Raw genomic sequence first — 112,303 nt, forward strand, 5'->3', positions numbered from 1 at the left:
GGGTGTTTGGGGGCTGCCGGAATGCGAGTCCGACCGCGCCCCACCATAACGTGGAGAGATTGGCGTTCGACAGGCTTTCCGTGAGGGGGCCGGAGGATGGCGAACCCGATTAGGCACAGCGCAATGGCGTTCACGAAGTTCGCAACGAGCTTCACGCGCTCGTTGTTCGCAACGAGACGGTCGCGAATGGTAGCCATCATTCCCTCACCTGAATCCGCCCTCAATAAAGGCGCCTATGACGAGAAGCGCCGCCCAGACAAGTGCCATAGTGATAAAGCCTGACAGGAAGCCTCCTGTGTGATTGGCATCCATCTCAAGGAATTCATTTATCGGCGGATATCGCAGTATCGCGTCACCTGGGAGCGTCCAGAGCCAGGCGATGCCGCCAGTCAGGTCGGAAATTGTGATGCCATCCTCACAGTTGAAGCCTTCCCATCCTGTCACAGGCCACGAAAAGCGGGAGTGACCGTAGATCCTCTCAGTTGCTTGAGAACATTCAATCCAGTTCATTTACAGCCCCTCCCGCCCAGCGCCACGCCCGACCCGGTCACAACCTGCCCGCTTTGGACATGAACATCCACCAGACGGCGCTTGTCGCAATGGCCTATCGCATGGTCGGCAGCGAGCCGCGGGACAGGTTCGGCAAGCCGCTCTGACGGCGGTAAGGTCGCGCGCCTTCATCGCCAAAGAAGGCCGGCCCCGCCAACGCGGGGCTTTGTCCATTGTGGACGGCCCACCGGCCGACTTCACCCCGCCTCAGAAACCTGAATGTCTAGCAGGCGATTCCCCTCAAACAGGCAGCTGATCTGATATTTAAGTTCCAAGTTGAATGAATTCTTGGCGGTAAAGGTCGATGCCAATCTTGCGCGGCCGGAGTTCCAGGTAGTCCATGTGACATCAATGAACCGCGAAAAACTCACCGTCGACGGATGAGTGGCCGAAGCGCGGGCGCCTTGCTCGCAAGCGCTAATTGCTGCGGATCGCTCGATGGGTGGGCTTGGCCCGAACCAACCTCCGGCATCTGAGGGACGGAACCAGATGTTGAAGGGGATGTCGCCGCCTTCGCATGTTACGAAGAAGACCGGATCCTCTCTGGTGCCGCGCTCAGAAACCTCTAGTGTGGCAGGATCAAGCGAGCGGCAATACGGATTGTCCCGAGCTATGCTGTTGAGAATGAGCAGAATTTTATCACGATACTTTTTGGTTTGCGCGGTCCAAGGCACCTCCTTCATAACAATGGAGCGCACTGTGGTCGTATTTGGCTGAGGGAACGCAAGCGCCCCATTAGGAACCCAGCCGACGGAACTCGTGTCAGCGCTCTCATTCATCGTTCTGACGAGAGCCCATCCGTCTTTCTCACAGAGTACCGATACAGGTTGGCTCTCGATCACGCGACGGCTGATCTGCTTATCCAGCAACCCGCTCGCCCTCTCATTCAGAACGGGATCGGCATCCGCACTTGGTGCGAGGAGAAGATCATGGGCCTCAGAAATGAGCCGCGTCTCCGCTGAGTTTTCACTGACCATTTCACAGAGCGCGAGCCTCTCGGGGAGACTGTTAGTCTCTACGCTTATGCGGTCTTCGACCGCCGTAGGCAACGGCGCAGCGCGGTCGCTGATAGAAACAGCGGCCTGCTCTGCGGTCGGCGCTGGGTTCGTTTGGTGGCTCATCAAAGAAACCGCGGCAAAAATGAAACCAAGTATCGAAGCAACGAATCCTAGGAGCGCTTCCCTTCGGTTGCGAAAAGGCCTGAGCGGATAAGCGATGCAGATGAGGGACCACGCGCCGAACAGGAGGATGACAAAAGGTAAAGCAATGGTCATGGCTTAAACCAATAGAAGCTACACAGCCTATCTCTGTTGCCATGCTGTTAAGGAAGTAAAGCTACCTCTTGCACGTGCTCGTGAGGTGTTGCCGCAAATTGCGGGTCGGGAAGGCTGCGAATCGCGGCTGATGGCTGGCCTTCTGCTCCGAACGTAGGGTGCGAGTGTTCACGCAAGTCCGCAATAGCGAAAGCCGCAGCGCGCAGCAGGGGGGGGCAAGGTCGGAAACCCGGCCCGATCCGCCAGACCCGCGCCCCTCTCGCGGGCAGATTTTTTCGTCCGGTTGAAATTGCGGACTGCGGACTTTAGCCCGGTCGGGACAATGTTCCCGACGTGTCATGGCCGACCAATTCCGCCACCATCCAAAACGAAATGGGGGAAGTAGTGGGGGAAGACATAAAGGGACAGCGCAAATATCGCAGCGATTTCAAATCGATAAATCAATTGAATGGCGGAAGAGGTGGGATTCGAACCCACGGATGGTTGCCCATCGCCGGTTTTCAAGACCGGTGCCTTAAACCGCTCGGCCACTCTTCCGTCGGTGGGCGGATAACGGGTGGCGGGCGATTCGGAAAGATAAATGCTGCGCTGCATGAACTTGCGCTAGCGTCGTTGATAAATGGAACGGAAACCGGGCGAACCGGGTGGAATCGGGACAGGGGAGAAGCGGGACAGGGGATGAGACACGCAGTGGCAGGTGTTCTGGCCGCGATGATGCTGGCGGCCTGCGGCATGGAACCTGTCGTTCCGGCTCCTACGTTGGAGGAGCAGGCCCGGCCGCGCGCGGAGGAACGGTCGGCGCCGGACGTGCTGCGCCTCTCCGGCAGCGCGGTTTGGGACGGGCGGCCCACGCTCGGTGGTCTGTGGATCGCGCGCCCCGGAGTGGAGAGCCGCCGTGTGCTGGTCGAGGGGCGGAACGGCAGTGCGGCGGCCACGCTCCTGCCCAACATGTCCCGAGATCGGCGCTTTCAGCTTTCCTCCGACCTCGCGGGGGTGCTGGGAGTGAGCGCGGGTCAAGGGATTGCGGTGCGTGTGACGGCGCTTGTGATGCCCTCTGCGGGTGCCTCTCCCCTCTCGGCAGACACTCCTGCCGTCGTCCCTGCGGTGGCGGAGAGCGCCGCGCGGGTTACCCTCAGCAGGCCGCAGGCGATTCAGGTCGCGGTCTTCGGGGTGGAGGCGAATGCCCATGCGGCCCGCGAGAAGCTGGCGGAGGCAGGGCTTCGCGCGGAAATCCGGCGGTCGGGGGCTGTCTGGCGGGTCACGATTCCGCTTGGTGGGGCCGCGGGGGATGGCGCTCCGGGCGAACTTCTCGCAAAAGTGAAGCGGCTCGGGTTTGCCGATGCCTACGCTGTCGCCCTATGAGGCCACCCGGATCTGGATGGAGAGCCATGTTCAAACCTTTTGCCCCCTTCGTGCTCGTGGCTCTCGCAGCCCTTCCCATCCCTGCCTCGGCGTTCGAGACGCGCGCGGGCTCGGCCTATGTGGTGGATTTCAAGACCGGCACCGTCCTCATGGACAAGAACGCGGAGGTTCCCCTGCCGCCCGCCTCCATGTCCAAGCTCATGACGCTCAACATGCTGTTCGAGGCGCTGCGGGACGGGCGGGTGACGATGGACACCACCTTCGCCGTCTCCTCCAAGGCGCGGGCCATGGGCGGTTCGACCATGTTCCTGAACGAACGTGACCGCCCGACGGTGGAGCAGCTCGTCAAGGGGATCATTGTGCTTTCCGGTAACGACGCCTGTGTCGTGGTGGCGGAGGGGCTTGCCGGATCGGAGGAGGCCTTTGCCCGCCAGATGACGGAACGAGGGCGGGCCATCGGGCTGGAAGCCTCCCATTTCTCCAACGCCTCCGGCTGGCCCGACCCGGAACAACGGATGACGATGAAGGATCTGACGACGCTGGGCGTGCATCTGATCCGCGAATTTCCCGAATACTACCATTACTTCGCGATCACCGAATTTCCCTTCGACAACCGCGCGCCCGCCAACCGGCACAACCGTAATCCGATCCTGAGCCTCGGCATCGGGGCGGACGGGCTGAAAACCGGGCACACGCAAGAATCGGGCTACGGCCTTGTCGGTTCCGCGCAGCAGGGCGAGCGGCGCGTCGTGTTCACGCTGAACGGGATGGCGACGGAAGCGGAGCGGCGGGAGGAGTCGGAAAGTGTCGTGAACTGGGCCTTCCGCAACTTCGTCGAAAAGACCGTCGTCCGTAAGGGCGAGGTCATCGTGGAGGCCGATGTCTGGATGGGCAGCACCTCTACGGTCGGCCTGACGGTGACGGAAGATCTTCAGCTTCTGGTGCCGGCGCTGGTGCAGGGGCAGGTCTCGGCAGAGGCCATCTATGCCGCCCCGCTGAAGGCACCGCTCGCAGCCGGGCAGCAGGTCGGCGAACTGGTCATCCGCATGCCGGACATGGAGCCGCGGCATGTCCCGCTCGTCACCGCGACGGCGGTGGCGGAGGGGGGGTTCGGCACGCGGCTCTTGACGGCGGCCCGTGTGCTGGTGCACCGCATGACCGGTGCGGAGAGCGCCCCCGCCGGCGGGGCGGAGTTCTGAGCGGGCCCCGGCCGCTTGCCGCCGAACCGGGCGGAGGGGCGTGTGTTCATCAGCTTTGAAGGCATAGACGGGTCGGGCAAAAGCACTCAGGCCCGGCGGCTGGCAGCGACCCTCGCGGCTGAGGGGCGGGAGGTTCTGCTGACGCGGGAACCGGGCGGATCGCTCGGCGCGGAGGAGATCCGCCGTCTCGTTCTGGAGGGGGAGCCGGACCGCTGGTCGCCGGAAACGGAGCTTCTGCTCTTTACCGCCGCCCGCCGGGATCACCTCGAACGCACGATCCGCCCCGCGCTCGCTGCGGGCCAGTTGGTCGTCTGTGACCGTTTCGCCGATTCCACCCGCATCTATCAGGGTGTGAGCCGGGGCGATCTGCGGGGTATGGTGGACAGGCTGCACGACCTAATGATCGGGGTGGAGCCCGACCTGACCTTCATCATCGACATCGACGCCGAAACCGGCCTCTCCCGCGCCCGCGCCCGCCCCGGCGGGGAGCAGAGGTTCGAGGATTTCGGCCTCCCGCTTCAGGCGCGGATGCGGGAGGGGTTCCTGGCGCTGGCGCGCGAGTTTCCCGTCCGCTGCCGCGTGATAGACGGCGGAGACGACGAGGATACCGTGGCCGCCCGCGTGCGCGCGGCACTGGGCGAGGCGGGATGAGCGACGATCTTCCCGAATCCGACCGGCTGGAGGGCGTGCCCCATCCCCGCGAAACGCAGCGCCTGTACGGTCAGGAAGCGGCGGAAGGTGCCTTTCTCGACGCGGTGGAGACCGGGCGGCTGCACCACGGCTGGCTTCTCACCGGCCCGCGCGGCATCGGCAAGGCCACGCTGGCGTGGCGGATCGCGCGCTACCTGCTGCAACCGCCCGCGCCGGGGATGTTCGGCGCGACGCTCGACCCGCCGCAGGACGATGCCCTGGCCCATCGCCTGCGGGCGTTGAGCGAGCCGCGCCTGCTGCTGATCCGCAGGCCCTATGACGAAAAGGCCGGCCGCTTCAAGGCAGAGACCCCGGTGGACGAAGTGCGCCGCCTGCGCGCCTTCTTCGGCCTCTCCGCGGCAGAGGGCGGTCGCCGGGTGGTGATCGTCGATACGGCCGATGAGCTGAACCCCAACGCCGCGAATGCGCTGCTGAAGGTGCTGGAGGAGCCGCCGGAGGGCGCGGTGCTCCTGCTGGTGAGCCATCAGCCCTCGCGGTTGCTGCCGACCATCCGGTCCCGCTGCCGCGAGCTGCGGCTCCGCCCGCTGGATCAGGCCGACCTGTCCCGCGCGCTGGAAGGCGCGGGCGTGAGCGGGGAGGGGGCGGCGCTGGCGGCCCTTTCCGGGGGATCGGTCGGCGATGCGGTGCGTCTTGGCGCAGGCGGGGGCGCCGAGCTTTACGGACATATCCTCGCGCTCATGGCAAAGGCGCCGGGCATGGACAGGCAGGCAGCCCTGTCGCTGGCGGAACGCGGAGCGGGCCGGGGAAACGAGGCCGCGTTCGACCTGATCCTCACGCTGCTCGACCTGTTTCTGGCCCGCCTTGCCCGGACAGGTGTCGCGGGACCGCCTGAACTGGAGGCCCTGCCGGGGGAAGGGGCGCTCCTCGCGCGGCTTTCGCCGGACCTCGCGGCCGCCCGCCGCTGGGCCGAAGTGCAGGAGACGGCAGGCGCCCGCGCGCGACAGGGACGGGCGGTGAACCTTGACCCTGCCACGCTTCTCCTTGATATGGTTCTGACACTGGACGAGACGGCGGCGGCAGTGGCCGCCCGTTGAGGCACCGATGACAGATCATTCCTCCCCTTCCGCTTCCCCCGCCGCCGCGGTTCCTGAAATCGTTGACAGCCACTGTCACCTCGACTTTCCCGACTTTCAGGGAGAGCTTGACGACGTGGTGGCCCGCGCCCGTGCGGCTGGCGTGACGCGGATGGTCACGATCTGCACGCGGATGGGCAGCCTTCCCACCGTGCGCGGCATCGCCGGGCGGTTCGATGGCGTGTTCTACGCGGCGGGTATCCATCCGATGTCGGTGGCGGAGGAGCCGCCGGTGACGTTGGCGGAGCTTCTGGCGCTGGCGGATGATCCGCAATGCGTGGGGATCGGCGAGACCGGGCTCGACTATCATTACTCCGCCGACAGCGCGGAGGCGCAGGCGGTCAGCCTCCGGCTCCATATCGAAGCCGCGCGGCGGACGGGCCTGCCGCTCATCATCCATTCCCGCGACGCCGATGCGGACATGGCCCGTATCCTGACGGAGGAACATGCAAGGGGCGGCTTCACCGGCGTCATGCATTGTTTCACCTCCTCCGCCGAACTGGCGGAGGCGGCGCTGGCCATCGGGTTTTACCTCTCCATGTCGGGGATCACCGCTTTTCCGAAGTCCGGCGGTCTGCGCGACATCTTCGCCGCTGCCCCGCGAGACCGGATACTGGTGGAGACGGACTCCCCCTATCTCGCCCCGCCGCCCCACCGGGGCCGCCGCAACGAACCGGCCTATACCGCTTTCACCGCACGCAAGGGGGCGGAGACGCTGGGCATGGACTATGCCGATTTCGCGCGCCTGACCTCCGACAATTTCGACCGCCTTTTCGCCCGCGCGGCGCGAAAGGCGGATGCGGCATGACGGGGCGGATCACCTATACCATTCTGGGCTGCGGATCCTCCGCCGGGGTGCCGCGTCTGGGCGGCCACTGGGGGGAATGCGACCCGGCCAACCCGAAGAATGAACGTCTCCGCTGCGCGCTCCTTGTCACGCGCGAGACGCCGGAGGGGGTTACGCGCGTGCTGGTGGATACCGGGCCGGACCTGCGCACCCAGCTTCTCCGCGCCGGGGTGGGGGAGCTTGACGGCGTTGTCTATACCCACGCCCATGCCGACCATGTTCACGGAATAGACGATCTGCGGCAGGTGGTGTTCAACATCCGCCGCAGGCTCGACGTCTGGGCGGATGAGCCGACGTCGGAGGCGCTGCTCCACAGGTTCGACTATGTCTTCGTGCAGCCGCCCGGTTCCTCCTACCCGCCGATCCTGAACCTCCAGCCGATCACCGGCGCGTTCGAGGTCACGGGGGCGGGGGGGACGATCCCGTTCGTGCCCTTCCGCGCGAACCATGGCAGCATCGACGCGCTCGGCTTCCGTATCGGTGACGTGGCCTACCTCCCGGATGCGCTGGAACTGACGGAGGAGGCCTGGCCCGTGCTCTCCGGTCTGGACTGCTGGATCGTCGGCGCACTCCGGCGCAAGCCGCATCCGACCCATGCCCATCTGGAGCGCACTCTGGGCTGGATCACGCGCGCCGCCCCGCGGCAGGCCGTGATCACCAACATGCATATCGACCTCGACTATGAGGATGTGATGGCGGAGACGCCGGAGAACGTCGTGCCGGCCTATGACGGGCTCACGCTGAGCTACGATCTCTGATGCAGGCGCTGGTCGATGTCATCCTTCCGGTCTTTCTCGTCATCGGCTTCGGCTACTTCATCGCATGGCGGGGGCTGTTCACGGACCAGATGGTCGATGCGCTCATGCGTTTCACCCAGAACTTCGCGATCCCCTTTGTGCTGTTCCGCGGCATTGCCACGCTGGACCTTGGTCAGAACTTCGATATCCGGCTGCTGGCGAGCTTCTTCATCCCGGCGATCCTTTGCTTCCTGATCGGGGCCGGCGCCGCGCGCTATGCCTTCAGGCGGCCGCCGGAGGATTGCGTGGCGGTCGGCTTCTGCTGCATGTTCTCCAACTCCCTCCTGCTCGGCATTCCCATTGCGGAACGCGCCTTCGGGCCGGAGGGGCTGGCGGGCAACTACCTCATCATCGCCTTCCACTCGCCACTGCTTTACGGCATCGGCATCACGCTGATGGAGGTGATCCGCAGCCGCCACGCCGCGAAAAGTCCCGCCCGGGTTGCGGTGCAGGTGCTGAACGCGATGTTCCACAATCCGCTGGTGATGGGTGTGACCACCGGCCTTGTGGTGAACCTCACCGGATTGCCGCTGCCGGGGCCGCTCTGGGGCGCGGTCAACATGATGGCGCAGGCGGCGCTGCCGGCCGCGCTTTTCGGTCTGGGCGGCGTGCTGTTCCGCTACCGGCCGGAGGGGGACATGAAGCTCATCATGGTGATCTGCTTCCTGTCGCTGATCGGGCATCCGGCGCTGGTCTGGCTGATGGGCAAGGCCTTCGGGTTGCCGTTCGAGGGGTTCCGCTCCGCCGTCCAGACCGCGACGATGGCTCCGGGTGCGAATGCCTATCTGTTCGCCAACATGTATGGCGCGGCCAAGCGCGTGGCCGCCTCCTCCGTCCTGCTCGGAACGGCGGCTTCCATGCTCACCATCTGGGTCTGGCTGAAACTTCTGGGCGCCTGAGGGCAGGCCCCGGGCGGCCCCGCCGAGCCCAACCGGCGGCGGGCGGATGTCCTTTGTCTCCCGCAGAAAGGTGTCGATCCGCCCGACTCTCCAACAGGCCTTCAGGTCCACGTTGGAGCGGAAATCGTTCGCAATCCGGCGAAATCCCGAAATCCACACATTTCGGATGCCTCGGTCCGATTTTCCGGTTTCCAAGGCCCGGATGCGAGACTTCCGAACTGCTTTCAGCAGCCCGCGAAAGCCCGCAGGTTTTCATCGGCTCTGATGCCTCCCGCCGCCATATCCCATGAAAAAGCCGCGCCCAACGGGGCGCGGCTTGTCATCTTTCATTCCGGCAGGATCAGGCGGCTGCGAATTCCAGCGGGCGGACCTGCTTGAACAGCCCGGTGTCGCGCAGCGCGTCCAGCGTCGGGCCATCCAGCGGCTCGTCCAGATACAGGATGGCGATTGCGTCCTTGCCGACAGAGGAGCGGCCCAGCGTGAAGTTTGCGATGTTCACCCCGTGCTGGCCCAGCGTGGTGCCGAGCGCGCCGATGATGCCGGGCACATCGTTGTTGGTGGTGTAGAGCATGTGCTCGCCCACTTCCGCATCGATGTTGATGCCCTTGACCTGGATGAACCGCGGCTTGCCGTCGGAGAACACAGTGCCCGCGATGGAGCGTTCGCGCGTCTCCGTCACCATCGTCACCTTGATATAGGCGTCGAACGTGCCGGACTTCTCCTGGCTGGTGGTCGAGACCTGGATTCCCCGTTCCTTGGCGATGATCGGGGCAGAGACCATGTTGACGTCGGGGTTGGTCGTCTTCATCACCCCGGCGATCACGGAGGCGTTCAGCGCGGCAAGGTTCATCTTCGCCACAGTGCCGTCGTAGAGCACGTTGATCGCCTTGATCGGCTCGTCCGTCATCTGCCCGACGAAGGCGCCCAGATGCCCGGCCAGCTTGAGCCACGGCCCCATCACGGCGGCTTCCTCAGCGGTGACGGAGGGCATGTTGAGCGCGTTCGACACCGCGCCGGTCAGCAGGTAGTCCGACATCTGTTCGGCCACCTGGAGCGCCACGTTCTCCTGCGCTTCCGTGGTGGACGCGCCCAGATGCGGCGTGACCACGACGTTCGGCAGGCCGAAGAGCGGGCTTTCCTTGGCGGGCTCCACCTCGAACACGTCGAAGGCGGCACCGGCGACGTGGCCGGATTTCAGGGCTTCGGCCAGAGCGGCTTCATCGACCAGTCCGCCCCGGGCGCAGTTGATGATCCGCACGCCGGGCTTCGTCTTGGCGATGTTCTCGGCGTTCAGGATGCCCTTGGTCTTGTCGGTCAGCGGCACGTGCAGCGTGATGAAATCGGCCCGCGCCAGCAGTTCGTCCAGCTCGACCTTGGTCACGCCCATCTGCTTGGCGCGTTCTTCGGACAGGAAGGGGTCGTAGGCCACGACCTTCATCTTGAGCCCGAGCGCCCTGTCGCAGACGATGCCGCCGATATTGCCCGCGCCGATCACGCCCAGCGTCTTGTTGAACAGCTCGACGCCCATGAAGCGGGATTTCTCCCACTTCCCAGAATGGGTGGATTCGGAGGCTTCGGGAAGCTGGCGCGCGACCGCGAACATCATCGCGATGGCATGTTCGGCGGTGGTGATGGAGTTGCCGAAGGGCGTGTTCATCACGATGATACCGCGCTTCGAGGCGGCCGGAATGTCCACGTTGTCCACCCCGATCCCGGCGCGGCCGATGACCTTGAGGTTGGTGGCCTTCTCCAGCAGCTTTTCCGTCGCCTTGGTGGCGGAACGGATCGCGAGGCCGTCGTATTGGCCGATGATCTCGGCCAGCGCGTCCTTGTCCTTGCCGATCTTCGGCAGGTAATCGACCTCGACGCCACGGTCGCGGAAAATCTGGACGGCGGTTTCGGAAAGCTCGTCGGAAACCAGAACTTTGGGTGCCATTTCAGGCTCCTTGAATGGAGGGATTGGCCCCGCGTCAGCAGGGGCGGTCTCGTATGGGACAGGGATCAGGCGGCGAGGGCCTGCGCTTCGATCTCGGCCTCGAAGGCCCATTCGATCCACGGCAGCAGCGCTTCCACGTCGGAGGTTTCCACGGTGGAGCCGCACCAGATCCGCAGGCCGGGAGGCGCGTCGCGGTAGGCGCCGGCGTCCAGCGCCACGCCTTCCTTTTCCAGCCGTTTCGCGACGGCCTTGGCAAAGGCGGCAGCGTCCTTGATCCGCGCATCGGTGAACTTCAGGCAGACCGAGGTGCAGGAGGCCGTGGCCGGATCGGCGGCGAGGTTCGCGATCCAGTCCTTCGTCGCGACGAAATCGTTCAGCGCCTTCGCGTTGGCTTCGGCCCGCGCGATCAGCGCCTTCTGTCCGCCCAGTGCCTTCGCCCATTTCAGCGCGACAAGGTAGTCCTCCACGCAGAGCATGGACGGCGTGTTGATCGTCTCGCCAACGAAGATGCCCTCGATAAGCTTGCCGCCCTTGGTCATGCGGAAGATCTTCGGCAGCGGCCAGGCGGGGGCATAGCTTTCCAGCCGTTCGACCGCGCGGGGCGACAGGATCAGGACGCCGTGCCCGCCCTCACCGCCCAGCACCTTCTGCCAGGAGAAGGTGACGACATCCAGCTTGTCCCACGGCAGGTCCATGGCAAAGGCGGCGGAGGTCGCGTCGCAGATGGTCAGGCCGTCCCGGTCCGCCGGGATCGCGTCGCCGTTCGGCAGGCGCACGCCGGAGGTGGTGCCATTCCAGGTGAAGACGACGTCACGCGCGAAATCCACCGTGGCGAAATCGACGATCTCGCCGTAGCCGGCCTTCTTCACGGTCGCATCGATCTTCAGCTGTTTCACCACATCGGTGACCCAGCCTTCGCCGAAGCTTTCCCAGGCGAGCATTTCAACCGGGCGCTGGCCCAGCAGGCTCCACAGCGCCATTTCCACGGCACCGGTGTCGGAGGCGGGGACGATACCGATGCGGTAGTCCGCCGGCACGTTCAGAATTTCACGGGTAAGGTCGATCGCCTCTTTGAGCTTCGCCTTGCCGACAGCGGCGCGGTGCGAGCGGCCAAGCGGCGCGTCGGACAGCATGTCGAGGGTGAAGCCGGGGATCTTGGCACAGGGGCCGGAGGAGAAACGCGGATTGGCCGGGCGTTGAGCCGGAGCGGAGATCGCCATCGCTGGTATCCTTACAGATAATCGCCTCTCGTTGGGGAGAGGTGTCCCGCTGATGCGGATACGCCGCGTCATTTTGAAAATCAAGCAAAGACTGCGGCGCATTGGCACATTCTGTCGGCATCTCCTGCAGGAGGGGAAATTCGCCAATGGAGGTGAACTTGATATTCAACTATCTGTTTACATTGGAATATCATTTATGAATTTTACTATTCAGTAACATCCGCCGCCGTGCTAGCGTCTCCGCCGAGGTAACCGGCTCCGTGCCGGAAGGAGGGACATATGGACATCAAGGGAATCGTCGCGGTCGTGACCGGGGGCGCCTCCGGGCTGGGTGATGCGACGGCGCGGGCGCTGGCCGCGGGCGGCGCGAAGGTGGCGCTGGTGGATTACAATGAGGAAGGCGCACGCAAGACCGCTGAGGAGATCGGCGGCATCGCCGTGCAGTGCGATGTGTCCAAGGCGGAAAGCGGCGAGGCGGCCTTTGCCAAGATCCTCGCTGAACTTGGCACCCCGCGCGTGCTCATCAACTGTGCGGGTGTCGCGCCGGCGCAGAAGGTGCTGGGGCGCAACGGCGTCATGCCGCTCGACGATTACCGCCGCGCGATCGAGGTGAACCTGATCGGCACGTTCAACATGCTGCGGCTGTTTGCCGATGCCTGTCAGGCGCTGGAGCCGCAGGCTTCGGGAGAGCGGGGGGTGATCGTCAACACGGCCTCCGTCGCGGCCTTTGAAGGGCAGGTCGGCCAGACGGCCTATGCCTCCTCCAAGGCAGGGGTCGCGGGGCTGACGCTGCCTGCGGCGCGGGAGTTCGCGCAGATCGGCATCCGCGTCTGCACCATCGCACCCGGCATTTTCGAGACACCGATGCTGAAGGGTCTGCCGGAAGCGGCGCAGGAAAGCCTTGGCAAGATGGTGCCCTTCCCCTCGCGCCTGGGCCGCCCGCAGGAATATGCCGCGCTGGCGCTGCACATCATCCAGAACGAAATGCTGAACGGCGAGACGATCCGGCTGGACGGCGCGATCCGCATGGCGCCGCGGTAAGCCGCAAGGGGGGATCATGACCGAGGCCTTTATCTACGACGCCGTGCGCACGCCGCGCGGCCGGGGCAAGCCCGACGGCGCCCTGCATCCGGCAACGCCCGTCACCCTGGCCACCACCGTGCTGGAGGCGGTGCGGAACCGCAACGGGCTCGAGACCGCGGCGGTGAGCGACATCGTGATGGGGATCGTCATGCCGGTGGGCGAGCAGGGGCAGGTGCTGCCCCGCATCGCCGCCCTTCAGGCGGGCTATGCACAGGACGTGGCGGGGGTGCAGATCAACCGCTTCTGCGGCTCGGGGCTGGAAGCGACCAACATGGGCGCGGCCAAGGTCATGGCGGGGCAGGCGGACATGGTGGTGACCGGCGGGGTGGAGAGCATGTCCCGCATCCCGATGCTGTCGGATGGCGGGGCATGGAGTTCCGATCCGCAGGTCTCCTTCAACACCCGCTTCGTGCCGCAGGGCATTTCCGCCGATCTCATCGCGACGAAATGGGGATACGGACGGGAGCGGACGGATGCCTTTGCCGTCGAAAGCCATCGCCGCGCCGCCCGCGCCTGGGGCGAGGGGCGGTTCGACCGCTCCGTCGTGCCGGTGCGCGACGGGGTCGGGCGGGTGATGCTCGACCGGGACGAGACGGTGCGTGGCAATGCAACGGCGGCGGATCTGGCAAAGCTCCGCCCCTCCTTCGCCCGCATGGGGGCGGAGATGGGCTTCGACGCCATCGCCCGCCTCCGCTACCCGGAGGTGGGAGAGATCGACCACGTGCACCACGCGGGGTCGTCCAGCGGTATCGTGGACGGCGCGGCGGCGGTGCTGATCGGCACGCGGGAGGCGGGGGCGGCGCAGGGGCTGCGTCCCCGCGCCCGTATCCGCGCCTTTGCCGAGATCGGGTCGGAACCCACGATCATGCTGACCGCGCCCTCCTTCGCCGCCGAAAAGGCGTTGAAGCGGGCGGGAATGACGCCGGGCGACATCGATCTTTATGAAATCAACGAAGCTTTCGCCGCCGTGGCCATTCGCTTCACCGAGGCGCTTGACCTCGACCCGGCTTGCGTCAACGTCAATGGCGGCGCCATTGCGATGGGCCACCCGCTCGGGGCGACGGGGGCTATGATCCTTGGCATCGCGCTCGACGAACTGGAGCGGCAGGACAAGGAGACCGCGCTCGTCACGCTCTGCATCGGGGCGGGAATGGGTGTCGCAACGATCATCGAAAGGGTCTGAGAGACATGTTCACGACCGATATCGACGCCGAAGGCATCGCGACCGTCACCATCGACATGCCCGGGCGGAGCATGAACGTGATCGACTGGGCGCTCACCGATGCGCTGGACGCGGAGGCGCGCGCGCTGGCCGCCAATCCGGCGGTCAAGGCCATCGTGCTGACCTCGGGCAAGAAGGATTTCGTCGCCGGAGCCGATCTCGCGATCATGCACGATCTCTATGATCTGACCCCGGAGGCCGCGTCCGACAGGATCGGCACGCTGGGCGCGATGGTGCGGGCGTTCGAGACCTCCGGCAAGCCCATCGTGGGCGCCGCTCCCGGCACGGCGCTTGGCGGCGGGCTGGAGATCCTGCTCGGTTGCAACTACCGCATCGCGGCGGATAATCCGAAGGCGCGGTTCGGCCTGCCGGAAGTGACGCTGGGGATCCTGCCCGGCGCGGGCGGAACGCAGCGCCTGCCGAGGATCATCGGTATCCCCGCCGCCTTGCCGGTGCTGGTCAAAGGGCAACCGATGACGGCGTCCGAGGCGCTGGATGCAGGCATTCTCGATGAGGTGGTGCCGCCGGAAAACCTGCTCGCTGCCGCGAAATCCGCGATCCGCGAGGGGCGCGTCAGGTCCGTCCAGCCTTGGGACGAGAAGGGTTTCGCCCTGCCGGGGCCAGCGCCCGAGTCCGCCGAGGCGATGGATCTGTTCACGACCTGGAATGCAAAGGTTCTGGCTGAAACCGGAGGTCACCAGCCTGCGCCACAGGCCATTCTCTCCTGCGTGTTCGAGGGCACCCGCGTGCCGATCGACGCGGGGCTGAAAATCGAGCGGGATTATTTCGGCACTCTCGTTACCGGCGATGTCGCACCCGCGATGGTCTGGGTCACCTTCGAGGCGCGGATTGCCGCCGCCAAGGCGGGGCGCAACGTGACCGACCCGAAAGGCCCCTATGTGACGTCGGGCCTGTCCGCGCTGCTGGAGGAGACGCGCCTGCTGCGGGCGGAGGGGGTGTCCGATGCCGTGCTTCAGACTGCGGCGGACCAGCTCGGCATGTCGCTCACGCCGGAGGATGTCCGCGACGGACCGAACAGCATGAAGACCTTCAAACAGGCCGTGGACACCGTTTCGCTGGAGGAAGTGAAGGACAGGCTGCTGTTCGTCCAGGTGTCAACTGCGGCAACCGCGCTTCAGGGCGGGGCCGTGGCGCTTGCGGCGGAGGCCGATTACGGCGCGGTCATGGGCTGGGGTTTCCCGGTGCATCTGGGAGGGCCGATTTATTTCGCCCGTCATCTGGGAGAGGAAGAATTGAGGAAGCGCATGGGCGCACTGGAATACTCCTACGGGCCGCGCTTCGTGTCGTCCCCGGTGATTTCAGCCATCACAGACAAGGCCAAGCCGTGAGCGATCTGGTCCTTGCAAGGTTCGACGCGCAAACCGGCATCGCGCGGATCGCCTTCAACCGGCCGGAGGTGCTGAATGCGCTGAACGTGCCGCTGGCGCGCGCCTTCCTCGCCGCGGTGCGGGAGGTGACGGCACTGGAGGGGCTGCGCGCCATCGTGCTCACCGGGGAGGGGCGCGCCTTTGTCGCCGGGGGCGATGTGGCAAGCTTCGCCGGCGGGCCGGAGATAGCGGTTCCGGTGGTCAACGATCTGCTCGACGCGTTGAACCCGGCGATCCTGGCGCTGCGCCGGGCGGATGCGCCGGTGATCGCCGCCGTGCGCGGGGCGGCAGCCGGGGCCGGGCTGTCGCTGATGATGGCTGCCGACATCATCGTCGCGGCCACGGGAACGAAGTTCCTCATGGCTTACGAGAAGCTCGGGTCTTCGCCCGATTGCGGGGCCACGTGGTTCGCGCCGCGGCTCCTCGGGCGGGCGAGGACGATGGAGCTTCTGCTGATGGGCCGCGTGCTCGATGCGGAAACCGCGCGTGACTGGGGGCTCATCAACGAGGTCGTGCCTGTCGACGATCTCGACAGCCGGGTTCAGGCGTTGGCGCAGACGCTGGCGCGGGGGCCGACGCGCGCCTTCGGCCAGTCCAAGCGTCTCATAGACGAGGCCGAACACGTGACCCTCGCCGAACAGCTGGAGAAGGAACGCGCGGCCTTTCTCGCGGGCACGGGCACGGCGGATTTCGCCGAAGGCACCGCCGCCTTCACCGCCAAACGGACACCCGTCTTTACCGGGCGATAAGGATCACAGATGTACAATGAAGAGCAGACCCTGATCCGCGACACGGCCCGCGCCTTTGCGCAGGATGTCCTCGCGCCCGGTGCAGCCGCGCGGGACAGGAGCAAGACCGTCGATCCGTCCATCTTTTCCGACATGGCGGAGCTCGGGTTCCTCGGCATGACGGTGCCGGAGGAATGGGACGGTGTCGGGGCCGATTACGTCAGCTATGCGCTGGCGCTGATGGAGATCGCGGCGGCGGATGGTGCGATCTCGACCATCATGTCGGTGCACAATGCACCCTTCAACGCGATCCTCACCCGCTTCGGCAGCGATTTTCAGAAGGAGCAGGTGCTCCGCCCCGCGGCAAAGGGAGAGTTCATCGGCGCCTTCGCCCTGACCGAAGCCAATGCCGGCTCCGATGCCGCCGCGATCCGCACGAGGGCGGAGAAACGCGGTGACCGCTATGTCATCAACGGCGGCAAGGAATTCATCACCTCCGGCCGGATCGGCGGTTGGTGTATCCTGTTCGCCACGCTGGACGGCACGCGGAAAGGGATCACCGCCTTTCTGACACCCACCTCCGCCCCCGGTTACGAAGTGGCGAAGGTGGAGGAGAAACTGGGTCAGCGCTGCTCCGACACCTGCTCCCTCCGTTTTACGGATCTGGAGATCCCGGAGGAATACCGTATCGGCGGAGAGGGGGAGGGCTATCGCATCGCGCTGTCCAGCCTTGAGGCCGGGCGCATCGGCATCGCCTCCCAGTCGGTCGGGATGGCGCAGGCGGCCTTTGACGCGGCCGTGGCCTATGCGCGGGAGCGGACCTCCATGGGCAAGCGGCTGATCGAGCATCAGGCCGTGGCGTTCCGGTTGGCGGAGTTGCGCACGAAGCTGGAGGCCGCGCGGCAACTTGTGTTGCTGGCGGCGCGGATGAAGGATGCAGGCCTTCCCTGCCTGAACGAGGCGGCGATGGCCAAGCTCTTCGCGTCGGAGACAGCGGAAGGGGTGGTGTCGGGCGCGCTCCAGACCTTTGGCGGCTACGGCTACATGCAGGATTTCCCGCTGGAGCGCATCTATCGCGATGTGCGCGTGTGCCAGATCTATGAGGGCACCTCCGACATCCAGAAGATCATCATCTCCCGGCAACTCGACCAGTGAAAAGGCCCGCTCCGAGGAGCGGACCTTCCCCCGGATAAAGCGCAGGCATCACGCGGGGAGGGGCGCCTCCCGTTCCCGCTCCCGCCGCCGCCATTGCAGCGCGGCGATGCCGGCCGTCGCCAGCAGCGCAAGCCCGGTCGGCCACAGGTGCGACGGCTGGTCGGCGCGCTGCAGCACCACCGTCACCTCGAACCCCGGCTCGATCCCCATGCGCGCGGCGTAGGAGCCGAAGGTGACCGGCCCCACCGTCAGCCTGTCGCCCAACGGCATGAGCATCAGCCCGTTGTCCCGCAGCCGCTCTGCGGCAGGTCCGGGCCCGACGCGCAGGTTCACCGTCTTGGCCACGTCATCGCCCATCAGGTCCATGCCTTCGACGCGGAACTGGAAGCGGGTGCCTTCTGGCGCCGCGTCCAGCAGCTGCATGAACTCCGCCGCGGGGCGCTGCTCATAGGGAGAGGAGACCCGGTTGAGCCACCAGTCCGGCCGGAACAGCGTAAAGCAGATGAGCAGCAGGACCGCGCTCTCCCACAGACGGCTTTTCGTGACGAACCAGTTCATCGTGGCGGCCGCGAACAGCAGGATCGCCGCCAGCGACATGGCGCAGAGCCAGAGCGTCTCCGGCCATGAATGCACATCGAGCAGCAGCATCGCCGGGTTGAAGATGAAGACGAAGGGCAGGATCGCCGTGCGGAGGGAATAGAGAGCGCCCTGAAAGCTCGTCTTGATCGGATCCTCGCGTGAAATCGCCGCCGCGGCAAAGCCGGCAAGCCCGACGGGCGGCGTGATATCCGCCATGATGCCGAAGTAGAACACGAAGAGATGCACGGCGATCAGCGGGATCGACAGCCCGGCCTGCGAGGCGAGGCTCACCACCACCGGGGCCATGAGGGAGGACACGAGGATATAGTTCGCGGTCGTCGGAATCCCCATGCCGAGGATCAAGCTGATGACCGCGACCATCAGCAGCATGATGATGACATTGCCGCCGGAGATGAACTCCACGAACTCCGTCATCATGAGGCCGAGGCCCGTCAGCGTCACCGTGCCCACCACGATGCCTGCCGTCGCCGTGGCCACCGCAATGCCGATCATGTTCCGCGCGCCGAGCGCCAGGCCGTCCCACAGGTCGATGAGGCCGCTCCGGAGGCCCGCGCCCACATCCTGCTTGCGGAAGACGGCGAGCAGCGCCTTTCGCGTCGCCACTATCACGATGATGGTCAGCGTGGCCCAGAAGGCCGAAAGCCCCGGCGACATCATCTCCACCATCAGGCACCACAGGAGCACGACGATGGGGATGAGGAAATCCAGCCCCGTCCGCGTCACCTCCCATGCCAGCGGCAGTTGCAGGATGGGCGCGTTCGGATCGTCCACCGAAAGGTCTTCATACTGCGCCGAGAAGGCGACGGCGGCGATGTAGAGCGCGCCCCCCGCGAGGGCGAGCCCCCAGCCCGCCCCCGGACCGGCGAGCGTCTGGATCAGCCCGATGCCCCAGGACAAGAGGCAGAGCACCGCGATGAAGCCGGAAATGCCCAGTCCGAATCGCAGCAGCCGGTGACGGGCGGGCATGGGGGCCGAGGGGATGGGGCGCGCGCCGATCTTGATCGCTTCGAGATGCACGATGTAGAGCAGCGAGAGGTAGGAGAAGATCGCGGGCAGCGCCGCGTGGCGGATGATCTGGGAATAGGGGATTCCCACATATTCCACCATCAGGAAGGCGGCGGCGCCCATCACCGGCGGCATGATCTGCCCGTTGATGGAGGCGGAGGCCTCGATCGCGCCCGCCTTCACCCCGGACAGCCCCGTCCGCTTCATCAGCGGAATGGTGAAGATACCACCCGAGACCACGTTGGAGACGGAGGAGCCCGACACTACCCCGTTCAGCGCGGAGGAGACGACGGCCACCTTGGCCGGACCGCCGCGCAGATGGCCGAGCAGCGCAATGGAGATGTTCATCATCCAGTTGCCCGCGCCCGCCTTCTCCAACAGCGTGCCGAACAGGACGAACAGGAACACGAAGCTTGTGGAGACGCCGAGCGCGATGCCGAATACGCCCTCCGTCGTCAGCCATTGGTGGTTCACGAACTTCGCCAGAGAAGCGCCGCGGTGCATGATCGCTTCGGGCATGTATTGCCCGCCGAAGCTGTAGCCCACGAACACCAGCGCCACGATGACCATGGGCAGGCCGAGCGCCCGGCGCGTCGCCTCCAGAAGCAGCACGAAGCCCACGATGCCGCTCACCAGATCAAGCGTCGTCGGCTGGCCCGGCCGCTGGGCGAGCGCCCCGTAGAACCAGAAAAGATAGGAGGCGCAGAAGGCCCCAATCAGCGCGAACAGCCAGTCCTGCGGCGGGATCCGGTTCCGGGGGGAGGATTTGAGCGCCGGATAGGCAAGATAGGCGAGGAAGATCGCGAAGCCCAGATGGATCGCCCGCGCCTCGGTGTCGTTCAGCACGCCGAAGCCCAGCATGAAGGGCAGGGGCGATGCATACCAGAGCTGGAACAGCGACCAGCAGACCGCCGTCACCGTAAGCACGCGCGCGGTGAGGCCGGCCGGACTCCGCCCGCCCGTATCGATATCGGCGACGAGTTGGTCGAGCTCGGCCTGTGTCGCGTCGCTCGGCGCGTGGCCGGGAGAGGTAGGAGAGGTTTTCATGTCCTGACCCTTTCGCGCCGGGGTGGCGCGGTCTGGATGGGAATGGCCCGGAATTGCTTCCGGGCCGTATGATGGGGCGTTTCGCGGGCCGCGTCCGGCCTCAGTTCAGCCAGCCCTTCTCCCGGTAGAACTTCTCGGCCCCCGGATGCAGCGGGGCGGAGAGGCCGTTCGTGACCATCGTTTCCGGATCCAGCGTCGCAAAGGCGGGGTGGAGGGCCTTGAACTCGTCGAAGTTGTCGAAGACCGCCTTCACGATCTGATAGACGTGCTCGTCCGGCTCATCGGCGGAGGTGACCAGCGTCGCCAGCACGCCGAAGGTTTCCGTCGGTTCCGGGTTGTTGTTGTAAAGCCCGCCCGGGATCGTCGCGGCCCCGTAGTAGGGGTAGGTTTCCATGAGCTTGTCCACCGCCGGACCGGTCAGCGCCACGAGCTTTGCGCCGCAGGTGGTCGTCGGATCCTGGATGTTGGCCGACGGGTGGCCGACGCCGTAGAAGAAGCCGTCGATCTTGCCGTCGCAGAGCGCCGCACCATGCTCATCGGCCTTCAGCTCGGAGGCCAGCGCGAAATCGGCCGTCGTCCAGCCGAGCGCGTCCAGCAGGATCTCCATGGAGGCGCGCGTTCCCGAACCGGGATTGCCGACGTTGAACCGCTTGCCCTTGAAATCCTCGAACGTGGTCACGCCGGCATCGGGGCGAGCCAGCACGGTGAAAGGCTCGGGATGGAGGGAAAAGACCGCGCGGAGATTGTCGTTCGCGCCGCCGTCCTTGAAGGCACCCTCGCCCTTGTAGGCATTGTATTGCACGTCGGACTGGGCCATGCCGAAGTCGATCTCGCCCTGCTTGATCGCATTGGCATTATAGGCCGAGCCGCCGGTGGATTCGACGGAGCAGCGCAGGCCGTGCGTCGCGCGATCCTTGTTCAGCAACCGGCAGATCGCACCGCCCGCCGCGTAATACACCCCGGTCACGCCGCCGGTGCCGATGGTGACGAACTGCTGCTGCGCAAAGGCAGGCGTCACGGTGGAGGCAAGTGCGAAGGCAAGGCCGCAGCCAAGCATCCTGTCGAGTTTCATGGGTCGTTCTCCCTGTCTGGCCCCGTTCCGGGTGCCGGTTGATGATTGTCAGCCGTTCGCGGGCGTCCGCCACAGCCGTCGGAGATCCTCCGCCGTCGCGCGCGGGCGCATGGTCTGTCTGGCGGTGGCCGCGACGATGGCGGCGTTGTCGGGGGCAAGGCTGCCGTCGGGCAGGTGGAGGTTGTTCTCGAAGCCCACGCGCGCATGGCCGCCATGCGCCGCACCCGCCGCTATGAAGGCCGCTTCCTGCGGGCCGAAGGCGCAGAGCATGAAGGCATGGCGGGCGATGCCGGCGGCCAGATAGGCGTCAAGCTCCGCCCGCTCCGCCCCGGTACCGGAATAGCGGCCCATGACGGGCAGGATCGCCAGCGGTCCTTCCGGCAGCAGGCCGCGCCTCTGCAATGTTTCCAGCCGCGCGACATCGGCCGCATCGTAGAGAATGATCTGGTGGAGCGTGCCCCATTCCTCCATCCGCTCGAACAGGGCGGCGCCAGCGGATTCCCCGCCCTCCGGCATGATCTCGCGAAGCGCCAGCGACACGGATTCCGGCCGAAGCGCATCGACAAGCGAGATCTGCTCGGCGGGCGTGTAGCGACCGACGGCCTCCGTCGTGACCTGCACCACCAGAGCGTCACCGGTGACGGCGCGGATCGCCGCCTCCGCCTCGCGGTAAAGGCCCGCGTCGAGCACATGGCCGCCGTCCGCCCCGCGCACATGCAGGTGGATCATCGCTGCACCTGCCGCAAGCGCCGACTCCGCCGTCCCGGCGAGTTCCGCGGCCGTCATCGGCAGGGCGGGATGGTCCGCCTTCGTCCGTCGCGCGCCGTTCGGGGCGACCGCTATCGCAAAGGGCCGCGTCACGCGACGGCCTTCAGCGAGGTATCGATGGCATCGCCCAGCCGCTCCGCGATCAGGGCGATCTCATCGCTGCCGATGATGAAGGGAGGGGCCAGCAGAACGTGGTCCCCGTGTGTGCCTTCTACCGTGCCGCCGCCCGGATAGACCATCAGCCCCTCCGCCATCGCGGCGGCGCGGATGCGGCTATGAAGCTTCAGCGCAGGATCGAAGCTCTCCTTCGTGGCCCGGTCCTGCACCAGTTCCACGCCGATGAACAGGCCGCGCCCGCGGATGTCGCCCACATGGGCGTTTCCGCCCAGCCGGTCGGCCAGCGCGGCGCGCAACGCCGCTCCCGCATCCCGGCAGCGGGCAAGAAGGCCGTCCTCCTCGATTACGTGCTGAACCGCCAGTGCGCCGGCGCAGGCGGTGGCATGACCGATATAGGTGAAACCGTGGTGGAACACGCCCGACCCGCCGGTGATCGCGTCGTGGATCTCGCGCGACATCAGACATGCCCCGATCGGCTGATAACCGGCGCCCAGCCCCTTTGCGCAGGTAAGCAGGTCCGGCAAGACGCCCTCGTCCTCACAGGCAAAAAGGCGTCCGGTCCGGCCCATGCCCGACATGACCTCGTCCAGAATCAGCAGCACGCCGTAGCGGTCGCAGATCTCCCGGATGCGCCTGAAATAGCCGGGTGCAGCGGTCACGGCACCGGCTGTCGCGCCCACCACCGTCTCTGCCACGAAGCCGATCACGGTCTCCGGCCCCAGCCGCAGGATCTCGGCCTCGAGCGCGTCGGCGGCGCGGAGGGCATAGTCCTCCATGCTCTCGCCCTCGCGGCGGTAATGGTAGTCGAAGCAGGGTTCGATATGGCTCGCGGGCAGCAGGATCGGCTCATAGACCGCGCGGCGTCCCGGATTGCCGCCGATGGAAAGCGCAGCGATCGTGTTGCCGTGATAGCTTTGCTGGCGGGCGATGAAATGCCGCCGCTGCGTCTCCCCCTTCTCCCAGAAATACTGGCGGGCAAGTTTCAGCGCCGTCTCATTGGCCTCCGAACCGCCGGAGATGAAATAGACATGCTCCAACCCTTCCGGCGCGCGGGAGATCAGGTGATCGGCCAGCGCTTCCGCGGGTTCGGTGGTGAAGAAACTGGAATGGGCATAGGGCAGCCGGTCGAGTTGCGTCTTGATGGCCTCGATCACCCGCCGGTCGCTGTGCCCGAGGCAGGAAACGGCAGCGCCGCCCGAGGCATCCAGATACCGCCGGCCGGTGCTGTCGATCACATAGGGTCCGTCGCCCCCGATCGCCACCGGCAGGGTCCGGGCGGGGTCGCGATGCAGGATGCGCGTTTGGTTGGCGGTCAGATCCTTGGCCATGTCAATCCTCAGAGGGCAGGTAGGCGGAGCGTTGGGAAAGGCGGGATTCGCGCAGACGCAGGGCTGCCAGCCCCGCCTCTCTCGAACGGGTGAGAACAAGGCTCGTCAGCCCCTCGCAGAGCGCGACAAGTCCGGTGACGGAGGCCAGATGCGCCGGAAGATCGGTCGTCGCGGTCAGCGTGATGTCCGACAGTCGGGAGAGCGGGCCGAAGGGCGCATCGGTGACGGCAATGACCCCCATCCCGTGGCTGCGCCCGTGGCGCGTCGCTTCCACCGTCTCACGGCTGTAGGGCGCGATGGAGATGGCAACGAGCGTCGCCCCATGGGATAAGGCGTCGATCTCGTCCAGCATCATCCCGCCCGTGGCGCCGATGAGCCGCACGCCGGGGCGAAAGAGCGACAGGCCGTAGGCCAGCCCGTACGCGACGGAGTGACAGCTTCGCAGCCCGAGGATCCCGATCTCGCCCGCCGCCGCCAACCTGTCCGCCGCCTTGGCAAGGGCGGGGTGCTGCGCCTCCGCCAGACCGGAGGCCGCGTTTGCCGTCTCCGCCTCGGCCAGCCGCAGCAGAAGACCGCTCTCCGACCCGCGCCGGTGCGCGACCACATCGCCCGCCCGCCGGGAGAACACCGCTGACCGGTCCTCCGTCAGCCAGTGCTGATGCAGTGCCTGAAACTCCGCCCAGCTTCCAAAACCCAGCGTCTGGAGCAGCCGCAGCACCGACGCGGGAGACGTGCCCGCCTTGCGCGCCGCCGAGCGAAGGCCGTGCAGCGCGATCTCCGCCGGGTGCTCGCGGATATATCTCGCCGCCTCCTGTGCCTTTGGAGAAAGGCCCGGATAGAGCGCGTCGATTTGTTGATGCAGGGTGCTGACGGTCATGTGTGAAACACTTGTTTCATGCACGAAACATTCGTGTCAACGAAAAACCCACCGGCCAAGAGGCTGTTCAACCGGTTCTTCCGTGTTAAGCTTTGTAGACAATCTGGAGGAGACAGCCACGTGAAGACGGTAGCTACCCCTCGGCCGGCGCGCGCCGCCGGCCTGTTTCTTGCCCTCGGACTTCTCTGCCTCGGCACCCTGTCCGGCCCCGTCCATGCGGAGGGCGAGGCGACCAACCCCGCGGTGCGGGAGCGGATGGCGTTGATGAAGGATATTGGTCGGAACCTGAAATCCATCGCCGACATGGTTCAGCAGAAGGCCCCGTTCGACAGCCATGCGGCCCATGCCGCAGCAGGGACCATCGCCACCGATGCCGGGCGTATCCACACGCTGTTCAGGCCCAGAGAGAGCGACCCTGCCTCCGAAGCGCTTCCGGTCATCTGGGAGAGATGGGACGATTTCGTCGCCCATGCCGACAAGCTCGCCTCTGCCGCCAAAGCCATCGACGCAACTTCTGCCGAGACGCTCGCTGTCGGGTTCCGGCCCATGGCCGGTGCGTGCAAGAGCTGCCATGACAACTACCGCATGGACGACTGACCGACTGCTTAACGCGCAGCCCGGAAGCAGGGACCTGAGAATTCCTGCTCCGGGTCCTGGGTCACACCTGGCCCGCGCGGCGGTTGTCGGGGGAGGTTGATTCACCCTCGATCCGGTGCGTGTGGTCGGGCCGATCCGATACGATACGTGTGGCCGGGGGCAGGCGCGGCGATCGACACGATTTCGGCCTTCACTGGTCGGTTGGGGCCGGCGCGGGTGCGGCGGGCATAGCTGTCAGCGTTGGAATGCGAAGAACCGAGACAGTCCGCGTGCCCGGGAAGCGCGGGCATGGCCATGGAGGGGGAGCCATGATCGCGGGCGGGCGATCGCCTGGCAAGATCAACTCCGCGGCTGCATCCCTCGGACGCTTGCAAACTTCCCCTTGTTGGAGCGCTTGCCGGAGCTTGAAGATCGCCCCGACCTGCCCCCGCCGTCGGGGCAGGCGCATAGAGCACCGCTCTTCCGGCGCATGCCAGGCCGCCTCCCGGCCTGAATATCGGGCGACCATCGCGCTCCTGCCGACACAGCATGGCGCGGGGATGCGCGGGGCGCTGGTCCGGCACCCTGGACCGTGCTAGGCGAAACCGATGCTTCCGGTGTTTCTCAAGACCTTGCCCTTTTTCGCGCTGATCGGCCTTGGCTGGATCGCGGCGCGGCGGGGTTTCTGCTCCCCGGAAGCAACGGCGTGGCTCACGCGATTCGTGTTCTTCCTGCCGCTTTCGGCGATGCTGTTCGGCTTCGCAGCCTCGCTGCCGCTCTCCGCACTGCATGAGCCGGTCTTCATCGCGGCCTACGCCGGCGCGAGCCTTGCCGTCTATGCGCTGACGGGAGCGGTCGCACTTCTTCGCGGTTGCACGGTGGCGGAAGCGGCGGTGGAGGCGCAGTGCGGGGTGGTGGGAAATACCGGCTTCTTCGGCCTGCCGATGTTCGTGACGCTGCTCGGCCCGAAGGCCGCGGCCCCGATTCTCATCATGCTGCTCATCGACCTTGTCGTGTTCTCCACGCTCATCACGGTCATCATGACGCTGTGGCGGGACAGGCGGTTCGACCTGCACATCTTCCCCTCGCTTGCGCGCGGGCTCATCGGCAACCCGATGATCGTGTCGATGGTGGCGGGGGTGCTGTGGTCGGCCTCGGGCGTTCCGCTGCCGGCCCCGGTAAAGGAATTCGTGACGCTCCTGGGCGCGGCGGCAACGCCTTGCGCGCTGTTTGCCATCGGAGCCTCGCTCGCGGGGCGGAATGCGGAGCGGCCTGCGGTCGCGGCCTGGCTGTCGGCGGTGAAACTGCTGCTGCATCCGCTTGCCTGCGCGGTGGTGGCGTTCTGGCTGCTGCCGGTCGATCCCTTCGCGGCGGGGCTGATGGTGGCGACGGCCGCGCTGCCGGTTGCCGGCAATGTCTATATGCTGGCCCAGCACTACGGCGTGGCGCCGCTGCGCGTTTCGACGGCCATCCTGTTCTCCACGGCGGCGAGTGTGATCACGCTCCCGCTCATCATCGCGCGGGTGCTCATGCCATGACGGCGATCTATGTCGATGCGGATGCCTGCCCGGTCAAGGCGGAGGCCGAGCGGGTCGCGACGCGCCACGCGTTGCGGCTGTTCATGGTCTCGAACGGCGGGCTTCGCCCCTCGCCGAACCCGCTGGTGGAGATGATCTTCGTCCCCGCGGGGCCGGACGTGGCCGACGACTGGATCGCCGAGCGGGCGGCGCGCGGCGATGTCGTGGTGACGAATGACATCCCGCTTGCCGCGCGGGTGATCGAGCGCGGCGCGCGTGTTGTGCGGCCTGAGGGATCCGTGCTGACTGAAGCCAATATCGGCCCGGTGCTGGCCCAGCGGAACCTGATGGCGGATATCCGTTCCGCCGACCCCTTCCTGCAAGGTGGCGGGCGCCCCTTCGCCAAGGCCGACCGATCCCGTTTTCTGGATGCGCTGGAGCGGGAGCTTCGCGCCGCGATGAAGGAAGCCCCATGACCGCAGCCGCCGCATCCCTCCCGAAGGCCGTTGTCTTCGACATCGGCAACGTGTTGATCGAATGGCAGCCCGAGCGCTTCTTCGATGGCGTCATGCCCGCCGCGGACCGGGCGCGGATGTTCGCGGAGATCGACCTGCACGCGATGAACGACGGCATAGACCGGGGCGAGAGCTTTCAGGATGCTGTCTATGCCACCGCCGACCGTCACCCCGCCTGGGGCGCGCAGATCCGCCTCTGGCATGACCGCTGGCTCGATATCGCGCGGCCGGAGATACCGGGGTCGGTGCATCTGCTGCGGGCGCTCAGACGGAAGGGGATCCCGGTCTTTGCACTGACCAACTTCGGGGTGGAGACATTCGCCCTTGCCCGCAAAGCCTATCCGTTTCTCGATGAGTTCGACCGGCGCTATGTCTCCGGTGAGCTGAAGGTCATCAAGCCCGACCCGCAGATCTACGCGATTCTGGAGCAGGACAGCGGCGTTGCGCCCGGTGACCTTCTCTTCACCGATGACCGGATCGACAATATCGCGGCAGCCAGCGCGCGGGGATGGCGGACACACCATTTCGACGGGCCGGAGGGCTGGGCGCGGCGGCTTGTCCGCGAGGGGTTGCTGACGGAGGAGGAGGCACAGCCATGACCATTGAGATCATCGGCCCGGAGGCGGAGGCCCATCTGGACTGGATCGCCCTGACGGAGGCGTTGAAGCAGGGGCATCTGCTGCCGCTCTCGGGCATCGGCGATACGTTTCTCTACCGCGAGGACGATACCCTCCTCTCCCGCTCCGCCTGGATCGACGGGCTGGGCGTCGCGGTGAAATCCGCAACCATCGTGCCGGAGAACCGGCGGGCGGGCAGGCCGCTCGTCAACGGGGTCGTCACGCTGTTCGACGATGTGACCGGCTACCCGCTGGCGCTCGTCGATTTCCATTTGGTGACCAAGTGGAAGACGGCGGGGGACAGCCTGCTGGCCGCGCGGTTGCTGGCGCGGCCCGACAGCAGGCATATCCTCATCGTCGGGGCGGGGGCGGTCGCGGCCTCGATGATAGAGGCCTACTCGGCCGCCTTCCCGGAGGCGAGCTTCCGCGTCTGGGCGCGCAAGCAGGATGCCGCGGAGGCGCTGGCGCTCCGGTATCCCGGCGTGCGGGCGGTGAGCGATCTGGAGCAGGCCGCCAGCACCGCCGACATCATCGCGACCTGCACCATGTCTTCCGAGCCGGTGATCGAGGGGCGCTGGATCCAGCCGGGAACGCATCTCGACCTGATCGGGGCCTACCGTCCCGACATGCGGGAGGTGGATGACGAGGCGATGCGGCGCGCCAGCATCTTCGTCAACGCGCGCGCCACGACCCTTCACCATATCGGAGAACTGATGAAGCCCATCGCGGCGGGTGTCATCACCGAGGATGACGTGATCGCCGATTTCTACGACATCGACCGGGGGGATTTCCGGCGGGAGAGCGCGGAGGAGATCACGCTCTGCAAGAACGGCGGCGGGGCGCATCTGGACCTGATGACAAGCCGATACATCCTCGACGCCTGGCGCGCGCGGAACGGCTAGGCCGTCGCGCCGCGCATGGCGTAGGGACGCTCGTTCACCGGCAGGTGGACGAGTGCCGAGAACGCGCCGATCCCCACACCGATCCACCAGACCAGCGTGTAGTTGCCATACATGTCGTAGAGCGCGCCTCCCAGCCAGACGCCCATGAAGCTGCCGAGCTGGTGGCTGAAGAACACCAGCCCATACAGCGTCCCCATGTAGCGCAGCCCGAAGATCTGCGCGACAAGGCCGGAGGTCAGCGGAACGGTGGCAAGCCAGAGCGAACCCATCGCCGCCGAGAACAGCAGTACCGAACCCGGCGTCACGGGCGCCATGATGAAGGCCGCCGAAACGACCGTCCGGGCGAGGTAGATCCCCGCGAGCAGGTATTTCTTGGAATAGGTCTTGCCCAGCATCCCCGCGAGGATGGTGCCGCCCACGTTCATCAGCCCGATGACCGCGATCGCCAGCGCCCCGAGCGCCGAAGTGGAGGTGATGCCGATGGAGGAGAGCCAGCTTCCCGCGCTGATCGGGGCGCACAGTTCCGTCACGAAGGCCGGGAAGTGAGCGGTAATGAAGCCAAGCTGATAGCCGCAGGAGAAAAACCCAAGGAAGATAAGGATATATGACGGGTCCTTCACAGCACGGGCGAGGACACGCCCCAGGGGTTCGTCCACCTCGGTGCTCGCCCGCTCCGGCGCGCGGATAAGCGGCAGGGCGAACAGCGCGCAAAGGATGGCGCCGGCGAAAATGATGAACACGGTCTGCCACGGGAACTGCGCGAGCAGCAGCTCGGCGATGGGCGCGCCGATGATCTGGCCCGCCGATCCCGCCGCGGTCACCACGCCGAGCGCGAGGGACCGGTTGTCATCGGACGCGGACCGCCCGACGACCGCGAGGATCACGCCAAACCCCGTGCCCGCGATACCGAAGCCCACCAGCACTTCCAACAACTGGACCATGCCGGGCGTCGAGGCCCAGGCAGTGAGCACCAGGCCCGCCGCATAGAACAGCGCCCCGATGATGATCGCCCGCTTGTCGCCCCAGCGTTCCGCGATCGCGCCGAACACCGGCTGCCCGATCCCCCAGGCGAGGTTCTGGATGGCGATGGCGAGCGAGAAGTAGGAGCGCGGCCAGCCGAACTCCTCCGCCACCGGAATCTGGAACACCCCGAAGGAGGCGCGGATCGCGAAGTTGATCAAGATGATGATGCACCCGCCGATGAGTATCGGGGTGAACAGGCGGTCGCGGCTCAGGGTGTTCGTCATGGGAGGTCTCCTCGCCCACAGGTTTTGCGCGGCAGGCACCCAGCCGTCAATTGATGATTTGTGATGGAAGCATCACGGAATGCGAAGGATGCGCGGCGGAGGGGTGGTTGTGTCCCTTGCGGGCAGCGGATAGGGTCGCGCGCGATCTTTCAGGAGGATGAACATGGCCGGTGCGGAGACATGGCAGTGCGTCATGGTCTGCTGGGGCACGCGCTATCCCGTGGAAGTTCTGAACCATCTGGTCGGGGAAATCCGCAGGCAGGCGGCGAGCGTGCCGCGTTTCGTCCTCATCACCGAACTGCCGAAGCCGGGGCTGGACCCCGCCGTGATGCTGCGTCCATTCCCGGAGTTCTTCCTGCGTGAACGCTTCCGCCGCTCCGGCTGTCAGGCCAAGCTGGCAATGTTCGAGGAGGGGGTGGTCCCGGTCGATCTGCCGGCCACCTATGTCGATCTGGACACCGTGATCACGGGCGACATGTCGCGGGGCATCGGTTTCATGCGGGACCGGCAATCCGTGCTGATGCTGCAAAGCGCGATCATTCCCTTCGGCGCGTTGGGACGGCTCGTCTATCGGCTGTCGAAGGGGAAGCACTACGCGCGGGGAAACTCTTCCGTCGTGGTCTGGCACCCGGCGGAGGGGCATTATATCGCGCAACGTTTCCGGGAGCTGGATGCGCGGTTTCCCAATCACGGCGACTTCCGCCCGATGATCGCCGACGAGCGGTTCATCAGCTGGTGTGCGCAGCCTCATATGTCTGCCCTTCCAAGGGATTATGCGGTCAAGTTCACGTGGGAGTTCATGTTCCCGTGGCGCTGGCCGATCCTGCTTCGCGCCAAGCTGCCCTGGGTGGCGGCGCGCCGCGCCCGACAGGCTGCGATCACGCTCAACGGTGAGGACATCAAGCCGGAGGTCCTGATCGACATGCCGGAGGGCGCCGAACTGACCGACAGGAAGGGCCGCAAGCTCATCTGGAGCACTGCCGCGATGGGGCCTGCCTGGAGCCGCATCCTCGACCATTGCCGCGCGACACTCGGACGGACCTGACCCATGGCCACATTGAGCGAAATCTACGACCGCAAGGTCGCCGAAGGCACGTTGCGCGCCGATGCGGGGCAGCGATCCACCCTGCCGCTGCTGGAGACGATCCGCACGGCGCTGGAGACGCAGCCGCCCAAGCCGAAGGGCTTTCTCGCCCGGCTGACCCGCAAGCCGCCGGAGCCGATCCCCGGCCTTTACCTTTGGGGCGGGGTAGGGCGGGGCAAGTCGATGCTGATGGACCTGTTCATGGAGTCCGTCGATATCCCGGAGAAGCGCCGCGTCCACTTCCACGCCTTCATGCAGGAAGTGCAGGCGGGGCTGAACGAGGCTCGGGCGCAGGGGGTGCAGGATGCGATCCTGCCGGTGGCGGAGAAGATCGCGACCGAACTCAGGCTGCTCTGCTTTGACGAGATGCAGATCACCGACATCGCCGATGCGATGATCGTGGGGCGGCTGTTCCAGAAGCTCTTCGATGCGGGGGTGGTGGTGGTGACCACTTCCAACCGCGCGCCGGACGATCTTTACAAGGACGGCCTGAACCGTCAGCTTTTCCTGCCGTTCATCGCGCTCCTGAAGGAGCGGCTGGCCGTCCATGAGATCGAGAGCGAGACGGATTACCGCCAGCACCGGCTTTCCGGTGCGCCGGTCTATTTCTCGCCCGCCAATGCCGCTGCCGCGGCGGCGATCGAAGGGATATGGAACGACCTGACCGGTCATGCGCCGAAGCGCCCGATGTTCCTGAAGGTCAACGGGCGGGAGGTGGAGATCCCCGCCTTCCACAACGGCGTCGCGCGGGCGCGGTTCTGGGATCTCTGCGCCAAGCCGCTCGGCCCGGCGGATTACCTTGCGCTGACAGGGGCCGCGCGGGTGCTCATCCTTGAGGAAATTCCGCGGCTCTCCCGGTCCAACTTCAACGAGGCGAAACGGTTCGTCACGCTGATCGACGCCGTCTATGAGGCGCGGTTGCGGTTCATCTGCTCCGCCGCCGACATCCCCGAGCATCTGTATCAGGAGGGGGAGGGGGCATTCGAGTTCGAGCGCACCGCCAGCCGCTTGCGCGAGATGCAGGGCGCCGATTGGGCGGGGGCCACGGCTCCGTCCTAGACCCGTCCGACGACCTTCCCCAGCTCCGGGCGGGATCAGTTCAGCCGGAAATGCAGCGAATAGCGACCGCCCTCGAATTCGCCGAAAAGGTCGGTCAGGTCGGGATGCTCCACCGGTTCCCCGGTTTCGTCGGGCAGCAGGTTCTGTTCCGAGACATAGGCCACGTAGTAGCTCCGGTCGTTCTCGGCCAGCAGATGATAGAACGGCTGCTCACGCGAGGGACGGCTGTCCTCCGGTATGGAGGCATACCATTCCTCGGTATTGTTGAATTCCGGATCCACGTCGAAAACCACCCCCCGGAAGGGATGCTTCCGGTGGCGCAGGACCTGTCCGAGATGATACTTCGCCTCTGACTTGATCATGAGCGGGGCCTCTTTTTAATCATTGTTACGATTTGCCGGTCGAAAAGTCCATGATCTCGCCGGGCACAATCTGTCTCGCAGCGGTGTCTGATGAACGTTTTACAAGGGTCAAAGGCGCCTGCTCTCGCGGATCTGATCGCAAATCGGACGACAGCGGCATTTCTCTGGCGCGCCCTTTCGCGTATAACCTTGGAAAACAATAAGACAGAACACGAGGGGCAGATGGGCAGATACCTCCGGCTATCGGTGTTGTTGCTGTTGGCGGCATGCGGCGGCGGCAAATATTCGGCCCCGAAGAATCTCGACGATGCCTGCGCCATCGTGCGCGAACGGCCGAAATATCTCTCGGCCATGCGCCGGACGGAGGCGCGCTGGGGCGTCCCGGTCTATGTCCAGATGGCGGTGATTCACCAGGAGAGCAAGTTCATCGGCGATGCCAAGACGCCGTTCCGCTACACGCTCGGCATCATTCCGATGGGCCGCCAGTCCTCCGCCTACGGCTATGCGCAGGCGCTCGATGACACCTGGGAGGAATACAAGCGCGAAACGCGGAACCGCGGGGCCGACCGCAGGGACATTCACGATGCGACGGATTTCATGGGCTGGTACATGAACCAGACGCGTCAGGCCCTCGGTATTCCTGTGTACGACATCTACAACCAGTATCTCGCCTATCATGAGGGGCGGGGCGGCTATGCGCGGCAGACCTACAGGGGCAAGCCGTGGCTCATGTCGGTTGCGAACAGCATGTCGGCACGGTCGGAGAAATACCGCGCCCAGCTGGTCTCCTGCCGCAAGATCTGACGCCCGCCGCTATTGGAGTTCGGAAAACCGGCGACGCTGCAGAGGGGGCGCCGGATTTCCCGCCGGGATATATCCGGCCCGAGAAAGCGGCTCGTTCCCGGCGCATCCGTTAGTGAAGCACCGGGAGGTTCAACGCTGCCGTTTTGCCGTTTCCAGGGGGATGTTGAAGAACGACGGCGGGTAGTTCTCCCCGAGTTTCAGCGGGCCGAGCTGTGTCGTCGTCTGGGTGCCTGCCTCGTCGGTGATGACCCACTGCTTCAGCGCGATGGGATTGGAAGAAAACACCAGCCGTATCTGCCCGTATTGCGGGTTCTTCGGATCCTGCGCGATCACATAGGTATCGCTGCCCTGCGTTCCGTGCCCCACGACCATCCGCGCCTGCCCGAGATCGACAGTGGGGGCGAGGATCAGGTTCAGCGGCGTCTTGCTCAGCGGATACTGCTGCGGGCCGGAGTTCGACTTCGCGTCGAAGATCGCCACCTGTCCGCCGCCCGCCATGACGAGGTTGCGAACCGGCGCATTGTATTCGAACCGCATCCGCCCCGGACGGCGGATATAGACGGTGCCCTCGGCACGGGAGCCATCGGCATTGATCTGCGTGAACGGCGCTTCCGCCGTGCGCAGCCCGTTCAGGTAACGCGACAGCTCCGACAGCGGCACCTCCTGCGCAAAGGCGGGCAGGGCCATGAGGAGCACGAGGATGACGGCGACAACGCGGGAGAAGATCTTCATATCGCGTATCTATCGCATCCCGCGCGCTCTGCCATCCCCACGCGCGATCACGGCTCCGGGACCAGCACCTCGCGCTTGCCGACGTGGTTCGCGGGGGAGACGACGCCCTCATCCTCCATCTGCTCCACCAGCTTCGCGGCCTTGTTGTAGCCGATGCCGAGCTTGCGCTGGATGTAGGAGGTGGAGCACTTGCGGTCCTTCGCCACGATGGCAACCGCCTGATCGTAGAGCGAGTCCTCGCCATCGGTATTGCCGCCGAGACCCAGAACCGCATCGATGTCGTCGGCGCGTTCGTCATCCGGCCCCTCGACCACGCCCGACATGTATTCGGGCGGTCCGAAGGACTTCAGATGGTTCACGATCTCCTCCACCTCCTCGTCGGAGACGAAGGGCCCGTGGACGCGGGTGATCTTGGAGCCGCCCGCCATGTAGAGCATGTCGCCCTGGCCCAGCAGCTGCTCCGCCCCCTGTTCGCCGAGGATGGTGCGGCTGTCGATCTTCGAGGTCACCTGGAAGGAAATCCGGGTGGGGAAGTTCGCCTTGATCGTGCCCGTGATGACGTCCACGGAGGGGCGCTGCGTCGCCATGATGAGGTGGATGCCCGAAGCCCGCGCCATCTGCGCCAGCCGCTGGATACAGGCCTCGATCTCCTTGCCGGCGACCATCATGAGGTCGGCCATCTCATCGACGATCACGACGATGAACGGGATGGTCCGGGGCTCGATCTCCTCCGTTTCGAAGACGGGATCGCCGGTTTCCTCGTCGAAGCCGGTCTGGACGGTGCGCTTGAACATCTCTCCCTTGGCCTGCGCCTCGTGGACGCGGCCGTTGTAGCCCTCGATGTTGCGCACGCCCATCTTGGACATCTTGCGGTAGCGTTCCTCCATCTCGCCCACGACCCATTTGAGGGCGACGACCGCCTTCTTCGGATCGGTGACGACCGGGGAGAGCAGATGCGGGATGCCGTCATAGACGGACAGTTCCAGCATCTTCGGGTCGATCATGATGAGGCGGCATTCCTCGGGCGATAGCCGGTAGAGAAGCGACAGGATCATCGTGTTGATCGCGACCGACTTGCCGGAGCCGGTCGTCCCCGCGATGAGCAGGTGGGGCATCTTGGCAAGGTTGGCGACGACGGCCGCGCCGCCGATATCCTTGCCGAGCGCCAGTGGCAGCCGCATCGCGGTATCGCCGAAATCGCGGGAGGTCAGGATTTCCCGCAGAACGACCTTCTCCCGCTTCTCGTTCGGCAGTTCGATCCCGATCACCGAGCGGCCCGGCACGGTGGAGACGCGGGCCGAAAGCGCCGACATGGACCGCGCGATGTCGTCTGCCAGCCCGATCACCCGGGAGGCCTTCAGCCCCGGCGCCGGTTCAAGCTCATACATCGTCACGACGGGGCCGGGACGGACGGAGACGATCTCCCCCTTCACCCCGTAGTCGTCGAGAACGGATTCCAGCGTACGCGCATTCTCCTCCAGCGCCTCGTCCGGCAGGACATGGCGGGAGATCTCCGCGGGGTCCATCAGCAGCGCCAGCGGCGGATGTTCGTAGTCGGGGTAGCTCGGCACCGGCGGGCGGCGTGGTGCTGTCGCGGCCTGTGCTGCGGGTTGGGGCGCGGTCTGCGCCGTCCGGCGCGAGCCGTGCTGCACCTTGATCCGCCGGGCGTCCGGCGCCTCTCGCGGGGCACGGTCATCGTCCAGCGCGAAGATGTTGCGTGTGGCGTCCTCATCCTCCATCTCGTCCTCGTCGGCGATCTCGAGCGGATCGGGACGGCGCGACGCGGCGGGAAGGGGGGGCGCCGGGGCCATGACCGGCTCCGGCATCACATCCTCGAACATCTCCAGATCGTCGAAGTCGTCGGCAAGGTCGAGGGGCAGCTGCTCGTCCAACTCCGGCGCGCCTGCCGGAACGGGTGCGGCAACGGGGGGCAGGGGAGGCCGGGGACGGGTGTTGGCGATCAGCGGCATGGGCCGGCGGGCGCGCACAAGCGGCGGCTCGGAGCGCGCGCCGGCCACGATCGGCGGCTCCAGCCGGGGGCTGCCGCTGCGGCTTGCCCTTGCGCGGACGACGCTGGTGATACGGGCCCGGACGCGGTCGCTGTCGGGCAGATCTTCCGGCAGATGGCGGGAGAGCAGCGGCTCCACGAGTTCGGGTTCCGGTTCGGGCTCCGGCGCGCGCTTGACGAAGGCGCGGGCGAGGAGGCCGGGCCGCTCTCGTGGCGGGGGCTCCTCCTCATAGCGCGGCTCGGCTCGGAGCGTGGCGGCGGCAACCATCGGCTGGGGAGCGGACCAGGCGTCCTGCGGCTCCGCCTGCCGTGTCACGCGGCCTGCCGGAGCGGCGAGCGCCGCCTCCCGCTTCTCCCGCCGCTTCTCGGCGGCCGTCTGCACGGCGGACTGGGCGGCGGACTGCGCCACACGGAATGCTCCGTTCGCGCCCCGGCCCGCCCCGTTCATCAGCCGGTCGTAGCCGGTGACCAGCCCGCGGGCGAGAAACCGCGACAGCCCCCGCAGCTCCGCGCGGTCGAAGCCCAGCACGTAAAGCCCGAAGGCCACTGCGGCGATGAAGCTCAGCAGCGACATCATCTTCAGCCCGAAGCCCGCGCTCAGCGGGGCCACGCCCAGAAGCGCACCAAGGATCGTATCGCCGAACAGCCCGCCCAGACCGAAGGAATGGCCCCAGTCGTGCGAGGGCACCAGCGTGGAGGCATAGACCGACACCAGCGCCGCCGAGATCGGCACGAAGACCGAACGGTTCAGCGCCCGATCCTCCCCCCGGTGGGTGATGAACCGCAGACCCCAGACCACGAAGGCGATGGACAGCGCCCATGCCCCATAGCCCGCGATCACGATCAGCGGCGAGGCGATGGAGGCCCCCGTCCGGCCCAGCAGGTTCTGCGCAGGTTCGTCGGTGGCGGACATCCAGCTCGGATCGTCGGCATGGTAGGAGCCGATCATCATGCCGATCAGCACCCCGACCAAGACCAGCAGCACGCCGATCAGCTCCTTGCCGCGCCGTTCGAGCGCCGCCTGCGTGGAGGAGTCGAACAGCGGGTCGCGTTGTCTCATCTGATAGGAAGCCATCCCTCACCTCACCCGTAGAGACAGTCGCGGAGCCGGATCAGGCCGCGCTGCAATTCGTCCTTCGGCGCGACCAGCGCCACGCGGATGTATCCCTTGCCCGGGTTTCCGCCGTCCGTATCGCGGCTGAGATAGGCGCCCGGCAGCACGCGGACGCCCGTCTGCGTCCAGAGCTTGAGCGCCGCCGCCTCCCCATCATCCACCGGGAGCCACAGGAAGAACCCGCCCTCTGGCGGCTGGTAGCCCTGCGCCCCGGCAAAGACCTCATCGGCGAGGGCGTATTTCTCGGCGTAAAGCGCCTGGTTGGCGATCACATGCACCTCGTCCGACCAGGCACGGGCCGAAACGGCCTGCAGCGGCAGCGGCACGGGCGCGCCGTTGTAGCTGCGGAGCTGCTTGATCCGCGCGATCGTCTCGGGCCCCCCCGCGACGAAGCCCGAGCGGGCTCCGGGCAGGTTCGACCGCTTGGAAAGGGAGTTGAACACGACCAGCCGTTCCGGGTCGGCCCCGGTGCGCATCAGTGCCTCCAGCGCGCCGGGCGGGGGCGCTGTCCGCCAGATCTCAGAATAGCATTCGTCGGCGAAGATCTTGAAATCGTGCTTCTCGGCCAGCGCGAGCAGCTCCGTCCAGTAGTCGAGCGAGGCGACGGCACCCTGCGGGTTGGCGGGGGAGCAGAGATAGGCGACCGTTACCCTGTCCAGCGTCTCCGCCGGAAGGGCGGCATAATCGGGCAGGAAGCCGGTCGCGGCGGTCGCGGGGACAAAGACCGGATCGGCCTCGGAGGCGACGGCGGCCACGGCATAGACCTGATAGAACGGGTTCGGCATCAGCACCAGCGGCCTCCGCCCGTCCTTCTGCTCCGGCGAAACGGCCAGGCAGGCATTGAACAGCGCCTCCCGCGAGCCGTTGACGTTGCAGATCTGCGTCGCGGGGTCGAGCACCGCACCATAACGCCGCTCCAGCCAGCCGGAGATCGCGGCGCGCAGGTCCGGCGTGCCCTCGTTCGGCGGATAGCGGTTGAAGCCCGCCAGATTGGCCATGAGCACCTCTCCCACCCAGTCGGGGAAGGGGTGCGTGGGTTCACCGATCGTCATGGACACGGGTTCTCCCCCGGCCGCATGATGGTCGAGAAGCGCGCGCAGGCGCGGGAAGGCGTACTCCGGCAAAGCCGCGAACCGCTCGGGAAACTTCATACTGCTGCCTCGTCTCGGGGTCGTGGCGCCCCGTTCGCCATGACAATAGCCGGGAGCGGGACGGCGGTCCAGAAAAACGCATCACCCTCCGCGGCTTGTCGCGGAGGGTGTGACATGGGGTCGGAAAGCGTCACGCGCGGGCGAGCGCCGCCTCCGCCGCGATGCCGAGGCGGAGCAGCCGCTCCTCCCCCATCGGCTGGCCGAGCAGTTGCAGCCCGGCAGAGGGCACGCCCGTCGGCAGCGTGAGCGCGGACAGCCCGAAGATGTTGCCGATCCGGGTGTTGCGGAGCGCGAGCAGGTTCTCCGTTACGTAATAATCGCTGTCGTTCATCAGCCGATCCGCCTCGGGCGGCAGGATGGGCGAGGTCGGCGTCAGCACGGCGTCGTAGCCCGCCGTCACCTCCCGCCAGCGTTTCCGCAGCGCGGTCTGCCGGCGCATGGCGGCCACGTAATCCGCGCCATTGGTCTTCGCGCCGCCCCGGAACCGTTCGAGAATCCGGGAAAACATCTTGTCCGGCGCGGCCTCGATGGCTTCGCGCCAGATCGCATAGGCTTCGGTCGCGAACAGGATGCCGGAGAGCGCGGCCGCTTCCGCCACCTCCGGGATCCGGCCGCGCTCGATCCGCGCCCCCGCGGCCTCCAGCACCTTCAGCCCGTGCTCGAACCCGCGCATGGGCGCCTCGCGCACGTCATCCAGAGCCAGCGTCTCCAGCACGAGGAACCGCGTTCCCTCCAGCGTGGCGCCCCGCAGATCGGCGGGCCTGCGCCCCTCCAGCGCCGCGAGGATCAGCCCCGCATCCTCCACCGAGCGGGTGAGCGGCCCCACGGTATCCAGCGTCTCGCAGAGCGGCACGGCCCCTTGCAGCGACAGCCGCCCATGCGTGGTCTTGAGGCCGACGAGATCGTTCCAGGCCGCCGGAAGCCGCACCGAACCGCCCGTATCCGACCCGATGGCCGCGGGGGCGAGACCGAAGGCCACGGAGGCCGCCGCCCCGGAGGAAGACCCGCCCGGCACCGCCTTCGGATCGTTCGCATTGGGCGGCGTCGCCGTCACCGGGTTGAGGCCCAGCCCGGAGAATGCCAGTTCCGACATATGCGTCTTGCCAAGGCACGCCAGCCCCGCCTCCGTCGCGTCGATCAGCACCTCCGCATCCCGGTCCGGCACGCGGCCCGCAAGAAGGGCGGACCCTGCCTCCGTCGCCACGCCCGCCGTGTCGAACAGGTCTTTCCAGGACACCGGAACACCGTCCAGCAACCCGCGCCGCTGGCCCGCCTTCTGGCGCACATAGGCGGCCTCCGCCTCCGCCATGGCACGGTCCGGGGTGACGCGGGCATAGATCCGGTCGCGTTCGGGATGGGCGGCGATGGCGTCAAGATAGGCGCGCGTCACCTCTCGCGGGTCGATCTGCCCGCCGTCGATCCCGCGTCCCAGATCGGCAGCCGTCATCCAGAGCCAGTCCTCGTTCATCCCTCAATCCCCGCCGTTCCATGAATCGGCGGGAGGCTAGCCCTCCCTTGCCGCATGGACAATCCCGCCCGGAACGTTAGTTTCCCACCCGTGTCCCGATGCGTGCGGCGGGGCGAAAGGACGGACCATGCAGATCGACAGCGACATCGCCATCGTGGGCGGCGGCCTCAACGGGCCGGCCCTCGCCCTCGCGCTTTCCGGGGCGGGCTTTTCCGTGACGCTGATCGATGCGGGCCCCGCGGGCGCGCGGGGACAGGCGGGGTTCGACGGGCGGGCCTATTCGCTCGCCGCGGCATCGCAGAAGCTGCTGACCGTGCTTGGCGTGTGGGAGCAGGTGGCGGAGAGCCAGCCGATCCTCGACGTCGTTGCCAGTCAGGGCCGCGCGGGAGAGGGCGCTGCGCCCTTCTTCCTGCATTTCGACCATGCGGAACTGGATGACGGGCCGATGGGCTGGATGGTGGAGGATCGCCACCTGTCGGCCGCCCTTTCCACCGTTCTGGGCGACACTCCCGCGATTCGGCGGATCAGCGACACCGCCGTGACAGATCAGGAGGTCGGCCCGGCGGGGGTCACGCTCACCCTGTCCACCGGCACCACGATCACCGCGCGGCTGGCCGTGGGTTGCGACGGGCGGCGGAGCGGTGTGGCGGAGCGGGCGGGCATCCACCGCAGCGGCTGGTCCTACGATCAGACCGCGCTGGTCTGTGCCGTGACGCATGACCATCCCCATCAGGGCGCCGCGCATCAGTTCTTCATGCCGGGCGGGCCGCTTGCCATCCTGCCCCTGCCGGGCGGACATCGGTCCTCCATCGTCTGGAGCCTGCCCACGCGGGAGGCCGAGGCGCTGAAGGCGCGGGACGATGCCGCCTTCCTTGAAGTCCTGCGCCCGGCCTTCGGAGACTTTCTCGGGGAGATCGCGCTCGCGGGCGGGCGATTCTCCTATCCGCTGAGCCTTTCGCTCGCCGATCACTACGTCCGCCCCCGCCTCGCACTCGCGGGGGACGCGGCGCATGGGGTGCATCCGCTGGCGGGTCAGGGGTTGAACATCGGGCTGCGCGATGTCGCGGCGCTGGCCGAGGTGCTGGCGGAAGCGCATCGGCGGGGCGAGGATCCGGGCACGCTCCCGGTGCTCAGACGCTATGAACGCTGGCGGCGGTTCGATGCAACGGCGCTGGCGCTTGGCATGGATGGGATGAACCGGTTGTTTTCAAACGGAAATCCGCTGCTATCCGCCATGCGCGGGGCGGGAATGGGCATGGTTCAGGCACTCCCGCCCCTCCGCCGCGCCTTCATGCGTGAAGCGGCAGGTCTGGGTGGCGAAACGCCCCGCCTGCTTCGCGGCCTTCCGGCATGATGCCCGTCTGATACTTCATCCGAGAGGAGGAAGCGTCGAGGAGGAAGCGTCTGGGGTGCGGCCTTGCCATCCGCTGTGGCGGAACGGCCGAGGGGAAAGAGAGCGTCCGGAGTTCGGCTGCGCCATCCGCTGTAACCGAACGGCCGAGGCCAGGGTCCGGGGGGCGACCGCGCCGTCCGCTGTGGCGGAACGGTCGAGGCGAGGAAGAGCGTTCGGGGCGCGACCGTGCCATCCACTGTGACTGGAAAGGAGGGCGTCCCGGGGTGCGGCCGCGGTGTCCCGTGGTGGCGGAACGGTCGAGGGCAAGGAGGGCGTCCGGGGTTCGGCTGCGCCCTCCGCTGTAACCGAACGGCCGAGGCGAGGGTCCGGGGAGCGACCGTCCCATCTGCTGTGGCGGAACAGTCGAGGGGAAGGAGATCGCGCGTGGCATCCACCGCGGCCGAACAGTGCGCCGCGCCGGTGTAGCCGGACCCTGTCGCCCGGCCCGCTTCCGGCAGCGGCGTCAGACCGAAGGATGCGCGGCGGCCCTCGCCAAAGCTTCTATCCCCGCCCAGTCGCCAGCAGCCACCTTGTCGGCCGGAACGACCCAGCTTCCCCCGCAGCAGACCACGTTCGGCAGTTCGAGATAACGGGGCAGGTTGGCCGGGGTGATGCCGCCCGTCGGGCAGAAATGCGCGGCAGGCAGAGGCGAGGCGAGCGATTTGAGGAAGGGAACGCCACCGGCGGGTTCCGCAGGGAAGAACTTCATCGTGGTATAGCCGCGCTCCAGCAGGGCCATGACCTCGCTCGCCGTGGAGGCGCCGGGGAGGAGCGGCAGTTCCGCTTCCTCGCAAGCCTCAAGGATGCTGTCCGTCGCGCCGGGAGACACCCCGAAGGTCGCGCCCGCGTCCTTGGCCCGCAACACATCCTCCCGGCGGAGCAGGGTGCCCGCGCCGACGATCCCGCCCTGCACCTTCGCCATCGCGCGGATCGCATCCAGCGCCGCGGGGGTGCGCAGCGTCACCTCCAGCACCGGGAGGCCGCCTGCGACCAGTGCCTCCGCCATCGGAACGGCGGTGGCCGCATTCTCGATCAGGATGACCGGGATGACAGGCGCGCTCCGGCAGATTTCCAGTGTCCGGCGGCTGGCCTCGGCGGGCGAAAGGCTCAACCGTTGGCCTCGCGGATGCGGTCGGCGGCCTCCTGATCGAAGGCAACCCCCTTGGCGGTGAGAAGCTGGTCAAGCTCGCCCGACAGGGTCATCTCCGTCACGATATCGCAGCCGCCGACGAACTCACCCTTCACGTAAAGCTGCGGGATGGTCGGCCAGTCGGAGAAATCCTTGATCCCCTGACGGATGTCCGCCTCTGCCAGTACATTCACGTCGGTATAGTCGATGCCCATGTAGTTCAGCACACCCGCGACGCGGGAGGAGAACCCGCATTGCGGCATCGACTTCGTCCCCTTCATGAAGAGCACGACGTCATGGCTGTCGACCAGATTGCGGATCTGGTCCTGAACGGGGGAGGAGGCTGTGTCGCTCATCTCGGTCCTCATAGCTAGGGGTTGGGCGGGCCTGTGCCCGCAAGATCAGTCCGGTGCCTTGGTCGTCAGCGCCAGCGCGTGAAGCTCGCCATGCGCCCCGTCCATCCGGCCCTTCAGCGCAGCATAGACCGCGCGTTGCTGCTGGACGCGGTTCAGCCCGCGAAAGCTCTCGTCGATCACCTCCGCCGCGAAATGGTTCCCGTCACCGGCGAGATCGGTGATCGCGATCCTGGCTTCGGGGAACGTTTCCCGCAGCAGGTTTTCGATATCCTGGGCTTCCATCGGCATGAAGGGGCTCGTCGTCCTGTTTCCGTTTTCCAAGATGTAATCCGCCCACCCCCGGCCTGCAAGCTTTGGCCAGCGGGGATGGGCAGATAGCCTGGGCCGGATGGCCTCGGCGATGGCTTCAGGCAGCAGCCTCAGGCAGCGACGGCCTTTTCGAAAGCGGAGCGGTAAAGGGCGGAAAGCTCCGTTAGCGGGGCTGCCGAATGGCCCATGCGGAACTCGCTGCCCGTGAAGCGGCCGACCCGCTCGGCCGGAACGCCTGCGGCTGTCGCTGCGTGAAGCAGCGCATCGGCAGCCTCATCGGTGCAGGCGAGCAGGTAGCGCGCCTGATCCTCGCCGAACAGCGCCGGGATCTCCGCCGTCTCCAGCGCCAGACCCACGCCCGCGGCCTCCGCCATCTCGAAGGCGGAGAGGGCCAGACCACCGTCCGACAGGTCGGAGGCCGCCGTCACCAGCGCGCGGTTCGCCCGGAGAAAATCACCGTTCCGCCGCTCCGCCACGAGATCGACCGGCGGCGCGTCGCCGGCCTCTATGCCGAACGCTTCCACCGCCAGCGCGGACTGGCCGAGATGCCCCGCCGTCTCGCCGATCAGAACGGCGACCATGCCCTCGGCAGGGGGGCCCGCGATCAGGTTCGCCACATCGTCGATCAGCCCGACCGCGCCGATGGTGGGCGTCGGCAGGATCCCCGTCCCGTCGGTTTCGTTGTAAAGCGACACGTTGCCCGAGACGATGGGGAAGTCGAGTGCACGGCAGGCCTCGCCGATGCCGCGGATCGCGCCGACGAACTGGCCCATGATCTCCGGCTTCTCCGGGTTGCCGAAGTTCAGGTTGTCTGTCGCGGCGAGCGGCAGGGCGCCGGTCGCCGTCAGGTTCCGCCAGGCTTCCGCCACCGCCTGCCGTCCACCCTCCACCGGGTTCGCCTTCACGTAGCGCGGCGTCACGTCGGAGGTGAAGGCCAGCGCCTTCTGCGTGCCATGCACCCGCACCACGCCGGCACCGAGGCCGGGGGAGCGGACGGTATCGGCCATGACCATGCTGTCATATTGCTCCCATACCCACTGCTTGCGGGCATGGTTGGGCGAGCCGATGAGCGCCTTCAGCCCCTCGATGGGGTCGATGTCGGGCAAGTCGCCCAGCGGCGCGGCGGCAGGCGTCGCCACCCAGGGACGGTCGTATTCCGGCGCGGAGGAGGCGAGTTTGGAGAGCGGCAGGTCCGCCTTCACCTCGTTGCCGTGCAGGATGAGGAAGCGGTCCTCCGGGATCGTCTCGCCCACGATGGCGAAGTCGAGATCCCATTTGTCGAAGATCGCCTTCGCCTCCGCTTCCTTCTCGGGGAGCAGCACCATGAGCATCCGTTCCTGAGATTCCGACAGCATCATCTCGTAGGCGGTCATGTTGGCTTCGCGCTGCGGCACGGCGTCCAGCGTCAGCCGGATGCCGAGGCCACCCTTGTCGCCCATCTCCACCGCCGAGCAGGTCAGCCCCGCCGCACCCATGTCCTGAATGGAGATGACAGCGCCGGTCTTCATCAGTTCGAGACAGGCTTCCAGCAGGCGCTTTTCGGTGAAGGGGTCGCCGACCTGCACGGTGGGGCGCTTTTCCTCGATCGTGTCGTCGAATTCCGCGCTGGCCATGGTGGCGCCGCCAACCCCGTCGCGCCCGGTCTTCGCGCCCAGATAGACGACCGGCATCCCCACGCCGGAGGCGGCGGAGTAGAAGATCTTGTCCGCATCAGCCAGCCCGGCGGCAAAGGCGTTGACCAGGCAGTTGCCGTTGTAGGCGCGGTGGAACCGCACCTCTCCGCCCACCGTCGGCACGCCGAAGGCATTGCCGTAGCCGCCGACACCTTCCACCACGCCCTTGACCAGATGCGCGGTCTTGGGATGCGAGGGTTCGCCGAAGGAGAGCGCGTTCATCGCCGCGATGGGGCGCGCGCCCATGGTGAAGACATCGCGCAGGATACCGCCTACGCCGGTCGCCGCACCCTGATAGGGCTCGATGTAGGACGGGTGGTTGTGGCTCTCCATCTTGAAGACCACGGCCTGACCATCGCCGATGTCCACCACGCCCGCGTTCTCTCCGGGGCCGCAGATCACCTGCGGGCCGGTGGTCGGCAGCGTGCGGAGCCATTTCTTCGACGACTTGTAGGAGCAGTGCTCGTTCCACATGGCGGAGAAGATGCCCAGCTCCGTGAAGGTCGGCGCGCGGCCGATGATCTCGAGGATGCTGTCGTATTCGTCCGGCTTCAGCCCGTGCGCGGCGATCAGGTCGGGAGTGATCTTGGGCTCGTCCATTGGCGGTCTCCGGGAGATTTGGCGGGGATGGAAGATATGGGCGCTTCCTTAAGCGATGACACCCCCGCCGGAAAGGTGGGAATGCAGGGGCGGCCATGCAGGAAGCGGCGGGATTTCGTGCAGGGGCAGGTCCGGCTGCCCTATTCTTCGGCGTTGCGGCGCAAGACGGGCGAAAACCAAAAAAAAGGCCGAGCAAAAGCTCGGCCCAAGTCCAACAGGGAGGTAAAGGAACAGCAGAAACTGCCGCGCCTTCGAGAGATCATCTATGCCCCGCACGCCGGGGTATCAAGGCCGGGAGCCCTGCGCATCCTGCAACCCTGACATGTGTCATGGGTATGGCAGGCATCTTCAGGCATCGATTTCCTCTTCCTGAAGCTTCTTGCGATGCTGGAAAATCTCCTCCAGCACGAAATCCCGGAACGCGGCGACCCGCTTGGAATGGCGAAGCTCCTCGGGATAGGCGAGAAAGACCGGCACCTCGCCGCTGTCCACATCGGGCAGCACCCGCACGAGCGAAGGGTCCGATTCGACCACGTAATGCGGCAGCACCCCGATGCCGAGGTTGTTGCGCACCGCCTGAAGCACCCCGAAGTAGTTGTTCACGTGCAGCGTCGCGCCGGGCTCATAGGTGGTGAGCATCTGGATGAGGTTCTTGCCCGCCGTGACCTGCGGGGTGGACGCGCTCTGGCAGATGAGCCGATGCTCCTTCAGCTCCGATAGCTGCGTGGGCGTGCCGTGCTTCTCCAGATATTCCGGGCTGGCGTAAAGGCGGATGTTCACGCTCATCAGCCGCTTGCGGATGAGGTCGGCCTGCGTCGGCTCCTTCAGGCGGATGGCCACGTCGGCCTCCCGCATCGGCAGGTCAAGAACGCGCTCCTCAAGGATCAGGTCGATCTTCAGATCGGGATACTTGTCATAGAGCGCGGCCAGCCGCGGCGCGAGCCAGATGGTGCCGAACCCGGTCGTGGTCGTCACCCGCAGCTCGCCATATACCTCGTCCGAGGAATCCCGGATCCGGGCGGCGGCGGCGTCCAGCCGCTTGACCATCGCATCGGTGGCCTCGAACAGCAGTTCCCCCTGTTCGGTGAGGATCAGGCCGCGCGCATGGCGGTGGAACAGGGTGGCGTTGAGGCTCTCCTCAAGCGCGCGGATCTGACGGCTCACCGCAGACTGGCTCAGGTGCAACGTCTCGCCCGCATGGGTAAGGCTTCCCGCATCGGCCACCGCGTGGAAGATGCGCAGCTTGTCCCAGTCCATTTTTCACGCCCTCGTTCTGACAGGTCCCATATAAAATCGAATGCCAGCCATGCAACAGGTGCAAGCCGCGTCGCAGCGTCTTTCGCCGCCAAAGTGGCGCGGCGGAGCGTTCATCTGCCACTCTGCGGCGTATATGCCCGCATTTTCGGCGCATTGTGGCGGACAACGATGCTGCATCGCAGCGAAATGGCGCCGATGGATTTTCCCCACCCATCCGCTTAAGCAGTGGGTCTGCGAGTCGGAGGTGTGGGAATGGCGGTCGGAGTGTTTGATTCGGGGCTTGGCGGCCTGACCGTGCTCGACGCCGTGGCCCGCCGCCTGCCGGATGTTCCTTTCGTCTATCTCGGTGACAATGCCCATGCGCCCTACGGCGTGCGGACGCCGGACGACATCTTCAACCTGACCTGCCGGTCCGTGGAGCGGCTGTGGGAGGAGGGCTGCGATCTGGTGATTCTCGCCTGCAACACCGCGTCCGCCGCCGCGCTCCGCCGGATGCAGGAGACATGGATGCCTGCCGACAAGCGGGTGCTGGGCGTCTTCGTGCCGCTGATCGAGGCGCTGACGGAGCGGCAATGGGGCGACAACTCCCCCCCGAGGGAGGTGGCCGTGCAGCACGTCGCGCTGTTCGCCACGCCTGCCACAGTCTCCTCCCGCGCGTTTCAGCGCGAACTGGCCTTTCGCGCCATCGGTGTGGATGTGGAAGCCCAGCCCTGCGCCGGTGTCGTGGACGCGATCGAGCAGGGGGACGAGATGCTGGCGGAGGCGCTCGTCCATTCCCATGTGGAGGCGCTCAAACGCCGCATGCCGCGCCCGCAGGCCGCCATCCTCGGCTGCACCCACTATCCGCTTCTGGAGCGCGTGTTCCGCGAGGCGCTGGGGCCGGAAGTGAAGGTCTATTCACAGGCCGACATCGTGGCGGAAAGTCTCGCCGATTATCTCTCCCGCCATGCCGACATGCGGGGCAGGGGCGGGATTCCACGCTTCCTGACCACGGGCGATCCCGTCGCCGTCTCCCACAAGGCCACCCAGTTCCTCCGACGCCGTCTTGAGTTCGAGGCCGCGTAACGGGTCATTAACCCATTAATATCGAATAGATATTCCCTGTCTCGCCCCTTGCGCCTTCGCGTGGCCGGGACGATCTTCCTGGCTTCCATCACAGGGGATCGACGATGCGTTTCACCTCAGGGCGTTTCACCTCAAGGGCGGTCCACCGCCTTTTCTGCCTCGCCGCGGCGGGGGGATTTCTGGCCTGTCCGGCTGCAGCCGCGACCTTGAGCGAAGCCGATGTCGGGATGTTCAGCCACGACTGGTCAAGCCCCAGCATCATCTCGGGCGTGTCCGGGGTCACGGGCACGACGGGCGACGGCTACGACATGTTCCGCTTCGATCTGCCCGCCGGCCCGCGTGAGTTGACGATCAGCTTTTCGGCCGGGTCGCGCATGGGCTATTCCTACTCCGCCGGGTCCACGCTGATGTACTCGCTGACGGGGTTTCCATGGGGCTGGTCCGGGGCGACGCTCGGCACCGTCCAGATAGACTGGAACCAGCAGGCGGACCGCCTCCTTCATCTCTCGCTGGACGAGGCGTTCGAGGGCACGCTCTACCTCGCGCTCTACAACACCCACGGCGCGATGGACTATGCGATCAACGGGCTGATGGCCCCCACGACGGGTCGCGTTCAGGTGGAGGTTCCCGCCGCCGTTCCGCTTCCGGCGGGCCTCGCGCTGCTCGGCTCCGTGCTAGGCGCGGGTGGCCTTTTCGCACTTCGCCGGAGGCGCGACGCAGCGGCTTCTTGACCTTGGGGGTGGCGCGGTCGAAAAGGGGGCCGCTGAAGGGGCCGGTCGGGAGTGTCCGGCCCCGATCGTCCATGCAAGAGGGAACCCGTCCGATGACCCTTTCCGTCGCCATCCTTGGTGCGTCCGGCTACACCGGAGCGGAACTTGTCCGCCTGATCGCCACGCATCCCGAGCTGCGTATCGCCGCGCTCACCGGCGACCGAAAGGCCGGCATGTCCATGGGCGACGTGTTCCCCTTCCTGCGCCACATGAGCCTGCCCGATCTGGAAAAGATCGAGGATGTGGATTTCGCGAAGGTGGACCTGTGCTTCTGTGCGCTGCCCCATGCCACGTCGCAGGCCGTCATCAGCGCGCTTCCGCGCGATCTGAAGATCGTCGATCTTTCCGCCGATTTCCGGCTTCGCGATCCGGCGGAATACGAGAAATGGTATGGCAAGCCGCATGCCGCCGTAGAGCTTCAGAAGGAGGCCGTCTATGGCCTCACCGAATTCTACCGTGACGACATCCGGGGGGCGCGTCTCGTCGCAGGCACCGGCTGCAACGCCGCGACCGGCCAGTATGCGCTCCGCCCGCTGATCGAGGCCGGGGTGATCGACCTTGACGATATCCTGATCGACCTGAAGGCAGGCGTCTCCGGCGCCGGGCGCAGCCTGAAGGAGCCGAACCTTCACGCGGAATTGTCCGAAGGCGCGCATCCCTATTCCGCGGGTGGCACACATCGCCATCTGGGCGAGTTCGATCAGGAATTCTCCAAGGCCGCGGGCCGCCCGGTCCGGGTGCAGTTCACGCCGCATCTGCTGCCGATGAACCGCGGCATCCTCGCCAATGTCTATGTGAAGGGCGATCCGCAGGCGGTGCACCGGGCGCTGGCGGAGCGTTATGCGGCGGAGCCGTTCCTGCACGTGCTGCCCTTCGGCACCTTGCCCTCCACCCGGCATGTGCGCGGCAGCAACTATGTCCATATCGGCGTGATCGGCGACCGCATTCCCGGCCGCGCCATGGTCGTCGCGGCGCTTGACAACCTTGCCAAGGGGTCGTCTGGTCAGGCGATCCAGAATGCGAACCTGATGCTGGGAGTGGAGGAGACGGCGGGGCTGACACTGGCTCCCGTCTTCCCGTAAGGGGGCCGGATGAGGGGGCTGAAAAAAAAGCGCAGGATTCAGGTGATCCTCGTAGCGGTGGTGGCGCTGGCGCTCTCCACCGCCATGATCGGTTACGCGATGCGTGACGGGATCAACTTCTTCCGCTCGCCCAGTCAGGTGGTGGAGGCGCCGCCCGGCCCCAGCGAGGTGTTCCGCATCGGTGGTCTGGTGGAAAAGGGCAGCCTCATCCGGGGGGAGGGCACGACGGTGAGCTTCCGCGTCACGGATGGCGGCGCTTCGGTGCCCGTGACATTCACCGGCGTCCTTCCAGACCTGTTCGGCGAGGATGAGGGCATGGTCGGCATGGGCAGGCTTGTCGGCGGTGTCTTCGAGGCGAGCGAAATCCTCGCCAAGCACGACGAGACCTATATGCCGAAAGAGGTCGTGGACGCCCTCAAGGAACAGGGCGTTTACAAGGATCCGGGCGCGAGCTGACCCATCGGAGGGTCGGGCGCGTACCGACTTCAGCGGGTCTGGTCTGGCCGGACCTGCCTGCCCGACGATCGGCCCTGCTTCCCCTCCATCGCAACCTTCCCCTGCACCGGCATTGACCCTGCCGGACCATTGACCCTGCCGGGCCATACACGGCGTCCTTGTCCGCGCCGGTTTCCCAGCCTGCTCCGGCGATCCCGTGCCCGGCTGGCGGGCTGCTGAAAAAGTCCTGACGCGTCATGACTATGCGCCGGAAACCGGAAAATCGGCCCGGGGATATATGGATTCCGACTGGATTTCCTCGGGCGGGGAGCGATTTCCGCTCCAACAGAAGCCAATAAGCCTTTTTCAGCAGCCTGCTAGCGGCCAGCGGAACCTCCACCCTGCCCATGCGGCGCGAACCCCGGGCGTTGCCCGAATGGCCCCGCTGAACAGCCACCTCAGGCCCGCAACATGCGGCACCCATGCAACGCACGGTGCCCAAACCTCGCCTTAGATCTCCCTCGCCATGATGCCCCGATCAGAGCAATCGCTCAGAAAGGGACTGTCATGCCGCCGAGCCGCCATCTGTCGATCCGTCGTGTCGCCGAGGAAATCGTCCTGCGCGAAGGCGGCTATGTCAACGACCCCGACGATCCGGGCGGGGCCACGAACCTTGGCATCACGCTTGCCACCCTGCGCGGGCTGGGGCTGGACATCGACGGAGACGGGCGGGTGACGGAGAATGACCTGCTGGCGCTTACCCCGCCGATGGCCACGGACATCTACCTTGAGCACTACTGGCGCAGGCCGCGGCTCGACCTGCTGCCCGGCGCGCTTCAGCCGCCGGTTTTCGACATGCGCGTCCATTCCGGCGATACCGGCGTTCGTCTGTTGCAGGAGATGCTAGGCCGTCTGGGCCAGCCCTGTGCTGTGGACGGTATCGTCGGTCCGCAGACCGCCGCAGCCGCCGGCCGCGCCGCCCGTCAGGCGGGGGAGGACCGGCTGGCGGAAAGCTATGGAATCGCGCGGCGCGACTATTACTATCGCCTCGCCGACAGGCGGCCCGCCAGCCGCAAATATTGCCTGGGCCGCGACGGGGGCAAGGGCGGCTGGATCGTCCGGGCGGAGGCGTTCCTGCCCGCGGCGCTGCATTACACCCCGGCCCAGCATCGCGCACGGGTGGCGGCATGGCGCTGACGCCCCGCGCAGGGCTGCGGGCGGTGGAGGCGCTGGGGGCGGCCGCCGCGCTCTTCGGTCAGATCGCCGCACGGGCGGCCGAACGGGGGGAGGATGTCCTGCTGCGCAAGCCAGGGGAACTTTCGCGCTATGACCGGATCGTCGACGGGCTGAACCGCCTGCCGCGCCCGCTTCTCGCGCTCGGAACGATCGGCCTGTTCATCCATGCGATGACGGACCCGGAGGCCTTTGCGCGGCGCATGACGGGTCTCGCTGCCGTGCCGGAGCCGCTGTGGTGGCTGCTGGGGGCGGTCGTGTCCTTCCACTTCGGCGCGCGCGAGGCGCATTATCTCCGCTCCTCCCGCCCCGCTCCGCCAAATGATGAGGGCTGACAGTGCGAGGGTCGGGGGACGCCACCGGGACGCGTGGACAGCCCCTTCCCCTGCCATCCCGCCGAAGTCTCCGCCCGCGCAAGAGCTGGATGCGGCCCTTCCCGTTGTGGCGGTGCAAAACCGGGTTGGCAGGCTCCTGAAGACGTTCTGAACCGTCGTGTTCATGCTCTGGAAATCGGGAAATGCGGCCCGGCAGTGATCCGAAATGTGCAGATTTCCGGCTGAATTTCGTCAGATCGTGACCGATTTCCGCTTCGGCACAGACCTGAAAGCCTTTTTCGGCAGCCTGTCAGGCGGTCAATGAATTGGGGGCGAACTGACCTGCCGAATTCCGCTTGGTGCTTGCTGACGCGCCATGCGGAGGGAGGGATTGGGGACAGTTTTACGGAGTCTGGTTCCCCCCGGTGACCTCTCCCTCCCGCGACATCACTCCCGCGACATCACTGCCGCGCGACCAGACTTCCGGGGGATTGGCGCGGCTGCGGACAGGGCATATGATCGGCAGCATGTTTGTAGAGCTTGGCCACTTCGCCCTCATCCTCGCCTTCATGGTGGCCATCCTGCAGATGGTCGTCCCCTTCGTGGGCGCGCAGAAGGGTTGGCGTGCGTGGATGGCGGTGGGGGAGCCTGCCGCCTCGGCGCAGTTCCTGCTGCTCGCCTTCTCCTTCGCCGCCCTGACCTATGCCTTCGTGACCTCGGATTTCTCGGTGCGGCTGGTGGTTGCCAATTCGCATACCGACAAGCCGATGCTCTACAAGGTCGCGGGCGTCTGGGGCAATCATGAGGGGTCGATGCTCCTCTGGGTGCTGATCCTTGCGCTGTTCGGGGCCTGCGCGGGCTGGTTCGGCGGCAATCTGCCCGACCGGCTCCGTGCGCGGGTTCTTTCGGTGCAGGCGGCGATCGGCGTGGCCTTTCTCGCCTTCATCCTATTCACCTCGAACCCGTTCCTGCGCCTTGCGGTGCCGCCCTTCAACGGGACGGACCTGAACCCGCTCTTGCAGGATCCGGGCCTCGCCTTCCATCCGCCCTTCCTCTACCTTGGCTATGTCGGGCTCTCCATGTCCTTCTCCTTCGCCGTCGCCGCGATGATCGAGGGCAAGGTAGATGCCGCCTGGGCGCGCTGGGTCCGGCCCTGGACGCTGGCCGCATGGCTTTTCCTGACCATCGGCATCGCGCTCGGAAGCTGGTGGGCCTATTACGAACTGGGGTGGGGCGGCTTCTGGTTCTGGGATCCGGTGGAGAACGCCTCCTTCATGCCGTGGCTGATCGCCGCCGCGCTGCTGCATTCCGCCATCGTGGTGGAAAAGCGGGAGGCCCTGAAAAGCTGGACGATCCTGCTCGCGATCCTCGCCTTCGGTTTCTCGCTCGTTGGCACCTTCATCGTGCGGTCCGGTGTGATCACCTCCGTCCATGCCTTTGCGTCGGATCCGACACGGGGCGTGTTCATCCTCGCCATCCTCGCGGTATTCGTGGGCGGTGCGCTCACCCTCTACGCCGCGCGGGCAGGGTCGATGCAGGCCAAGGGCATCTTCAGCCTCGTCAGCCGTGAATCCGCGCTGGTGGCCAATAACATCCTGCTGGCCGTCGCGGCCTTCGTGGTGTTCATCGGAACGATCTGGCCGTTGGTGGCGGAGCTTGCCTTCGGGCGCGTCCTTTCCGTCGGGCCGCCGTTCTTCGACGCCGCCTTCACCCCCTTCATGATCGTGCTGGCGCTAATCCTGCCGGCAGGCGCCCTCCTGCCGTGGAAGCGGGGAGAGATGCGGCGCGTCCTGCTTCCGCTGCGGGGCGCGCTGGCGCTGTCCGTGGCCATCGGGCTGCTGGTCTATGCGGTGCAGTCCGGGCATTCCGCGCTGGGGCCGATCGGCGTGGCGCTGGGCGTCTGGCTCATTCTCGGCGCGGGCGTGGACCTGTGGCAGCGCACGGGGCGGGAAGGGATCCGCCGCCGCCTTGGCCGCCTGACCCGCCTGCCGCGTGCCGACTGGGGCCGGGCGGTCGCGCATGGCGGCCTTGGCGTGACGTTCATCGGCATTGCCGCGATGCTCGCGTGGAATGTGGAAGATATCCGCGTCGTCCAGACGGGCGAAAGCTTTGAGGTCGGGCAATATACCATCACGCTCGACGGCGTCCGGCGGGTGCAGGGGCCCAACTTCCAGTCCACGACCGCCGATATGACGGTGCGGGAGGGGGGGCGTTTCATCGCCACCATGCACCCGGAGAAACGCTTCTACCCCGTCGCCGGAATGCCCACCACGGAGGCGGCGATCCACAACGGCTTCCTGCGCGACATCTACCTGGTCATCGGGGATCCGCAGACGGGCGGCGGCTGGGCCGTCCGCAGCTACATCAAGCCCTTTGCCAACTGGATCTGGGGCGGCGCCATCCTGATGTCTCTGGGCGGTTTGCTCAGCCTCACGGACCGGCGCTACCGCGTCGCGGCGGGGGCGCGACGGCAATCCCCGGCGGTGCAGGTCGCGGCGGAATGAGGGTTCTGCGCCTGCTGGTCGCGGTCCTGCTCCTTGCCGGTCCCGCCTTCGCCGTTCAGCCGGACGAGATGCTGTCCGATCCGGGGCTGGAGGCCCGGGCGCGGCACATCAGCCAGGGTCTCCGCTGCACCCAGTGCCGGAACGAGAATATCGACGAGTCGAATGCCGGCATCGCCCGCGACCTGCGCCTTCTGGTGCGGGAGCGGCTTCTGGCGGGCGAAAGCGACGCGCGAGTCATCGATTATGTCGTTGACCGCTACGGGGAATTCGTGCTGCTCCAGCCGACGGTGACCGGCATGAACTGGGTGCTGTGGCTTGCCGGCCCGGTGATGCTGCTGGCGGCGGGGGGCATCGCCTTTGCCTATGTCCGCCGCCGTGACTCCAGCCGGGAACAGCCCGAGCCGCTGACCGAGGCGGAGGCGGAGAAGGTGCGCCGCATCCTTGGAGAGTAGCGCCGGGTGACGCAAGGTTGGCCCTTCCGCGGGGCCTTGGCGTGGCTATGCTCCCCGTGCAAAGGGAGGCACTCATGACCTACGAAACCATTCTCTGGCACCAGCACGACGGCGTGGGCGTCATCACGCTGAACGATCCGCGTGCGATGAATGCGCTCTCCTCCCGCATGAGGAGCGAGATCCGCCGGGCGGTGCAGGAAGCGCCCTCCCTCGGTGCGCGGGTGCTGGTTCTGACGGGCGAGGGGCGGGCCTTCTGTTCGGGGCAGAACCTGACGGAGAGCGGTGATGGCCCGATGGATCTCGGCCGCGTTCTGCGCGAGGAATATGAGCCGATGCTACGCGCCATCGCGGATTGTCCGGTCCCGGTGATCGCTGCGGTGAACGGTGTCGCTGCGGGTGCGGGGGCCAATCTCGCTTTGGCGGCCGATGTGGTGATCGCGGCGGAAAGCGCGGTGTTTCTGCAGGCGTTCACCCGTATCGGGCTGATCCCGGATGCGGGCGGCACCTATTTCCTTCCCCGGCAGATCGGTTTCGCCCGTGCGATGGGGGCCATGCTCTTTGCCGATCCGGTCCCGGCGCGCAAGGCGGCCGACTGGGGCATGATCTGGGAAGCGGTGCCGGATGAGGAGTTCCGCTCGCACTGGGAGCGCCGCGCCATGCAGCTCGCCCTCGGCCCGAGCGCCGCTTTCGGCGCGGTCAAGCAGGCGCTGCGCCAGAGTCTCGACAACGACCTTCCCGCGCAACTTGCGCTGGAGGCGGAGCTGCAGGCGGCCTGCGGCAGGACAGCCGATTTCGTGGAGGGTGTTGCCGCCTTCCGGGAAAAGCGGCAACCGGTCTTCCGCGGCGCGTGAGCGAGCGCCGGGCAAGCCCGACGGCGGCTTTAAGCGACGGCGGGCTTCAAGGGACGGCGGGCTTCAAGCGCCGGAGGCCAGAGAACCGCCCGAACCGGCGCAATCCTTCAGCAGTTCCTTGGCGGACTGCCGAAAAAGACGGGCCTCTCCCCGGGCTTACGCCCAGAGAAAATCGGTTCGGGCACGCGCCAAAACTTGCGGTTTCCGGGGCGTTCCTCACCAATGTGAGGAAAGATCTGCGCCCCGGGGGCAGCCCCGGAACGCTTTTTCAGCAGCCTGTTGGCGGGGCCTACAGCCCCTCCAGCACCAGCGGCACGCTCACCGTTCCGCCGCCGCCCGGATGCGGGGGCAGGTTCGGCAGCCGTTGTGCATGGGCATTCAGCGACTGGTCGAGCCGCGCATCCCCGGTGGAACCACGCAGCGACACGGCAGTGATCCGCCCGCCTGCATCATGCTGAATGGTCATCATGACGGTCAGCGGCCTGCGGCTGGTGTTCCGCCACCGTTTCATGTGCCGCGCGACAACGGCATAGGCCCGGTCGCGCCACTTCTGCTCGACCTGTGCATTGCTGGCGCCCTGCGCGGCGCGGGGTGCGGCGGCAGCTTCGGCACGCGGGGCCTCTACACGGGGCGGGGCCTGTGTCTGCGGGGCGGGTGGCCGCGTGGTTGTGGCCTGACGGCGCTGTGGCCGCGGCGGGGGGGGTGAGGAGACCTGAGGCAAGGCGACCTCCGCCTGCTCGGCGACCGTGGGCAGTTCCTCCACCGGCTCGGGCGGGGGCGGCTCATCCATGATGGGCTGCGTATCGGGCGGAGTGATGTCCGGCGGCGGTGTCATCTCCGCCTGCTGGATCGGGTCGGTCACGGGGTCGGGCATGTCCTCCGCCTCGATCTCCTCCGGGGCCTGCGGCAGGTCGGGCGCGGCCTGCATCGCCATGGGGGAGTCGTCGGAGACCAGATCCTCCGGCGCGGCGAACATCTCCGGCGCGATGTCGATCACATAGGTTTCGGGCATGCCCGGCGGCGGCGGCGCGGTATGGTTCAGAAGATAGGCCGCGGCAGCCATGTGGACGCCGAGCACCAGCACCGCGCCCCCGGCCCAGAGCGACACTTCACCCAGCCGACGACCCGTTCCGATGGTGTCGGTCCAGTCGACATGGGCAGCGGTCATGGCTGCAACCCCGCGGGCGGTGTCGCAAAACTCTCCAGCCCGACCAGCGCGATCTTGAGATACCCTGCCTCGCGCAGCTTGTTCATCACTTCCATCAGGTCGCCATAGGCCACCGTCTTGTCGGCGCGCAGGAACACCCGCTGCTCGTGATCGCCGCCCGTGAACGTGTCCAGCGCCGCTTTCAGCCCGTCCTCCGTCACCGGATCGTTGCCGATCGACAGGCCGAGGTCCGACCCCACGGTGACGTAGAGCGGCTTGTCCGGCCGTTGTGCGGGCTGGGCGGTGGAGGCGGGCAGGTCAACCTTCACATCCACCGTGGCCAGCGGTGCGGCCACCATGAAGATGATGAGCAGTACGAGCATCACGTCGATGAACGGCGTGACGTTGATCTCATGCGCTTCGGGAAGGTCGTCGCCCTGATTTTCGCGGATGCCGCCTGCCATGGTTCACTCCGCCGCCTGACGGTGACGCAGGCCGCCGCGCCGCATGTTGCGGAAGTCGAGATCGCGGCTCACCAGCCGTTCGATCCCCGCCCCGGCATCGCCGAGCAGCGCACGGTAGCCGGTGATGGAGCGGGCGAACATGTTGTAGATCACCACGGCGGGAATGGCCGCGACCAGACCGATGGCGGTGGCCAGCAGCGCCTCGGCGATCCCCGGCGCGACGACGGCAAGGTTGGTCGTCTGCGATTCGGAAATGCCGATGAAGGAGTTCATGATCCCCCAGACCGTGCCGAACAGGCCGACAAAGGGCGCGATGGAGCCGACGGTGGCCAGAATGCCCGTGCCGCGCGATAGGCGGCGCCCGGCCTGAAGCTCGACCCGGCCGAGCAGGGAGGAGACGCGTTCCTTCAAGCCCTCGCCGCCCGCATCTTCGATCGCGGCTTCGGACCGCTGGTATTCTTCCTCGGCGGCGCGGAGCATGAAGGCGGCGGGATCCTTGCGGTTGCCCGCGGAGGCGCGCGCCTCCTCCAGCGTCTGCGCGCTGTAGATGGCCCGCAGGGCGCGGTTCGCGTTCCGCTTGGCGCCCGCGATCTCGAAAGCCTTGACCACGAGGATCGTCCAGCAGGCCAGCGAGGCAAGGGCAAGGCCGAGCATGACCCCCTTCACCACCATATCGGCGGCCATGAACATCCCCCAGGGGGAAAGGTCATGGGGCAGGGTATCGGCGGGGATCGCCAGCATCTCCGGCGCAAGCGTTTCCGCGGACCCGGTGTCGGACGGGATGCCCGCGTCTGCCGCAGCGTCCGCCGCCGCAGCGTCCGTCGCTGTGCCGTCCGTCGAGGAAGGCGTCAGGGCGGGCGCGGCTGCTGTCTCCGGCGTGACAGCCGAGGGGGCGTCGGACGCACCATCAGCCGGCGTCGCGGGGGCACCCGCTTCTGGCGCCGCTCCGGTGGGGGAGGGCGCGGCTGCAGGCGCGCTTTCTGCGGCGGGGGCACCGCTGCCCTCCCCGGTGGGAAGCGCGGGGGCAGAGGGCGCAGTGATTTCCGGGGCCTGTGGCTGGACCTGCGGCTGCGGCGCGTCCTGCGCCATCGCACCACTGGAAAGAAGGGCGAAGGCGACGGCAGCGCCTGCTGCCCGGCTCAACTTGGTCTTCGACGGGGCTTTCAGCATGATGCAGATTCTTTTTGTCAACTTTTCCCGCCCCTCCATACGCCCGTGTTTCAAAAGTTGCACCCCTAAAACTGCCAGAAATACCCGGAAATGAAAGAGGCCGCCCGGAAGGGCGGCCTCGGCAGGCGGTTTGATGCGATCAGCGCGACTTGATATCGCTGTAATCGCGGGCCGTCGCGCCCACATAAAGCTGGCGCGGACGGCCGATCTTCAGTTGCGGATCGGAGATCATCTCCTTCCACTGGGAGATCCAGCCAACCGTGCGGGACAGCGCGAAGATCGGCGTGAACATCGCGGTCGGGAAGCCCATCGCCTCGAGGATGATGCCGGAGTAGAAGTCCACGTTCGGATAGAGCTTCTTCTCGATGAAGTAGTCATCCTCCAGCGCGATGCGCTCCAGTTCCTTGGCGACCTGCAGCGTCGGGTTGTTCTCGACCCCGAGCAGGCCGAGCACCTCGTCGGCGCTCTCCTTCATCACCTTGGCGCGCGGGTCGAAGTTCTTGTAAACCCGGTGGCCGAAGCCCATCAGGCGGAACGGATCGTTCTTGTCCTTCGCCTTGGCAATGTATTCCGGGATCTTGTCCACCGTGCCGATCTGGCGCAGCATCTCCAGCGCCGCCTGGTTCGCGCCGCCATGCGCCGGACCCCAGAGACAGGCGATGCCTGCCGCGATGCAGGCGAACGGGTTCGCGCCCGAAGACCCGGCCAGACGCACCGTGGAGGTGGAGGCGTTCTGCTCGTGATCGGCGTGCAGCATCATGATCCGGTCGAGCGCTTTCGCGAGGATCGGGTTGACCTTGTACTCCTCCGCCGGGACGGCAAAGCACATGTAAAGGAAGTTCGATGCGTAATCGAGGTCGTTCCTCGGATACACGAACGGCTGGCCGATGGAATATTTATGCGCCATCGCCGCGATGGTCGGCAGCTTCGCGATCAGCCGGATGGCGGCCACTTCCCGCTGCCACGGATCGTTGATGTCGGTGGAGTCGTGATAGAAGGCGGACATGGCGCCCACGACGCCGACCATGGTCGCCATCGGATGCGCGTCGCGGCGGAAGCCGCGGAAGAAGTTGGTCATCTGCTCATGCACCATGGTGTGGCGCGTGACCAGCGTCTCGAAATCGGCGAGTTGCTTGGCGGTCGGCAGCTCTCCGTAGAGCAGCAGGTAGCAGACTTCGAGGTGATGCGACTCGGCGGCCAGTTGCTCGATCGGGTAGCCGCGATACAGAAGCTCGCCCTTGTCGCCGTCAATGTAGGTGATCGTGGATTCGCAGGCCGCGGTCGAGGTGAAGCCCGGATCGAAGGTGAACACGTCGCCCTGCGCGTACAGCTTGCGGATATCCAGCACGTCCGGGCCGAGTGTTGGCGACATGATCGGCAATTCGATGGTCTTGCCTTCGAATGTCAGCGTCGCCTTCTTGCTCGTCTCTGCCATGTCAGCCATCTTCGTCCCTTTCATGCTCCGGCGGGGATGCCGGTTGTCTTGGAAGCCCGGTGGCGGCTCAGGAAGCCGCATCCTCCAGGCGGGAAATTGTCTCGTCGCGACCGATGACAAGCATCATGTCGAAAACGCTCGGCGAAAGCATGCGCCCCGCCAGAGCCGCACGCAAGGCCGGGGCAACCTTGCCCAGTCCCAGTCCGCGCGCTCCGGCGACCTCCGCCACCGCCGCTTCGAGTGTATGCCGCTCCCAGGGTGTGGTCCGCAAGAGCGCAGCCGTATCCCGAAGTATACCGCGCGCATCATCGGTCAGAGCGGCTTCCGCGGCGTCATCCCGCGAAATCGGATGTTCGATCAGAACAAATCTTGCCTTCTCAATGAGATCGACAAAGGTCTTCGCACGATCCTTGAGTGAATACATCGCTTGCAGCAGGCCGCTGCGCTGTTTCTCCGTCAGGGGTGGTTCGTCGGCCGCGGCAAGGTATGCCTCTATTTCGGGCACAAGTTCTTCGTCCGGCGTGGCGGCGATATGCTGGCCGCAGATGTTCTCCAGCTTCTTGAAATCGAGTCGCGCAGGCGCGCGGCCGATCCCCGGGAGGTCGAACCATTCCAACGCCTGCGCCGTGGTGAAGAACTCGTCATTGCCATGACTCCACCCGAGCCGCGCAAGATAGTTGCGCATGCCCGCGGCGGGATAGCCCATTGCCTGATATTCCTCCACCCCCAGCGCGCCGTGACGCTTGGAGAGCTTCTTTCCGTCCGGTCCGTGGATGAGCGGGATATGCGCCCAGACCGGCACCTCCCAGTCCATCGCGCGGTAGATCTGCGTCTGCCGCGCGGCATTGTTCAGGTGGTCGTCGCCGCGAATGACATGGGTCACGCCCATGTCGTGATCGTCCACCACCACCGCCAGCATGTAGGTGGGCGTGCCGTCGGAGCGCAGCAGCACCATGTCGTCGAGCTGATCGTTGCGGAAGGTCACCTCGCCCTGCACAGCATCCTCCACGACGGTCGTCCCTTCGCGGGGCGCCTTCAGGCGGATGACATAGGGGCCGTCGGGCCAGGTCGCCGGGTCGGCATCGCGCCAGGGCGACAGAAAGAGCGTGGAGCGTCCCTCCGCCCGCGCGGCTTCCCGGAAGGCTTCGATCTCCTCCTGCGTGGAGTAGCAGCGATAGGCGCAGTCGCGCGCCATCATCTCATGCGCGACTTCCGCGTGACGGTCGCGCTGCTCGAACTGGCTCACGGCATCGCCGTCCCAGTCGAGGCCGAGCCATGTCAGGCCGCGGAGGATCGCCGCCGTCGCCTCGGGCGTGGAGCGTTCGCGGTCCGTATCCTCGATACGGAGCAGGAACCGGCCCCCGCGCCCGCGGGCATAGAGCCAGTTGAACAGGGCCGTCCGCGCACCGCCGATATGCAGGTAACCGGTGGGCGAGGGGGCGAAACGGGTGACAACCGGGCGGGCGGCGGACATGCGCGGGGCCTTTCGGAATTAACCATTCAGAAACCATGTCTGCGTTATGGCTTCGGCGTCTCTGTAGGCAATCGGCCGGGGGAGGGCAAGCCGCGCGCGATGGCGATCTTGGACGAGGGACAGCAACCACGTGGCTCCACGCGGAACGGAGAGGGCACTTCGCGGCGTATTCTGGCGCTTCTGGGCCTTCCGCTGGAGGGACTTGCGCGGGCACGGGGGCGGCTGTTCCCCTTCGTCCCGGTGCTGCTGGGCCTTGGCATCGCGTGGTATCTGGCGCTTCTCCGGGAGCCGTCTCACGCCTTTGTCTGGGCGGCGGTGATTCTCTGCGCCGTCTCCGCGGGGCTCTGGTTCCGGGGGCCGCACCGCTGGCGGCCCGTGGCAGCGGTGCCCTGCCTCGTGCTGGCGGGGTTCCTGCTGATCCTGCTTCGCACCCATATGGTCGCAGCACCCGTGCTCTCCTTCCGCTACTACGGCCCTGTCGAAGGGCGTCTCGTGGAGATCGACCGTTCGGGAAGCGACCGTCTCCGCCTGACGCTGGATCAGGTGACTCTGGCCCGCATGGCGCCCGACCGGACGCCGGAGCGGGTGCGCGTCTCGCTGATGGAGGAGCCGGGGCGTGCCCTCGCGCCCGGAACGCGGATCATGCTCACCGGCCATCTCTCCCCGCCGGGCCGCCCGACGGAGCCAGGCGGCTTCGACTTCCGCCGCACCGCCTGGTTCGAGCGGCTGGGCGCCGTGGGCTACAGCCGGACGCCGGTGATGACGGTGGCCCCCTCGCAGAATGACCTCGGCCTGCTGATAGACCGTATCCGCATGACGCTTTCCGCCGGTATCCGCGCGCATATTCCGGGCGATGCCGGGGGTTTCGCCGCGGCCGTGACCACGGGCGACCGCTCCGGTATTTCCGCCGCCGCGAATGATGCGATGCGGGATTCCAACCTCTCTCATCAGCTTTCGATTTCCGGCATGCACATGAGCATGCTGGCCGCCTTCATCTTTGCCGTGGTGCGGCGCGGGCTGGCATTGATGCCGGGCGCGGCGCTGCGTCTGCCGACCAAGAAGATCGCCGCCGCGATCGCGCTTGCGGCCTCCGCTTTCTATCTCGCGCTCGCCGGGCGGGATGTGGCGACGGAGCGTGCCTTCGTCATGGTGGCCGTCATGCTGATCGCGGTGATATGCGACCGGCGCGCCATTTCGCTCCGCTCCATCGCGTTGGCCGGGGTGATCGTGCTCCTGCTGCGGCCCGAGAGCCTAACCAATGCCGGGTTCCAGATGTCCTTCGCCGCAACCACGGCGCTCGTCATCGCCTTCGGCTGGATTTCCGGCAGGGCCCGCCCCTGGCCACGGTGGAGCGACGGGACGATCATGCTGCTCTTTTCCTCCTCCGTGGCCGGGGGTGCGACGATGCCGTTCACCGCAGCGATCTTCAATCGGGTGGTGAATTACGGCTTGCTCGCCAATCTGCTGGCCAGCCCGCTGATGGGGGTGCTTGTCATGCCGTTTGCCGTGGTTGCGCTGCTGCTCGCGCCGCTGGGGCTTGAGACGGCTCCCCTGTGGCTGGTCGGGCTGGGGTCGCAGGGCGTTCTCCGCGTGGCGGAGACGGTGGCCGGTCTTGACGGAGTGGTTTCCGCGGTTCGGATCCCGCCGCCCGGAGCGCTGCCGCTGGTTGTGGTGTCCCTCCTCTGGCTCACCCTCTGGCCCGGGCCGTCGCGATGGGCGGGCATGGTGCCCTTGGTGATGGGGGGCTGGCTTTTCTGGCACGGTGCGGCTCGCCCGCTCGTACTGATTTCGGAGAGCGGCACCGTCTCCGGCCTCCTCACCGCAGAAGGCCGGGTGCTGTCGCGCGGGCGGGGCGATGCCTTTGCGGTGACCGGCTGGCTGCAGCGGGATGGCGATCTCGCAAGTGCCGAAGTCGCCGCGCGGCGACCGGGTATGGCGCGTGACGGGAGTGTCGTCCGGTATCGCGCCGCAGATCGGGAGATCGTCCATATCACCGGGCGAGGTGCCGCTGACCTCGTCCAAGAGAACTGCCGCGATGGGGCCCTTCTCCTCACCTCCATTCGCTTGCCGGACGGGACATCGCCATTGCGTCAAGGCGCGTGCGACATCATCGATGGAGCGTCGCTCGAACGATCGGGGGCGCTGGCGCTGCACGCGAACGGAGGCGTCCTGCGCATCCTGAGTGTCGCCGAGGCGAGCGGGGACCGTATTTGGACCCGGCCTGCAAAGCATTGAGCTGCCAGCATTCACCGCTTTCGCCCCTCCCTACTTGACCAGCAATTCCGCGTGCAGCGCTCCCGCCGCATTGATGCTCTTGAGGATGTCGATCATGTCCCGCGGACCGACCCCCAACGCATTGAGGCCCGCGACGACATCCGACAGCGATGTGGAGGCGGAAACCTCCGCCAGCCCGACACCCGGTTGCTCCTCTATCGAGGCGGAGGACCGCGGCACGATCACCGTCTCGCCCCGTGCGAACGGGTTGGGCTGCACGACGAGCGGGGCTTCCTCCACCCGCAGGGTCAGATTGCCCTGCGCGACAGCGACGCGGGAGATGCGGACATCCTGTCCCATCACGATCGTGCCGGAGCGTTGATCGACGACGACGCGCGCGCGCTGCTGCGGCTCCACCATAAGCGCCTCGATACGGGTCAGCACATGTGCGGCAGATGCCATGCGTGTCCCGGCGATATCCAACGCCACCGTACCCGAATCCAGCATTCGCGCCACCGGGCGACCGAAGTCGCCGTTGATCGCCGCCTCGATCCGCGCAGCCGTTGTGAAATCGGGCGCGCGCAGGGCAAGCCGAAGCGCCTCCAGATCACCCAGTTCGAAGCCGATCTCCCGCTCCACGCGGCCGCCGCCCGGAATGCTGCCGGCCGTCGGGACGCCCTCGGTCACGCTGGCGGCCTGACCCGCCGCGACTGTGCCGCCGGCTATGATGGTTCCCTGCGCGACGGCGTAAATCTGCCCATCCGCCCCGTTCAGCGGGGTCATCACCAGCGTTCCGCCCAAGAGGCTCTTTGCATCCCCGATGGTCGAGACGGTGACATCTATCCGCCCCCCCGCGCGAGCAAAGGGGGGAAGCTCTGCGGTGACCAATACCGCGGCGACGTTCTTGGGGCGAAATTGCTCACCCGTCACGTTCACGCCAAGCCGTTCGAGGATATTGGTCATGATCTCTTCGGTGAAGGGCGAGTTTCTAAGCCCGTCTCCAGTCCCGTTGAGCCCGACAACCAGCCCGTAGCCGACGAGGTCATTGCCGCGGACGCCGTCGAACTCCACAAGATCCTTGATGCGGATCGGCCCTGCGGTTGCGGACAGGGAGAGGATCAGACCGGCGAGCAGAAAGGCGAAGAAACGGATCATCGCAGATAATTCGTCAGTGTGAGCGAGGAAAGGCGGCCTGTAAGCTCATAGAGCAGTTCGAGTTGCTTCTGTGTGGCGTCGAGGTCGATCGCGGCCTCATACGGATCGACACCGGCGATTTCCACCAAACGCGCTTTCGTAGCCGTTTCCTCGGCCGAGTTGCGCGTTCGCACCGCGTCGATACGGGCCTCTGTCGTGCCAAGATCTGCCGCTGCAGCCACGATGCCATCCGTCGCTTCCGACATGCGAAGCGCGGCGAGACCGATCATGGCACCGCTCTGGGCATCAGGAAGGGTGGCGGAGAGCGCGCCGAGAGCCAAGGCTTCCAACGTCTGCCGGAAGGCCGGAGCATCTGCACGAAGAGACAGGCTGACCGCTTCTCCCGCGCCGATGGGCACCGGGCTCCGGGGTTGGCTGTCGCCAAGGTAGTAATTGGCGGGCGTGTCGAACCAGCCGGAAACCGTCGCCGCGATATCTGACGCGGTCTGTGCTCCCGATACCGAGATCGCGTCCGCGAGACCCGCGAGAATTTCCGCCGCCTCCTTGATCGCAGGGCCCGCCGCCGCCGCGCCGCCGAATACGGGCTGACCGGAGGACTGCATGTTGATGGTCGATACGGCAGTCCCGAAACGCGCGTGAAGATCGTTCGCGACCGCGCGTCGCGATGCAGGGTCTTCCGTGCTCGACGCAAGGATGGCGGACTGCCTGCCGGATTCCAGGGATTCCTTCAGAGAAGTGAGCGACTCCTGCATTGTTGCGGCCGATAGGGCGGCCTCTGTCGCCGTTGTGCGCCAGGCGGCAAGGCTCGCCAATCTGGTGTTCAGGCGGCTGTCCAGGCGGTGGTCACCCCCAAGGCGTGTGGACCTGTCGGTCGGAGCCCCGGTTGTCGCCTCCTGCATGGCGCGTGAAAGCGCTTTCTGCGTCGCTCCCGTGGATTTTCGCAAGGCAAGGCTGCGGGCCAGATCCCCGATTCCCATTCCACCCATCATCAGCGTATCCCCAGCAGCGTTTTCATCATCTCGTCAGCGGCCTGAAGGACACGTGCATTGGCCGCAAATGCCTGCTCCATCAGGAGCAGCTTTTGCACCTCCTCGTCGGAGTTGACGCCCCGCGCGGCTTCGGCACTGCGGAGCTGGTCACTTCGCGCGGTTCTGAAACTCGCCTCCATCTCCGCCGAGAGACGGCGGGTAGCCACGCCGGAGAGAAGAGCGGCCGCGCTTTCCGTCAGGGGCTTTTCCTTTTCCATCGCGGTTGAGAGAGCAATAAGTCCGCCCGCGTCACCTGGCCGCTCTGTCGTGGTGCCTGCGCCGTTCCGGATGCGCCACAACTCCCCTCCCTGATCGGGATCGTAATCAGCGGCTATGACCAACCGGCTCGCCAGCCCTGCGCCGCCGGTACCGGAGGCGTCCTGAAAAAGACCCGCGCCATCCGGGGCGAGGGTCTTTGCCGCGGCATCGAACCTGGCGATCAAATCGCCTGCAAGCGCATCCGCCTCACTCTGCAACGCGGGGGCGAGTTGATCGCGGATGGTCAACTGTGCCGCGATCCTGCCCTCGCCGACCCTGCCTCCGGCACCAAGGGACAGCGGCTTCCCGTCCAGTGTGACGCCGGAGAGAAGGCCGTTTTCGACCGTCGTGGCAGCCGTTACGTCCCCTGCGGGTGAGAAGCCCAGTTTGGCAACCCTTGAGCCTTCCAGCAGGGTCGTTCCGTCGCTGAGGTGAAGCGATATACGGCCGTCATCCTGCAGCGTCTGGCGCACCGGAAGGGCATCGGCGATACCATCGACGAGCCTTTGCCGCTCATCGAGAAGGGTGTTGATATCACTGCCGCGGGCAGCCCCGGCAACGACGGCACGGTTCAATTCGTCGATCCGCGACAGGTTGGCATTCACCATCCCGACATCTGCCGCGAGCTTCTGATCGGCGGCAGCACGTGCCTCCTGCGCAGCCTGTCCGATGCCGTTGATCTTGCCGGCGAGCGCCTTTGCCGCCGACAGCACATCCGCCAACCGGCTTTCGGAGGAAGGCAGGCTGGAGGCCGTGGCCAGGGTGGCGCCAAGCCGTGCGACCCTGGCAGAGAGCGAATCGCCGGAGTCACTGGTGCCGATGCTGTCCTCCAACGCCTTCAGGAAGGCGGCTTCCACCCCCGTGCCCGCGGCCTCAGACTGAGCTTTCAGCCGCTGGAGCGTCAGCGCAGGGTCAACGTCCCGCAGGACGGCCGTGACCCTGACGCCGGTTCCGGCATTGCCGGCGATGTTCGAGACGACGACCTCCTGCCGGCTGTAACCCGGGGTCAGGCTGTTCGCGAGGTTGGCCGACACCACGCCCGTCGTGCGACCGACGACGGACAGCCCGCTCGCAGCATTTGAAAGAGCCTGGGAAATGCTCATCGGGTTTACCGTTTGATGTTCGTGGTTTCCTGCAGCATCTCATCCACGGTCTGAATGACCTTGGCGTTGGAGGAATAGGCCCGCTGGGTCTGAATGAGCTGCGTCAACTCGCTTGCGACATCCGTAGCCGACTCTTCCCGAGCAAAGCCTGTCACACCGCCGACCGGCCCCTTGCCCGCGTCCCAGAGAAACATCGGACCACTTTGCGAAGACAGCCGGAATGTCTGGTTGCTGCCTGCCTGCAGACCGTTCGGGTTGGGAACGTCGATCACGGGCACCTGGTAAATCGTGCGGGTGCTGCCGTTGTCGTAGATCGCGTTCAGCCTGCCGTCGGCGGTGAATTCGACGGAGGCGAGGTTGCCGACCGGAGAGCCGTCTTTCTCGCTGGGGCGGGTTGCGAACGTGTCCGACAGTTGGGTCAGCCCGCTGTTCGAGCCGAGAGTGCCGATCCCGATGGCGATGCTGCCGCTTGCCGTCGTCAGGTTGAGCTTGCCCGTCGCCGCATCGTAACCGGGCGTGTTCACGCCGCCCGTCACGGCGACGGAGGCAAGGGTGCCGCCCTTGGCCGCCGTATCGTCGAAGGTCAGTTCGAAAATGCCGATGTCCGCTCCGCTCGCCTCGTTATGGACCGTCATCGTCCACTGGTTCGGCGTCGTGGTGGAGGGGGTGTAGGTGACTTTCAGCCCTTCCGTAGTGCCGAGGTTGCCGAAGTATTCGACCGACATCTCATAAGGCTCCCCCGTTGCCCCGGGACCGGTTGCGGTGGCGGGCAGGTTGGCGCCGAGGGTGATGTTCTTCGTCGGGTTGCCGACATACTGGTTGGCCGTGATCTGAATCGGTTGAAGCGCGGCCTCGGAATCCCGCGGATAGGTGGGGATCGTCCCGTCGGGATTGGCCGGCCAGCCGAGCAGGACGAGGCCCGAGCTCGTCGTGAGGTAGCCGTTCTGGTCTGCACGGAACGAGCCTGTGGTGGCAAGCATCAAGGGTGTGTCGCCCGACCCGATGGAGGCAGTGGAGGAGACGGGCAGGAAGCCGCGTCCGCTTACCGCGATGTCGGTGGCGTTGGACGTCCCGACGAGGCCGCCCCGCTGATCGACCACGCGGCCCGTCGTCGCACGAACGCCCCCGGCGGAAAAACTGGCCGCGCCCGCCGTGCCGGAGCCGATGACCATGGAGAGGAAATCCGCCTCCGCCCGCTTGTAGCCATAGGTGCCGGAGTTCGCGATATTGTCCGAGATCGTCGCGAGCCGCACGGCATTCGCGTTGAGCCCGGCCACGCCCGCGTTGAGTGAGGAGGATATGGACATTCTGATGCCTTTCGAGGTTCGGATTCGGATGTCGTTGTCCGACTTTTGCTTTCAGGGGCTTAAGAACCCGCTAACGCGTGTCATTTTTTACGCAGAAGGATGATCTCCACCCGGTTGTTGCGGGGGGAGGCCCGATCTGCGGCGGCGGGGCGACGGTCTGCATGGCCCGTAACCCGCTGCAGACGCGCGGCGGGAAAGCCTGCGTCCTCCATAAGACGGCGCGCGGCGTCGGCGCGGGCCGTCGTCAGGTCCCACACGGGGTTCCGCGCGAGCGGCAGGGGATAGCTGCGCACATGCGCCTCCACCGCGACAGGATTGCGCGATTGCAGATAGACGGAGGCCACGACGCCGGTGAGATCGCGCAGGAGGGGGGTCGGCGTGGCCGATTCCGGCTCGAACAGCGCGGCGCCGTCCGTGTCGAAAAGCTCCACGATCAACCCCTCGTCGCTGACACGCGTGGCGAGGTGGATGAGCTTGCTGCGGAGGGTGAGGCTGTCGCCGGTGCGGCCCTGAAGCAGCGCCTCCATTCCCTCGCGCGCGCGCTGAATGTCCGTGTCCAGCGTCACGCCGTTGACGCCGCGCGCCTGCCGCTCGCGCATCGCGCGGCTTTGCGAGGCCCCGGTGCCGTTGTGGACCAGCGTATCCTCGGAAAAGATGCTGTCACCGCCGAAGGCGCCGTCTCCGCCGCCGGAGACGCGATTGACGGGGATGGTCGGGTTGAAATAGTCGGCGATGCCCTTGCGCTGCTTCTCCGTCGTGGCGTTGAGCAGCCACATGAGCATGAAGAAGGCCATCATCGCGGTCACGAAATCCGCATAGGCCACCTTCCAGGCGCCGCCGTGGTGACCCCCGGCGACGATCTTCTTGCGCTTGATGATGATCGGGCGCTTGTCGTTCTGCATGGCTCGCCTCCCTGACCCGGCGAGACTAGCCGCACCGGGTTAAGGAGGCGCTAACGCAGCGATCAGACGACGCGGACGTCCAGGACGCCCAGGCCCTCGATGGCGGCGGTCATCACCTGGCCCCGCTGAACGGCGCCGACGCCAGCCGGCGTGCCGGTCATGATGAGATCACCCGGAGCCAGTTCGAACAGACCGGACAGATGCGCGATCACATCGGCAACGGACCAGATCTGATCGGCCAGATCCCCGGACTGGCGAAGCTCCCCGTCCACCTTCAGCGTGATGGCGCCGTGATCCGGGTGGCCCACCTCGGCCACGGGGTGAAGTGGGGACACCGGCGCGGAGTGGTCCGCGGCCTTTGCAGCCTCCCACGGGCGACCGGCCTTCTTCGCCTCCGCCTGAAGGTCGCGGCGGGTCATGTCGAGGCCGATGGCATAGCCATAGACGTGATCCAGCGCCTCGGCCGCGGGGATGTCGCGCCCGCCTTTCGCCAGAGCGACGACCAGCTCGACTTCATGGTGCAGGTCGGCGGTGCGGGAGGGGTAGGGGAAGACGCCCTCCGTCGTCAGGTTGTCGGGATTCTTCTGGAAGAAGAACGGCGGCTCCTTGCCTGAATGGCCCATTTCGCGCGCGTGTTCGGCATAGTTGCGCCCGACGCAATAGACGCGGCGGACGGGGAAAAGCGCGGTCTCCCCCGCGACGGGCAGGGTCACGGGGCGCGGCGCGGGGATCACGTAGGTGTCGGGCATGAGGAACTCCGGTCGGTTGCAGGCCGTTGGTAGCCCCATCGACCCGCGCGCGCCAGAGCGGCGTCAGACGGAAAGGAAGTCCTTGACGAACGGTGTGGCGGGACGGGCGCGAATGTCGCCGGGGCGGCCGATCTGCTCGATCCGGCCCATGGACATGACGACCACCAGATCGGCCAGTTCCATAGCCTCCTCCTGATCGTGGGTGACGAAGACGGAGGTGACGCCGGTCGCGTCGTGGATCTCGCGCAGGCCATGGCGGAGCTCCCGACGGACACGGGCGTCCAGCGCGCCGAAGGGTTCGTCCAGCAGCAGCATCCGCGGCTCGATGGCCAGCGCACGCGCCAGCGCCACCCGCTGCCGCTGGCCGCCTGAGAGCTGGCTCGGGTAGCGTTTGCCGATGTCGGGAAGCTGGATCAGTTCCAGCAGCTTCGTCACGCGCCGGCGGATTTCCTCGTTGGAGGGCCGGGTCTTGCGGGGGCGGGCGCGCAGGCCATAGGCGATGTTCTCGAACACCGTCATGTGGCGGAAAAGCGCGTAGGACTGGAAGACGAAGCCCGCGCGCCGCTCCTGCACCGAAAGCCCCGTCGCATCCACCCCGTCGAAGAGCACCCGGCCCGAGGTCGGGTATTCCAGCCCGCCCAGAATGCGCAGGAGCGTCGTCTTGCCGGAGCCGGAGGGCCCGAGAAGCGCCACCAGTGCCCCCGTGGGAATGGAGAGGCTGACGGGATGCAACGCCGTCGTTCCGTCAAAGGTCTTGGCGATTTCGTCGATCTCGATATGCATGATCGGCCTCTCAATGGCGGAGCGTGGCGGCGAGCTGATCGGCATAACGCCACTCCAGGAAGGATTTGAGCGCAAGGGTGAGAAGCGCAAGAAGCGTCAGAAGCGCCGCCATGGAGAAGGCCGCGACCGACAGGTATTCGTTGTAGAGCATCTCGATGGTGATCGGCATCGTGGCGGTCTGGCCGCGGATCTTGCCGGAGACGACGGCGACCGCGCCGAATTCCCCCATCGCACGGGCATTGCAGAGCAGAACGCCGTAGAGCAGCGCCCAGCGGATGTTCGGCAGCGTGACCGTCATGAAGGTCCGCCAGCCGGAGGCACCCAGCGTCAGGGCGGCTTCCTCCTCATCCTTGCCCTGCTCGATCATCACCGGGATCAGTTCCCGCGCAACGAAGGGGAAGGTGACGAACATCGTTGCCAGCACGATCCCCGGCAGGGCGAACACGATGGGAAAACCGTGCGCCACGAGCCATCCGCCGACAAGGCTGTTCGCCCCGAACAGCAGCACGAGGCAAAGCCCCGCCACCACGGGCGAGACGGAAAACGGCAGGTCGATCAGCGTGATGAGGAAGGCCTTGCCCGGAAAATCGAACTTGGTGATCGCCCAGGCGGCAGAGACGCCGAAGACCGCGTTCAGCGGCACCGAGATCGCCGTGACGATGAGCGTGAGCCGGATCGCCGACCACGCATCCGGGTTGGACAGGGAGGTGACCGCCGCGAACCAGCCGCGTGCCAGCGCCTCGGAAAACACCACCACCAGCGGTGCTACGAGCAGCACCGCCAGCACCCCGAGCACAAGGACGGTCAGCCCGGCGCGGAAGGCCGGGCTTTCGTTGGCGGGGTCGCGAAAACGGCTTTGCGGGGGGGAGTGAGACCCGGACCGGGCGGATATGTCAGACATGGCCGCTTCTCCTCCGGCTCCAGATCTGGATGATGTTGATGAGGAACAGCATGGCGAAGGCGATCAGCAGCATGGCGATGCCGATGGCCGCCGCCCCGTCATAATCGAACTGCTCCAGCCGGATGACGATGAGCAGGGGGGCGATCTCCGTCTTCATCGGCAGGTTGCCGGCGATGAAGATGACGGAGCCGTATTCACCCACCGCCCGCGCCAGCGAGAGCGCGAAGCCGGTCAGCGCGGCGGGCAGCAGCACCGGAAGCACGACGCGGCGGATCGTGTAGAAGCGGGAGGCGCCCAGCGTGGCGGAGACCTCCTCCCACTGGCGGTCCACTTCCTCGATCACCGGCTGCACGGTGCGGACGACGAAAGGCAGTCCCACGAAGACAAGCGCGATGAAAATGCCGATCTGTGTATAGGCGATGCGGGTGCCGAAATACTCCACCGCCAATGCCCCGAAGGCCCCCTTGGGCGCGTAGAGAGCGGTGAGCGCGATCCCCGCCACCGCCGTCGGCAGGGCAAAGGGCAGGTCCACGGCAGCATCTATGAGCCGCCGCCCCGGAAAGCGGTAGCGCACAAGCACCCAGGCCAGCAGCACCCCGAACACAAGGTTGAACAGCGCGGCGTAGAGCGACAGCCGGAACGACAGCAGGAGCGCCGCGAGAACGCGGGGCTCGGTCGCCACCGACCAGACATTCGCCGGCCCGTAGCTGGCGCCCCGGAGAAGCAGGGCGCCGATGGGCAGCAGGACGATGATCGACAGCATCGCCAGCGTCACCCCCATCGACAGGCCGAACCCCGGTATCGGGGATCGGCGGAGAGCGGTGCGGCGCATCATTTCGCGCTGTAGATCTGGTCGAAGATGCCGCCGTCGGCGAAATGCGTGGCCTGTGCCTTTTTCCAGCCGCCGAAATGCTCGATGGTCACGAGATCGAGTTTCGGGAAGCGCGCCACGTCTTCGGGATCGGCCTTCGACGTGTCCCATGCCCGGTAGTAGTTCTTCGCCGCGATGGCCTGCGCCTCCGGCGAATAGAGCCAGTTCAGGTATTCGGTGGCCAGCTTGCGCTGCGCGTCGGACTTGATGTTGCCCTCCACCAGCGCCACGGGCGGCTCTGCGAGGATGGAGAGCGAGGGCACGACGATCTCGAACTCACTGGGGCCAAGCTCCTCCAGCGCGAGGTAGGCCTCGTTCTCCCAGGCGAGCAGCACATCGCCCAGACCGCGCTGGGCGAAGGTGGTGGTGGAGCCGCGCGCGCCGGTGTCGAGCACGGGGACATGGGTGAAGAGCTGCTTCACGTAATCTTGCGCCTTCGCCTCGTCGCCATAGGTCTTTTCGGCCCAGGCCCAGGCGGCGAGGTAGTTCCAGCGCGCCCCGCCGGAGGTTTTCGGATTGGGGGTGATGACCTCCACCCCGTCCTTCACCAGATCGCCCCAGTCGCTGATCCCCTTGGGGTTGCCGGCGCGGACGAGGAACACGATGGTGGAGGTGTAGGGCGAGGAATTGTGCGGCAGCTTCCCCTGCCACTCTGCCGGGAGCTTGCCCGTCCGCTCCGCAATCGCGTCGATGTCGGCGGCAAGCGCCAGCGTCACCACCTGCGCGTCCAGCCCGTCGATCACCGCCCGCGCCTGTGAGCCGGAGCCGCCGTGAGAGGTGGATATCTGCGCCGCGGGGTTGCCCTGTTCGGCCCAGTGCCTGGCGAAGGCATCGTTATAGGCCCGGTAGAACTCCCGCGTCGGATCGTAGGAAACGTTCAGGAGGGTGCTCTGGGCCAGCGCCGGCCCGGCCAGCCAAAGGGAGGCCGCAACGGCCGCCGCTGCCTTGAAGGCGAGGAAAGGCTTCATCTGTCTTCTCCCGTTGGTCCGGGCATTTGCCACGGGACCGGTTGACACCATAATCACGACAGACATTATCGTTATTTTCAATGGTGGCGTTGTTTCGATTTCGCCGGGTCTTGGAGAATATGTTTCTCTGTGTGGGGAAGAAAATGGACCTGATCGACAGAAAGATTATCAGTGAGCTTCAAAAGGACGCGACCCTGCCCATCGCCCAGATCGCCGATCGGGTGGGCCTGTCGCAAACCCCTTGCTGGAAACGGATTCAGAAGCTCGAACAGTCCGGCGTGATCCTGCGGCGGGTGGCGCTGATGGACGGGATGAAGATCGGCTGTGCGCTCACCGTTCTGGTGGGGATCGAGGCCCCCGACCATTCCGCCGAATGGAGGGAGCGATTCGCCGCCGCCGTCAGCGCGCTGCCGGAAGTGATGGAGGTGCTGCGCATGGCGGGGGACATGGACTACCTCCTTCGTGTTGCCGTCTCCGACATGGCGGCCTATGACGCCTTCTACAAACGGCTGACCGACGCGGTGATGCTCAAGAACGTCACGTCGCATTTCGTGATGGAGAGCATCAAGGCCACCACCGCCTATCCGGTTGATACGTTGAGCCGGTGACGCCTTGCCGAACCCGCCCGGCGATGTAGCTTCAACGTGTTCCCCCGGTCGCTGACCGGGCGGACGATATTCGCTGACGGAGACAGGACATGACCGTGAAGGAACATTTCGAGAGCCGCGACTGGGAGCGCATCACCGCGCTGCCCATGCTCGTTGGCGTAGCGGTCACGGCGGCGGATCCCAGCGGGCTGTGGGGTGCGATCAAGGAAAGCGCCGCCATGGCGAGCGAGCTCCGCCGCGCCAAGGCCAATCCCGAGGACAACGACCTGATCGCAGCGGTGGTTGCCGCCTATGACAGCGCGGATGAGCGTCAGGTGGTCACCGAAATTCTGCGGGCGGAGGTGCGCAACCGCAAGCCGCCGGAAATCGTGGAGGACATCGTGGCGGAGGTGGAGCGGCTCATGCTGCTCGCCACGGTGAAACTGCCCGATGAAGCCCCCGGCTTCGGCCGCTGGCTCATCGAAATAGCGCGGCAGGTGGCGGAGGCGGCGACGGAGGGCGGCTTCCTCGGCTTCGGCGGCGAGCCGGTAAGCCCCGAGGAACGCGCCACGCTGGACCGTCTGGCGCTGGCGATCCGGGTCGGCAGGGCGTGATCCCGGAGCGATGACGCGACCATGATACGCACCTACGCCATCGGCGACATCCATGGCTATATCGACGAGCTGCGCCGCGCCCACCGGTTGATCGCGGAGGATCGCGCGCGGACCGGCGATCAGGATGCGCCCGTCGTGCATCTGGGCGATCTGGTGGACCGCGGGCCCGATACCGCGGGCGTGATCGACCTGCTGTCGGAGGGCATCGCGGCGGGAGAGCCGTGGGTGGTGCTGAAAGGCAATCACGACCGCATGTTCGCGGGGTTCATGGAGGATCCCGCGCGGCGTGATCCGGGCCTGTCCGATCGCTATACGTGGCTTGCTCCCGCGCTGGGAGGACTCGATACGCTGGCCTCCTACGGGGTCGGCACGGAGGGGCGGGAGGTGGCGCAGATACAGGCTGACGCGCTTCACCGCGTGCCCGAGGCGCATCGGGAGTTCCTTGCCGGACTGCCCACGTCCTACCGTCGGGGTGATCTGATGTTCGTCCATGCGGGCGTGCGGCCGGGCGTGCCGCTCGATGCGCAGGCGGAGGATGATCTTGTCTGGATCCGCTCGCCTTTCCTTGAGGATACGCGCAACCACGGCGCCCTGATCGTGCATGGCCACACCGCGCTTGATGCGGCCACCCACCACGGCAACCGGGTCAATCTCGATACCGGGGCAGGCTATGGCAGGCCGATCACCGCTGCGGTCTTCGAGGGGCGGGATGCGTTCATCCTGACCGATGAGGGGCGTGTGCCGCTGCGTCCGCCCTACTGACGATACCTTGCAGTAACCCCGCCGCCATGCACAACTGCCGCCCGGACCTAGGAGATTTCCGGGAGGGAAATATGACGGATATCGTGATCCTCGACGGTGCGCGGACTGCTATCGGCGGCTTTGGCGGCTCGCTTTCCGGTTTCGTGCCCACCGCGCTCGGCGCGCTGACGGCCAGGGCCGCGCTGGAGCGATCGGGCGTGGAGCCCGGGCAGATCGGCCACGTGGTCTATGGCCATGTCATCAACACCGAACCGCGCGACATGTATGTCAGCCGTGTGAGCGCCATCGATGCCGGTGTGCCGGACACGGTGCCCGCGATGAACGTGAACCGGCTCTGCGGCTCCGGCGCGCAGGCCATCGTCTCCGCCGCGCAGGCGCTGATGCTGGGGGATGCCGATTTCGCGCTGGCGGGCGGCGTGGAGGTGATGAGCCGCGCGCCCTACATCCTCAAGGACGCCCGCTGGGGCCAGAAGATGGGCGACGTGAACGCGGTGGACATGATGCTCGGCGCGCTGAACTGCCCGTTCGGCACCGGCCACATGGGGGTCACGGCGGAGAATGTGGCGGCGGAATGCGGCATCACGCGCGAGGCGCAGGACGCCTTCGCGCTGGAGAGCCAGACCCGCGCTGCCCGCGCCATCGCCGAGGGCAGGTTCAAAGGACAGATCGTGCCGGTGGAGATCGTCACCCGCAAGGGCACGACGGTGTTCGACACCGATGAACACCCGAAAGCCACGAGCGGCGAGGGGCTTGCCGCCCTGCGCCCCGCCTTCCGCAAGGATGGCACGGTGACGGCGGGCAACGCCTCCGGCATCAACGACGGCGCGGCGTCCATCGTGCTGGCGCGGGCGGAAGCGGCGGAGAAGGCCGGGCTGAAACCGCGGGCGCGCGTGTTGGGCTATGCCCATGCGGGGGTGCGGCCCGAGGTGATGGGCCTTGGCCCGATCCCGGCGGTAAGGGCGCTGATGGAGCGCACCGGGCTGACGGCGGGCGATTTCGATGTGATCGAGTCGAACGAAGCCTTTGCCTCGCAGGCGCTGGCCGTGTCCGACGGTCTGGGCTTCGATGCGTCGAAGGTGAACCCGAACGGCGGTGCGATCGCGCTTGGCCATCCGGTGGGCGCCACGGGCGCGATCATCACGCTGAAGGCGCTGGCGGAGCTGGAGCGGACGGGCGGACGGCGCGCGCTCGTCACCATGTGCATCGGCGGCGGGCAGGGCATCGCCATCGCGCTTGAAGCCATCTGAGCCGAACGCGGCGGGCCGGATCGGAGCGGGAGCGGCGGGGGTGGAGGACCGCCCCCGCATCTCCACCGCATGGGCGCGCATTGACGGGGGACCCGACCTACGTTTGGGGAAACCCATGCCGCAGGAACGCAACCCGGATACGGCGGAGGTATCCCGACCTGCGTCCGGGGAAAAGCCGTCGGGACGCCAGACAACACCGTCGGGAATCCGGGCCCTTTCGGCGGGTCAGCGGGCCCTTCCGGCAGGTCAGCGGGCTGACTTCCAGGCCTTCTCCCGGGGCGGGGTCGTGGCGCTTCGGCCGCCCGTAACTCCACCGGGCCTGTCGCGCGCTGTCGGGGGGCGAAGCCCGATGCGGCGCCGCCCTTTTCATGGGCGTGAGGCGCGGTACGAGCAGGGGGCGCAGTTTCCTTGCCCTTCCGCACGGAGCCGGGTCACGACGGTTCAGCGGCCAGATTTCCGGCTGGATTTGGTCAGATTGCGAACGATTCCCCCTCCAACAGAGGCCAAAAAGCCTTTTTCAGCAGCTTGTGAGGTGCCGCCTCTTTCAAGAGCGCAATCCAGCGGCGGTCAAGGCAAGGCAGCTTCCCAACCTGCCCTCCACGCAGAGCCGGGTCGTGACGGTTCAGCGGCCTGCCTCTGGGGTGGACCTCTTCGCGACAGCGGCGGGTGAAGTATGCGGTGCCGCCTCTTTCAGGAGCGCAATCCACCAGCGGTCAGGGCGGGGTATCTTCCCGACCAGCCTTCCGCACGGAGCCGCGCCGTGGCGTTTTGACGGCCTGTGTATGAGGTCGGAACGTCCGTGACAAACGGCTGGTGAAACGTGCAGTGCTGCTTTTTGCAGGAGCGAAAGGCGGCGGTCAGGGCAGGGTGGGACGGCGCAATTTTCTGACCGGCAGGCCGTCGCTGGCCAAGATGCGCGCGAAGGCGGCCTCGATGCCCTCATGGACCACCGCCATGGCGTGGCCGTTGGCGTGAACAAGCCGCCCCGCGTCCGCCACCATCGCGACATGCCCTGTCCAGAACACCAGATCGCCACGCCGCAAGGGGGTTCCGGGCGGCAGTTCCGCGCCCATCGCCTCGCTCGCGGCCTCTCGTTGCAGATCGCTGTCCCCGGGGCAGGCGATCCCGGCGGAACGGAGCGCGAGCTGCACGAGGCCGGAGCAGTCGATCCCCTCTCGGCTGTTGCCGCCCCAGAGATAGGGTGTGCCGAGCAGCCGCTCCGCCACATCGACCGGGTCAGGCTCCAGCGTGTCGGCGGGGCGCAGGTGACTGCGGGGCACGAACCAGCCGTCCGTCGTCTCGGCAAAGGCGCCGCGTTCGTCCACCACATGAAGCCGGCTGCCGAGGGAGAGGAGCCTCGCCTCGCCCCGCTTGATGTCGGGGTGCCAGTAGGCATGGGTGGCGGGGGTCGCGACGCGGTGGGTCGCCTGCCCTGCGGGTTGCCCCAGAGCCTCCTCCCGCATCCAGCCGACATAGCCGTCGCGCCCGGACTGACCGAAGGCATGGCCCTCCTGCCGGTCGATGACAAGGAACGTCTCTCCAAAGATCATCTGCCGGTTCCTGATGCCGCCCGGCGCGTCCAGCAGGTCGGCGGCGGTGCGGATCACCCGGAGCGGCTCCCCCGCCACATAACGTTCGGCGGGTACGATGCCGCGCAGCGACTCAAGCGCTACGCGGCCGTTGGCGGGAGTAAGGCGGGGATCGCTCACAGCGACAGAACCTCCGGCAGGGCGGAGAGGATGGCGCGGCCCGCCTGACCGGTGCCGCCCTTCGTGCGCGCGGGCGCGGCGGCTGGCTGCCAGCCGTAGATGTCGAAATGGGCATAGCGTGCGGCGACGAAGCGGCGGAGGAACAGCGCCGCGGTGATCGCGCCCGCCATGCCGCCGGAGGGGGCGTTGTCCAGATCGGCAATGCCGGGTTCGATCATCTCCTCATAAGGCTCCCAGAAGGGCAGGCGCCAGAGCGGGTCGGCCACGCGCCCCCCCGCGGCGGTGAGCGCGGCGGCAAGCGCGTCGTCATCGGTGAAGAAGGGCGGCACATCCGGCCCCAGCGCCACCCGCGCGGCCCCGGTCAGCGTCGCCATGGAGATGACCAGATCGGGCTGCTCCTCATCCGCCAGCGCCAGCGCGTCGGCGAGCACGAGCCGCCCCTCCGCATCGGTATTGTTGACTTCTACCGTCAGCCCCTTGCGGGAGCTGAGGATGTCCTTCGGGCGGAAGGCCGCGCCGCCGACCGCGTTCTCCACCGCAGGGACGAGGACGCGAAGCTGCACCGGCAGGCCGAGCGTCATGATCGAGCGCGCCAGCCCCATGACGTTCGCCGCGCCGCCCATGTCCTTCTTCATCAGCAGCATGGAGGAGGAGGGCTTCAGGTCCAGCCCCCCGGTATCGAAGCACACCCCCTTGCCGACGAGCGTGAGCTTCGGCCCCCGCTCGCCCCAGCGCAGATCGAGCAGCCGCGGTGCCCGCGGGCTGGCGCGGCCCACGGCGTGGATCATGGGGAAGTTCTCCGTCAGAAGCTCCTCCCCCCGGATCACGCGGGTCTGTGCGCGGAAGGGTTCGGCCATGGCAAGGAAGGCCAGCTCAAGCTCCTCCGGCCCCATGTCGGAGGCGGGCGTATTGATGAGATCGCGGACCATGGTTTCGCTGGCAGCCAGCGTCTCCAGCCGGGCCGCGTCGATGCCCGCGGGTGCGACGAGGCGCGGCTTGTCGGCCAGAGGCTTCTTCGGGCGGTAGCGGTCGAAGCTGTAGCCCGCAAAAAGCCAGCCGAGCGCCGCTTCCTCTGCCATCTCGGGCGCGAGCCCTTCCAGTTTCCAGACCCTTGCGGGCAGGTGCGGCACCGCGCGGGCCACGGCAAAGCGCCCGCGCTTCCGGCCCGCCGCATCGCCAAGGCCGAGCACCGCGCCAAGGGGCGCGCCATCCGCCCCCGGCAGGAGCCGCAGATCGCCGAGACGCCCCTCGAATCCTGTTGCCGTCAGCCAGGCGGCCACCGGGGCGGGCTGTTGCCCCAGCCAGTCGCGGAAGGCCGCCTGCTCCACGAGGTGAAGCGGCAGGGCGGCGCCATCATCGGCGGCGAAGGTCTGGCTCATGGGTGCTCCGGTGTCAGTCTGCTGCGACTCTGCGGGTGAGCCTAAACCTCATTTCCGGGAGAGCAAACCCCGGCGTCACGAGGTGCTTTGGCCCGGGGCGGAGAGCGGAGAGGGCATGACGTTCGACAGAGCCGATCCGTGGAAATCCTTAACGGCACGAAGATTGGCCCCGACCTGCCGCGACCTGCCCCGGCACACGGCGGCACGCGGCGGCAGAACAGGAGAGCCGGATCGGCGTTCGGAAACCCGTGATGGTGACGCCGGGGGGCTTTCGCAGCCTGCCTCCCGCAACCCGCCTCACCGGGCGCGGCATGCGGGGACATGGGCGTATCCGCTCTCAGGTACTCGGAGCGGCAGGCCGAAAAGATGCCGTGCCGAAAGAGGTCGAATGGGGGGAAAAGGCGCGAACGCCACCGAAGTGGTGGACAAGGCGGTGACGCGTCCGAATGCACGGGTGGAACGCCGGGCTGACAGGGAGCGTTTGAGCGCGGGCCTATGGGGTGGCCGGTGTCCGCCCCAAAACGGCCCCGAGCGAATGGCGCCTCGCAGTCCAGAGCATGCCCGTGCGGAGGATATCGGCTTTGCCGCGGGTCGGCCGCCCGGGGCAGGGATCGCAGGTGAGGGCGTTATCGTCCAGCCAGACGCGCTGGTGGCATCCGATGGAGCCTTGCCCGGGTGCAAAGCGCTTAGCAGGCTGCTGAAAAAAGGCTTCTTGGGCCTGTGTTGGCGCGGAAATCGTTCGCCATCTGACGAAATGCAGCCGGAAATCTATATACTTCCGGGCGCTTCCGGGCGCTTCCGGGCGCTTCCGGGCCGATTTTCCGATTTCCGGCACATGGCCATGACACTTCAGCACTTTCCAGCAGCCTGCCAGGTGTCAGGTTAGGTGGCGCGATTGCAGCTGCTCCGCTCACGCCCGTGGCGCTCCCTGCCTGCGCTCCGAAGCCCGCCGTCGCGATGCCGAAAGCTCGGGGGTTGCACTTCACCGCGAAAGAGGATGGAGTCCGCCCGCTTCGTCAAAGGAGAACCCCGATGCTGCCGATCCGCCCTCTGCCCGGTTACCTCGTGCAACGCTATCACGGCTGGAGAGCGACGATCTGGGAGGACAACCACAACTGGTATCGCCGTCTGGCGGAAGACGGCCAGCGGCCCCGCGCCATGGTCATCGCCTGCTGCGACAGCCGGGTGGATGTTGCCTCCATCTTCGGCGCGGATTCGGGCGAGCTGTTCATCCACCGCAATGTGGCGAATCTCGTGCCGCCGTATGCGCCCGACGGGGATCATCACGGCACCTCCGCTGCCGTCGAATATGCGGTGGAGACGCTGCGCGTCGCCAATCTGATCGTCATGGGGCATTCCCGCTGTGGCGGAGTGCAGGGGTGTTACGACATGTGCGCGGGCCATGCCCCGCAGCTTGAGGAGAAGACGAGCTTTGTCGGACGCTGGATGGACATTCTCCGCCCCGCCTATGCCAAGGTGCTGGACTTGCCCGAACCCGAGCGCGTTCCCGCGCTGGAGAAGCTGGCCGTTCTGACTGGCATCGAAAACCTCCTGGGCTTTCCCTTCGTCACGGCGGCGGTGGAGGAGGGGAGGCTCTCTCTCCATGGCGTATGGAACGACATCGGCGAGGGCGGTCTGGAGAGCTACGATTCGACGACCGAGAGCTGGAACGCCGTCTGACGGTCAGGACGGCCGGATGTGGTGTGCCATGCGGCCCGTGGGGCGCTTCGGCAGACCGCGAAGCGGATGTCCTGCTGAGTTGCCGCCGGCCCTGACACCCTGGTCACCCGGAAGCTGCAGGCAGCGCGCTCTGGGCAGCGATGGGCGCGCTGCGATGGGGCCGCTCCTCGCAACCGGCGCGGGTTGATCCAGGTCGGTCGGAAAGCCGTGCTGCGAGGGATTTCTCGCGACAGGCCAGCGTGCGAGCGAACTGGCTTCGACCGAGCCGCCAGAGAGAGACATGTCCGCGCGGTGGGGCTCCCGGTTGAGGAGAAAGCCACGGAAGCGGTTGATCCCGCAGCTTTTAGCCAGGATGTGATCGCGTTCCCCGCGGGTTCCCTTGACCACGGTATGATCGTGATACTTGCAGGGTTTCCAACGCTGTTTACGCAGATGCAATGCTAGGCGGAGCCGTTGCGTCAAGGCGAACATGTCGGCGACAGGGCCGAGCAACCTATGGCACAGGGTTCGATCCTTGCGGCCGATGCTTCCGGCGTGAGATGCTAGGGTTTAGCAGGCTGCTGAAAAAGCATTCCACGACTCCCCTGAGACGGGGATCTTTCCCGCACGCTTGAGTGTGCCCCGGAAACCGCCAGTTTTGGCGCGTGACCGGGGAGATTTTATGGCTTTCGGCGCAAGCCTGGGTAGGTGCCTGACTTTTTCAGCAGCCGGTTAGATACCGATGGTGCCGGTCCTCTGGCTGAAGCTGATGGAACGGAGCGAGATTTCCCGCCCCCGCTGTCCTGAACCGTCACGGGCTGACGTCGTTCTTTCCCACCTGCCCATGACAGTGCTTGATTTGCGACGGTTTCCGACACACCTTTCCAGAATGACGGCGCAGATCCCTCCCTTTCCGACCGGCCAGCCCAGCTTCGTACCGGAGCAGGTGAGCTTCGACCGGATGGAGCTCGGCACGATCCTGTCGCTTTACGGGCGAATGGTGGCGGCGGGCGAATGGCGGGATTACGGGCTGTCCTTCCTGCGCGAAGTGGCGGTGTTTTCCGTCTTTCGGCGCACGGCGGAACATCCGCTCTACCGCATCGAGAAACGGCCGCGCCTGCGGGGGCGGCAGGGCATGTATGCCGTGATCGGCATGGACGGGCAGATCCTGAAGCGGGGGCACGATCTGCGTCAGGTCTTGCAGGTTCTGGAACGCAAGCTCATCCGCGCGGTGGAGTGATCTTGCGTAGCGTGAGCCTCAGCGCGGCACGCTGAACGTCACCGCCGCAGACCGTCCCTGACCGTCGATCACCGACAGCCTGAAGGTCCCGGGGCCATCCAGCGGCAGCAGCAACTCCCGCCCGCTCCCCTGTTTCACGATGGGCCTGCCATCCCGGAGCCATGTGAACGGCGGCTGACCGCGTTCCACCCGCGCGGCGACATGGCCGTCCAGCGGCTCCACCACCGCACCTTCCGGCGGGAAGGAGAGAACGGGGCCATCGCGACGCGCGGCCTGCGGGGGGCGAAACCGTTGGAGCGGAAGCGGGAGATCCGCCGTCGGCAGGAGCAGCGTGGCCGGCGGCGGCAGCGGCAGCGGGTCGAGCTGCGGCTTCATGAGAGAGAAGGCCTCGAACAGCACGGGGGCCGCGAACTCCCCGCCGAAGGCGCCGGGCACCGGCGTGCCGTCCGGCCTGCCCATCCACACCGCGATCACGGTGCGCCCGTCATAGCCGATCGCCCAGGCATCGCGGTGCCCGTAGGAGGTGCCGGTCTTGTAGGCCAGCCGGTTCGCGGGTGCACCGGGCGGCGGCGCGAGACCGGAGAGGATGTCGCCCACCTGCCATGCCGCCTGCGGGCTGAGCACACGTTGCAGCGTCCCGGCCTGTCCGGGGAGGGCGGAAAGGCGGAGCGCCACGCCGCCGCGGGCCAGGGCTGCATAAAGCTGGGCCATATCCTCCAGCGAGAGTCCGATCCCGCCGAGCGCGATCGCCAGCCCCGGCTCCGCCCCGGCAAAGCTCGGCTCCAGCCCCGCGCGCTTCAGGGCGGCGAGGAGGCGGGCGGGGCCGAGCGCCTCGGTCAGCGCAACGGCGGGAATGTTCAGCGACATCTGCAACGCCTCCCGGGCGCGGACGGTGCCGTGAAACTGCCGATCGAAGTTCTGGGGCGCATAGGTGCCGAACCGGGTGGGCTGGTCCTCCATCAAGGTCTCGGGATGGGCGAGTCCCGCGTCGAAGGCCACCCCGTAGATCAAGGGCTTGAGCGTGGATCCGGGGGAGCGGGCGGCGAGCGTCATGTCGATGTAGCCCTGCCGGTCCTCGGCGCCAAAGGCTGCTGCCCCGACGGAGGAGAGGATCTCGCCCGTGCCATGATCGGCGATCACGATGGCCGCAGACACCCTGTCGCCCCGCGGCGCGACGGCGCGGGCGGCGAGGCTCTCCATCGCGATCTGCAACGGTGCGTCGATGGTCAGGCGGAGCGGCGAGACACCGGGTTCCGCCGCGACCATCCGGTCCGCCAGATGGGGCGCATGGGCGGGGAAGGGCAGCCGCGCGGACGGAACGGGGGCGGCCAGCGCCTCCGCCAGCGCGGCAGGCGTCAGCAATCCGGCCCCGGCGGCACGGCGGAGCACGTTGTCACGCCCGATACGCGCGGCCTGCGGGTTGCGGTCGGGACGGCGGAGGGTGGGAGCCTGCGGAAGCGCCACCAGCAAGGCCGCCTCTGCGGCGGTCAGGCGGCGTGGCTCCTTGCCGAAATAGGTGAGAGAGGCGGCGCGCACCCCTTCGATATTGCCCCCGAACGGCGCGAGGTCGAGGTAAAGGCTCATGATCTCCGCCTTGCTCAACCGCCGCTCCAGTGCGAGCGCCACGCGGATCTGGCGGAACTTCCCGGGCCATGCGCCCGTGCCGCTGTTTTCCAGCAGGCGAGCCACCTGCATGGTGAGGGTCGAGCCGCCGGAGACGATCCGCCCCGCGCGGAGGGACTCGCCTCCCGCCCGGATCAGCGCGCGGAGATCGACGCCCGAATGGCTGTCGAACCTCTTGTCCTCGAAGGCGCGCAGCATCGCGAGATAGGCCGGATCCACCTGCGCCGCGCTGGCGGAAAGCCGCCATATGCCGTCTGCGACCGTGTAGGGACGCAGGAGCGTGCCATCCCGCGCGACCACCTCCACCCCGGTGGCGACGGTCAGCGGCGGCAGCACCGTCCCGTCGATCCAGCCGTCGAACGCATCCCGCCCGCCAGCAGAAAGGCCCGCGATCACCACAAGGGCGAGGATCAGGCGGGCCAGCCGTTTCATCAGGGGCCGACCTCGGCCACGCCGGTCGCGGTCACGGCGCGGTAGTCGGGCCGGTACATGTCGGCCACGCTGGCGGCAGGATGATGATAGCGGCCCGGAGTCACCGCGCGAAGGATATAGGCAAGGCGCAGCACCTCCACCCCGTCGCTGTCGATCTGTGCGACGAAGCGGTCCTCCCGAAACTCCGCATGGGCAACGGTTTCTGTCGGTTGCAGCCAGTCGAGCTGGGAGAGATCGCTCGCGCGGAGCAGGTTCGGGTTGTCGATCTCCAGCCCTCCGGGCAGGGGATCGTCGATGACAAGACGCGCGGGGACCGTTTCGGTCGGCGTCACCTCCAGCACCGCGACCAGCCGCGTTCCGGGGGCAATCGGGCCTTCCACCGGCTCTCCCGAGAGAGTGGTGTAGCGGCGGGTGATCGCATAGCCTTGGCCGCCCGCGGGCTCCGCCACCGCGGGCACGCCGAAGGTGGTGAGGGTGAGCAGGCTCGCCGTTCTGCCGGTGTTGCTGACGCTGACGGGCGCCGCAGCGTCATCATCGGACAGCGCCTGAGCAGCGCTGCCGGAGGCCGGAGCGCCATTGATGGTGATGTCTTGCGCCCCTTCCGCCGAGAGCGCGTGGGCGGCCAGCAAGGTCCATGCGGCCTCCTGTGTGGAGGCGGAGCCGGTCGCATCCTCTCCCAGCCTTGCGATGATCAGGTCGAGGGGGGCCGCGCGACTGCCCGCCTCGGCGGCAAGCGCCACCACCCCCGCCGCGTCGCGCCGGTCCGAGCCGTAGTCATCCCGTCCCGTGCGTCTGCCGGGTGCGGTGAGGCGCTCCAGCGCGGCCTTGCCGGCCTGCGTGAACAGCCGGTCCGCGCGGGGCTGGTCCCCGATCGTGGCAAGGGCCGCGCCAAGCTGGGCCGCCGCGAGCGGCGTGTCGAAGGCCGCCGCCTTCACATCCGCATAGTAGCGCAGATCGTCCACCGGTGCGCGGGCCGCGCGGGTCAGCACGAGCATCGCATAGGCCCAGGGCCCGCCCCCGGTATCGAAGTCGGGGGCGAAGGAAAGCTGGTTGCGCAGGTTGTCGAGCGCGCTGGTCAGCGCCCGCTCCGGCACGGTGCCGCCCTGTTCCCTGGTGCGGAGCAAGACATCGGTCGCATAGGCATCGAGCCAGAGATCGCCCGATCCCGCCTGCCACAGACCGAAACCGCCGCTGGCCGACTGGTTCGCGAGGATGCGGGCAACAGCCTTCCGCGTCGCATCCTCCGCAGGCGGCAGGCCCATCCCCGCGAGCGTATCGGTGAAGTAGAGCAGCGGCAGCAGGCGGGACGCCGTCTGCTCCGTGCAGGCATAGGGGTAATCGGCCAGAAGCCTCAACAGCCCCGGCACATCGAGCCGCGCCTGTGGCCCCACCGCGAGCGTGGCCCTCCCCGTGCCGGGAACGTAGTTGGCGAAAAGGTCGCGGTCGAAGCGGAGCGTCTGGCCGGGGTCGAGGGCGATGCGGCGCGTCTCGCTGACCATCGGGTCGTTGCGGCGGACGGGGATCGCCACGTCCTGCGTGAGCCTGCGGCCGTCGGGCGTGGTGAGGGCGACGGCGATCCGCGCCTCGCCCGGCGCGAGAGCGGAGAGGGGAAGCGCCACCTCGGCCGTGCCGCCTTCCGTCAGTTCGATCGCCTCGGGAACCGGCGCGGAGAGCGTCAGCCCGCTCGCCGTGACGGCAAGCGGCATCCGCCCCGCCGCCCCTCCCGCATGGGTGAAGCGGAGGAGCAGCCGGCTCTCATCCCCCGGAGCGAGCACGCGGGGGGCGCTTGCTTCCACCACCACGGGGTCGCGCACGGTGACATCCGCAGTGGCCTGCCCGACAGCGCTGTCCGACCAGACCACCGCCATGAGCCGCACCGTGCCGTTGAAGGCGGGCAGGTCGAAGCTGGCCCGTACGACGCCCTCCTCCACGGGGAGCGGGCCGGAGAAGAAGGAAACCGGCGCACCTGCGGGCGGCTCTCCCTGCATACGCGATTGTGCGCCCGCATCGCCGCCCGAGCGCACGGTGCCGGGCGCGCCGCTCAGCCCGTCGATGAGGCGGCCGTAGATATCGCGGATGCCCACGCCCAGCCGCTGCTGGCCGAAATAGTGCCCCTCCGGGTCGGGCGGCGTGAAACCGGTGAGGTTCAGGATGCCCAGATCGACCGCTGCGATGGTGGCGTAAGTGCCGGACCCCGCGCCATCCACCCGGAGCACCGCCTCCATCGGGGCACGGGGATCGGCGCTGGCGGGCATGTCGAAGCGCGCGACGAGCCGCCTGGCTCCCGGCGCGATGGCGGCATGGGCGAGGCCCATCGCACGGGCCGGGTTGTGGCCCGCCGCCTTGTCCAGCGGGCGGAGGAGCGAGGCCGTCACATAGGCGCCGGTGCCCCAGTCCTCCGTCACGGCGAGATCGACCACGGCACCGCCCGCGGGCACGGTGACCGCCCGGCTCGCGATCACCCGGTTGGCCAGCACGGTCACCAGCGCCTGCCCGCCCTCCCGCGAGGTGATGCGGAAATGCGCGGTGTCGCCGGGGCTGTAGCTCTCCCGATCCAGCGAGACCTCCAGCCGGTCCGGGGTGCCGCTGCCCTCCACCGCGCCGTACCAGCCCGCGTCGAAGCCGACAGAGCTTCCCACCGGGGTGCCATCCGCCGCCTCCACCCGCAGCTCGTAATGGCCCCAGTCCACACGGGGAGCAAGGGCGAGCGGGGCATCGGCCGGGATCCGCGCCTCCCCCTCCGCCACACGTGCGCGGGTGGTCACGGGTTGCCAGTTCCATGCGCTGTCGAGATTGAACCATTGGTAGCGCGTCTCCACCCGCTCCAGCGTCCAGCGGACGGGCAGGTCAGCACGGGTGAGCGCCGGGTCCAGCGCGATGACATCGAACCGGGCCTCGCCGCCCTCCGGCACCGGGCCTTCGCTCGCGGGGCGGATGCCGATGACCGGCGTTCCGGGCAGGACCGGGGCGACCGTCCGCCGCTCCACCGGCCGGCCAGAGCCTTCGGCGACGCGCAGGACGATCTCCGCCTCCAGCGGCCGGGCAGGGGGCAGATCGACCGGCGGCAGGGTGAGGGTGAGCGGCAGGGTTCCGTCCGGCCCGGTGCGAAGGCCGGAGGGGAGCGGAGCCATCTGCGGCGCGAAAGGGTCATCCTGCAGTCCGAAGCGATAGCCCGGCCAATCGGCAAGCGAAGAGGCTGCGCGGAGCCGCACCTCCCCCTCCACCGCCAGATCGGGCGCGGGCGGCCCGAAGAGATAACGCGCGGCCACGCTTCCCTCCGCCACCGCGCCGAGCCGCAGCGGGGTCCGGGCAAGCGTCAGCGTCACGTCGATCCGCTCGGGCAGGAAATCCTCGACGAGGAAGGTCCGGCTGGCCAGCGGGCGATCCGCCTCGGCCAGAATGTCGAGCCGCCACAACCCGCGTGCCGCGTCCGGGCCGAGCGGAGCGGACCAGACATGGCCCCCGGCGCCCAGGTCCGCGCCGGTCTGCAGCGTATATTCCACCCCGTCGGGGCGCGTCAGGCGGAGCGTGAGCGGCAGCGCGGTTTCCGCCGCCGCCCTGTCGTTCCGCGCGAGCGCGGTGACGTTCACCGTCTCGCCGGGCCGATAGACGCCTCTCTCCGTCGTCACGAACACGTCGATCGGCGGCGGCGCCTCCCGGCCTGCAACACCCCTGTCCGACAGGTCGAACTCCGGCTCCGTCAGCGACAGGAACGAAAGGTCTTCCCCCCGACGGAGCGTGAGAAGCGCCGGCGCCCCCGCGCCTGCTCCGCGCAGCAGAGGCAGGGCAAAGGCGGCACGGCCCGTGTCATCCGTCTCCGTTGCCGCGAGCACGGCATTGCCCTGCGAAAGGAGCGAGACCTGTACCCCGGCCAGTGGCTCCGCCGTGCCAAGGCTCTGGGCAAAGACCGTCAGCCCGTCCGCGCCGGTCATGCTGGTCACACCGATATCGCTTATGACGAACCATTGCTGCGGCCGGGGTGTGTCGCTGTCTGCCGTATCCGCGACGGTGGCGCGAAGGACATAGACGCCCGGCTCCAGCGGCCCGGCCGCAGCGAGCGGCAGGCGGGTGGTGATCTCCCGGTTCAGGGGGGCGGGCACCTCTGCCGTGCCGCGCCAGATCTCCTGGGCAAGCTGCGCGTCGAAATCCTCGATCCGCCAGGGTGGCAGGGGGGTTGCGAAGATCTGCTCCTGCATCGCGCGGACGAGTGTCCTGTCGCTGACGCGGGAAAGGACGAGGTCGAGCCGGCCCGCGTTCACCGTCGTCACCGGAAGCGCCGCCTCTCCCGTCCGGGGCAGCACATAGGCGCGTCCCGGAAACCACGCGGCGGGGCTGCGGTCGCGCACATAGGCGGTGAGCGGCGTATCGGCACGGAGCACCTCGCCCCGCGCGGAGGGCAGGCCGCGCCGGAAGGTCAGGGTGTAACGATCGCCATGCCGGACACCGCCGATGCAGATCTGCTGGCCCGTCGTCTCCACCGAAAGCGCGGGATCGGGCAGGCGGACGAAAGGCGCATAATCCACTCCGGCGGGGGCCAGCGGCTCGGAAAAGACGGCGCAGATCCGGGGCCGGTCGGTGGCGGTGTCGATCTGCGTATCGGTCAGGCGGAAGCCGTATTTGCCGATGGCCTCGTCCAGCGTTGCGGCGGTTTCGGGGCGCGCCGCCAGCGTCTGGGCCAGCCGCAGCGCCGGGATCATGTCACGCCCCCGGCCCATCGGCTCCAGCGTCGCGGCGAGTTCCGTCAGGGATGCCGCGCGGGCAGGAGGGGTCTCCGCCCGGAGATAGGCGTTGATCGCGGCGGAGAGAGACTCCTGCAAGCCACCCCAGCGATCCTCCGCCTCCGGGGCAAGCGCGGCGCGGCGGGTGAGCAGGGCGTAGCGGGTCCAGTCCCCGCTGTCATCGGTGAGGGTGATCGCCTGCGCAGCGAGGTCCGCGGCCGTCTGCCACTGGCCTGCGGCGCGCGCGGTCTCCTCCTCGTCCCGCAGCGTGGGGAGCGCGCGGCCCTCTGCCGGGTGGCGCGCGGCGAAAGCGGCGGCGCGTGACCGGGCCTCTGTCAGATCATCAGGGGTCAGGAAGGCCGCAAGCTCCGTCGCCCGCGCAGCGCCCCGGCTTCGCGCGGCGGCAGAAAGCGTGATGACCGGGCCGGAGACCGCACCGGAATAGGGCGAGGCCGGGCCGGCGGCGGACTTTGGAAAACAGGCGCCCGACCGGGCATTGAAGGTCATGGCCACACAGCGGGTATCAGCCAGACAGGCGCGTGCGCAGGCATCGAGCGTGGTGCCGAAAATCTGGCGGATATCGCCGCCCGGAATGTCCTGCCCGCTGGTGAGCGCCATGCGCCGTTCGGGCACCATATCCTGTGCGGGGAGCATGGTTGTGCCCGCCATGAAGACCAGCGCCGAGAGAAGGCCGAAAGACAAACGCATGACACTTCTCCGGTTGCCGTTGGGCGATCTGCTGGGCGATGTTGCGTCGGGGGTGGCACCCCGTGCGATTGTTCAAGGATAGGGGAAGCCGCTGGCCTGACAACCACGGGCGCCCGCTTCCGTGCAAATTCCCGTGTCGTGACCTGGTTGCGGCCGGGGCAAAGGTCTGTGTCGCTGACATGGACGACACCCGCGGTCGAGGTTGGGCGCAGCCGTTGCGGTCCGCCCCGGGGGGGCGGCAGACCGCATCCGGGTGGCTGATGCGTGGTTGATGAGTGGCGGGCCCTGCCATGATGCGGGGCGCTCGATACCTCGTTGCGGCGATGGCGCTGGCGGGCGGTATTGGCCGAAGACCGGTCGTTCGGAAGGCATGGGCTTCTGAAGATCGCCTTTGGTAGGGGTCAGGAACAGTCGCGACGCTGGGCCTGCAGGCCGCTTTCCGGGAGAGCCCGACGGGGTTCCATCCGGCTGATCCGCGAGGAAATCTAAGCACGGGCCAGTGACCGCTCGGCGCGGCGCGGGGGCGGGCATGCCTTTTCCTCGCCGCAACTTGGCCTTTGCGACCCGCGCGATACCTTTGTGAACAGGCCGCTGAAAAGCCGGGCTCCTACTTGAGCTTGCGTTGAAAGCCAGAAATCGGTCCGGTCATGAGCCAAAACTCGCGGCTTCCGTGGTGCTGTTCAGCAAGGCGGAGAAGATCTCCGCCCATGGGCAACCGCGTAATGCTTTTTGGGAACCTGTTAAGGGGTCTGCGGCGAGGGAAGGACATGGCCGGGGGAAGTGCATGGCCGGAGTGACGAAACCCGCAAGCGCGGCACCGGGTGCCGGCCAAAAGTCCGAGGGGAGGAAAAGTCACCTCGCGCTCTGGATCGCGGTGGCGCTGGTTCTGGGCGTCGCCGTCGGCGGCTGGTGCCATGCGCAGGCGGCAAGCCCCGAAATGGCGGAGGCCATCGCGGGGCGGTTCAGCATCGTGACGACCATCTTTCTGCGGCTCATCAAGATGATCATCGCGCCGCTTGTCCTTTCGACCATCGTGTCGGGTATCGCCAGTCTCGGCGATGCCAAGGCGGTGGGCGGGCTGGCGCTCAGGGCCATGGGCTGGTTTGTCACGGCTTCCCTCGTTTCGCTGCTGATCGGGCTGGTGATGGCGAATATCGTGCGCCCGGGGGCGGGCCTGAACCTGCCCCTGCCGGCAGGCCGTAGCGCTGAGGGCATTGAAACGAATTCGCTGAGCCTCGGGCAGTTCTTTACCCATGTGTTTCCCGACAGCATCGTCGCGGCGATGTCGGGAAACGAGGTGCTCCAGATCCTCGTTTTCGCGGTGTTCTTCGGTCTTGCCGTGGGGGCGCTGCCCCGGGAAAGGGCCGCCCCGATACTCGCGCTTGCCGATGCCGTCGCCGCGGCGATGTTCATCGTCACGGGCTACGTCATGCGCCTTGCGCCGCTGGCCGTCTTTGCTGCCATGGCGGCGGTGGTGACGGTGCAGGGATTGGGGGTGCTGATCGACTACGGCCGGTTCATCGGCGGGTTCTATCTCGCTCTCTTGCTGCTCTGGGCCTGTCTGATCGGTGCGGGCCGGCTGTTTCTGGGGCCGAGCGTGTTCCATCTGCTGTCGTTGCTGAAGGAGCCGATGCTCGTCGCCTTCTCCACCGCGTCGAGCGAGGCGGCCTATCCCAAAACCGTGAGCCAGCTCGAGGCGTTCGGGGTGAGCGGGCGGGTGACGGGATTTGTCCTGCCGCTCGGCTATTCCTTCAATCTCGACGGGTCGATGATGTACCAGACCTTTGCCGCGCTGTTCATCGCGCAGGCCTATGGGATCGAGATGACCTTCAGCCAGCAGGTCATCATGCTGCTGGTGATGATGCTCGCGTCAAAGGGGATCGCGGGTGTGCCGCGGGCGTCACTGGTGGTCGTCGCGGCGGTGTCGCCGATGTTCGGCCTCCCGGCGGAGGGCGTGCTTCTCATTCTCGGCATAGACCAGATCCTCGACATGGGCCGCACCACCACCAATGTGATCGGCAACGGCCTTGCCACAGCGACGGTCGCCCGCTGGCAGGGCGAGATCGCGCCCCGGCGGAGAGCAGAGACTGCGGGCCGTGACGGCCAGAGGTGATGGACGGCAGGGAAGGACGGAGGTTAGATCATCTCCAGCGCGGTCCGATGGGTGGGCGGCGGGAACAGCGTATCAAGGAAGGTCCGTGTCTCCTCATCCAGCCTGACTTCGAGCGCGCCCGCATTGTCCTCCACATGTGCCACGCTCCCTGCCTTCGGGATGGGAATGATGCCCGGCCGTTCCAGCAGCCATGCCAGCGCGAGGCGCGCGGGCGAGAGGGAGAGGCTCTCGGCGAGCAACGTGAATTCCGGGTGATCAAGAAGCCGTCCCTGTTCGATCGGGCTATAGGCCATTGCCGGTATCCCGCGGGAGGACAGCCACGGCAGCAGATCCCACTCCACCCCGCGCCGGGTGAGGTTGTAGAGCACCTGATCGGTCTGCCAGCCGAAACCATCCGCTGCCAGCAGCTCCTCCATGTCATCGGTATCGAGATTGCTGACCCCCCAGCTTCGGATCAGCCCGTCCCGCTTCAGCCGCTCCATGGCGATCACCGTCTCGCCCAGCGGCACGCCCCCCCGCCAGTGAAGCAGGTAAAGGTCCAGCCGGTCCGTCCCGAGCCGCTTGAGGCTCCCGCGGCAGGCATCCGGCAGACGGGCTTCGGAGGCGTTCTGGGGATAGGCCTTGGAGACGAGAAACACTTCCTCCCGCCGGCCGCGGATCGCCTCGCCTACCATCTCCTCCGACGCGCCGTCGCCATACATCTCGGCCGTGTCGATCAGCGTGAGGCCGAGATCCAGACCCCTCCGCAGCGTGGCGATCTCCTCGGCCCGGCGGGACGGGTCTTCCCCCATCATCCAGGTGCCCTGGCCAAGCGGGGCTACCTCTTCCCGGTCGGGGAAGCGTATGTCGCGTTCGTTCATCTGCGTCTCCTTCTGCACGGGAACAATGCGCGCCGTCCCGTTAAGGTTCATCTTCTTGGCCTTCGGCGGCGAGAAGGATACAACGATGCGTCGGAGGTGCCGCATGAAGATCGCAAGTTTCAACATAAACGGGGTTCGCGCACGGATCGAGGCGCTCACCGCCTGGCTTGGCGAGGCGCGTCCCGATGTCGTCGTCCTGCAGGAGATCAAGACCGTGGACGAGGGTTTCCCGCGCGAAGCGATCGAGGACATGGGCTACAACGTGGAAACCCACGGCCAGAAGGGCTTCAACGGGGTGGCGATCCTGTCGAAATATCCGCTCGAGGATGTGACCCGCGGCCTGCCGGGCGACGAGAGCGACGAGCAGGCCCGATGGATCGAGGCGACGGTGGCGGCGACGCGGCCTGTCCGGGTCTGCGGGCTTTACCTGCCCAACGGCAATCCCGCGCCGGGGCCGAAATACGACTACAAGCTCGCCTGGATGGAGCGGCTGGAGGCCCGCGCGCGCGACCTGCTGACGCTGGAGGATCCCGCGGTGCTGGCTGGCGATTACAACGTCATTCCCGACCCGCGCGACGCCAAGCGCCCCGAGGCCTGGGTGAAGGACGCGCTGTTCCTGCCCGAGACGCGCGCCGCCTTCCGCAAGCTGCTGGCGCTCGGCTACACCGACGCGTTCCGCGCGCGCAATCAATCCGCCGGCCAATATACCTTCTGGGACTATCAGGCGGGTGCCTGGCGCCGCGATGACGGTATCCGCATAGACCACCTGCTGCTCACTCCGCAGGCCGCCGACCTGCTGTCCGATTGCCGGATCGACAAGCAGGTCCGGGCAGGGGAGAAACCCTCCGACCATGTCCCGATCTGGATCGAGCTTGACGCCTGACCGCAGAAAACCCGTTGCACCCGCCCCGGAGGCCGGTTAAGAGACGCACCAGACGCGCACCCGTAGCTCAGCTGGATAGAGTGCTGCCCTCCGAAGGCAGAGGTCACAGGTTCGAATCCTGTCGGGTGCGCCAATAACTTCCTGAGATCGTTACTGTTTCGGATTAGGCTTGGCCTTGCCCCCGGCTTCGTTTCGTGGGCCAGCCCATGAAGCCTTCTTTTCCATGGCCCGAACGGCGCTGCCTTGGTGGTCGGGATGGTGGTGACCATGGACCGATTCGAGTGTCTGCAGGCTGACCCCGAAATACCCCGCGACATCCCACTTGTCGGCTCCAGCCTGCATAGCCCATGTGATGGCGCAGGGTGTGGGGTGTCACGTCCGAGAAATCGAGTGTCACGCCTTTCTCGGCTGCAATCTCGGCTAGTCTGATGAAGTCACGCGCCGGACGGTCAACCACGGTTTGCAGTCGCGGCGGAGGGCGGCCCCTTGTGCGAACAAGCGGGCCAGCTTCGTCTCGTCCAAGTCTACTGCTCCGTGATATGGCTCACTCTTTGAGAACAGGTTACCACAGCGGATTGTCTGAACTTTATTCGTGTGTCCGAACATATTTTACGCCGACAAGAACTACCGCGAAAGGGCCGCCTACTCCACCGTCACGGATTTCGCCAGGTTACGGGGCTGATCGACGTCGGTGCCCTTTGCGACGGCGGTGTGGTAGGCGATGAGTTGCGCCGGTACTGCGTAGAGGATCGGGGCGAAGGGCGCAGGCACTTCGGGCATGTGTATCGTAGCGGCGACGCCGGGCCCTGCTTCGTGAATGCCCTGATGGTCGGAGATGAGCAACACCTTGCCCTTGCGCGCCATCACTTCCTGCATGTTGGAGACGGTCTTGTCGAAAAGCGCGTCTCGCGGGGCCATCACGATCACCGGCATGGTTTCGTCGATCAGGGCGATGGGCCCATGCTTCAACTCGCCTGCTGCATAACCTTCGGCATGTATGTAGCTGATCTCCTTTAGTTTCAACGCGCCTTCGAGAGCAAGGGGGAACATGGGCCCACGCCCGATGAAGAGCGCGTCCTTGGCTTCGGAGAGCTGACGGGCGAGGCGCTCGATCTGATCGGATTGGCCGATGGCGGTGTTGAGCAGGCCGGGCAGGCTGCGGAGTGCCGCGATATGGCCGCGCAGTTCCTCAGGGGAGATGCGGCCCCGATCCACCCCCGCCCGCAGCGCGAGCAGCGCGAGGATCAGAAGCTGACAGGTGAACGCCTTGGTCGAGGCCACGCCGATCTCGACCCCGGCGAGGATCGGCAGCGCGCCATCCGCTTCCCGCGCGATGGTGGAGGTGGCGACGTTCACGATACCCACCGTCTGCGCGACCTGACCCTGCGCATGGCGGAGCGCGGCGAGCGTATCGGCGGTCTCCCCCGACTGGCTGACGAAGAACGCCAGCGATCTGGGCGACAGCACCGGCTCGCGATAACGGAACTCCGAGGCGAAGTCGGTATCCACCGGCAGGCCCGCGAGTTGCTCGAACCAGTATTTCGCCACCTGACAGGCGATATAGGCGGTGCCGCAGGCAGACATCGCCACCCGGTCCGCGCTGGCGAAATCAATCTCGATGGGCAGCACGATTTCCCCATCGGCATTGATGTAGTGGGAGAGCGCGTCGCCCAGCACCACCGGCTGTTCGGCGATCTCCTTGGCCATGAAGTGCTTGTAGCCGGCCTTTTCGATCCGCGCGGCATCCATGCGGATCGTCTCCATCTTGCGGTTCGCGCGCCGCCCCGCCGCATCATAGATGACGGCACCGGAGCGGCGGATCACGGCCCGGTCGCCTTCCTCCAGATAGGTGATCCGGTCGGTCATGGGGGCGAGGGCGATGGCGTCGGACCCCACGAACATCTCGCCGTCGCCATGCCCGATGGCGAGGGGCGAGCCCTTGCGCGCGACGATCATCAGATCCTCCTCGCCGTCGAACAGGAACCCCAGCGCAAAGGCGCCCTCCAGCCGCGCCACCGTTGCGGCGGTGGCGGCGTCGGCATCCATGCCGGTCTCCATATAACTGCGGGTGAGGGCGGCCACGATCTCCGTATCCGTGTCGGAATCGAAGCTGTACCCCTGTTCCTCCAGTTCGGCCTTCAGCGCGCGAAAGTTCTCGATGATGCCGTTATGCACGACCGCGACCCCGCCCGAGACATGCGGATGCGCGTTGCGGACGGAGGGCGCGCCATGGGTGGCCCAGCGGGTGTGACCGATGCCGGACTTGCCCGCCAGCGGCTCATGCACCAGCAGGTCCGACAGATGGACGAGCTTGCCCGTCGCCCGCCGCCGGTCAAGATGGCCGTGGTTGATCGTGGCGATACCCGCGCTGTCATAGCCGCGGTATTCGAGCCGCCGCAGCGCTTCCACCAGCATGGGGGCGACTTCATGATGGCCCAGAACGCCGACGATACCACACATGTCACTTGCCTCCCTTGGCGCGCTTTGCTGCGCGGAGCCGTTCAAAGAACCGCAGGGCGAAGCCGGGCTTCACCTCCTGCTTGGCGCGGGCGACGCCGAGAGCGCCTGCCGGAACATCCGCCGTGATGACCGAGCCGGTCGCGGTCATCGCATCGTCGCCGATCCGCACGGGGGCGACCAGCATGGTGTCCGATCCGATGAACACCCGCGCACCGATTTCCGTCCGGTGCTTGTTCACGCCGTCGTAGTTGCAGGTGATGGTGCCCGCGCCGATGTTCGTCTCCTCACCCACGCTCGCATCGCCGATATAGGTGAGATGGTTGACCTTGGCGCCCTGCGCGATGGTGGCGTTCTTTATCTCGACGAAGTTGCCGACATGGACCCCTTCGGCCAGTTCCGCGCCGGGGCGCAGCCGGGCGAAAGGCCCGATCGTCGCGCCTTCCGAGACGTGGCATCCCTCCAGATGCGAAAAGCCCCGGATGCGCGCGCCGGATTCCACCGTGACGCCCGGCGCGAAGATCACGTTCGGCTCCACCACGGTGTCACGGCCAATGGCGGTGTCCCAGGAGAAATGCACTGTGGCGGGATCGAGCAGCGTCACGCCGTTCTCCGCCGCCTCCCCGCGGGCGCGGGCCTGAAAGGCGGCCTCCGCCGTGGCGAGCTGGGCGCGGGTGTTCACGCCCATCGTCTCCACTTCGGCACAGGTGACGGCGGTGGCGGACAGCCCCTGCGCCCGGCCGAGCGCCACGATATCGGTCAGGTAGTATTCGCCCGCCGCATTTTCGTTGCCGACCTCGGAGACGAGCCGCATCAGCGTGGCCGCATCGGCACAGAGCACCCCGCTGTTGCACAGCCCGATCCGGCGTTCGCTCTCCGTCGCATCCTTGTATTCAACGATGCGGAGCAGCGTGTCGCCCTCCATCACCAGACGGCCATAGCGTCCGGGATCCGCCGCCTCGAAGCCCAGCACGACGATATCGTGCTGCTTCCGTGCGGCGAGCATCTCCTCAAGCGTCTCGGCGCGGATGAAGGGCGTATCGCCGTAGAGCACGATGGCGTTGCCGGCAAAGCCCTCCAGCATCGGCGCGGCCTGCAGCACGGCATGGGCGGTGCCGAGCTGTTCGGCCTGCTCCACAGTGCGGACATGCTCGTCAAACTCCGCCACGACTCTGGCAACCGCAGCTCCGCCATGGCCCGTCACGACCACGCTGCGCTCCGGCTCCAGCGGAGCGGCGGAGAGCAGCGCATGGACCACAAGCGGCGCGCCCCCCACTTCGTGCAGAACCTTGGGCAGGTCCGAATTCATTCGCGTTCCCTGACCTGCTGCCAGAACGATGAGTGCCGTCGCCATACGTCTGATCTTCCCTTCCTGTCGCGCCCGTTTTACCGAGAGCCTCGCCTGCCGCAAGAGCGCGGGCCATCACATGAATTTACGGGACGTTTCAAGGAGCGGCGGATGCGGACGGTGATCTTCGATCTGGATGGAACGCTGGCGGACACATCCGCCGACCTGATCGCCGCCGCCAACGCCTGTTTCCAGGCACGGGGGGAGGGGTCGCCGCTTGATCCCGTCGCGGATACCGGAACGGCTTTCGCAGGGGGGCGCGCCATGCTCCGGCTCGGCCTCTCGCGGCTGGGGCGGGAATGGAGCGAGGCGGATGTGGATGCCGATTTCCCCCTGCTGCTCAAGGCCTATGGTGAGGATATCGACCGCCACACCCGCCTCTATCCCGGTGCGGTAGAGGCGGTGGAGGCGCTCCGCCGGAGGGGGGACAGGGTGGGCATCTGCACCAACAAGCCCGAGGGGCTGGCGGAGACGCTTCTTGTCCGGCTCGGCGTGCGGGAACTGTTCCAGTCGCTGATCGGCGCCGACACGCTTGCCAGCCGCAAACCCGACCCGGAACCTTACCGGCAGTCTGTCCTCCGCGCGGGGGGGGAGGTCGGCCGCTCGCTTCTTGTCGGGGATACGGTGACGGACCGGAACACCGCGCGGGCGGCGGGCGTGCCTGTGGTGCTGGTCACGTTCGGTCCCGAAGGCCCCGGTATCGCCCGGCTGGAGCCGGATGCCCTGCTCGATGACTATGCCGCACTGCCGGAGTTGTTGGAGCGCCTTCTGCCGCTGTGATCTCTTTTTCGCGACCGCTTCGGCGATCAGGAACATCGCCGCTCGCCCGCTGTTGTTATCCTGCCAGCCAGACTGGCGAGGAGTTGGAGGAACTCACAATGGCAACCAATCAACATGGCTCGTCCGACAAGGACAAGAAGAGCGGCCAGATGAAGCAGGATATGGATCACAACAAGGGTGGTCAGCAAGGCGGCTCCAAGTCGTCCAACCCCGGGAACTTCGCCAATGATCGCGAACGCGCGTCAGAAGCGGGCCGGAAGGGCGGCGAATCCTCGCACGGGAAAAGCTGATCCAAGGGTTGCAAGAAAGGCCGGCCGGGCATACCCGGCCGGCGTTTTCATGTGCGCTGCAGCGGTATTTCAGTCGAGCGGTACGGTGGAGATCGCCATCTTGGCGGACCCCTCCACCACCTGATCGCCATGCGAGACATAGATCAGCGTGCGATGCGCCTCATCATATATCCGGCGCACCTTCAGCGATTTGAAGATGATCGACCGCCGCTCGCTGAAGACTTCCTCTCCCTTTGGTCCCTTTTCGATGTCTCCCAGCGTCACCGGCCCCACTTTGCCGCAGGAGATGGCGGAGTTCGACGGATCCTCGAACCAGTTGCCCTGACGCAGACGGTCGATCGTTGACCGGCTGAAGTAGGCGACATGGCAGGTCACGCCCTGCACCTTCGGGTCGTCGAACGCCTCCACCACCACATCATTCCCCATCCAGTCCACCCCTATGCGGCCGACCTCTTCCGCAAAGGCGGCGGTGGCCGCGAACAACATCGAAAGGGCAATAACGATACGGCGCATGGGGGTCTCCATTTCGGCCCGATCATTTGCGCGATTGACCGGGTGCGAGGCCAGCGATATTTATTGAACACACGTTCAATTCCGGGGAGGGAATCGGGATGTTCATGGCGTCGATGCGCTTCGATCTGGGTGACGATATCGAAACGCTGCGCGAGGCGGTCCATCGCTGGGCGCAGGAGCGGCTGAAGCCCATGGCGGCAGAGATCGACCGCACGAACGAATTTCCCGCGCCGCTGTGGAAAGAACTGGGCGACCTTGGCGTGCTGGGCGTCACCGTGTCCGAGGAATATGGCGGGGCGGGGATGGGATACCTCGCTCATGTCATCGCAGTGGAGGAGATCGCGCGGGCGTCCGCCAGTGTCTCGCTTTCCTATGGCGCCCATTCCAATCTCTGCGTGAACCAGATCAAGCTGAACGGCACGGAAGAGCAAAGGGCCAGATACCTGCCGAAGCTCGTCTCCGGTGATCATGTCGGCGCGCTCGCCATGTCGGAGGCGGGAGCCGGGTCCGACGTGGTGTCGATGAAACTGCGCGCCGAGAAGCGGAACGGCTATTACGTGCTGAACGGCACGAAATACTGGATCACGAACGGGCCGGATGCCGATACGCTGGTCGTCTATGCCAAGACCGACCCGGAGGCCGGATCCCGCGGCATGACGGCCTTCATCGTCGAAAAGACCATGATCGGCTTCTCCACCTCCCGGCATTTCGACAAGCTGGGGATGCGCGGTTCCAACACCGCGGAACTGGTGTTCGAGAACGTGGAGGTGCCGTTCGAGAACGTTCTGGGCGGGGAAGGCAAGGGCGTCCGGGTGCTGATGTCGGGTCTGGACTACGAACGGGTGGTGCTGTCGGGTATCGGCACGGGGATCATGGCCGCCTGTCTGGACGAGGTGATGCCCTATATGCACGAACGCCGCCAGTTCGGGCAGGAGATCGGGAGCTTCCAGCTCATGCAGGGCAAGATCGCCGACATGTACACCGCGATGAACACCGCCCGCGCCTATGTCTATGAGGTGGCGAAAGCCTGCGACCGGGGTGAGGTGACACGGCAGGACGCCGCCGCCTGCGTGCTCTACGCCTCCGAGCAGGCGCAGGTGCAGGCGCATCAGGCGGTGCAGGCCTTCGGCGGCGCGGGATTTCTGAACGACAGCGTGGTGAGCCGCCTGTTCCGTGACGCGAAGCTCATGGAGATCGGGGCGGGCACCAGCGAAATCCGCCGTATGCTGATCGGGCGGGAACTGATGTCGGTCACGGCCTGAGGAGGGCGCCATGAAACTCGTCTCCGCGGCACTGACCGCTTCCGAAGGCTTCCGCGCCAACCGGGCCGCCCACCTGTCCCTGCTGGAAACGGCGGCAGAGGCTGCGGCCCTGGCCGCCGCGGGGGGCGGCGAAAAAGCCCGCGCCCGCCACGTGTCTCGGGGCAAGATGGCCCCGCGGGAACGTGTCGCGAACCTGCTGGACCCCGGCTCGCCCTTTCTGGAGATCGGCGCGACCGCCGCGCATGGCATGTATGACAATGCCGCCCCCTGCGCCGGGCTGATTGCCGGGATCGGGCGCGTGGCGGGGCAGGAGGTGCTCATCGTCTGCAATGATGCGACGGTGAAGGGCGGCACCTACTATCCCATGTCGGTGAAGAAGCACCTCCGTGCGCAGGAGATCGCGGAGGAGAACCATCTTCCCTGCGTCTATCTGGTGGATTCGGGCGGCGCGAACCTGCCCCAGCAGGACGAGGTCTTCCCGGACCGGGAGCATTTCGGCCGTATCTTCTACAATCAGGCGCGGATGAGCGCGAAGGGCATCCCGCAGATAGCCGTCGTCATGGGGTCATGCACCGCAGGCGGGGCCTATGTGCCGGCCATGTCCGACGTGACGATCATCGTGAAGAACCAAGGCACGATCTTCCTCGCCGGCCCTCCGCTGGTAAAGGCGGCGACGGGGGAGGTCGTGTCGGCCGAGGATCTGGGCGGCGGGGACGTGCACACGCGCCTGTCGGGTGTTGCCGATTATCTGGCGGAGGACGACACGCACGCACTGGCGCTGGCGCGGCAGGCCGTGGCGGGGCTGAACCGCACGAAGCCGTTTACCGTGACGATGCAGTCCAGCGAAGAACCGGCCTATGACCCGGAGGAGATCCTTGGCGTCGTGCCCGCCGATCTGAAGACGCCCTACGACATCCGGGAGGTCATTGCCCGCGTGGTGGACGGCTCCCGCTTCGACGAGTTCAAGGCGCGGTTCGGCGAGACGCTGGTGACGGGATTTGCCCATGTCACCGGGATTCCGGTGGGGATCATCGCCAACAACGGGGTGCTGTTCTCCGAATCCGCCGTGAAGGGCGCGCATTTCGTGGAGCTGTGCTCGCAACGCGGCATTCCGCTGGTGTTCCTTCAGAACATCACCGGCTTCATGGTGGGGCGGAAGTACGAGAGCGAAGGCATCGCCCGCCACGGGGCTAAGCTGGTCACCGCGGTCGCCACGACGGAAGTGCCGAAGATCACCATGCTGGTCGGCGGCTCCTTCGGGGCGGGGAACTACGGCATGGCAGGGCGGGCCTATTCGCCGCGGTTCCTGTGGACATGGCCGAACTCGCGCATTTCCGTCATGGGTGGCGAGCAGGCGGCGGGTGTGTTGGCAACGGTGAAGCGCGAAGGTATCGAACGCACCGGCGGGAGCTGGAGCGCGGAGGAGGAGACCGCGTTCAAGCGCCCCACCATCGAGATGTTCGACCGGCAGAGCCACCCGCTCTATGCCTCCGCCCGGCTGTGGGACGACGGGATCATCGATCCGCGCAAGACGCGCGATGTGCTGTCCCTCAGCCTCTCGGCGAGCCTGAACGCGCCTGTCGGCCAGACGCGCTTCGGCGTGTTCCGCATGTGAGGCATGGGATGAGAAACCCCGCGCAACCAGCGGATTCCACAGGCAGTCGAAAGCATCGGCGGATTTCGCCGGAGCGGGTTGCCTTTGCCGGTGCGACCGGTCAGAAGCGGGGCGATGTTCACGCTTCTTTCTCCACCGCGGATGCTTCGCCGCGCTCTTCGGCTGCGGTCGCGGCTGCTGTTTCTTGTCCTGCTGGCGACACTGGGACCGGCCGGGCTGGATATGGGCATGGCGGTGGTCAAGCCCATCCACGAGGGCAATGGCAAGACCTGCCGCATCTGGTCAGTCACGGATGGGGATACGCTGAAGCTCGCCTGCCTGACCCGCGGTCTGGTGAACACGCGGCTGCGCGGCTTCGACACGCCGGAGCTGTTCAGCCCCGGCTGCCCCTCCGAATTCGCAAGGGCAGTTGCCGCGACATGGCTGCTCCGCTGGAAGCTCTGGGGGGCGGAGCATATCGAGGTGCGGATCGGCTCCCGCGATCTCTACGGGCGGTCGCTGGCGACGGTTCTGCTGGACGGCAGACCCCTCGCCGCGATCATGGTGGGAAGCGGGCTGGCGCGGGCCTACGATGGCGGGCGCAGGCAGGGCTGGTGCGGCGGCCTGATCTGAGCGCGGGTCTGAGCGCGGGCCTGATCGCCGATCTGAGCGCGGGGGCGGCGGGATGACGCCGCATTGTCAGGAGGGCCGCCTGTCGGTTGTCGTGGCCGATATCACCACGCTCCGTGTCGATGCCGTGGTGAATGCCGCGAACCGCTCGCTTCTGGGCGGCGGAGGCGTGGATGGCGCGATCCACCGTGCCGCCGGGCCAGAGCTGCTGGCCGAGACGCGGACTCTCGGCGGGGCCGAAACCGGGGAGGTGAAGGTTACGAAGGGCTACCGATTGCCCGCCCGCTACGTGATCCATGCGGTAGGCCCGGTCTGGAGGGGCGGGACGGAGGGGGAGGCCGCACTGCTCGCCTCCTGCTACCGTCGCGCGTTGGAGGAGGCGGAGAAGCTTGGCCTCGCCTCCATCGCCTTTCCATCCATATCCACCGGCATCTACGGCTATCCCGCGGGGGCCGCCGCAGGGATCGCCGTCAACACTGTGCGGGAAGCGCAGGCGTCGCTCGACGTGATCTTCTGCTGCTTCTCCGAGGAACAGGCGCGCCTGCATTGCACGGCGCTGGGGAGGGAATGATGTTCCGCAAGATCCTGATTGCCAACCGGGGCGAGATCGCCTGCCGCGTCATGGAGACCGCCCGCCGCATGGGGATCGCGACGGTGGCCGTCTATTCCGATGCGGATACCGGGGCGAAACATGTGGCCATGGCCGATGAGGCCGTCCATATCGGTGGCCCGAAGCCGGCTGACAGCTATCTGCGCGGCGACCGGATCATCGCTGCCGCGCGGCAGACAGGCGCAGAGGCGATCCACCCCGGCTACGGCTTCCTGTCGGAGAACCCCGAGTTCGTCGATGACGTCACCGCGGCAGGGCTGGTGTTCATCGGCCCCTCGGCCAGCGCCATCCGCGCGATGGGCCTGAAGGATGCCGCGAAACGGCTGATGCAGGAGGCGGGCGTGCCCGTGGTGCCGGGTTATCTCGGCGCGGATCAGGACGCGGCCCGGTTGGCAGAGGCGGCGGCGGAAGTGGGCTATCCCGTGCTCATCAAGGCGGTGGCGGGCGGCGGCGGCAAGGGTATGCGGCTGGTGGAGACGCCCGACGCCTTTGCCGATGCGCTGGCCTCCGCCCAGGGGGAGGCGCGCACCGCTTTCGGCAATCCCGACGTCCTGATCGAGAAATACGTCGAAAAGCCCCGCCACATCGAGGTGCAGGTGTTCGGCGACGGCACAGATGCCGTTCATCTGTTCGAGCGGGACTGTTCGCTCCAGCGTCGCCACCAGAAGGTGATCGAGGAAGCTCCGGCCCCCGGCATGACGGCGGAGATGCGCGCCGCCATGGGCAAGGCGGCGGTGAAAGCCGCGCGCGCCATCGGCTATGCCGGTGCGGGCACCATCGAGTTCATCGTGGACGGGTCTCGCGGGCTGCGCCCTGACGGGTTCTGGTTCATGGAAATGAACACCCGCCTTCAGGTGGAGCATCCGGTGACGGAGGCCATCACCGGCATCGACCTTGTCGAGTGGCAGATCCGCGTGGCGGCGGGCGAGCCGCTGCCCGCGCGGCAGAGCGACCTTGCCATTCACGGTCATGCCTTCGAGGCACGGCTTTACGCGGAGGACGTCCCCGCGGGCTTTCTGCCCGCGACGGGGCGGCTTGAACATCTTGCCTTCCCGGCCGGTGTGCGGGCCGACAGCGGTGTGCGGCCGGGCGATGCGATCAGCCCGTGGTATGATCCGATGATCGCCAAGATCATCGTCCACGGCCCGAACCGGGAGATTGCGCTTTCGCGTCTCGCCGCGGCGGTGGAGGGCACGGAGGTGGCGGGGAGCGTCACCAACCTTGCGTTTCTCGCGGCACTGGCGCGCCATCCCGGCTTTGCGGCGGGGGAGGTCGATACCGGCCTCATCGCGCGGGATCTGGCGGACCTCACCGCCCCGCCGCCCGCACCGCTTGCGGTCGCGCCGCTGGCCGCGCTTGCCGTGGCGGGTCTTGCGGGGGGCGGGAATGCGCACACCGGCTTCACGCTCTGGACGCCGCTCCGCCAGACCGTTGCCCTCATGCTGGATGGGGAGGAGCAGAGCGCCGTGGTGCTGCCGCTCGCGCCCGATCATTTCCGGGTGGAGATCGGTGAGGTCATCCACGAGTGCGCGTTGCGGCAGGGGCAGTGGTGGGTTGACGGCGAGAAGGCGGAGGTGCGGATCGTGCCGCTCTCCGCGGGCGTCGCGCTTTTTGCCCATGCCGCTCATATCGCGCGGCCCGTTGATCAGCTTGCCCGTGCCGCAGAGAGCGGTGCAGGCGGCAATGCCGTGCTGGCGCCGATGCCGGGGTTGGTGAAGGCCGTTTTCGTGACGCCGGGGGCGACGGTGGCAAAAGGCCAGCGGCTCGCCGTGCTGGAGGCGATGAAGATGGAGCACACCCTCGCCGCGGGGCGGGACGGCACCGTGGCCGAAGTGCTCGCCGGCGAGGGATCGCAGGTGGAGGCCGGCGCGCCGCTCATCCTGCTGGAGGAGGAGGCATGATCCGGCTCCATCACGTTCCGCAGGCGCGTTCGTTCCGCATCCTCTGGCTCCTGCTGGAAATGGGGGAGCAGCCGGAGGTCATTATACACTCCATGCTCGACAAGTCCCTGCGGTCGCCCGATTATCTCGCCCTGTCCCCGGCAGGGCGGGTTCCGGCGCTGGAGATCGACGGGCGGCGGCTGTTCGAATCCGGCGCGATCACCGAATATCTGTGCGAGACGCGCGCGCCGCATCTTGGGCGCGCCCCGGGGGACGTGGAACGGGCGGACTGGCTGGAATGGCTGCATTTCGCGGAAACTATCGGCCAGCATCTTGCCAACCTGACGCAGCAGCACATCGTGCTCCGGGAAGATCACATGCGCTCCCCCACCGTGATGCGGCTGGAGGCCAAGCGGCTCGAAAAGACGGTGGAGGTGGTGGAGCGGGGTCTGGAAGGCCGAGATTTTCTGCTGCCCTCCGGCTTTTCCGCGGTGGATGTGCAGGTGGGCTACGGCGTCATGATGGCGCGCCGTTTCGTGCGCTTCGATGCCTTTCCCTCCGCCTCCCGCTGGCTGCATCACTTCGAGACGCGCCCCGCCTTCCGCCGCGCGCTGGAAGAGGATGGCGAGGCCGAAATCTACACCCGCGATTTCTATGAGGCGCCGAATGCGTGACGTCGAGATCTTCGAGGTCGGCCCGCGCGACGGGCTGCAGAATGAAAAGCGCCTGATCCCGGCGGCGGAAAAGATCGCGCTGGTGGATCTGCTCTCCACCGCCGGTTACCGCCGGATCGAGGTGGCGAGCTTTGTCAGCCCGAAATGGGTGCCCCAGATGGCGGACGGGGCGGCGGTGCTGGCCGGCATCCGCCGGGTGCCGGGCATCAGTTACGCGGCCCTTGCGCCCAATCTGAAGGGTTATGAGGGGGCAAGGAACGCGCGGGCGGACGAGGTCGCGGTGTTCGGCTCGGCCTCCGAGGGGTTCTCGAAGGCGAACATCAACGCGACGATAGCGGAGAGTATCGAACGCATGCAGGGGGTCGCGGCGGCAGCCAAGGCCGACGGCATTCCCGTGCGCGGCTACATCTCCTGCGTGACGGATTGCCCCTATGACGGGCCGACACCGCCCGCCCACGTCGCTCGTGTCGCGGCGGCGCTCCGCGACATGGGCTGCTACGAGGTGAGCCTTGGCGATACGATAGGGCAGGGCAGGCCGGAGACGATCCGCGCAATGCTGGAAGCCGTGCTGCAGGAACTGCCTGCGGAGCAGCTGGCGGGTCATTACCACGACACGGCGGGACGCGCGCTCGACAATATCGCTGCATCGCTGGAACTGGGCGTGAGGGTCTTCGACGCGGCGGTGGGCGGTCTTGGCGGCTGCCCCTATGCGCCGGGGGCCAAGGGCAATGTCGCGACGGAAGCCGCCGTGGCGTTTCTGGAGGAGGGCGGTTGGCGGACCGGCCTTGACCGCACGGTCATCGCCGAAGCGGCGCAGATGGCCCGGAACCTTCGCAGTCCCGAAGCCGCCTGACCCCACCCGGCCCAACGGCGTCCAGCGCGCGGGGGACGCCCCCCGCGACCCCCGGCTCGACCGCCCCTCCCTTGCCCTGATCCTGTCCGAAACGGAGATGCCGAGATGACCGAGACCACCCGCCCTGAGGCCACCCCCCTTGAGACCATACGCCTCGAGATCGACACGCGCGGTGTTGCCACGCTGACCCTCGCGCGGCCCGAACGGCATAACGCGCTTTCGGCGCAGATGATGGATGAGTTGTCCGAGGCGGCGCGGCGGCTCGGGGAAGACCCGTCAGTCCGGGTGGTGATCCTCGCGGCGGAAGGCGAGAGTTTCTGTGCAGGCGGTGACCTAGGCTGGATGCGGGAGCAGATGCGGGCCGATGCGACGCAGCGGGCGCGGGAGGCACGGCGGCTCGCCGACATGCTGGGCCTGCTGGACCGCCTGCCGAAGCCGCTGATCGGCCGCATTCAGGGGCAGGCCTTCGGGGGTGGGCTCGGCATGATCTCCGTCTGTGATACCGCGATCGGAGTGACGGGGCTGAAGCTCGGTCTGACGGAGGTGCGGCTCGGGCTGATCCCGGCGACGATCGGGCCTTATGTGGTTGCGCGGCTCGGCGCGGCGCGTGCCCGGCGCGTATTCTTCTCTCCCCGCATCTTCGGCCCGGAGGAGGCGCTGTCGCTCGACCTGCTGTCGCGCGTGATGCCGCCCGAAGAGCTGGATGCGGCGGTGGAGGCGGAGGTGGCCCCCTATCTCGTTGCCGCGCCGGGGGCGGTGGCCGATTCCAAGGCTCTCGTGCGGCGACTCGGCGGCGGGGTGACGCCGGAGATGGTGGATGCGACGATAGGCGCACTTGTCGCGCGCTGGGAGACCGCCGAAGCGGAGGAGGGTATCGCCGCATTCTTCGAGAAACGCCCCCCCGCCTGGCGTGACGCCTGAGCGCGGCTCTTCGTTGAAAACCACGGGAAATGCGCCGCCGGATACGTCCGGGAATCGGTTTGGTTCCGTTTTCCGGCGCGAGTGCCTGAAAACGCGACGTTTGCGATCGCAGAAGGCGCTTGCTGCGCCGCAGTCGGTTGACCCCGGCGGGGGGCAGGGGTAAACCGCTTCGCAGCCAACCGGGATGCTACGGTATCCCAGCGAAGGAGCCACCAGTGGACGATCTGCTGAGAGAATACCTGCCGATCCTCGTCTTTCTCGGTGTTGCCGTCGCCCTCGGCCTCGTCCTGATGCTTTCGGCTGCGATTCTCGCGGTGCGGAAACCGGACCCGGAAAAGGTCTCGGCCTACGAGTGCGGCTTCAACTCGTTCGACGACGCGCGGATGAAGTTCGATATCCGCTTCTACCTTGTCTCGATCCTGTTCATCATCTTCGATCTCGAAGTCGCCTTCCTGTTCCCGTGGGCAGTGGCGTTCGGCGGCCTTACAGACGTGGCCTTCTGGTCGATGATGATCTTCCTCGGCGTCTTGACCGTTGGCTTTGCCTACGAATGGAAGAAGGGAGCTCTCGAATGGGAGTGATGACCGGCGCGAACACCGCGGGTGCTGACCGCGAAGTCGCCACCCAGGCGCTGAACCGCGAGCTTCAGGACAAGGGGTTCCTGCTCACCTCGACCGAGGACATCATCAACTGGGCGCGCATCGGCTCGCTCCACTGGATGACGTTCGGGCTGGCCTGCTGCGCGGTCGAGATGATCCAGATGTCCATGCCGCGCTATGACGTGGAGCGCTTCGGCGCGGCACCCCGCGCCTCGCCCCGGCAGTCCGACCTGATGATCGTCGCGGGCACGCTGACCAACAAGATGGCGCCCGCGCTTCGCAAGGTCTATGACCAGATGCCGGAGCCGCGCTACGTGATCTCCATGGGATCCTGCGCCAACGGCGGCGGCTATTATCACTACAGCTATTCGGTTGTCCGGGGCTGCGACCGGGTCGTTCCGGTCGATGTCTATGTCCCGGGTTGCCCCCCCACGGCGGAGGCGCTGCTCTACGGCATCCTCCAGTTGCAGCGGAAAATCCGCCGCACCGGCACCATTGCACGTTGAGGGTAAGATGAGCGACGCAGTCCTTGCAGATGCCCCCCTCGCCGAGCTGGCGGAGCATATCCAGAGCCGGCAGCCGCAGCATGTCCTGTCCGCCAAGGTGGATTTCGGCGAGTTGACGGTCGAGGCCGACCGCAGTTCCATCGTGGCGTTTCTGGAGTTCCTTAAGACCGATCCGAACTGCCGCTTCTCGACGCTGGTCGATCTGACGGCGGTGGACTACCCCGAACGCGAAGCCCGCTTCGATGTGGTCTATCACCTGCTGTCGATGTACCAGAACCAGCGCGTCCGCGTGAAGATCCAGGTGCGGGAGGAGGAGCTCGTGCCCTCCGTCACCGGGGTCCATGCCGGGGCGAACTGGCTGGAGCGGGAGGTGTTCGACATGTTCGGCATCCTGTTCTCCGGCCACCCGGATCTGCGGCGCATCCTGACGGACTACGGTTTCCGCGGCTTTCCGCTGCGCAAGGACTTCCCGACCACCGGCTACACGCAGGTGCGTTATGACGAGGAACAGAAGCGGGTGATCTACGAACCTGTCAACCTCGTGCAGGAATATCGTCAATTCGACTTCATGTCGCCATGGGAGGGTGCGCAATACATCCTGCCGGGCGACGAGAAGAAGTGAGGAGGGTCTGAGATGGACGGTGCTTTCGACGACGCTCTGACCGGCGAACAGAAGATCCGCAACTTCAACATCAACTTCGGGCCGCAGCACCCCGCGGCGCACGGCGTGCTGCGCATGGTGCTGGAGCTGGACGGCGAGGTGGTGGAACGCGCCGACCCGCATATCGGCCTGCTTCATCGCGGCACCGAGAAGCTGATGGAGAGCCGGACCTATCTTCAGAACCTGCCCTATCTGGACCGGCTCGACTACGTCTGTCCGATGAACCAGGAGCATGCCTACTGCCTGGCCATCGAGAAGCTGACCGGAACGGTGGTTCCGCGGCGCGCGAGCCTGATCCGGGTGCTCTATTGCGAGATCGGGCGCATCCTGAACCACATCATGGTCATCACGACCGGGATCATGGACGTGGGCGCGCTGACACCGCCGCTCTGGGGCTTCACCGCCCGCGAAGAGCTGATGGTGTTCTATGAGCGGGCCTGCGGGGCGCGTCTGCACGCGGCCTATTTCCGTCCCGGCGGCGTCCATCAGGATCTGCCGCCCGACCTCATCGACGATATCGACGCCTGGGCCGACAGGTTCCCGAAGCTCATCGACACTCTGGATGCGCTCATCACCGAAAACCGGATCGTCAAGCAGCGGCTCGTGGATATCGCGTTGGTGACGGAAGAGGACATCCAGCAATACGGCTTCTCCGGCGTCATGGCGCGGGGCACCGGTCTTGCCTGGGATCTTCGCCGCTCGCAGCCTTATGAGTGCTACGACGAGTTCGATTTCCAGATCCCCGTGGGCACCAACGGTGATTGCTACGACCGTTATCTCTGCCGGATGCAGGAGATGCGGGAATCGACCAAGATCATCAAGCAGGCCATCGCAAAACTCCGCCAGACCCCGGGCGATGTGCTGGCGCGCGGCAAGATTACCCCGCCGAAGCGCGGTGACATGAAGCGCTCGATGGAAAGCCTCATCCACCACTTCAAGCTCTACACCGAAGGGTTCCATGTCCCCGCCGGTGAGGTCTATGCGGCGGTTGAAGCTCCCAAGGGGGAGTTCGGCGTCTATCTCGTCGCCGACGGAACCAACCGGCCCTACCGCGTGAAGCTGCGCGCTCCGGGCTACATGCACCTTCAGGCGATGGACTATCTTGCCAAGGGGCATCTTCTGGCCGACGTGACCGCAATCATCGGCACGCTCGACATTGTGTTCGGCGAGGTGGACCGGTGAGCCGCCCCGCCCAAAGCCAGCTGGCCGCGCCCGTCGCGGCCCGCCAGACCGGAGCCGTCTGATGCTACGCCGTCTTTACCACGCGCAGCCCAACCATTTCGAGTTTGCTCCCGCGAACCTCGACTGGGCCAAGGCGCAGATCTCGAAATATCCCGAAGGGCGTCAGGCTTCTGCGGTGATCCCGCTGCTCTGGCGCGCGCAGGAGCAGGAAGGCTGGCTGACCAAGCCCGCGATCGAATATGTCGCGGACATGTTGGGCATGGCCTATATCCGCGTGCTCGAAGTCGCGACCTTCTACTTCATGTTCCAGCTGCAACCGACCGGCACTGTCGCCCATGTCCAGATCTGCGGCACCACGTCCTGCATGATCTGCGGCGCGGAAGACCTGATGGCGGTCTGCAAGAAGCGGATCAACGCCCAACCCCATGAACTCTCGGCGGACGGAAAGTTCAGCTGGGAGGAAGTGGAATGTCTCGGCGCCTGTTCCGGCGCGCCGATGGCCCAGATCGGCAAGGACTATTACGAGAACCTCACCGAGGACAAGCTCGTGGCCCTGCTCGACGATCTGGCCGCCGGCAAGGTTCCGGTGCCCGGCCCGCAGAACGGGCGCTTCTCCTCCGAACCGGCGACGGGCCTGACGAGCCTCACCGACCTTGCGGAAGACCGGCCGGAGCGCAACGCTTCCGTGACGCTTGCGCTTGCCATCGGGGATACGGTGAAGCGCATCGACGGGACGGAAGTGCCCCTCAACGCGCCCTGGCTCGACCGTTCCGACCGCAATGCGCCGGTCGAAGGGGGTGAGGAGGTCCAGCCCGCCCCGGGTGCGGGTCATCCGATCGACGAGACCGGGATCTCCATCGAGGAAGCGCCCGTGGATACCGTGGGGCGGCCGGAAGTGGAAGGCATCGCCACCGGCGGCACGGCGACGGGTGAACCCGGCCAGCCTGTCGCGGGCGACGATCCCGAGGGCCGGGACGACAAGGATGTCGACCAGGAGCCGGAAAGCGATCCCAAGGTTACGGCGGAGGATGCCGTGATCCTTGGCGGTGGCGCCCCGACGCGCCCGGGCTTCCTGCCTGAACCGCGGGAGGGCGAGGCGGACAATCTGCTCCGCATCTCCGGCGTCGGCCCGAAGCTCGAGAAGATGCTCCACGACCTCGGCATCTTCCATTTCGACCAGATCGCTGCCTGGACGGCGGAGGATCTGGCATGGATCGATGCGCATCTGCACGAATTCAAGGGGCGCGCCCTGCGCGAGGATTGGATCGGACAGGCGAAAATCCTCGCTGCCGGCGGGGAGACCGACCATTCCCGCAAGGTGGAGCGTGGGGAGATCTGATGACGGAGGACGCACACAGGGCACTGGCCGTGCAGGCCAGACAGGCGGGCGGCGTGATGGCCGCCGCCATGGTGCTCTGGTTCGTCCTGCAATGGGTCGGGGGGCGCATGGGCTGGGACAGCCGCTATGCCTTCCTGATCGACTTTGCCGCGATCGGCGCCCTCGTGTGGGGTATGATCGTCACATGGCGCGTCTGGCGCAAACGCCGGGCCTTGGAAGGGTGAGAAGATGCTGAAGGACCAGGACCGGATCTTCACCAACATCTACGGGATGCATGACCGCTCCCTGGCCGGCGCGAAGAAGCGCGGGCACTGGGACGGGACTGCCGGCCTCATCGAGAAGGGGCGCGACTGGATCATCGACGAGATGAAGAAGTCGGGCCTGCGCGGGCGGGGCGGGGCAGGTTTTCCGACCGGTATGAAATGGTCCTTCATGCCGAAGGAATCCGACGGCCGTCCGGCCTATCTGGTCATCAACGCCGATGAATCCGAACCCGCGACCTGCAAGGACCGGGAGATCATGCGCCACGATCCGCATACGCTGATCGAAGGCGCGCTGATCGCCTCCTTCGCGATGGGCGCGCATGCGAGCTACATCTACCTGCGGGGCGAATACATTCGGGAGCGGGAGGCGCTGCAGGCTGCCATCGACGAATGCTATGAGGACGGTCTGCTCGGCGTGAACGCGGCAGGCTCGGGCTGGGATTTCGATCTCTACCTGCACCACGGGGCCGGCGCCTATATCTGCGGCGAGGAAACGGCCCTGCTGGAGAGCCTCGAGGGCAAGAAGGGCATGCCGCGGATGAAGCCGCCGTTTCCGGCGGGTGCGGGGCTCTACGGTTGCCCGACCACGGTGAACAACGTCGAATCCATCGCCGTGGCGCCGACGATCCTGCGCCGGGGCGG

At 66.8% G+C, this 112,303-nt stretch carries 100 protein-coding genes, 2 tRNA genes and 1 pseudogene (1 of these 103 cut by a window edge); 58 read left to right on the forward strand and 45 right to left on the reverse strand.

Going from position 1 to position 112,303, the window contains the following annotated elements; genetic code table 11:
* The 4 genes and pseudogenes from CDV49_RS20670 to CDV49_RS06330 all read right to left on the reverse strand — a co-directional run.
* Nucleotides 1-200: pseudogene (locus CDV49_RS20670) on the reverse strand (hypothetical protein); the annotation flags it as partial.
* 4 nt (nt 201-204) lie between these two features.
* A complete protein-coding gene (locus CDV49_RS06320) occupies nt 205-510 on the reverse strand; it encodes a hypothetical protein (protein ID WP_088214725.1) in 306 nt (101 codons plus the stop codon).
* Nucleotides 511-746: 236 nt separating this feature from the next.
* Entirely contained in the window at nt 747-1,823 is a 1,077-nt protein-coding gene (locus tag CDV49_RS06325) for a hypothetical protein (protein ID WP_088214726.1), read from the reverse strand.
* A gap of 449 nt (nt 1,824-2,272) precedes the next feature.
* A tRNA-Ser gene (locus CDV49_RS06330) sits at nt 2,273-2,360 on the reverse strand.
* A gap of 141 nt (nt 2,361-2,501) precedes the next feature.
* Here CDV49_RS06330 and CDV49_RS06335 point away from each other — a divergent pair.
* From CDV49_RS06335 to CDV49_RS06365, 7 genes are read left to right on the forward strand one after another with little or no spacing between them, the layout of a single operon-like run.
* Nucleotides 2,502-3,185, forward strand: coding sequence for an SPOR domain-containing protein (locus CDV49_RS06335; protein WP_143413130.1), 684 nt, complete (start codon nt 2,502-2,504; stop codon nt 3,183-3,185).
* Nucleotides 3,186-3,211: 26 nt separating this feature from the next.
* Entirely contained in the window at nt 3,212-4,384 is a 1,173-nt protein-coding gene (locus tag CDV49_RS06340) for a D-alanyl-D-alanine carboxypeptidase family protein (protein WP_088214728.1), read from the forward strand.
* 42 nt (nt 4,385-4,426) lie between these two features.
* Nucleotides 4,427-5,035, forward strand: coding sequence for a dTMP kinase (gene tmk, locus CDV49_RS06345; RefSeq protein WP_088214729.1), 609 nt, complete (start codon nt 4,427-4,429; stop codon nt 5,033-5,035).
* Nucleotides 5,032-6,129 carry a DNA polymerase III subunit delta' gene (locus tag CDV49_RS06350; RefSeq protein WP_088214730.1) on the forward strand — a complete coding sequence of 366 codons (1,098 nt, stop codon included), beginning with the start codon at nt 5,032-5,034 and terminating at the stop codon, nt 6,127-6,129. The genes tmk and CDV49_RS06350 overlap by 4 nt, the downstream gene beginning before the upstream one ends.
* Nucleotides 6,130-6,136: 7 nt before the next feature.
* Complete coding sequence (locus CDV49_RS06355) at nt 6,137-6,976, forward strand: TatD family hydrolase (protein ID WP_088214731.1); 840 nt, start codon at nt 6,137-6,139, stop codon at nt 6,974-6,976.
* A complete protein-coding gene (locus tag CDV49_RS06360) occupies nt 6,973-7,773 on the forward strand; it encodes an MBL fold metallo-hydrolase (RefSeq protein WP_088214732.1) in 801 nt (266 codons plus the stop codon). The genes CDV49_RS06355 and CDV49_RS06360 overlap by 4 nt, the downstream gene beginning before the upstream one ends.
* Nucleotides 7,773-8,711 carry an AEC family transporter gene (locus CDV49_RS06365; protein ID WP_088214733.1) on the forward strand — a complete coding sequence of 313 codons (939 nt, stop codon included), beginning with the start codon at nt 7,773-7,775 and terminating at the stop codon, nt 8,709-8,711. The genes CDV49_RS06360 and CDV49_RS06365 overlap by 1 nt, the downstream gene beginning before the upstream one ends.
* A 340-nt stretch (nt 8,712-9,051) precedes the next feature.
* Here CDV49_RS06365 and serA read toward each other — a convergent pair whose 3' ends face one another.
* Entirely contained in the window at nt 9,052-10,647 is a 1,596-nt protein-coding gene (gene serA / locus CDV49_RS06370) for a phosphoglycerate dehydrogenase (RefSeq protein ID WP_088214734.1), read from the reverse strand.
* A gap of 65 nt (nt 10,648-10,712) precedes the next feature.
* Nucleotides 10,713-11,867 (reverse strand): phosphoserine transaminase, encoded by a 1,155-nt coding sequence (locus tag CDV49_RS06375; RefSeq protein ID WP_088214735.1) that lies wholly within the window; start codon nt 11,865-11,867, stop codon nt 10,713-10,715.
* 279 nt (nt 11,868-12,146) lie between these two features.
* Here CDV49_RS06375 and CDV49_RS06380 point away from each other — a divergent pair, with 279 nt between their 5' ends.
* From CDV49_RS06380 to CDV49_RS06400, 5 genes are read left to right on the forward strand one after another with little or no spacing between them, the layout of a single operon-like run.
* Entirely contained in the window at nt 12,147-12,908 is a 762-nt protein-coding gene (locus tag CDV49_RS06380) for a 3-hydroxyacyl-CoA dehydrogenase (RefSeq protein ID WP_088214736.1), read from the forward strand.
* 16 nt (nt 12,909-12,924) lie between these two features.
* On the forward strand, nt 12,925-14,133 hold the full coding sequence (locus CDV49_RS06385) for an acetyl-CoA C-acetyltransferase (protein WP_088214737.1): 1,209 nt from the start codon (nt 12,925-12,927) through the stop codon (nt 14,131-14,133).
* A 5-nt stretch (nt 14,134-14,138) separates the two neighbouring features.
* Nucleotides 14,139-15,521 (forward strand): enoyl-CoA hydratase-related protein, encoded by a 1,383-nt coding sequence (locus CDV49_RS06390; protein ID WP_088214738.1) that lies wholly within the window; start codon nt 14,139-14,141, stop codon nt 15,519-15,521.
* Entirely contained in the window at nt 15,518-16,309 is a 792-nt protein-coding gene (locus tag CDV49_RS06395; protein ID WP_088214739.1) for an enoyl-CoA hydratase/isomerase family protein, read from the forward strand. The genes CDV49_RS06390 and CDV49_RS06395 overlap by 4 nt, the downstream gene beginning before the upstream one ends.
* Before the next feature lie 9 nt (nt 16,310-16,318).
* The gene (locus CDV49_RS06400) at nt 16,319-17,443 is read left to right on the forward strand and encodes an acyl-CoA dehydrogenase family protein (RefSeq protein ID WP_088214740.1); all 1,125 of its coding nucleotides are present in this window, start codon (nt 16,319-16,321) and stop codon (nt 17,441-17,443) included.
* A 48-nt stretch (nt 17,444-17,491) separates the two neighbouring features.
* On the opposite strand, the gene CDV49_RS06405 is transcribed toward CDV49_RS06400, so the two are convergent.
* The 5 genes from CDV49_RS06405 to CDV49_RS06425 form a co-directional block, all read right to left on the reverse strand.
* A complete protein-coding gene (locus CDV49_RS06405; protein WP_088214741.1) occupies nt 17,492-20,095 on the reverse strand; it encodes a TRAP transporter permease in 2,604 nt (867 codons plus the stop codon).
* A 100-nt stretch (nt 20,096-20,195) separates the two neighbouring features.
* The gene (locus CDV49_RS06410) at nt 20,196-21,167 is read right to left on the reverse strand and encodes a TAXI family TRAP transporter solute-binding subunit (RefSeq protein ID WP_088214742.1); all 972 of its coding nucleotides are present in this window, start codon (nt 21,165-21,167) and stop codon (nt 20,196-20,198) included.
* A gap of 48 nt (nt 21,168-21,215) precedes the next feature.
* Nucleotides 21,216-22,028 carry a 3-keto-5-aminohexanoate cleavage protein gene (locus CDV49_RS06415; RefSeq protein WP_088214743.1) on the reverse strand — a complete coding sequence of 271 codons (813 nt, stop codon included), beginning with the start codon at nt 22,026-22,028 and terminating at the stop codon, nt 21,216-21,218.
* The gene (locus CDV49_RS06420) at nt 22,025-23,380 is read right to left on the reverse strand and encodes an aspartate aminotransferase family protein (protein ID WP_088214744.1); all 1,356 of its coding nucleotides are present in this window, start codon (nt 23,378-23,380) and stop codon (nt 22,025-22,027) included. The genes CDV49_RS06415 and CDV49_RS06420 overlap by 4 nt, the downstream gene beginning before the upstream one ends.
* 1 nt (nt 23,381) lies before the next feature.
* Entirely contained in the window at nt 23,382-24,257 is an 876-nt protein-coding gene (locus CDV49_RS06425) for a MurR/RpiR family transcriptional regulator (RefSeq protein WP_088214745.1), read from the reverse strand.
* A 120-nt stretch (nt 24,258-24,377) separates the two neighbouring features.
* On the opposite strand from CDV49_RS06425, the gene CDV49_RS06430 reads away from it, so the two are divergent.
* The 5 genes from CDV49_RS06430 to CDV49_RS06450 all read left to right on the forward strand — a co-directional run bounded on the left by CDV49_RS06430 (nt 24,378) and on the right by CDV49_RS06450 (nt 28,384).
* Complete coding sequence (locus CDV49_RS06430; RefSeq protein ID WP_179209134.1) at nt 24,378-24,854, forward strand: c-type cytochrome; 477 nt, start codon at nt 24,378-24,380, stop codon at nt 24,852-24,854.
* Between the two features lie 587 nt (nt 24,855-25,441).
* On the forward strand, nt 25,442-26,371 hold the full coding sequence (locus CDV49_RS06435; RefSeq protein WP_088214747.1) for an AEC family transporter: 930 nt from the start codon (nt 25,442-25,444) through the stop codon (nt 26,369-26,371).
* Entirely contained in the window at nt 26,368-26,826 is a 459-nt protein-coding gene (locus CDV49_RS06440; RefSeq protein WP_088214748.1) for a YaiI/YqxD family protein, read from the forward strand. The genes CDV49_RS06435 and CDV49_RS06440 overlap by 4 nt, the downstream gene beginning before the upstream one ends.
* Complete coding sequence (locus CDV49_RS06445; protein ID WP_088214749.1) at nt 26,823-27,464, forward strand: HAD family hydrolase; 642 nt, start codon at nt 26,823-26,825, stop codon at nt 27,462-27,464. The genes CDV49_RS06440 and CDV49_RS06445 overlap by 4 nt, the downstream gene beginning before the upstream one ends.
* Nucleotides 27,461-28,384 (forward strand): ornithine cyclodeaminase family protein, encoded by a 924-nt coding sequence (locus tag CDV49_RS06450; protein WP_088214750.1) that lies wholly within the window; start codon nt 27,461-27,463, stop codon nt 28,382-28,384. Before CDV49_RS06445 ends, CDV49_RS06450 begins: the two co-directional genes overlap by 4 nt.
* On the opposite strand, the gene CDV49_RS06455 is transcribed toward CDV49_RS06450, so the two are convergent.
* Complete coding sequence (locus CDV49_RS06455) at nt 28,381-29,631, reverse strand: MFS transporter (protein WP_088214751.1); 1,251 nt, start codon at nt 29,629-29,631, stop codon at nt 28,381-28,383. The two genes, CDV49_RS06450 and CDV49_RS06455, sit on opposite strands and share 4 nt — an antisense overlap.
* 163 nt (nt 29,632-29,794) lie before the next feature.
* Here CDV49_RS06455 and CDV49_RS06460 point away from each other — a divergent pair, with 163 nt between their 5' ends.
* Nucleotides 29,795-30,676: a hypothetical protein gene (locus CDV49_RS06460; RefSeq protein WP_088214752.1), complete on the forward strand. Its 882-nt coding sequence runs from the start codon at nt 29,795-29,797 to the stop codon at nt 30,674-30,676.
* A gap of 3 nt (nt 30,677-30,679) precedes the next feature.
* Entirely contained in the window at nt 30,680-31,774 is a 1,095-nt protein-coding gene (zapE, locus tag CDV49_RS06465; RefSeq protein WP_088214753.1) for a cell division protein ZapE, read from the forward strand.
* Nucleotides 31,775-31,809: 35 nt separating this feature from the next.
* Here zapE and hspQ read toward each other — a convergent pair whose 3' ends face one another.
* Nucleotides 31,810-32,136, reverse strand: coding sequence for a heat shock protein HspQ (gene hspQ, locus CDV49_RS06470; protein ID WP_035713104.1), 327 nt, complete (start codon nt 32,134-32,136; stop codon nt 31,810-31,812).
* A 222-nt stretch (nt 32,137-32,358) separates the two neighbouring features.
* Here hspQ and CDV49_RS06475 point away from each other — a divergent pair, with 222 nt between their 5' ends.
* On the forward strand, nt 32,359-32,940 hold the full coding sequence (locus CDV49_RS06475; RefSeq protein ID WP_088214754.1) for a transglycosylase SLT domain-containing protein: 582 nt from the start codon (nt 32,359-32,361) through the stop codon (nt 32,938-32,940).
* A 129-nt stretch (nt 32,941-33,069) separates the two neighbouring features.
* On the opposite strand, the gene CDV49_RS06480 is transcribed toward CDV49_RS06475, so the two are convergent.
* From CDV49_RS06480 to CDV49_RS06495, 4 genes are all read right to left on the reverse strand, one after another.
* Nucleotides 33,070-33,672, reverse strand: a complete 603-nt coding sequence (locus tag CDV49_RS06480) for a LolA family protein (RefSeq protein WP_088214755.1) — start codon at nt 33,670-33,672, stop codon at nt 33,070-33,072.
* A 47-nt stretch (nt 33,673-33,719) separates the two neighbouring features.
* The gene (locus tag CDV49_RS06485) at nt 33,720-36,755 is read right to left on the reverse strand and encodes a DNA translocase FtsK (RefSeq protein ID WP_088214756.1); all 3,036 of its coding nucleotides are present in this window, start codon (nt 36,753-36,755) and stop codon (nt 33,720-33,722) included.
* Nucleotides 36,756-36,763: 8 nt separating this feature from the next.
* A complete protein-coding gene (locus tag CDV49_RS06490) occupies nt 36,764-37,945 on the reverse strand; it encodes an aminotransferase class I/II-fold pyridoxal phosphate-dependent enzyme (RefSeq protein ID WP_088214757.1) in 1,182 nt (393 codons plus the stop codon).
* A gap of 130 nt (nt 37,946-38,075) precedes the next feature.
* On the reverse strand, nt 38,076-39,413 hold the full coding sequence (locus CDV49_RS06495; RefSeq protein ID WP_256947264.1) for an amidase: 1,338 nt from the start codon (nt 39,411-39,413) through the stop codon (nt 38,076-38,078).
* A gap of 127 nt (nt 39,414-39,540) precedes the next feature.
* On the opposite strand from CDV49_RS06495, the gene CDV49_RS06500 reads away from it, so the two are divergent.
* Complete coding sequence (locus CDV49_RS06500) at nt 39,541-40,767, forward strand: UbiH/UbiF/VisC/COQ6 family ubiquinone biosynthesis hydroxylase (protein ID WP_088214758.1); 1,227 nt, start codon at nt 39,541-39,543, stop codon at nt 40,765-40,767.
* 502 nt (nt 40,768-41,269) lie between these two features.
* Here CDV49_RS06500 and CDV49_RS06505 read toward each other — a convergent pair.
* The 4 genes from CDV49_RS06505 to purL all read right to left on the reverse strand — a co-directional run bounded on the left by CDV49_RS06505 (nt 41,270) and on the right by purL (nt 44,873).
* Nucleotides 41,270-41,917 (reverse strand): bifunctional 4-hydroxy-2-oxoglutarate aldolase/2-dehydro-3-deoxy-phosphogluconate aldolase, encoded by a 648-nt coding sequence (locus CDV49_RS06505; protein WP_088214759.1) that lies wholly within the window; start codon nt 41,915-41,917, stop codon nt 41,270-41,272.
* Nucleotides 41,914-42,291 (reverse strand): Grx4 family monothiol glutaredoxin, encoded by a 378-nt coding sequence (grxD, locus tag CDV49_RS06510; RefSeq protein ID WP_088214760.1) that lies wholly within the window; start codon nt 42,289-42,291, stop codon nt 41,914-41,916. The genes CDV49_RS06505 and grxD overlap by 4 nt, the downstream gene beginning before the upstream one ends.
* Nucleotides 42,292-42,336: 45 nt before the next feature.
* Nucleotides 42,337-42,579: a BolA/IbaG family iron-sulfur metabolism protein gene (locus CDV49_RS06515; RefSeq protein WP_088214761.1), complete on the reverse strand. Its 243-nt coding sequence runs from the start codon at nt 42,577-42,579 to the stop codon at nt 42,337-42,339.
* 131 nt (nt 42,580-42,710) lie between these two features.
* Nucleotides 42,711-44,873, reverse strand: coding sequence for a phosphoribosylformylglycinamidine synthase subunit PurL (gene purL, locus CDV49_RS06520; protein WP_088214762.1), 2,163 nt, complete (start codon nt 44,871-44,873; stop codon nt 42,711-42,713).
* A 27-nt stretch (nt 44,874-44,900) separates the two neighbouring features.
* Here purL and CDV49_RS06525 point away from each other — a divergent pair, with 27 nt between their 5' ends.
* Nucleotides 44,901-45,194, forward strand: a complete 294-nt coding sequence (locus tag CDV49_RS06525) for a hypothetical protein (RefSeq protein ID WP_088214763.1) — start codon at nt 44,901-44,903, stop codon at nt 45,192-45,194.
* 27 nt (nt 45,195-45,221) lie between these two features.
* On the opposite strand, the gene CDV49_RS06530 is transcribed toward CDV49_RS06525, so the two are convergent.
* Nucleotides 45,222-46,130, reverse strand: coding sequence for a LysR family transcriptional regulator (locus CDV49_RS06530; RefSeq protein ID WP_035744132.1), 909 nt, complete (start codon nt 46,128-46,130; stop codon nt 45,222-45,224).
* Nucleotides 46,131-46,382: 252 nt separating this feature from the next.
* Here CDV49_RS06530 and CDV49_RS06535 point away from each other — a divergent pair, with 252 nt between their 5' ends.
* From CDV49_RS06535 to CDV49_RS06575, 9 genes are all read left to right on the forward strand, one after another.
* A complete protein-coding gene (locus CDV49_RS06535; protein WP_088214764.1) occupies nt 46,383-47,195 on the forward strand; it encodes a glutamate racemase in 813 nt (270 codons plus the stop codon).
* A 104-nt stretch (nt 47,196-47,299) separates the two neighbouring features.
* The gene (locus CDV49_RS20425) at nt 47,300-47,926 is read left to right on the forward strand and encodes a hypothetical protein (protein ID WP_088214765.1); all 627 of its coding nucleotides are present in this window, start codon (nt 47,300-47,302) and stop codon (nt 47,924-47,926) included.
* Between the two features lie 92 nt (nt 47,927-48,018).
* Nucleotides 48,019-49,047, forward strand: coding sequence for an N-acetyl-gamma-glutamyl-phosphate reductase (gene argC, locus CDV49_RS06545; protein WP_088214766.1), 1,029 nt, complete (start codon nt 48,019-48,021; stop codon nt 49,045-49,047).
* A 9-nt stretch (nt 49,048-49,056) separates the two neighbouring features.
* Complete coding sequence (ccmE, locus tag CDV49_RS06550) at nt 49,057-49,503, forward strand: cytochrome c maturation protein CcmE (RefSeq protein ID WP_088214767.1); 447 nt, start codon at nt 49,057-49,059, stop codon at nt 49,501-49,503.
* Nucleotides 49,504-50,049: 546 nt separating this feature from the next.
* Nucleotides 50,050-50,679 (forward strand): holin-associated N-acetylmuramidase, encoded by a 630-nt coding sequence (locus CDV49_RS06555; protein ID WP_088214768.1) that lies wholly within the window; start codon nt 50,050-50,052, stop codon nt 50,677-50,679.
* Nucleotides 50,670-51,050: a holin family protein gene (locus tag CDV49_RS21060; RefSeq protein WP_088214769.1), complete on the forward strand. Its 381-nt coding sequence runs from the start codon at nt 50,670-50,672 to the stop codon at nt 51,048-51,050. The genes CDV49_RS06555 and CDV49_RS21060 overlap by 10 nt, the downstream gene beginning before the upstream one ends.
* Before the next feature lie 506 nt (nt 51,051-51,556).
* Nucleotides 51,557-53,533: a heme lyase CcmF/NrfE family subunit gene (locus CDV49_RS06565; RefSeq protein ID WP_088215021.1), complete on the forward strand. Its 1,977-nt coding sequence runs from the start codon at nt 51,557-51,559 to the stop codon at nt 53,531-53,533.
* Nucleotides 53,530-53,985, forward strand: a complete 456-nt coding sequence (locus tag CDV49_RS06570; RefSeq protein WP_088214770.1) for a cytochrome c-type biogenesis protein — start codon at nt 53,530-53,532, stop codon at nt 53,983-53,985. The genes CDV49_RS06565 and CDV49_RS06570 overlap by 4 nt, the downstream gene beginning before the upstream one ends.
* Before the next feature lie 74 nt (nt 53,986-54,059).
* The gene (locus tag CDV49_RS06575; RefSeq protein WP_088214771.1) at nt 54,060-54,836 is read left to right on the forward strand and encodes an enoyl-CoA hydratase-related protein; all 777 of its coding nucleotides are present in this window, start codon (nt 54,060-54,062) and stop codon (nt 54,834-54,836) included.
* 289 nt (nt 54,837-55,125) lie between these two features.
* Here CDV49_RS06575 and CDV49_RS06580 read toward each other — a convergent pair whose 3' ends face one another.
* The 5 genes from CDV49_RS06580 to gltX all read right to left on the reverse strand — a co-directional run bounded on the left by CDV49_RS06580 (nt 55,126) and on the right by gltX (nt 60,526).
* A complete protein-coding gene (locus CDV49_RS06580; protein ID WP_088214772.1) occupies nt 55,126-56,004 on the reverse strand; it encodes an energy transducer TonB family protein in 879 nt (292 codons plus the stop codon).
* Nucleotides 56,001-56,447, reverse strand: coding sequence for a TonB system transport protein ExbD (exbD, locus tag CDV49_RS06585; protein WP_035713151.1), 447 nt, complete (start codon nt 56,445-56,447; stop codon nt 56,001-56,003). Before exbD ends, CDV49_RS06580 begins: the two co-directional genes overlap by 4 nt.
* 3 nt (nt 56,448-56,450) lie before the next feature.
* Nucleotides 56,451-57,617 carry a tonB-system energizer ExbB gene (gene exbB / locus CDV49_RS06590; RefSeq protein ID WP_088214773.1) on the reverse strand — a complete coding sequence of 389 codons (1,167 nt, stop codon included), beginning with the start codon at nt 57,615-57,617 and terminating at the stop codon, nt 56,451-56,453.
* A gap of 139 nt (nt 57,618-57,756) precedes the next feature.
* The gene (gene gltA / locus CDV49_RS06595) at nt 57,757-59,052 is read right to left on the reverse strand and encodes a citrate synthase (protein ID WP_088215022.1); all 1,296 of its coding nucleotides are present in this window, start codon (nt 59,050-59,052) and stop codon (nt 57,757-57,759) included.
* A 67-nt stretch (nt 59,053-59,119) separates the two neighbouring features.
* Nucleotides 59,120-60,526 (reverse strand): glutamate--tRNA ligase, encoded by a 1,407-nt coding sequence (gene gltX, locus CDV49_RS06600; RefSeq protein ID WP_088214774.1) that lies wholly within the window; start codon nt 60,524-60,526, stop codon nt 59,120-59,122.
* A gap of 99 nt (nt 60,527-60,625) precedes the next feature.
* On the opposite strand from gltX, the gene CDV49_RS06605 reads away from it, so the two are divergent.
* Nucleotides 60,626-62,761, forward strand: a complete 2,136-nt coding sequence (locus CDV49_RS06605; RefSeq protein WP_088214775.1) for a ComEC/Rec2 family competence protein — start codon at nt 60,626-60,628, stop codon at nt 62,759-62,761.
* Nucleotides 62,762-62,791: 30 nt separating this feature from the next.
* Here the strand turns inward: CDV49_RS06605 and CDV49_RS06610 are convergent, their stop codons facing one another.
* The 10 genes from CDV49_RS06610 to CDV49_RS06655 all read right to left on the reverse strand — a co-directional run bounded on the left by CDV49_RS06610 (nt 62,792) and on the right by CDV49_RS06655 (nt 72,765).
* Complete coding sequence (locus CDV49_RS06610) at nt 62,792-63,895, reverse strand: flagellar basal body P-ring protein FlgI (RefSeq protein WP_088214776.1); 1,104 nt, start codon at nt 63,893-63,895, stop codon at nt 62,792-62,794.
* Nucleotides 63,892-64,884, reverse strand: coding sequence for a flagellin (locus tag CDV49_RS06615; protein WP_088214777.1), 993 nt, complete (start codon nt 64,882-64,884; stop codon nt 63,892-63,894). The genes CDV49_RS06610 and CDV49_RS06615 overlap by 4 nt, the downstream gene beginning before the upstream one ends.
* A complete protein-coding gene (gene flgK / locus CDV49_RS06620) occupies nt 64,884-66,284 on the reverse strand; it encodes a flagellar hook-associated protein FlgK (RefSeq protein ID WP_088214778.1) in 1,401 nt (466 codons plus the stop codon). Before flgK ends, CDV49_RS06615 begins: the two co-directional genes overlap by 1 nt.
* Before the next feature lie 5 nt (nt 66,285-66,289).
* Complete coding sequence (locus CDV49_RS06625; RefSeq protein ID WP_179209135.1) at nt 66,290-67,591, reverse strand: flagellar hook protein FlgE; 1,302 nt, start codon at nt 67,589-67,591, stop codon at nt 66,290-66,292.
* Nucleotides 67,592-67,671: 80 nt separating this feature from the next.
* Nucleotides 67,672-68,493 carry a flagellar motor protein MotB gene (locus CDV49_RS06630; RefSeq protein WP_088214780.1) on the reverse strand — a complete coding sequence of 274 codons (822 nt, stop codon included), beginning with the start codon at nt 68,491-68,493 and terminating at the stop codon, nt 67,672-67,674.
* 62 nt (nt 68,494-68,555) lie between these two features.
* Nucleotides 68,556-69,242: a fumarylacetoacetate hydrolase family protein gene (locus CDV49_RS06635; RefSeq protein ID WP_088214781.1), complete on the reverse strand. Its 687-nt coding sequence runs from the start codon at nt 69,240-69,242 to the stop codon at nt 68,556-68,558.
* Between the two features lie 63 nt (nt 69,243-69,305).
* On the reverse strand, nt 69,306-70,025 hold the full coding sequence (locus tag CDV49_RS06640; RefSeq protein WP_088214782.1) for a sulfate/molybdate ABC transporter ATP-binding protein: 720 nt from the start codon (nt 70,023-70,025) through the stop codon (nt 69,306-69,308).
* A gap of 10 nt (nt 70,026-70,035) precedes the next feature.
* The gene (gene cysW / locus CDV49_RS06645; protein WP_088214783.1) at nt 70,036-70,926 is read right to left on the reverse strand and encodes a sulfate ABC transporter permease subunit CysW; all 891 of its coding nucleotides are present in this window, start codon (nt 70,924-70,926) and stop codon (nt 70,036-70,038) included.
* The gene (gene cysT, locus CDV49_RS06650; protein ID WP_088215023.1) at nt 70,919-71,758 is read right to left on the reverse strand and encodes a sulfate ABC transporter permease subunit CysT; all 840 of its coding nucleotides are present in this window, start codon (nt 71,756-71,758) and stop codon (nt 70,919-70,921) included. Before cysT ends, cysW begins: the two co-directional genes overlap by 8 nt.
* The gene (locus CDV49_RS06655; RefSeq protein ID WP_088214784.1) at nt 71,758-72,765 is read right to left on the reverse strand and encodes a sulfate ABC transporter substrate-binding protein; all 1,008 of its coding nucleotides are present in this window, start codon (nt 72,763-72,765) and stop codon (nt 71,758-71,760) included. Before CDV49_RS06655 ends, cysT begins: the two co-directional genes overlap by 1 nt.
* A gap of 143 nt (nt 72,766-72,908) precedes the next feature.
* On the opposite strand from CDV49_RS06655, the gene CDV49_RS06660 reads away from it, so the two are divergent.
* The 4 genes from CDV49_RS06660 (at nt 72,909) to CDV49_RS06675 (ending at nt 75,975) form a co-directional block, all read left to right on the forward strand.
* Nucleotides 72,909-73,373: an Lrp/AsnC family transcriptional regulator gene (locus CDV49_RS06660; RefSeq protein ID WP_035713246.1), complete on the forward strand. Its 465-nt coding sequence runs from the start codon at nt 72,909-72,911 to the stop codon at nt 73,371-73,373.
* An 89-nt stretch (nt 73,374-73,462) separates the two neighbouring features.
* Nucleotides 73,463-73,966, forward strand: a complete 504-nt coding sequence (locus CDV49_RS06665; protein ID WP_088214785.1) for a hypothetical protein — start codon at nt 73,463-73,465, stop codon at nt 73,964-73,966.
* 24 nt (nt 73,967-73,990) lie between these two features.
* Nucleotides 73,991-74,728: a metallophosphoesterase gene (locus CDV49_RS06670; protein ID WP_088215024.1), complete on the forward strand. Its 738-nt coding sequence runs from the start codon at nt 73,991-73,993 to the stop codon at nt 74,726-74,728.
* 71 nt (nt 74,729-74,799) lie between these two features.
* Nucleotides 74,800-75,975, forward strand: a complete 1,176-nt coding sequence (locus CDV49_RS06675) for an acetyl-CoA C-acyltransferase family protein (RefSeq protein WP_088214786.1) — start codon at nt 74,800-74,802, stop codon at nt 75,973-75,975.
* A gap of 857 nt (nt 75,976-76,832) precedes the next feature.
* Here the strand turns inward: CDV49_RS06675 and CDV49_RS06680 are convergent.
* The gene (locus CDV49_RS06680; RefSeq protein WP_088214787.1) at nt 76,833-77,684 is read right to left on the reverse strand and encodes a C40 family peptidase; all 852 of its coding nucleotides are present in this window, start codon (nt 77,682-77,684) and stop codon (nt 76,833-76,835) included.
* Nucleotides 77,681-79,063 carry a leucyl aminopeptidase family protein gene (locus CDV49_RS06685; RefSeq protein WP_088214788.1) on the reverse strand — a complete coding sequence of 461 codons (1,383 nt, stop codon included), beginning with the start codon at nt 79,061-79,063 and terminating at the stop codon, nt 77,681-77,683. Before CDV49_RS06685 ends, CDV49_RS06680 begins: the two co-directional genes overlap by 4 nt.
* Nucleotides 79,064-80,095: 1,032 nt before the next feature.
* On the opposite strand from CDV49_RS06685, the gene CDV49_RS06690 reads away from it, so the two are divergent.
* On the forward strand, nt 80,096-80,743 hold the full coding sequence (locus CDV49_RS06690; protein ID WP_088214789.1) for a carbonic anhydrase: 648 nt from the start codon (nt 80,096-80,098) through the stop codon (nt 80,741-80,743).
* Nucleotides 80,744-81,611: 868 nt separating this feature from the next.
* Nucleotides 81,612-81,962 carry a DUF2794 domain-containing protein gene (locus CDV49_RS06695; RefSeq protein WP_088215025.1) on the forward strand — a complete coding sequence of 117 codons (351 nt, stop codon included), beginning with the start codon at nt 81,612-81,614 and terminating at the stop codon, nt 81,960-81,962.
* An 18-nt stretch (nt 81,963-81,980) separates the two neighbouring features.
* Here CDV49_RS06695 and pbpC read toward each other — a convergent pair whose 3' ends face one another.
* A complete protein-coding gene (pbpC, locus tag CDV49_RS06700; RefSeq protein WP_088214790.1) occupies nt 81,981-84,017 on the reverse strand; it encodes a penicillin-binding protein 1C in 2,037 nt (678 codons plus the stop codon).
* On the reverse strand, nt 84,017-89,443 hold the full coding sequence (locus CDV49_RS06705) for an alpha-2-macroglobulin family protein (protein ID WP_088214791.1): 5,427 nt from the start codon (nt 89,441-89,443) through the stop codon (nt 84,017-84,019). The genes pbpC and CDV49_RS06705 overlap by 1 nt, the downstream gene beginning before the upstream one ends.
* 784 nt (nt 89,444-90,227) lie before the next feature.
* On the opposite strand from CDV49_RS06705, the gene CDV49_RS06710 reads away from it, so the two are divergent.
* Nucleotides 90,228-91,556, forward strand: coding sequence for a dicarboxylate/amino acid:cation symporter (locus tag CDV49_RS06710; RefSeq protein ID WP_088214792.1), 1,329 nt, complete (start codon nt 90,228-90,230; stop codon nt 91,554-91,556).
* A gap of 23 nt (nt 91,557-91,579) precedes the next feature.
* Here the strand turns inward: CDV49_RS06710 and CDV49_RS06715 are convergent, their stop codons facing one another.
* Nucleotides 91,580-92,416, reverse strand: coding sequence for an aldo/keto reductase (locus tag CDV49_RS06715; RefSeq protein ID WP_088215026.1), 837 nt, complete (start codon nt 92,414-92,416; stop codon nt 91,580-91,582).
* 103 nt (nt 92,417-92,519) lie between these two features.
* Between CDV49_RS06715 and xth the strand changes: the two genes are divergently transcribed.
* Nucleotides 92,520-93,299 carry an exodeoxyribonuclease III gene (xth, locus tag CDV49_RS06720; protein WP_088214793.1) on the forward strand — a complete coding sequence of 260 codons (780 nt, stop codon included), beginning with the start codon at nt 92,520-92,522 and terminating at the stop codon, nt 93,297-93,299.
* Nucleotides 93,300-93,355: 56 nt separating this feature from the next.
* Nucleotides 93,356-93,432, forward strand: a tRNA-Arg gene (locus CDV49_RS06725).
* Nucleotides 93,433-93,941: 509 nt separating this feature from the next.
* Here the strand turns inward: CDV49_RS06725 and glmS are convergent.
* Entirely contained in the window at nt 93,942-95,759 is a 1,818-nt protein-coding gene (gene glmS, locus CDV49_RS06730) for a glutamine--fructose-6-phosphate transaminase (isomerizing) (RefSeq protein WP_088214794.1), read from the reverse strand.
* Between the two features lies 1 nt (nt 95,760).
* A complete protein-coding gene (glmU, locus tag CDV49_RS06735) occupies nt 95,761-97,110 on the reverse strand; it encodes a bifunctional UDP-N-acetylglucosamine diphosphorylase/glucosamine-1-phosphate N-acetyltransferase GlmU (RefSeq protein ID WP_088214795.1) in 1,350 nt (449 codons plus the stop codon).
* 105 nt (nt 97,111-97,215) lie between these two features.
* Between glmU and CDV49_RS06740 the strand changes: the two genes are divergently transcribed.
* Nucleotides 97,216-97,884 (forward strand): HAD-IA family hydrolase, encoded by a 669-nt coding sequence (locus CDV49_RS06740; protein WP_088214796.1) that lies wholly within the window; start codon nt 97,216-97,218, stop codon nt 97,882-97,884.
* Between the two features lie 98 nt (nt 97,885-97,982).
* On the forward strand, nt 97,983-98,174 hold the full coding sequence (locus tag CDV49_RS06745; RefSeq protein WP_035713935.1) for a general stress protein: 192 nt from the start codon (nt 97,983-97,985) through the stop codon (nt 98,172-98,174).
* A 69-nt stretch (nt 98,175-98,243) separates the two neighbouring features.
* Here the strand turns inward: CDV49_RS06745 and CDV49_RS06750 are convergent, their stop codons facing one another.
* On the reverse strand, nt 98,244-98,687 hold the full coding sequence (locus CDV49_RS06750) for a CreA family protein (protein ID WP_088214797.1): 444 nt from the start codon (nt 98,685-98,687) through the stop codon (nt 98,244-98,246).
* A 98-nt stretch (nt 98,688-98,785) separates the two neighbouring features.
* On the opposite strand from CDV49_RS06750, the gene CDV49_RS06755 reads away from it, so the two are divergent.
* From CDV49_RS06755 to nuoF, 15 genes are all read left to right on the forward strand, one after another.
* The gene (locus tag CDV49_RS06755; RefSeq protein ID WP_088214798.1) at nt 98,786-99,949 is read left to right on the forward strand and encodes an isovaleryl-CoA dehydrogenase; all 1,164 of its coding nucleotides are present in this window, start codon (nt 98,786-98,788) and stop codon (nt 99,947-99,949) included.
* Between the two features lie 10 nt (nt 99,950-99,959).
* A complete protein-coding gene (locus tag CDV49_RS06760; protein WP_088214799.1) occupies nt 99,960-101,564 on the forward strand; it encodes a carboxyl transferase domain-containing protein in 1,605 nt (534 codons plus the stop codon).
* A 114-nt stretch (nt 101,565-101,678) separates the two neighbouring features.
* Complete coding sequence (locus tag CDV49_RS06765; RefSeq protein WP_088214800.1) at nt 101,679-102,176, forward strand: thermonuclease family protein; 498 nt, start codon at nt 101,679-101,681, stop codon at nt 102,174-102,176.
* A 52-nt stretch (nt 102,177-102,228) separates the two neighbouring features.
* On the forward strand, nt 102,229-102,744 hold the full coding sequence (locus CDV49_RS06770; protein WP_088214801.1) for an O-acetyl-ADP-ribose deacetylase: 516 nt from the start codon (nt 102,229-102,231) through the stop codon (nt 102,742-102,744).
* Nucleotides 102,744-104,684 carry an acetyl-CoA carboxylase biotin carboxylase subunit gene (locus tag CDV49_RS06775; RefSeq protein ID WP_088214802.1) on the forward strand — a complete coding sequence of 647 codons (1,941 nt, stop codon included), beginning with the start codon at nt 102,744-102,746 and terminating at the stop codon, nt 104,682-104,684. Before CDV49_RS06770 ends, CDV49_RS06775 begins: the two co-directional genes overlap by 1 nt.
* Nucleotides 104,681-105,337, forward strand: a complete 657-nt coding sequence (locus CDV49_RS06780; RefSeq protein WP_088214803.1) for a glutathione S-transferase family protein — start codon at nt 104,681-104,683, stop codon at nt 105,335-105,337. Before CDV49_RS06775 ends, CDV49_RS06780 begins: the two co-directional genes overlap by 4 nt.
* Nucleotides 105,330-106,190 (forward strand): hydroxymethylglutaryl-CoA lyase, encoded by an 861-nt coding sequence (locus CDV49_RS06785; protein WP_088214804.1) that lies wholly within the window; start codon nt 105,330-105,332, stop codon nt 106,188-106,190. The genes CDV49_RS06780 and CDV49_RS06785 overlap by 8 nt, the downstream gene beginning before the upstream one ends.
* A gap of 105 nt (nt 106,191-106,295) precedes the next feature.
* Nucleotides 106,296-107,111: a crotonase/enoyl-CoA hydratase family protein gene (locus CDV49_RS06790; protein ID WP_088214805.1), complete on the forward strand. Its 816-nt coding sequence runs from the start codon at nt 106,296-106,298 to the stop codon at nt 107,109-107,111.
* A 215-nt stretch (nt 107,112-107,326) separates the two neighbouring features.
* Nucleotides 107,327-107,692: an NADH-quinone oxidoreductase subunit A gene (locus CDV49_RS06795; RefSeq protein WP_088214806.1), complete on the forward strand. Its 366-nt coding sequence runs from the start codon at nt 107,327-107,329 to the stop codon at nt 107,690-107,692.
* Nucleotides 107,683-108,216 carry a NuoB/complex I 20 kDa subunit family protein gene (locus CDV49_RS06800; RefSeq protein WP_179209136.1) on the forward strand — a complete coding sequence of 178 codons (534 nt, stop codon included), beginning with the start codon at nt 107,683-107,685 and terminating at the stop codon, nt 108,214-108,216. The genes CDV49_RS06795 and CDV49_RS06800 overlap by 10 nt, the downstream gene beginning before the upstream one ends.
* A gap of 7 nt (nt 108,217-108,223) precedes the next feature.
* Nucleotides 108,224-108,838, forward strand: coding sequence for an NADH-quinone oxidoreductase subunit C (locus CDV49_RS06805; protein ID WP_088214807.1), 615 nt, complete (start codon nt 108,224-108,226; stop codon nt 108,836-108,838).
* 12 nt (nt 108,839-108,850) lie between these two features.
* Complete coding sequence (locus CDV49_RS06810; protein WP_035745142.1) at nt 108,851-110,059, forward strand: NADH-quinone oxidoreductase subunit D; 1,209 nt, start codon at nt 108,851-108,853, stop codon at nt 110,057-110,059.
* A gap of 61 nt (nt 110,060-110,120) precedes the next feature.
* On the forward strand, nt 110,121-111,398 hold the full coding sequence (locus CDV49_RS06815; RefSeq protein WP_088214808.1) for an NADH-quinone oxidoreductase subunit E: 1,278 nt from the start codon (nt 110,121-110,123) through the stop codon (nt 111,396-111,398).
* Nucleotides 111,398-111,622 carry a DUF5337 domain-containing protein gene (locus CDV49_RS06820; protein WP_088214809.1) on the forward strand — a complete coding sequence of 75 codons (225 nt, stop codon included), beginning with the start codon at nt 111,398-111,400 and terminating at the stop codon, nt 111,620-111,622. Before CDV49_RS06815 ends, CDV49_RS06820 begins: the two co-directional genes overlap by 1 nt.
* A 4-nt stretch (nt 111,623-111,626) precedes the next feature.
* On the forward strand, nt 111,627-112,303 hold the 5' portion of the coding sequence (nuoF, locus tag CDV49_RS06825; protein WP_088214810.1) for an NADH-quinone oxidoreductase subunit NuoF. 619 nt of this gene lie beyond the right edge of the window; the window shows 677 of its 1,296 coding nt (coding positions 1-677); the start codon lies at nt 111,627-111,629; its stop codon lies beyond the right edge, outside the window.

The organism is Haematobacter genomosp. 1, from assembly GCF_002196855.1.
GTDB lineage: Bacteria > Pseudomonadota > Alphaproteobacteria > Rhodobacterales > Rhodobacteraceae > Haematobacter.

What these genes read in the sequence shown, in the direction of transcription:
- CDV49_RS06640 (WP_088214782.1), bottom strand. Translation starts at nt 70,025, where the DNA reads ATGCATATCGAGATCGACGAAATCGCCAAGACCTTTGACGGAACGACG.
- CDV49_RS06800 (WP_179209136.1), top strand. Translation starts at nt 107,683, where the DNA reads ATGGGAGTGATGACCGGCGCGAACACCGCGGGTGCTGACCGCGAAGTC.
- CDV49_RS06515 (WP_088214761.1), bottom strand. Translation starts at nt 42,579, where the DNA reads ATGCCGATGGAAGCCCAGGATATCGAAAACCTGCTGCGGGAAACGTTC.
- CDV49_RS06385 (WP_088214737.1), top strand. Translation starts at nt 12,925, where the DNA reads ATGACCGAGGCCTTTATCTACGACGCCGTGCGCACGCCGCGCGGCCGG.
- glmS (WP_088214794.1), bottom strand. Translation starts at nt 95,759, where the DNA reads ATGTGTGGTATCGTCGGCGTTCTGGGCCATCATGAAGTCGCCCCCATG.
- exbD (WP_035713151.1), bottom strand. Translation starts at nt 56,447, where the DNA reads ATGGCAGGCGGCATCCGCGAAAATCAGGGCGACGACCTTCCCGAAGCG.
- CDV49_RS06785 (WP_088214804.1), top strand. Translation starts at nt 105,330, where the DNA reads ATGCGTGACGTCGAGATCTTCGAGGTCGGCCCGCGCGACGGGCTGCAG.
- CDV49_RS06750 (WP_088214797.1), bottom strand. Translation starts at nt 98,687, where the DNA reads ATGCGCCGTATCGTTATTGCCCTTTCGATGTTGTTCGCGGCCACCGCC.
- CDV49_RS06425 (WP_088214745.1), bottom strand. Translation starts at nt 24,257, where the DNA reads ATGACCGTCAGCACCCTGCATCAACAAATCGACGCGCTCTATCCGGGC.
- CDV49_RS06445 (WP_088214749.1), top strand. Translation starts at nt 26,823, where the DNA reads ATGACCGCAGCCGCCGCATCCCTCCCGAAGGCCGTTGTCTTCGACATC.
- CDV49_RS21060 (WP_088214769.1), top strand. Translation starts at nt 50,670, where the DNA reads ATGGCGCTGACGCCCCGCGCAGGGCTGCGGGCGGTGGAGGCGCTGGGG.
- CDV49_RS06380 (WP_088214736.1), top strand. Translation starts at nt 12,147, where the DNA reads ATGGACATCAAGGGAATCGTCGCGGTCGTGACCGGGGGCGCCTCCGGG.
- CDV49_RS20425 (WP_088214765.1), top strand. Translation starts at nt 47,300, where the DNA reads ATGCGTTTCACCTCAGGGCGTTTCACCTCAAGGGCGGTCCACCGCCTT.
- CDV49_RS06635 (WP_088214781.1), bottom strand. Translation starts at nt 69,242, where the DNA reads ATGCCCGACACCTACGTGATCCCCGCGCCGCGCCCCGTGACCCTGCCC.
- CDV49_RS06805 (WP_088214807.1), top strand. Translation starts at nt 108,224, where the DNA reads ATGAGCGACGCAGTCCTTGCAGATGCCCCCCTCGCCGAGCTGGCGGAG.
- CDV49_RS06400 (WP_088214740.1), top strand. Translation starts at nt 16,319, where the DNA reads ATGTACAATGAAGAGCAGACCCTGATCCGCGACACGGCCCGCGCCTTT.
- CDV49_RS06320 (WP_088214725.1), bottom strand. Translation starts at nt 510, where the DNA reads ATGAACTGGATTGAATGTTCTCAAGCAACTGAGAGGATCTACGGTCAC.
- cysW (WP_088214783.1), bottom strand. Translation starts at nt 70,926, where the DNA reads ATGTCTGACATATCCGCCCGGTCCGGGTCTCACTCCCCCCCGCAAAGC.
- CDV49_RS06460 (WP_088214752.1), top strand. Translation starts at nt 29,795, where the DNA reads ATGGCCGGTGCGGAGACATGGCAGTGCGTCATGGTCTGCTGGGGCACG.
- glmU (WP_088214795.1), bottom strand. Translation starts at nt 97,110, where the DNA reads ATGGCGACGGCACTCATCGTTCTGGCAGCAGGTCAGGGAACGCGAATG.
- CDV49_RS06440 (WP_088214748.1), top strand. Translation starts at nt 26,368, where the DNA reads ATGACGGCGATCTATGTCGATGCGGATGCCTGCCCGGTCAAGGCGGAG.
- CDV49_RS06715 (WP_088215026.1), bottom strand. Translation starts at nt 92,416, where the DNA reads ATGAACGAACGCGACATACGCTTCCCCGACCGGGAAGAGGTAGCCCCG.
- CDV49_RS06485 (WP_088214756.1), bottom strand. Translation starts at nt 36,755, where the DNA reads ATGGCTTCCTATCAGATGAGACAACGCGACCCGCTGTTCGACTCCTCC.
- CDV49_RS06790 (WP_088214805.1), top strand. Translation starts at nt 106,296, where the DNA reads ATGACCGAGACCACCCGCCCTGAGGCCACCCCCCTTGAGACCATACGC.
- CDV49_RS06615 (WP_088214777.1), bottom strand. Translation starts at nt 64,884, where the DNA reads ATGATGGGTGGAATGGGAATCGGGGATCTGGCCCGCAGCCTTGCCTTG.
- serA (WP_088214734.1), bottom strand. Translation starts at nt 10,647, where the DNA reads ATGGCACCCAAAGTTCTGGTTTCCGACGAGCTTTCCGAAACCGCCGTC.
- CDV49_RS06765 (WP_088214800.1), top strand. Translation starts at nt 101,679, where the DNA reads ATGTTCACGCTTCTTTCTCCACCGCGGATGCTTCGCCGCGCTCTTCGG.
- CDV49_RS06705 (WP_088214791.1), bottom strand. Translation starts at nt 89,443, where the DNA reads ATGCGTTTGTCTTTCGGCCTTCTCTCGGCGCTGGTCTTCATGGCGGGC.
- ccmE (WP_088214767.1), top strand. Translation starts at nt 49,057, where the DNA reads ATGAGGGGGCTGAAAAAAAAGCGCAGGATTCAGGTGATCCTCGTAGCG.
- CDV49_RS06740 (WP_088214796.1), top strand. Translation starts at nt 97,216, where the DNA reads ATGCGGACGGTGATCTTCGATCTGGATGGAACGCTGGCGGACACATCC.
- CDV49_RS06605 (WP_088214775.1), top strand. Translation starts at nt 60,626, where the DNA reads ATGGCGATCTTGGACGAGGGACAGCAACCACGTGGCTCCACGCGGAAC.
- gltA (WP_088215022.1), bottom strand. Translation starts at nt 59,052, where the DNA reads ATGGCAGAGACGAGCAAGAAGGCGACGCTGACATTCGAAGGCAAGACC.
- CDV49_RS06405 (WP_088214741.1), bottom strand. Translation starts at nt 20,095, where the DNA reads ATGAAAACCTCTCCTACCTCTCCCGGCCACGCGCCGAGCGACGCGACA.
- CDV49_RS06755 (WP_088214798.1), top strand. Translation starts at nt 98,786, where the DNA reads ATGTTCATGGCGTCGATGCGCTTCGATCTGGGTGACGATATCGAAACG.
- CDV49_RS06365 (WP_088214733.1), top strand. Translation starts at nt 7,773, where the DNA reads ATGCAGGCGCTGGTCGATGTCATCCTTCCGGTCTTTCTCGTCATCGGC.
- pbpC (WP_088214790.1), bottom strand. Translation starts at nt 84,017, where the DNA reads ATGAAACGGCTGGCCCGCCTGATCCTCGCCCTTGTGGTGATCGCGGGC.
- CDV49_RS06480 (WP_088214755.1), bottom strand. Translation starts at nt 33,672, where the DNA reads ATGAAGATCTTCTCCCGCGTTGTCGCCGTCATCCTCGTGCTCCTCATG.
- CDV49_RS06500 (WP_088214758.1), top strand. Translation starts at nt 39,541, where the DNA reads ATGCAGATCGACAGCGACATCGCCATCGTGGGCGGCGGCCTCAACGGG.
- CDV49_RS06760 (WP_088214799.1), top strand. Translation starts at nt 99,960, where the DNA reads ATGAAACTCGTCTCCGCGGCACTGACCGCTTCCGAAGGCTTCCGCGCC.
- zapE (WP_088214753.1), top strand. Translation starts at nt 30,680, where the DNA reads ATGGCCACATTGAGCGAAATCTACGACCGCAAGGTCGCCGAAGGCACG.
- CDV49_RS06530 (WP_035744132.1), bottom strand. Translation starts at nt 46,130, where the DNA reads ATGGACTGGGACAAGCTGCGCATCTTCCACGCGGTGGCCGATGCGGGA.
- CDV49_RS06665 (WP_088214785.1), top strand. Translation starts at nt 73,463, where the DNA reads ATGACCGTGAAGGAACATTTCGAGAGCCGCGACTGGGAGCGCATCACC.
- exbB (WP_088214773.1), bottom strand. Translation starts at nt 57,617, where the DNA reads ATGCTGAAAGCCCCGTCGAAGACCAAGTTGAGCCGGGCAGCAGGCGCT.
- CDV49_RS06535 (WP_088214764.1), top strand. Translation starts at nt 46,383, where the DNA reads ATGGCGGTCGGAGTGTTTGATTCGGGGCTTGGCGGCCTGACCGTGCTC.
- CDV49_RS06630 (WP_088214780.1), bottom strand. Translation starts at nt 68,493, where the DNA reads ATGCAGAACGACAAGCGCCCGATCATCATCAAGCGCAAGAAGATCGTC.
- argC (WP_088214766.1), top strand. Translation starts at nt 48,019, where the DNA reads ATGACCCTTTCCGTCGCCATCCTTGGTGCGTCCGGCTACACCGGAGCG.
- purL (WP_088214762.1), bottom strand. Translation starts at nt 44,873, where the DNA reads ATGGACGAGCCCAAGATCACTCCCGACCTGATCGCCGCGCACGGGCTG.
- CDV49_RS06360 (WP_088214732.1), top strand. Translation starts at nt 6,973, where the DNA reads ATGACGGGGCGGATCACCTATACCATTCTGGGCTGCGGATCCTCCGCC.
- CDV49_RS06675 (WP_088214786.1), top strand. Translation starts at nt 74,800, where the DNA reads ATGACGGATATCGTGATCCTCGACGGTGCGCGGACTGCTATCGGCGGC.
- CDV49_RS06820 (WP_088214809.1), top strand. Translation starts at nt 111,398, where the DNA reads ATGACGGAGGACGCACACAGGGCACTGGCCGTGCAGGCCAGACAGGCG.
- flgK (WP_088214778.1), bottom strand. Translation starts at nt 66,284, where the DNA reads ATGAGCATTTCCCAGGCTCTTTCAAATGCTGCGAGCGGGCTGTCCGTC.
- CDV49_RS06660 (WP_035713246.1), top strand. Translation starts at nt 72,909, where the DNA reads ATGGACCTGATCGACAGAAAGATTATCAGTGAGCTTCAAAAGGACGCG.
- CDV49_RS06710 (WP_088214792.1), top strand. Translation starts at nt 90,228, where the DNA reads ATGGCCGGAGTGACGAAACCCGCAAGCGCGGCACCGGGTGCCGGCCAA.
- CDV49_RS06340 (WP_088214728.1), top strand. Translation starts at nt 3,212, where the DNA reads ATGTTCAAACCTTTTGCCCCCTTCGTGCTCGTGGCTCTCGCAGCCCTT.
- grxD (WP_088214760.1), bottom strand. Translation starts at nt 42,291, where the DNA reads ATGAGCGACACAGCCTCCTCCCCCGTTCAGGACCAGATCCGCAATCTG.
- CDV49_RS06410 (WP_088214742.1), bottom strand. Translation starts at nt 21,167, where the DNA reads ATGAAACTCGACAGGATGCTTGGCTGCGGCCTTGCCTTCGCACTTGCC.
- CDV49_RS06455 (WP_088214751.1), bottom strand. Translation starts at nt 29,631, where the DNA reads ATGACGAACACCCTGAGCCGCGACCGCCTGTTCACCCCGATACTCATC.
- CDV49_RS06525 (WP_088214763.1), top strand. Translation starts at nt 44,901, where the DNA reads ATGGAAGATATGGGCGCTTCCTTAAGCGATGACACCCCCGCCGGAAAG.
- CDV49_RS06335 (WP_143413130.1), top strand. Translation starts at nt 2,502, where the DNA reads ATGAGACACGCAGTGGCAGGTGTTCTGGCCGCGATGATGCTGGCGGCC.
- CDV49_RS06390 (WP_088214738.1), top strand. Translation starts at nt 14,139, where the DNA reads ATGTTCACGACCGATATCGACGCCGAAGGCATCGCGACCGTCACCATC.
- gltX (WP_088214774.1), bottom strand. Translation starts at nt 60,526, where the DNA reads ATGTCCGCCGCCCGCCCGGTTGTCACCCGTTTCGCCCCCTCGCCCACC.
- CDV49_RS06555 (WP_088214768.1), top strand. Translation starts at nt 50,050, where the DNA reads ATGCCGCCGAGCCGCCATCTGTCGATCCGTCGTGTCGCCGAGGAAATC.
- CDV49_RS06450 (WP_088214750.1), top strand. Translation starts at nt 27,461, where the DNA reads ATGACCATTGAGATCATCGGCCCGGAGGCGGAGGCCCATCTGGACTGG.
- CDV49_RS06565 (WP_088215021.1), top strand. Translation starts at nt 51,557, where the DNA reads ATGTTTGTAGAGCTTGGCCACTTCGCCCTCATCCTCGCCTTCATGGTG.
- CDV49_RS06695 (WP_088215025.1), top strand. Translation starts at nt 81,612, where the DNA reads ATGACGGCGCAGATCCCTCCCTTTCCGACCGGCCAGCCCAGCTTCGTA.
- CDV49_RS06780 (WP_088214803.1), top strand. Translation starts at nt 104,681, where the DNA reads ATGATCCGGCTCCATCACGTTCCGCAGGCGCGTTCGTTCCGCATCCTC.
- hspQ (WP_035713104.1), bottom strand. Translation starts at nt 32,136, where the DNA reads ATGATCAAGTCAGAGGCGAAGTATCATCTCGGACAGGTCCTGCGCCAC.
- CDV49_RS06570 (WP_088214770.1), top strand. Translation starts at nt 53,530, where the DNA reads ATGAGGGTTCTGCGCCTGCTGGTCGCGGTCCTGCTCCTTGCCGGTCCC.
- CDV49_RS06810 (WP_035745142.1), top strand. Translation starts at nt 108,851, where the DNA reads ATGGACGGTGCTTTCGACGACGCTCTGACCGGCGAACAGAAGATCCGC.
- CDV49_RS06495 (WP_256947264.1), bottom strand. Translation starts at nt 39,413, where the DNA reads ATGAACGAGGACTGGCTCTGGATGACGGCTGCCGATCTGGGACGCGGG.
- CDV49_RS06625 (WP_179209135.1), bottom strand. Translation starts at nt 67,591, where the DNA reads ATGTCCATATCCTCCTCACTCAACGCGGGCGTGGCCGGGCTCAACGCG.
- CDV49_RS06325 (WP_088214726.1), bottom strand. Translation starts at nt 1,823, where the DNA reads ATGACCATTGCTTTACCTTTTGTCATCCTCCTGTTCGGCGCGTGGTCC.
- cysT (WP_088215023.1), bottom strand. Translation starts at nt 71,758, where the DNA reads ATGCGCCGCACCGCTCTCCGCCGATCCCCGATACCGGGGTTCGGCCTG.
- CDV49_RS06575 (WP_088214771.1), top strand. Translation starts at nt 54,060, where the DNA reads ATGACCTACGAAACCATTCTCTGGCACCAGCACGACGGCGTGGGCGTC.
- CDV49_RS06490 (WP_088214757.1), bottom strand. Translation starts at nt 37,945, where the DNA reads ATGAAGTTTCCCGAGCGGTTCGCGGCTTTGCCGGAGTACGCCTTCCCG.
- CDV49_RS06580 (WP_088214772.1), bottom strand. Translation starts at nt 56,004, where the DNA reads ATGACCGCTGCCCATGTCGACTGGACCGACACCATCGGAACGGGTCGT.
- CDV49_RS06745 (WP_035713935.1), top strand. Translation starts at nt 97,983, where the DNA reads ATGGCAACCAATCAACATGGCTCGTCCGACAAGGACAAGAAGAGCGGC.
- CDV49_RS06350 (WP_088214730.1), top strand. Translation starts at nt 5,032, where the DNA reads ATGAGCGACGATCTTCCCGAATCCGACCGGCTGGAGGGCGTGCCCCAT.
- CDV49_RS06435 (WP_088214747.1), top strand. Translation starts at nt 25,442, where the DNA reads ATGCTTCCGGTGTTTCTCAAGACCTTGCCCTTTTTCGCGCTGATCGGC.
- CDV49_RS06475 (WP_088214754.1), top strand. Translation starts at nt 32,359, where the DNA reads ATGGGCAGATACCTCCGGCTATCGGTGTTGTTGCTGTTGGCGGCATGC.
- CDV49_RS06655 (WP_088214784.1), bottom strand. Translation starts at nt 72,765, where the DNA reads ATGAAGCCTTTCCTCGCCTTCAAGGCAGCGGCGGCCGTTGCGGCCTCC.
- CDV49_RS06420 (WP_088214744.1), bottom strand. Translation starts at nt 23,380, where the DNA reads ATGGCCAAGGATCTGACCGCCAACCAAACGCGCATCCTGCATCGCGAC.
- CDV49_RS06355 (WP_088214731.1), top strand. Translation starts at nt 6,137, where the DNA reads ATGACAGATCATTCCTCCCCTTCCGCTTCCCCCGCCGCCGCGGTTCCT.
- CDV49_RS06770 (WP_088214801.1), top strand. Translation starts at nt 102,229, where the DNA reads ATGACGCCGCATTGTCAGGAGGGCCGCCTGTCGGTTGTCGTGGCCGAT.
- CDV49_RS06690 (WP_088214789.1), top strand. Translation starts at nt 80,096, where the DNA reads ATGCTGCCGATCCGCCCTCTGCCCGGTTACCTCGTGCAACGCTATCAC.
- CDV49_RS06685 (WP_088214788.1), bottom strand. Translation starts at nt 79,063, where the DNA reads ATGAGCCAGACCTTCGCCGCCGATGATGGCGCCGCCCTGCCGCTTCAC.
- CDV49_RS06815 (WP_088214808.1), top strand. Translation starts at nt 110,121, where the DNA reads ATGCTACGCCGTCTTTACCACGCGCAGCCCAACCATTTCGAGTTTGCT.
- CDV49_RS06610 (WP_088214776.1), bottom strand. Translation starts at nt 63,895, where the DNA reads ATGATCCGTTTCTTCGCCTTTCTGCTCGCCGGTCTGATCCTCTCCCTG.
- CDV49_RS06775 (WP_088214802.1), top strand. Translation starts at nt 102,744, where the DNA reads ATGTTCCGCAAGATCCTGATTGCCAACCGGGGCGAGATCGCCTGCCGC.
- xth (WP_088214793.1), top strand. Translation starts at nt 92,520, where the DNA reads ATGAAGATCGCAAGTTTCAACATAAACGGGGTTCGCGCACGGATCGAG.
- CDV49_RS06375 (WP_088214735.1), bottom strand. Translation starts at nt 11,867, where the DNA reads ATGGCGATCTCCGCTCCGGCTCAACGCCCGGCCAATCCGCGTTTCTCC.